This window comes from Streptomyces sp. NPDC033177 (assembly GCF_055577715.1).
This window is the reverse complement of the sequence record NZ_JBVIPS010000003.1, coordinates 118,913-229,919: the sequence shown is the minus strand read 5'-3', so window position 1 is coordinate 229,919 and position 111,007 is coordinate 118,913. Positions and strand designations below refer to the sequence as shown.

Sequence of the window (111,007 nt, the reverse complement as noted above, 5' to 3'; positions counted from 1 at the left end):
CGAGTGGTGCGCATACGAGAAGTACGCATGTGAATCCTCCGCGGAAAGCGCCCCGGGGTAACCGTTCCCCGGTCGATCGGCGAGAGCGCCTCCCAGACAGACCCTCAGTTGCCCTGCTCAGACCCGCATTTCGGCGATCGGCCGTCCTGGTGAGGCGACACGCCGAGGCGCGAACGTACAAGCCGATATTGCCGCAGGTCACGGACCGTCAGAAATTTCCTGCCGACCGCGACTCGGATGGCGCATGCCCGGTATGGGCGCCACCCGTTCGCTCCCGCTCTGTCGCCCGTCACGCGCGCCGCGCTTAGCGTTCTCGTACGCGCAACGGACGCGGTTCGAATGCCGCGTTGAGAGGGGATCAGAGAATGCCTTCGTCCCAGCCGGCCGATGAAGAGGAATCGCAGCGGAAGCGCGCGCCGTGGGGCGTGATGGCACTCGTTCTGCTGACCGGTCTCGCGCTGATCCGGAATGGCTCAGGGGAATTCGACGTGGGCCCGCCCCAGCCCGCTTCGGCCGCCGCGGCGGACCAGGCACCCGACAGTGCGGGAAAGACGGTCGCGCCGCTGACGTTCTCCCCCGCCGAGCGCGTGGGGATCAAGGGCATCCAGGTGGAGGCGCCGGTCATGCCGGTCGGGCTCGACGAGGAAGGCTGGGTGGACGCGCCGCCGGCGGAGGACCCGAACCTCGCTGGCTGGTTCACCGGAGCCGTGTCACCGGGTGAGAAGGGCACGTCCGTGATCGTCGGCCATGTCGACAATCAGCAGGGCCCGGCGGTCTTCTACGGCCTGGGTTCACTGAAGAAGGGAAATCGCGTCGAGGTCCTGCGCAGGGACCGCAAGACGGCGGTTTTCGAGATCTATGGAATCGAAGTATTCGAGAAGGACAATTTTCCGGGCAGCCGCGTCTACAGCGACAAGGGCGCTCCGGAACTGCGCGTCATCACCTGCGGCGGCGGATTCTCCAAGCGGTCCGGTTACGACGGGAACGTCGTCGCTTTCGCCCGCCTGGTGGATGTGCGCTGACGGCGAATGCGTCGGCGGCACACGGTGGGAACAGCACCGGGCGGGCGAAACTCCGCCCTACATTTCGTGGCGGCTCGGCACCGTGATCCGGTAACCCGCATCGATCAGCTCCGGCAGATACGTCCGCAGGGCCGCGACGCTCTGGGAACGGTCGCCGCCCGCGTCGTGCGAGAGGACCACGACCCCGGGCCCCGCACCGGCCCGTACGCGCCGGATGATGGTGCCCGTGCCCGGTTCGGTCCAGTCCAGGGTGTCCACGGTCCAGGCGAGCGGCTCCATGCCGAGGTCGGCGCCCAGTTGGAAGGCGTTGCGGTTCCAGGCACCGTAGGGGGCGCGGAACCAGGCGGGGGGCTCGCCCACTGCCTCCTCCACGACGTCGCAGGTGCGCTCGATCTCCTCGCGCATCGCGCTCCGGCTCATCTTCGGAAGGAGCGGGTGCGTCCAGGTGTGGTTGCCGATCAGATGCCCGTCGTCGGCCATCTCGCGCAGCAGGTCCTTGTTGTCGACGGCCATCTCACCGCAGACGAAGAACGTGGCACGGACGTCGTACTCGCGCAGGGTGCTCAGGATGCCCGGGGTGTAGCGCGGGTCGGGGCCGTCGTCGAACGTCAGGAACATGCTGCGGCCCTGTCCGTCCATGCGCAGGATCGGCGCCTTGCGGACGCGGGGCAGGGCGCGCGCGGCGCGCGGCGGGCCGTTGCCTGCCATGGGCTGGAGGCGATACGCGGAGGGCTTGAGGGCGCGCGCGGCGGGCGGGCCACCGGCCGCCGAACCACCGGAGGCCGTGGGCCCTGGTGTGGACGTGCGCTCCATGCCCGTGCATCCGGCGGTCGCGACCAGACCGAAGACAGCGGCGCCGCGCAGAAGTGCGCGACGCCCTGGAGTCATGTGATCCTTTTTCATTACTAATCCGTCGCATGGCGGAAGGCGGACGCCGGACAGCAACACCACGGCGGGCCACAGAAGCACTCGATGAGACCAGCGAAGATCAGGAACGGTGCTCTCCGTTAACCTCTCGGCTGTGACTGAAGACCACTCCCAGCAGTTCGAACGCGGGACCGACGGCCCGAAGGTGATCGTCGTCGGTGTCGACGGATCGGACTCCTCGCTCCGGGCTGCCGCCTATGCCGGAGGCCTCGCGCGACGGCAGCGCGCCCTGCTCGCCGTCGTCTACATCCAGCCGGTGATGGCCGCGGGCGCCGCCCTCGGCGCCCCGGTGGCCGACACGACCGACGAGATCGCCGAGGGACTGATCGCCGAGATCAGGGAGTCGGCCGAGCGGGTGAAGGACATATTCGACGTGCGCTGGGAGTTCCACACCTTCCGCGGCGACCCCTACAGCGGCCTGGTCACCGCGGCCGACGACCTCAAGGCCGACGCCGTGATCGTCGGGGCCTCCGAGCAGGCGGGCCACCGGATCGTCGGTTCGGTCGCGGTACGTCTCGTCAAGGCGGGCCGCTGGCCCGTCACCGTGGTGCCGTAACCCACAACCCTCGGACTGCTGAACCCGCACACCCATGAGGGGTGTGGCGTCTTCCGTCTCGCACGCGCCTGCGCCATCATGATCCGCCATCAGCCGACTGCCGTCCGCGAAAAGGTGGAGCTCATGGCGGGACTCCGGATGGGGCACGGCGTTCTGCGCCGCAAGCCCATCGAACACATCGACGAGACCGAAGAGGGAGCGGGTGGCGGGCTCTCCCGCTCGCTCGGCCTCTGGCAGCTCACCGCGATCGGCGTCGGCGGCATCATCGGCGCCGGCATCTTCACCCTCGCCGGGACGGTGGCCAACGGCACGGCCGGGCCGGCCGTCCTCATCTCCTTCCTCATCGCCGGAATCGCGAGCGCGGCGGCGGCCTTCTCGTACGCCGAGTTCGCGGGCCTGATCCCGAAGGCGGGATCGGCGTACACCTACGGCTATGTGGTGCTCGGCGAGCTCACGGGCTGGTTCATCGGCTGGGACCTGCTCCTGGAGTACACGGCGATCGTGGCGGTGGTCGCGATCGGCATCTCCGGCTACTTCAACTTCCTGATCGAGGACATGGGCGCCTCGTTGCCCACCTGGATGCTGGGTGCGCCCGGCACGGGCGACGGCCACAAGGTGGACCTGTTCGCCGCGGTGCTGTGTCTGCTCATCGCCTATCTGCTGACGCTCGGCATCAAGAACGCCGCGCGCTTCGAGATGGTCGTGGTCGTCCTCAAGGTCCTCGTCGTCCTCGTGGTGATCGCGGTCGGGTTCTTCCACATCAACACGGGCAACTACGAACCGTTCTTCCCCTTCGGTGTCAGCGGGGCGTTCACGGGCGCGGCCACGGTCTTCTTCGCCGTGTTCGGGTACGACGCCATGAGCACCGCGGCCGAGGAGTCCAAGGACGCCCAGCGCCACATGCCGAAGGCGATCCTCTACTCCCTGGCGATCTCGATGGTCCTGTACGTCCTGGCCTGCCTCGTCCTCACCGGCATGCAGAGCTACAAGGACATCGACCCGGAGAGCGGGTTCTCCACCGCCTTCAAGTCCGTGGGCCTCGGCGGTCTCGCCGACGTCATCGCGGTCGGCGCGATCATCGGCATCCTCACCGTGATGTTCACCTTCATGCTCGGCGTCACCCGCGTCTGGTTCAGCATGTCGCGTGACGGGCTGCTGCCGAAGTGGTTCGCCAAGACGCACGAGACCCGCCACGTTCCGACGCGGGTGACGTGGATCGTCGGGTTCGCCTCTGCCGCCATCGCCGGGTTCCTGCCGATCGGCGAGGCGGCCGAACTGACCAACATCGGCATCCTGTTGGCCTTCGTCGTGGTGTGTGTCGCGGTGATCGTGCTGCGCTACAAGCAGCCCGACCTGCCGCGTACGTTCCGCTGCCCCGGGATGCCGGTGGTGCCCGCCATCGGGGTCGTCTTCTCCATCTGGCTGATCACGTTCCTCCAGTGGCAGACGTGGGCGCGGTTCGCGGTGTGGTTCGCGCTCGGTCTCATCGTGTACTTCGGGTACTCGTACCGGAAGTCGGAGCTGGCGAAGGCCGGTGCTTCTCCTGGCAAGGGCGCTCAGGGCCGCTGAGTGGCCGGTCCGGTGCCGGGCTGAGGTTCGGCCCGGCACCGGACGCCGCTCCTGCTACTTGCCCATCACCAGGCCGGTCTTTCCCGCACCCCGGCTCAGGACGATGGCGCGGATCCGGTCGCGGATGGCCGCGACGCCCTCGCCGCGCTCCAGCGCCGCGTTCAGGTTGGTCGCGCGGCCCGTGGCGGTGTTGAACCACTGGGGGATGAACTCGGCCTTCTTGACCTCCCAGCGGCCGCCGGGGGCCGCGGGCGGGGCGAACGTGAAGCGCCCGAGGGTGCCCTGGTTGCCCCGCGGGTCGTTCGCGCCCTCGTGGTTGATCATGTCGCCGGCGATCTGGTCGCCCATGCCGTAGAGGACCCAGGTCCCGTTGACCTTCTCGTAGGCCTGCGGGACATGCGCGTGCGTGCCCAGGATCAGGTCGATGTCGGGGCGGCCGCCGGTCCTTGACGCCGTGAGCTGCTTGCCGAGGCTCAGCTGGCGGGCGTCGGGGGCGTCCTGCCACTCCGTGCCCCAGTGCACCGAGACGACGACCACGTCCGCGCCCGCCTTCCGCGCGGCCCGTGCGTCCGCAATGATCCGCTCGCGCTCCATGAGGTTGACCGCCCAGGGCTGGCCCGGGGGCATCGGGGCGTCGTTCGTGCCGTACGTGTACGCGAGCTGCGCCACCTTCGCGCCGCCGGCCCGCAGCCACGCGGGCGACTTGCCCTCGGCGGCCGTGCGGCCCGAACCCGCATGCTTGATGCCTGCCTTGTCGAGCGCGTCCAGGGTCCGGCGCACCCCCGCGGCGCCGTCGTCGAGCGTGTGGTTGGAGGCGGTGGAGCAGGCGTCGTAGCCGGTGGCCGCCAGCGCGCGGGCGATCTGGGGCGGGGACTTGAAGCTGGGGTAGCCGGTGTAGTCCCCGTTCTCGCCGTAGATCGTCTCCATGTGACAGATCGCCAGATCCGCCTTGGAGACGACGGGCTTGACGTCCTTGAGCATCGGCACGAAGTCGTAACCGTGGCCGCCCGCGTCGGCGCTGGCCCGGTCGATGATCGAGGAGTGCGGGAGCACGTCCCCGGAGGCGACGAGCGTGAAGGCGCGCGGGGCGTCCTGGCCGCCACCGGCCGCCGACGGGGCGGGGGGCGGAGCGTCCCGATTACCACCTTGGGCGTCTTCCCGCTGTCTTTCGCCCCGCTGCTCCATATTCCGCTCCTGTGTGGGCTTCGTATTCGCCGTGCAGGCGGCGGTCCCGGCGAGAGTGGCTCCGATCATTGCTGCGGCCAGAAGAGCTGTTCCCTGGGGTGTGCGCTGCGTCATCGACCAGGCTCCGTGAATGGGGGATATTCGGCGAAACGAATCCACATTCGGACACAATGCCGAGTCAAGCAGCAATGCCGTCATAGTCCCCGAAAGGGACTTAAATCATCCGGCCATGTGACACGAAGAACAGAGGGGTCCCGACCTGCGACGAAACCGAGGGCTGAGTCAAGGCTCCGTAAAGCGCCTTGCTCGGAGCCCCCTTCGGGTAATCGGCTGTCCTCATCCGTGTTCCGGATTGGGGGCCAGAGGCCGGCGACGCGCACGGATCGGAGGAAGGCGAGACGGGATGCTGCACGAGAGCCGAGGAAACACGGAGGGCCCGAGTGATGGCGAACTGGCCGTGCCGATGGCGTGGTTGTACGCCGAGTACATTGCGGACGAATTGCTGCGTACCGGCGATTTGATGCCGCCGACATCTTTCGAATACCGCGCGGGGCGTGATGCTCTGGCCCTGACTATTTTCCTCTCCGACACGAATGGCGAGCTTTCGGGCATCCGCGTGGTCTCCCAGCTGGAGACCTGGCTGTCCCTGACGGCGTACGACCAGCCGTGGCTCGACTGGGTCGGCGAGCGGATGGCCTTGCTCACGGCGGACGCGGTCGCCTCCGGCGAACCCGCACCCGACCTGCAGTTGGCCGATCTGGCGTGGCGATGGCTCGAGGAGACGGAGCTGCTCGCGCCCGATCTGGACGCGGTGCCGGGCGGCGGGTCGCCGTGCGGTGAGGACGACGGGCCCAAGGTGTGGACGGCCGCCTGGCGCCTGGGGCTGCCGCTCGGACACCTGGCGATCCATCTGTTCTGACGCCCGGCAGAGACGTTCCGACACCGCCACGGAGTCGCCCTGACACCCCGTGTGAGTGTTCGCGTCCCGTGTCTTGAGTGATTCGGCGGTCCGCTGCGTACGGGAGGGCAGGAAGCACCCCCCCTGCCCGACTCGTCACGCAAGGAACGCCATGAGGCCCCTGGAGCGGCACCGCGACGCCGGCGCCTACGCGCTCGGCGTCCTCGACGCGGCCGACACCTTCCGCTTTGACGACCACCTCATGGACTGCCCCGAGTGCCGGGCCCTGCTGGCGGAACTCGGCCCGACAGCACAGCAGTTGGCCGCTTACGCACGTTTCACGCCGCCGCACGTCGAGCCTCTTGCCGTGCCCGGGCCCGGCCTCGGCGAGCGGCTGCTCGCCGAGGCCGCGCGGCTGCGCAGGGCCGGGCGCCGACGATGGCTGTGCGCCGTCGTGGCGAGCGTCGTCCTGGCGCTCGCGGCTCCCGTGGCCGCCGTGCTGCGTGCCGACGGACCCGGCCCGGAACAGATCAGCGCCCGCGACGGACGCACCGGAGTCTCGGCGACCCTGACCGCGCGGGGCCGCGCATGGGGCACGGACATCGGGCTCCGGGTCCGCGACCCGGACGGCCCCCACGTCTGCGAGCTCATCGCCGTCGGCACCGACGGCTCCGAGCAGACGGTGACGACGTGGAAGGCACCCGCGGGCGAGCCGTCGGAAGAACTCGCGACACAAGGTGGCGCGGCCCTGCCCCGCGAGGACATCGCCCGCTACGAGGTGCGCACCACCGGCGGACAGCGCCTGCTGACGTTACGGAGCCCCTGAACGGAGCCCCTGAACTCGCCCGCGCGCAGGGCTACTTCAGCAAGCGGGACATCCTCCGGTCCGCCAGCAGTTTCCCGCCCGTCTGGCAGGTGGGGCAGTACTGGAGCGAGGAGTCGCTGAAAGAGACCTCGCGGATGGTGTCGCCGCACACGGGGCACGTCTCACCGGCGCGGCCGTGCACACGCAGGCCGCTCTTCTTCTCCGCCTTGAGGCGGCCCGCCGCGACTCCGTGCGAGCGTTCCACCGCTTCGGTCAGCGTGCTCCGCAACGCCGCGTACAGCCCGTGGACCTCGTCCTTCGTGAGGCTCGACGTGAGCTTGAACGGAGACATGCGGGCCGCGTGCAAGATCTCGTCGCTGTACGCGTTCCCGACCCCCGCGAGCAGGGTCTGGTCCCGCAGCGCGCCCTTGATCTGCCGCCGTTCGTCCGACAGGAGCCCGGCGAAGCGGTCCTCGTCGAAGTCCGGGGCCAGCGGGTCGGGGCCCAGGCGGGCGATGCCGGGGACCGTCGCCGGGTCGTCGGTCACGTACACCGCGAGGCGTTTCTGCGTGCCCGCCTCCGTCAGGTCGAAGCCCTCCCCCGTCTCCAGGGCGACCCGCAGCGCGAGAGGGCCCTTGCCGGGGCGTGGCGTGCCGTCGGGGAGGCGGTCCTTCCAGTGCAGCCAGCCCGCGCGGGCCAGGTGCGTGACCAGATGCAGGCCGTCCGCGTCCAGGTCGAGGAACTTGCCGTGGCGCGCCACGGCCGTGACGGTGCGCCCTTCGAGGGCGGTGAGCGGCGGGTCGTACGTCTTGAGGACACTGATCGCCACGGGCAGCACCCGCACGATCTCGTGGCCGACTAGGTGGTCGGTGAGGAAGGCGCGCAGCGCCTCGACCTCGGGAAGCTCCGGCATCCGCTCACTCCTGTCCCAGTTCCAGTTCCGACCGTGCCATCCGCTCGCCTCTAACCCTCGGTTTCCCGGGCGGGCACGATGAACTCGCACCACACGCACTTGCCGGTGCCTCGTGACTCGACACCCCACACGTCCGCGAGCATGTCCACAAGGAGCAACCCCCGCCCCGACACCCCTGCCTCCCCCGCCTCCCGGCGGCGCGGCAGTGCGCTGGAGGAGTCCTCGACCTCGACGCGCAGGCGCCGTTCGCTGCCGCTGACCACCCGCAGCGTCACGATCGCCGCGCCGTCGGTGTGCATCAGCGCGTTGGTGATCAGCTCGTCCGCCACCAGCTCGATCTCGTCGGCGCCGTCCCCGGCACCCCAGGCGCGCACCGCGGCCCGGATCATGTGCCGGGCCTCGGCCAGCGCCTCCGGGTCGCCGGGGCCCACGTGCTGCTGGAGGCGGCCGCCGGTCCGGGGGGCGTCGACCGTGCGGCGGCGCAGCAGAAGCAGCGCCGCGTCGTCCTCGCCGCCCCGCTCGTCCACGCTCTCGCAGAGCCGGTCCGCCAGCTGCTGGAGGTCACGCGGCCCCGAGCAGGCCAGCTCGCCCAGGGCCCGCAGACCGTCGTCGAGGTCGGCGCCGGGCTCCTCGATCAGGCCGTCGGTGAAGAGCAACAGGGTCTGCTCCGCGTCGAGTTCGAAGGTGGTGACCGGATATTCGAGACGGCCGAACTCGGCCGAGAGCCCCAGCGGCAGACCACCCTCGACCGGCACCCTGCGACAGGTGCCGTCGGTCCGCTGGAGGAGCGGGTCGATGTGTCCTGCCCGCACCAGCTGGACCACGCCCGACGACAGATCGGCCTCCGCGTAGAGGCAGGTGGCGAAGCGTTCGGTGTCCAGCTCGTGCAGGAAGCCGGAGGCGCGGGCCATGACGGTGGCCGGCGGGTGCCCCTCGGCGGCGTAGGCGCGCAGCACGATGCGCAGCTGGCCCATGACGGCCGCCGCGTGGGTGTCATGGCCCTGTACGTCGCCGATGACCGCCCCGACCCTGCCGCCGGGCAGCGGGATCACGTCGTACCAGTCGCCGCCGATGTCGCGGCCGAGCGCCGCCGAGCGGTAGCGGACGGCGATGTCGGCGCCGGGCACTCCGGGGATGGTGCGCGGCAGCATCGCCTGCTGGAGGCCCTGGGCGAGGTCCTTCTCCTGCTCGTAGAACATGGCGCGCTGGAGGCTCTGCGCGATGCCGCTGCCGAGCGCCACCAGGACGTTGCGCTCCTCCTCGGTGAAGCCGGTCTTGTCCTGGTAGAGCAGGCCGAGCACGCCGATCGGCTTGGCCTGCGCGATCAGCGGCAGATACGCGGCCGATGTGATGCCCAGCTTGTCTATGTGCGGCCACAGCTCCGGGTACGAGGCCGCGAACTCCGCCGCCGTCTCGATGAAGCGCGGCGCGAGGGTGCGCACGGCGTCGCTCATCGGAAACCGCTCGTCGATCCGCGTGAACCTGGTGCCCGGCACGAAGCTGCCCACGGGCCCCTCCGCGACCAACCGGATCCGCCCGGCCTCGACCAGGCCCATGACCAGGTTCGAGGCGCCCAGGTGCGCCAGGCCGTGGGTGTCCTTGAGCACGTCGATGACGTCCCGGACGGTACGGGCGTGCGCGAGGGCCGCCGTGGTGCCCTGCACGATGCTCGTGCGGCGGCGGCGGTCCTCCTCCTCGTCGGCGCGCTGATGCCGGGCCGTGCTGTCGCCCAGCTCCTGCGTGGCGTCACGGACGATGCCGACGATGCGGTGCGGCTTGCCCGTCCCGTCACGGTGGATGAACCCCTGGGTATGGGTCCAGCGCAGTCCGCCTTCGCGCAGCCGGATGCGGAAGTAGATGCCGTAGGTGCGGCTGCCGTCCTTGAGGGCGTGCGAGACGTAGGCGTCGAGACGGTCTGCCTCGATCGGCGGCACGCGTACGCCGAGGCTCGTCGGGTGGCCGTCGTACTCCTCGGCCCGTACGTCGAAGACCTCGTGGCCCGCGGCATCGAGATGCATCAGGCCGCTGTCGAGGTCCCAGTCGAAGCAGCCTGTGCGGTTGGCCGCCAGGATCGACCGGGGATCCGTTGGCCAGTCGTCCGGCAGTGGCGTGGGCGTCATGACACTTCATGATTCTTCGCTGTCGGGACCGAGTGCGCACGCTCAGCCGCCGGGCGTGGGCGTCGGGCAGCCCGGCGGGATCTCGGACGGGGTGCCGGTGGGCGGCTCCGTGCCCGTGGCGGGCGGGAGCGTGGGGCAGTCCGTGGAGGTGGCGCCCCGGTCACTGGGCGAGTCGCTGTCACTGGGGGTGTCACTGTCGCTGGGCGAGTCGCTGTCACTGGGGGTGTCACTGTCACTCGGCGTATCGCTGTCACTGGGCGAGTCGCTGTCGCTGGGGGTGTCGCTGTCGCTCGGGGTGTCGCTGTCGCTGGGCGAGTCGCTGTCGTCCGGGTCGGTCGGGGTCGGCGTGGTGGGCGTGGGCGTCGGGGTCGGGCGCGGGGGCGGCACGGTGTGGTCGTGGCCGCCGTCCTCGTCACCGGTCCTCCGCTCGATCCAGGTGTTGTCGACGATGTTCACGATGGTGATGTTCACGATGATCTTCGGCGCCGGGGTCACCACCACGACCTGCGCCGGGCGGTAGCCGGACCACTGCTCGCCCTGGTGTCTTGGGGTGCCCTCGAGCGCGACCGGCGGCTTCAGCGGATTCCCGCAGGCACACCGCACGCGCGGCAGCCCCCGGTTGTCGACGAGGACGGCGGTGCCCGTCTGCAGCACGGACTGGAAGCTGGTGGCGCCGCCGTCGCGGTAGCCGTGGTTGGTCACGCGGGTGTCGGCCCGCAGCACGACCGGCGTCAGACCGCGCAGGAAGCTCGGGATGTCGGCCTGGGAGATGCCCGACACCTGGGCGAAGGCGCGGCTCTTGCCCTGGTCGGCGGTGAGGAAGCGGACCTGGGCGCCGACGTCACAGCTGCCCAGGGAGTGCGTGCCGCCGTACAGACCGGGTGTGCCGCCCGAGAGGGAGCGCACGCCCTGGGCCGTCGGCGAGGAGGTACCCGTCGGTGACGGTTGCGGCGAACGGGTGACGGGCGTGGGGGTCGCCGTGGACGCCGCAGCGGTCGAATCGGTGAACGGATCGGGGCCCTGGGCGGCGACGGGCTGCATGAACAGCTCGCCGCTGCCGTCGGCGGACTTCTTCTCGCCTCCGCCCGAGCATCCCGCGACGGCGAGGGCCGCGGATATCGCGAAGGCTGTCGCGTAGCTCCTGGTGGGCCAGGTGGGCCTCATGGGCCTGGTGGGCACACGCACCGCGTTCTCCCGCCTGCTATCGGGCACTTTGCCCCATTCTCCGGGGCAGTCGGAGCCGGTGCGCAAGCCGAGGAGGGGCGCCCGGCCGGTCAGGGCGCAAGATGGCCTTGTGGAGTGGTTCACAGCGGATCAGTACTGGCTCGGCCGTCTCGTCTTCCAGCGGGCTCTCGCCGCGCTCTACCTCGTCGCGTTCCTGGGCGCGGCCCTGCAGTTCCGTGCGCTGATCGGTGAGCGCGGCATGCTGCCGGTACCGCGTTACGTCGAGCGCGTGCCCTTCCGCAAAGCCCCGAGCCTCTTCCAGCTGCACTACTCGGACCGCTTCTTCGCTCTCGTCGCGTGGTCGGGCTGCGGCTGCGCCCTCGCACTGCTCGCGGGCGCCGACAGCCTGCTCCCCTTGTGGGGCGGCATGCTGCTCTGGCTCCTGCCGTGGGTCCTGTATCTCTCGATCGTGAACGTGGGACAGACCTGGTACGGCTTCGGCTGGGAGTCACTGCTCCTGGAGGTCGGTTTTCTCGCCGTGTTCCTCGGCAACGACGAGACGGCGCCGCCGGTGCTGATCCTCTTCCTGCTGCGCTGGGTGCTGTTCCGCGTGGAGTTCGGGGCCGGGCTGATCAAGATGCGCGGCGACGCGTGCTGGCGCAAGCTCACCTGCCTGTACTTCCACCACGAGACGCAGCCGATGCCGGGACCGCTGAGCTGGTTCTTCCACCATCTGCCGAAGCCGGTCCACCGGATGGAGGTCGCGGCCAACCACTTCACCCAACTCGTCGTGCCCGTCCTGCTGTTCACGCCGCAGCCGGTCGCGACGGCCGCGGCCTGCCTGATGATCGCCACCCAGCTGTGGCTGGTCCTCTCCGGAAACTTCTCCTGGCTGAACTGGCTGACGATCGTGCTCGCCGTGTCCGTCGTGGACTTCGGCGGCGCGGGGGCTCCGTCGACCTCGCCCGCTCCCCCGCTCTGGTACGAGGTGGTCGTCATCGCGGCGACGGCCCTGATCCTGGGGCTGAGTTACCGGCCCGCGCGCAATCTGTTCTCGCGTCAACAGATCATGAACTCCTCCTTCGACCCGCTCCATCTCGTCAACACGTACGGCGCGTTCGGCAGCGTCAGCCGCGTCCGTCAGGAGGTGGTCATCGAGGGCACGGCGGACGCCACGCCCCGCCAGGACTCGGAGTGGCGGGAGTACGAGTTCAAGGGCAAGCCGGGTGATGTGCGCCGCCGGCCGCGGCAGTTCGCGCCGTACCATCTGCGGCTCGACTGGATGATGTGGTTCGCCGCGCTCTCCCCGGCCTACGCGCGCTCGTGGTTCGGCCCGCTGGTGGAGCGGCTCCTGGACGGCGACCGTGACACGCTGCGGCTGCTGCGGCACGTCCCCTTCCCGCCGGAGGCGCCTCCCGCGTACATCCGCGCCCGTCTCTATCGCTACCGCTACACGACCTGGCGCGAGTTGCGGGAGACGGGTGCCTGGTGGGAGCGGACGTACGTGCGGGAGTTCCTGCCGCCGACGCGGGTGTCGTCGCCTCGGTGACCGCTCGGTGATCCCTCGGTGAGTCAGAGGCCGTAGACGCGGGTGGCGGTTCCGGCGAAGAGGGCGGCGCGTTCACCGTCGGTGAGCGGGTCGGTCAACTTCCGTGCCGCGTCAACGACTTCCGAGTACGTGGCGGCCAGGGTGCAGACCGGCCAGTCCGAGCCGAACATCAGGCGGTCGGGCCCGAAGGCGTCCAGGACGGTGTCCGCGTACGGGCGCAGGTCGTCCACCGTCCACGTCCCCAGGTCGGCTTCGGTCACCAGGCCGGAGAGTTTGCAGACGGTATTGGGGAGCGCGGCGAGCGAGCGGACAGCCGTGGCCCAGGGTTCGAGCGCTCCGGAGGCGACGGGCGGCTTGCCCAAGTGGTCGAGAACGAAGGTGAGTTCGGGATGCTCCCGCGCCGCCTCGACGCAGGCCGGGAGCTGGTGGGGCAGGACCACGAGGTCGTAGGCGAGGCCCGCCGCGCCGACCGCGGCCAGGCCCCGGCGCACGTCGGACCGCAGCAGCCACCGGGGGTCGGGCTCGCCCTGCACCTGGTGCCGGATGCCCACGAGGTACTGCCCGCCCGGGAGTTCACGCAGCTCCCTGAGGGTGTCGCCGACGTCAGGGCGGGTGAGGTCGGTCCACCCGACGACGCCCGCGACCAGGTCGCTGCCGGCCGCCAGGGCGAGGAACTCGGGGGTCTCCTCGGCGACGGTGACCGTCTGCACGAGCACGGTCGCGGTGACGCCCACGGCACGGGCCTCGGGCAGCAGGTCGGCGAGGGAGAAGTCGCGGCGGATCGGGGCGAGTGCGTCGCCGGTGATCCACTCCTGGTCGCGTACGGAGAGGTCCCACACGTGGTGATGGGAGTCGACGAGGCCGGGCATCGCGGCAGGTTCCGCCATCACGGCAGCTCCCATACGACGGGCAGGCCCGCGTCCACGCCCTCGGCCGAGTAGTCGTGGACGACGTCGAGGAGTTCGGCCATGCGGGCCTGCCAGGCGATGTTCACCGGCAGCTTGTCCAGCTCGGCGAGCATCCGGGCGTAGTCCTCGCACTCCAGGACGTGGAAGAGGTCGCTGCCGCTGCGCCAGATCGTCCAAGAGGTGGCGCCCGCCGCGCGGATGGCGGCGACCACCTCGGCGGGTACCTCGCGGTGTGCGGCGTCGTACTCGGCGACGCGGTCGGCGCGGACCGTGGTGTGCAGGGCGATTCTCACGCGGAAGCCTCTCGGGGTCTGGGACGGGGACAGGCGACGCACCCGCCCGACGTGGGCGGCGCGCCTCACCGCGCATGGAGTCATCCGCACTCCGACTGACTCCGACTCCGCTCCTGACCCCGGCCCCATCCCGGGCTTCGGCGTGCAGGGCGATTCTCACAGTGTCGGGCAGCGGGGTCGGAGGCCTCTCGCGGGTCTGGGACGGGACAGGCGTCGCATCCGCCACACGGGCAGCGCGCCTCGTCGTGTGGCGAGAGGCCCTCACGCCGGCCCCGCCCCTGCCCCCGACACCGGCACCGGCGCCTCGAAGGGCAGCAGGCCCGCGCCTCGCGCTTCGCGCCAGAAAGCGTCGGGCACCGCGGACGCGAACTGGGCTGCCGCGTCCCGGACTTCGTGTGGTGAGCGGGCGCCGACGAGGACGGTGGTCACCGCCGGGTGGGCCAGGGGGAAGGCCAGGGCTGCTGCGCGCAGGGTGGTGCCGTGCCGCTTCGCGATCGTCTGCAGGCGGCGGGCGCGGTCCACGAGATCCTGCGGCGCGGTCGTGTAGTCATACGTCGCGCCGGGTCTGGGGTCGGCGAGCAGGCCCGAGTTGAAGACGCCCCCGATCACGACCGCCTTGCCGCGCTCGTGCGCGGCCGGGAGCAGCTCGGTCAGGGCGCTCTGGTCCAGGAGCGTGTAGCGGCCCGCGCACAGCACGGCGTCGACGTCCGTGTCACGGACGAAGCGGGTGAGCATCGCCGTCTGGTTCATGCCCGCGCCGATCGCGCCCACGACGCCTTCGGAGCGCAGCCGCTCCAGGGCCGGATACCCCTCGCGGAAGGCCTGCTCGGCGTGATCGTCCGGGTCGTGGAGGTAGACGATGTCGACGCGGTCGAGGCCGAGGCGGGCGAGGCTCGCCTCCAGTGAGCGGCGGATGCCGTCCGCGCTGAAGTCCCAGATCCGGCGGTGCGTGGCCGGGACGGCGAAGCCATGGGCGAGGTCGTCACCCACAGGCCTCTCCACCGCTTCGAGGAGGCGGCCCACCTTGGTGGAGAGCGTGTACGCCTCCCGGGGGTGTGCCCGCAGTGCCTCGCCGAGCCGGCGCTCGGACAGGCCGATGCCGTAATGCGGGGCGGTGTCGAAGTAGCGGACGCCCGCCTCCCAAGCGGCGTCGATCGCCGCGCGGGCCTCCTGGTCCGCGATCGGCGTGCAGAGGTTGCCGAGGCCGGCGGCGCCGAAGGACAGCTCGGTCACCTCGACGCCGCCGGGTCCGATGGCGCGCCGGGCCATGCCGCTCACCGGGCAGCGGGCCGCAGCCGCAGGCCCTGCATGCCGCCGTCGACGGCGAGCGCGGTGCCGGTGGTCGCGCCGGACAGGGGGCTCGCCAAGTAGGCGATGGCACCCGCGACTTCGTCCGCCGAGACGAGGCGCCCGGTGGGCTGCCGGGCCGCGAGCGCGGCACGCTCGGCCGCCGGGTCGGGCGCGGCGTCCAGGAGGCGGCCGACCCACGGGGTGTCCACGGTGCCGGGATTGACGCAGTTGACGCGCACCCCTTCGCGTACGTGATCGGCGGCCATCGCGAGCGTCAGGGAGAGCACCGCGCCCTTGGACGCCGAGTAGAGGGCGCGCTGCGGCAGACCGGCCGTCGCGGCGATCGAGCAGGTGTTGACGATCGCCGCGTGGGTGGAGAGGCGCAGGTGCGGCAGGGCGGCGCGGGTGGTGCGCACGATCCCGATGACGTTCACGTCGAGCACCTTGTGCCACTGGGCGTCGTCGTTGTCCTCGACGGTGCCCTGCGCGCCGATGCCCGCGTTGTTGATCAGTACGTCGAGTCCGCCGAGCTCCTCCACGGCGGCGCCGACGGCGTCGCGCACCGAGGCGTCGTCGGAGACGTCGGCGCGGTAGCCGGTGAGCGGCTTCTGCACGCTGCCGGGATCCAGGTCGAGCACGGCGACCCGGGCGCCCCGCGCGGCGAGCAGCTCGGCGGTGGCCCGTCCGATCCCGGAGGCTCCTCCGGTGACCAGGGCCTTGAGCCCCTCGAAGTCCTGGGCGTCGGTCATGCGGCTGCTCCTTTGCCCTGAGCGAGGTCGGCGGCCCAGAAGGCGCCGTCCGGATAGGTGAATTCGGTGAGGGACTCGGCCCGCATGGTGGCCGAGAAGCCCGGCGCGGTGGGCGCCATGTAGTGGCCCTCGCGCACCACGACCGGGTCGATGAAGTGGTCGTGGAGGTGGTCGACGTACTCGATGACGCGGTTCTCGGTGGTCCCCGCGAGCGCCACGTAGTCGAACATCGAAAGGTGCTGGACGAGTTCGCACAGGCCGACGCCACCGGCGTGCGGACAGACCGGGACGCCGAACTTGGCGGCAAGGAGCAGGATCGCGAGATTCTCGTTGACTCCGCCGACGCGTGCCGCGTCGATCTGCAGCACGTCGATCGCGCCCGCCTGGAGGAGCTGCTTGAAGATGATGCGGTTCTGCACGTGCTCGCCGGTGGCGACCTTGACCGGGGCGACCGCCTTCCGGATCGCGGCGTGACCGAGGACGTCGTCGGGGCTGGTGGGCTCTTCGACCCAGTACGGGTCGAACTCCGCGAGGGCGCGCGTCCATTCGACGGCCTCGCCGACGTTCCAGCGCTGGTTGGCGTCGATCGCCATGCGGATGCCGGGCCCGATCGCCTCGCGGGCGGTACGGCAGCGGCGTACGTCGTCCGCCAGGTCCGCGCCGACCTTCAGCTTGATCTGGGTGAAGCCATCGGCGACGGCCTGCCGGGCGAGGCGGGTCAGCTTCTCGTCGCTGTAGCCGAGCCAGCCTGGCGACGTCGTGTAGCCGGGGAAGCCGCGCTCGCGCAGCAGGGCCGCACGCTCGGCGGCTCCGTGGCGGCCCGACCGGAGCATGTCCAGGGCCTCTTGCGGGGTGAGGGCGTCGGCGATGTAGCGGAAGTCGATCTGGGAGACGAGCCACGAGGGCTCGGCGTCCGCCAGGAACCGCCACAGCGGCTTGCGCGCACGCTTGGCCGCCAGATCCCAGAGCGCGTTGACCACGGCACCGATGGCCATGTGCATCACGCCCTTCTCGGGCCCGAGCCACCGCAGTTGGCTGTCCCCGACCAGGTCGCGGTTCAACGTCCCCGGATCGGCGCAGAGTTCGTCCACGGACCGGCCGAGCACGTGATGACGCAGAGACTCGATCGCGGCGACCTGGACGTCGTTGCCGCGCCCGATGGTGAAGGTGAAGCCGTGCCCCTCCAGGCCGTCGTCCGCGTCGGTGCGGAGCACCACATAGGCGGCGGAGTAGTCGGGGTCCGGGTTCATCGCGTCGGACCCGTCAAGATCCCGTGAGGTCGGGAACCGTACGTCATAGGTGTCAACCGCGGTGATGCGGGCGGGAGTCGGGGACACAGGAGGCCTTTCCGGAAAGGGGCAAGGAGACGGGGGAACCCGGAGCGGGGTCAGTCCTGTGCGCGGCCGGTGGTGACACGCGCGATCATCAGGGCGACCAGGATGATTCCGCCGTAGATGGCCTGGATCCAGAAGGAAGGCACCTGGGCGAGGGTGAGCAGGTTCTGTACGACGCCGAGCAGCAGGACGCCGGTGAGGGCGCCGAACATGGTGCCCTTGCCGCCGTCCAGGCTGATGCCGCCGATGACCGCGGCCGCGAACACGGTGAAGATCATGTTCTGGCCCTGGTTGGCGTTGATCGCGCCGACGTAGCCGGTCTGCATGAGTCCGCCGACGGCGGCGAGAACACCGGCGACGACGAACACGCCGAGCATCACGCGCTCCACGCGGATGCCGGCGGCGCGTGCCGCGTCGGCGTTGCCGCCGATCGCGTACAGGGCGCGCCCGACGCGGTGGTACTTGAGGACGAAGCCGGCCACGCCGAAGGAGATCGCGGCCAGCCACACCGAGAGCGGGATGGTCAGGAACGTCGAGGTGGCGAGGGTGTAGAAGGCGTCGGGCATGCCGAAGAGCGTCTTGCCCTCGGTCGCGCCGACCAGCAGCCCGCGCAGCACGATCAGCATGGCGAGCGTGACGATGAAGGCGTTGAGCTTGAGCTTCACCACGAGGATGCCGTTGAAGGCGCCGATGGCTCCGCCGACGAGCAGGATCGCGAGGAGCCCGGCAGCCACGGGCATGTCTGTGCCGAACCCGGCCTGGGCGGCGGGCAGGACGAGGAGCGCACCGACGGCCGGCGCGATGCCGACGACGGACTCCAAGGACAGGTCGAACTTACCCGTGATCAGCACGAGGGACTCGGCGAGGACGACCATCGCGAGGGCGGCAGAGGCGCCGAGGATCGAGATGAGATTTCGCTCCGTCAGGAAGGAGTCATTGAGCAGGGCTCCCAGGAGCATGAGAAGCAACAGTGCTGGAACCAGGGCGAGTTCGCGTGCGCGTCGCAGGAGGATGCCCTTCGCTGCGCGGCTTTCGGCGGTGCTTTTCCTTGCGGGGGCAGCTTGTGCGGCCGGGGCCTTGGTGTCAGCCACTGTGGTCTCCTTGATTTTCGGCTGCGGGCCCGTTGTGGCTGGCCGCGCAGTTCCCCGCGCCCCTATCGGGGCCCGTCGTGCCCACCCCCTCGATCGAGGCGATCAGGGCGTGGTCGGCGAAGCCCGCCTCGTGCTCCGCGACGACCCGGCCGTGGAAGAGGACCAGGACGCGGTCGCAGCGCCGCAGGTCGTCCAGTTCGTCGGAGACGACGAGGACGGCGGTGCCGTCCTCGCGGGCGTGGTCCATCCGGGCGAGCAGTGACTCCTTGGACTTCACGTCCACGCCCGCGGTGGGGTTGATGAGGACGAGGAGGCGCGGGTCGGAGGCGAGTGCGCGCGCCATGACGACCTTCTGGGCGTTGCCGCCGGAGAGGTCCGACACGGGCTGGTCGGGTCCCTCGGCATGGATGTCGAGCCGGTCGATGAGCTCCTCGGCGAAGCCTCGTTTGCGTTCGGTGCCGACGAAGCCGTACTTCCCGAGCCGGTCGAGCACGGTCATCGTGGCGTTGTCGCCGATCGTCATCCCGAAGACCAGGCCCTGGTCGTGCCGGTCACGCGGCACGCAGCCGACGCCGGCCCGCAGCGAGGCGGTGACATCCCCGAACGGCAGCGTTACGCCGTCCAGTTGAGCACTTCCGGCGGTCGGCGTGTGCAGGCCCGCTATGGTCTCCGCGAGGTTGATCTTGCCGCTACCGCTGGACCCGGCGAGGCCCACGACCTCGCCCTTGCGGACGGTCAGGTCGACGCCCGCGTACGAGTCGCTGGTGAGGCCCCTGACGTCGAGCATCACCGGGGCGTCGGCAGGGACCTCGGTCCGGGCCACGGACTTCTCGGCGGCCTCCTTCTCCCGCAGGGCCTCGCCCGCCATGGCCTCGACCAGGGCGGCGCGGGGCAGGTCGGCGACGGGGGCGGTGGTGATCCAGCGGGCGTCGCGCAGGACCGTGACGGTCTGGCACACCTCGTACACCTCCTGGAGGTGGTGCGAGATGAAGAGAAAGGTGACCCCGGATTCCTGGAGCGCCCGCATGCGGGTGAAGAGCCGTTCGATCTCGCGGTTGTCGAGCTGCGCGGTGGGCTCGTCCAGGACGATGAACCGCGCCCCGAAGCTGAGTGCCCGCGCGATCTCGACCATCTGCCGGTCCTCGACCTTGAGGTCGGCGGTGCGGGCGTCCGGGTCGACGCGCACGTCCCAGGTGTCGAGCACCTCCGCGGCCTGTGCGCGCAGCTTGCGCCAGCTGATGAAGCCGCCGCGGCCTTCGGGCTGCCGGTTGATGAAAAGGTTCTCGGCGACGGTCAGATCGGGCACGACCGTCGGCTTCTGGTAGACGCAGGCCACCTTGCGACGCCAGGCGTCGCGGTCGGTGAGCGCGGGTGCCGGTTCGCCGTCGAAGAGGACGGTGCCCGCGTCCGGGGCCTGGAGTCCGGTGAGGATGGTGACGAGGGTGGACTTGCCCGCGCCGTTGCGGCCGACGAGGGCGTGGGACTCACCGGGCAGGACGGTCAGCTGCCCGTCCTGCAGGGCGACGGTGGGTCCGTACCGCTTGGTGATACCGGCCGCTTCGACGAGCGGGGTCGTCGCCAGGCCGGTGGGGGGCTCGGTCATCGGCGTACTCATTTGACCGTGTTGCCCCACAGCTCGGAGTCGTCCACGTTCTCCTTGGTGACCAGCGGCGCGGGCAGCTGGTCCTCCAGGATGCCGCTGGGCAGCTTCACGATGGTGGAGTCGTGGTCGGTGGGGCCGGGCTTGAACTTCTTCCCGTTCATCGCGGCCTTGATGTAGTACATGCCGTACTTGGCGTACGCGTCGGCCGGCTGCGAGACCGTGGCGTCGATCTGGCCCTTGCGGATGGCGTCGAACTCCTGCGGGATGCCGTCGTTCGAGATGACGGTGATGTGTCCCTTCTCGCCCGTCTTCTTCAGCATCTTCTTCGACTTCAGGGTCTGCAGGGTGGGCGCGAGATAGACGCCGCCCGCCTGCATGTAGATGCCCTTGATGTCGGGGTTGGAGTTGAGCAGTGTGTCCAGCTTCGACGCGGCCGTGTCGGACTCCCACTTGGCGGGAATTTCGAGCACCTTGAGCTTGGGGAACTTCTTCTTCACGCAGGTGCGGAACGCCTCGGAACGCTCGCGGCCGTTGACGGAGGCGAGGTCTCCCATGATCTGGACGACCTTGCCGGTCTTGACCTTCTCGCCGAGGTAGTCGCAGGCCTTCTCGCCGTACGCGACGTTGTTGGCCCGCACCACCATCGCGACCTTGCCCTTCTCGGGGGCGACGTCGACGGCGACCACGGGTACGCCCTTGCGCTCGGCCTGGTCGAGTCCCGCGGAGATGGCCGCGCTGTCGAGGGGCGCGACGACGAGCCCCTTGACCCCCTGGTTGAGCTGGTTGTTGATGTCGGTGATCTGCTGCGAGGGGTCGCTGTTGGAGTTGACGGTCTTCATCGCGTCGACGTCCTCGGACTTCGCCATCTTGGGCACGTAGTCGTTGTACGACTGCCAGAACGGCGAGGTCAGCAGGGGCAGGATCACCCCGACCTTGCCCTCCCCGCCGCCTCCGCCGCCCGCGGGCGCCGCGCTGTCCTTCGTGCTGCCGCATGCCGTGAGCACGAGGGACGCGCAGGCCGCGGCGGCGGCGATCCGCGCCGCGCGCGAAGTCCCCGCCTTGCTGGTCCAGTTGCGCACTGTTCTGCCGGCCATCTGACGGCTCCTCATCGAGCGTGGATCGGAAGTCCTAGCGACTGATGGGCGAATATTTATCAGACCACTTGGCGCTCACAACACCCCTCGACGCCAAATTTTCCCGCTTTCAGGCCGTAGTGGTCCGACCACATCTCTGACTAGACTGCGGCGCACTCGGCTAGTGGAGGAGCGTTACGTGGACCAGACCGCCCCGCAGAAGGGCACCGTGACGCAGCGGGCCATCGAGCAGATCAAGGCGATGATCGGCGAGGGCCGGCTCGAACCGGGCCAACGCCTGCCCACGGAGCGTGACTTGGCCACGCAGCTGTGCCTCTCACGGAGCTCCATGCGGGAGGCGATCCGGGCGCTCACGGTGATGGGGGTCCTGGAGGCCCGGCACGGTTCGGGCATCTACGTCACCCAGCTGGAGGCCGGGGACCTCCTGGAGACCTTCGGAGTCGTGGCCGACCTGTCACGAGGACCACGCCTCGTGGAGCTCCTGGAGGTACGCCGGGTCCTCGAATCCACGGCGACGGCGCTGGCGGCGGCACGGATCTCCGCCGATCAACTGGCGGACGTGGAGAAGCACTTGGAGGCGATGAACGCCACGGAGGACCCGGAGGAAATCCTCTCCCACGACCTGGCGTTCCACCGGACGATCGCCCTCGCGGCAGGCAACGACACGATGGCGGCCATCCTGGAGGGCCTGTCGTCCCGCACGTTCCGCGCGAGGGTCTGGCGCGGCTACCAGGAAGAGGGCGCCTTCGAACGCACGCGCCGCGAACACGCCCGCATCCACCGGGCATTGGCCGCCCGCGACCCAGAGGCAGCGAGGGCCGCGGCGGCGGCACACGTGGGAGAGGTGGAGGAGTGGATGCGGGCACAGGTGGACGGCTGACGGGCCGCCGCGCCCAAGGGCCCTAACCGATGAGGGTCTTCTTCGGGCGGACCACGCAGAACTCGTTGCCCTCCGGATCGGCAAGGACCGTCCAGGACTCCTCGCCGCTCTGTCCGACCTCCGCCCTCCGTGCCCCGAGTGCGAGCAGGCGGTCGATCTCGGCGTCGCGGTCTTCCGCGTCGGACGTCAGGTCCAGGTGCAGACGGTTCTTGACGACCTTGCGGTCCGTCGTCGGCATGAAGCAGATGCCGACCGGCGCGTTCTCGTCGGGCCCGATCACGACCTCGCGTTCCCGCTCGGACAGGATGCGCCAGCGCAGCGCCTCCGCCCAGAAGCGGGCCAGGGCGGGCAGGTCGTGGGCGTCGATGACGATGTGGTGCAGCGTGACAGGCATGTACATCAGTGTGCGCCCGGATGAAGGGGCGCCGACGAAGCCGGCGGGACTGTCTTTCTGCCCCGCCGGCAATCTCCCTCGTCAGGTCAGCTCAGCGCGACGTCACGCCCGCGTCAGGCGCAGCGTCACCAGTTCGAACGGGCGCAGGGTGAGGGTGACACCGCCGTCCGAGTGCTCCGGAGCCGGCGCGTCGGTGAGGGGGCGCTCCAGGAGATCCGTCGCCGTGACCGAGCCGAACGGGAAGCCCGGCATCAGCGTTGCCTTCGCCCGCCCGCCCCGCGACTCGTGGAAGCGGACGACCACGTCACCGCTGCCGTCGTCAGCGAGCTTGAGGGCCGTGACGACCACCGCGTCGTTGTCGAGGGTCACCAGCGGGGTCACCTCGGCGCCGCCCGGCACCTGCCGCTCGGGCAGGTTGATCCGGTAGCCCTCACGCACCGCGTCGCCGATCCCGGCCCCCGGGACCAACGCGTGCCGGAAGCGGTGGACGCCCTGGTCCGTCTCGGGGTCGGGGAAACGCGGGGCGCGCAGGAGCGAGGCGCGGACCGTGGTGGTCGTGCCGGAGTCCGAGGCGCGTACCGTGCGGGTCACGTCGTGGCCGTACGTCGAGTCGGTGACCAGGGCCACGCCCCAGCCCGGCTCCTCCACGTGCACGAAGCGGTGGTTGCACGCCTCGAACTTGGCGGCCTCCCAGCTCGTGTTGGTGTGCGTGGCCCGGTAGAAGTGGCCGAACTGCGTCTCCGACGCGTACCGCTCCGCGTGGATGTCCAGCGGGAACGCCAGCTTCAGGAACTTCTCCGTCTCGTGCCAGTCCACCTCCGTGTCGATGTCCAGGCGCATGGAGCCGGGCGACAGGGTCAGCGTCTGCGTGAGCCGCGACGCGCCGAAGCTGCGTATGACACGGACCGAGGCGTCGTTCTCGACGGGCTCGACCGAGTCCGCCTCCGTCAGGTCCGTGACCGTGTTGCGGTAGAACTCGTCGACGTCCCACGCGTCCCACATGTTGGGGAAGTCGGCGTGGATCTGCGGCAGGTTCGCCGCCTGGCCGGGCGCGACGGTCTCCCGGCCTGCCACGAGGTCGTACGCCGAGACGATCAGACCGCGCGCGTCGATCTCGACCCGCAGCAGGCCGTTGTCCAGCACATAGCCGCCGTCGGCGCGCGAGGCTATCGCCGACTGGCCGTCGATCGCGGCGGGCCGCGCGCCGCCCGCCGGGACGCCGTCGCGGGTGTGCGGGGTGGAGTTGAAGACGAGGGTGGTGTCCGTGCCGCCGCCCTCCCCGGCAAGCGCCCGCTGAGCCGCGTCGATGATGCCGTTCAGCTCCTCGGCGACCTTCGCGTACGTCGCGCGCGCCTCCCGGTGCACCCAGGCGATGGACGAGCCGGGCAGGATGTCGTGGAACTGGTGGAGCAGCACCGTCTTCCAGATGCGGTCCAACTCCTCATAGGGGTAGGCGAAATCGGGTGCACGCACCGCCGCCGTCGCCGCCCACAGTTCCGCCTCCCTCAGCAGGTGCTCGCTGCGGCGGTTGCCCTGCTTGGTGCCCGCCTGGCTGGTGAGCGTGGCGCGGTGCAGCTCCAGGTACAGCTCGCCGACCCAGATCGGGGCGTTCGGGTACTCCGCCTCGGCCTTCTCGAAGAAGGCCGCCGGGGTTTCCCACTTGACCGTCGCAGAGCCCTCCAGGTCACGGAGGCGTCCCGCCTTCGCGATCATCTCGCGGGTGGTGCCGCCGCCTCCGTCACCCCAGCCGGTCGGGGCGAGGGAGTGCCGGGCGACGCCCTTGTCCTTGAAGTTCTTCGCCGCGTGGGCGATCTCGCTGCCCTTCATCGAGCAGTTGTAGGTGTCGACGGGCGGGAAGTGCGTGAAGATGCGGGTGCCGTCGATTCCTTCCCAGTTGAACGTGTGGTGCGGGAAGCGGTTCGTCTGCGACCAGGAGATCTTCTGGGTCAGCAGCCACTTCGAGCCCGCCGCCTTGATGATCTGGGGCAGCCCGGCAGCGAATCCGAAGGTGTCGGGAAGCCACGCCTCGTCGTTCTCGACGCCGAACTCGTCGAGGAAGAACCGCTTGCCGTGCACGAACTGACGGGCCATCGCCTCCGACCCCGGCATGTTCGTGTCCGACTCGACCCACATGCCACCAGCCGGCACGAACCGCCCGTCGGCGACCGCCTTCTTGACCTTCGCCCACACCTCGGGCCGGTGCTCCTTGACCCACGCCCACTGCTGCGCCTGCGACATGGCGAAGACGAAGTCCGGCTCGTCCTCGATGAGCGCGGTCATGTTCGACGTCGTACGCGCGACCTTGCGCACCGTCTCACGCAGCGGCCACAGCCACGCGGAGTCGATGTGCGCGTGGCCGACGGCACTGATGCGGTGGGCCGAGGGCTCGGCGGGCGTGGTGAGGACGCCTTCGAGTTCCGCGCGGGCCGCGGGCGCGGAGCCGTTCACGTCCTGGAGGTCGACGGCGTCCAGGGCGCGGCCGATGGCGCGCACGATCGCGTACCGCCGACCGGAGTCCTCGGGAAGTTCCTGCATGAGCTCGCCGAGCACTTCGAGATCGATGACGAGCTGCCACACGGTCTCGTCGAAGACGGCGAGGTCCATGCGGGCGAGCTTGTACTGGGGCTCGCTGCCGGCCGTCTCCTTGTCGCCGAGCTGGGTGGGCAGGAAGGGGTGGTAGTCGAGGATGACGGGGTTGGAGGCGGCCTCGATGTGCAGGTGGACGTCCTCGCCGCCGGTCGCCGGGGCGGCGATCCGCACCCACTGGTTACGGGGGTTGAGGCCCTTCACCGGGGTGCCGTCGGGGCGGTAGACCAGGCCCTCGCACTGGAAGCCGGGCATGTTCTCGTCGAAGCCGAGGTCGAGGATGGCCTCGACGGTCCTTCCCGCCCATTCCTTGGGGACGGTGCCGGTCACCTGGAACCAGCTGGTGGCCCAGGGGGCGCCCCACCGCGCGCCGACCTCGGTCGGCGTCGTCTCGGCGGCCAGGCCTTCGGCCACTGGAACCGGCTCGCCCGGCGCGTTCCACACCGCTACGTCCAGAGGTACGGACTCGGGGTAGACGGCGGGGCGGATGCGCTCGTCGAGGACGCGCTTGAGCCGGGCTTCTATGAGGGTGCGGTCGTCATGCATGTGGGTTCTCCGGTTGCTCGTTCACTGCGGGTTCTGGGGGGGTGAGTTTTGTTGTCCCCAACCCCGCCCCTTCCCGAAAACCCGCTCTGGCGCGGGGGCCTTGCGTACCAGCCATCACCGGCTCCGCCGAGTTCGTCCTCAAACGCCGGACGGGCTGGATTTTCAGCCCCTCCGGCGTTTGAGGAGGCTCTCGCGCAGCGAGTTTCGGGAAGGGGCGGGGTGGGGGAAAGAACTTGGGCTTAGCCGACCTCCCCCGGACGCACGACCTCCGTAATGCCCCGCGCAGCCAAGTGCGCGGCGTCACCAGCCCGGGAGGCCAACACCGTGGTGGGCCGCACCCCGTCCGCCGCGAGCCGCATGAACGCCTCGAAAACCGCTCCCCCAGGAGCACACGCGGACCGCTCCGAAGCGGAGTCCTCGACCACCACGGCGGTTCCCCGCACGGCAGGCGCATACTCCCGCCCCCGCCACTCCTTCGCGAGCCGCGCAAGCACCTCACCCCCCGGCTTGACCAGCCCCGAGTTGGTCAACAGGCCCAGGCTGTACTCCAGTTCAGGGAAGTCAGCCAGCGAGCGCGACACATCGTGCGAGCACCACCACGTCACCCCCCACACATCCGCACAGTCGAGCGCCGCCTCCACCGTCGCCTCGGTGAAGGCGGCCGCGTGTTCCGCGGGGATGAGGGGAGCCGGCGCGCCCACCTCCTGGAGCCAGACCGGGCGGTGCGGATCGTCCGCCCACGCCTTGGACAGTTCGATCATGTACGCCGCGTGGTGAGCGGTGGCGACCCCGCCCCGCCCGTGCCGTTGGGCCGTGCCGTTGAACACCCAGGAGTGCACGGCGGTCGCACCACCGAGGCGCGCGGCCTGGGCCGGGGTGAACGGCTGGTCGTCCTGGTACCAGGCGGCGTCGTACTCGGCGTGCAGATGCAGCTTGCCGGGAGCGCCCTCCTCGCACGCGGCGAGCACCCGCCGCAGCCATTCCCCCGCCTGGTCCTGCGTGATGCGGTCGGGGTCGGGGTGCGGGCCCGCCGAGAACTGGTTGACCTCGTTGCCGATGGTCATGCCGATGAAGTTCGGCCGGTCGGCCAGGGCCGCGGCGAGCGTACGCAGGTACGCGACCTCGCCTTCCACGACATCCGGCTCGGTGAAGATGTTCCGCCGGTGCCACGTCTGCGTCCACGCGGGCAGGAAGTCGAAGCTGGACAGGTGCCCCTGCAGTCCGTCGACGTTCACGTCGAGGCCGCGCTCGGCCGCTGCGTCCGCGAGGGCGACGAGCTGCTCCACGGCGCGCGGCCGGATCAGGGTGCGGTTGGGCTGGAAGTACGGCCAGATCGGGAAGACCCGGATGTGGTCGAGGCCAAGCGCGGCGATCGCGTCGAGATCGGCGCGTACGGCGTCGATGTCGAAGTCGAGCCAGTGGTGGAACCACCCCTGGCTCGGGGTGTAGTTCGCGCCGAAGCGCGGCGCGGCGGAGGGCACACGGGTCGTACGAGACATGCGAGTCCTGGTTCTCGGGGTGTGGGGGCCCGGCACGGGACCGGGGTGCAAGGGAGTACGAGGGGGGGGGCGGCGGCTCAGCCCTTTACCGCCCCCTCGCCCACCCCGCGGAAGAAGTACCGCTGGAGGCAGGCGAAGAGCACGATCAGCGGGAGCACGGCGATGACCGTGCCCGCGGCGACGAGCCGTTCGTCGTTGGCGAAGGTGCCGTGCAGGTAGTTCAGGCCGATGGTCAGGGTGAACTTGTCCGGGTCGCTCAGCACGATCAGCGGCCAGAGGAAGTCGTCCCAGGCGCCCATGAAGGCGAAGATCGCCACCACGGCGAGCGTGCCCTTGACCGCGGGCAGGGCGATCCGCAGGAACCGCTGCCAGACGTTCGCGCCGTCGACGTACGCGGCTTCCTCGATCTCGTACGGCAGGTTCAGGAAGGCGTTGCGCATCAGCAGGACGTTGAGCGCGGAGACGCAGCCGGGCAGCAGCACACCGATGAGGGTGTTGTTCAGGCCCAGCTCCCGCATGGTCGTGAACTGGGCGATGATGATGCCCTCCACGGGCACCAGCATGGCGAGGACGAACACGATCGTGGCCGCGCGGCGGCCCCGGTAGCGCAGGCGGGCGAGCGCGTAGCCGGCGAGTGTGGCGCCCACGCAGTTGGTCACCACGTTGGCGGCGGCCACCTTCAGGGAGTTGAGCGCGTAGTCCCAGACGGGGATGGTGTCGGCGACGCGTTCGTAGTTGTGGAAGGTCGGGCTGCTCGGCAGGAACTTGGGCGGGGAGCTGAAGATGTTCTCGTGCGGGCCCTTCAGGGAGGTGGACAGCTGCCAGAGGAAGGGGCCGATCATCAGGGCCAGTACGGCGAGCAGGAGGCCGTAGCGCAGGATGATCTCCCACACGGGCATCCGGCGGCCGTTCTCGTCGGTGATCCGCCCGCGCCTGCGGGCGCCGCCCTTCCCGGCATTGCCCTCCGTCTTCCGCGCGGCCCGCTCGGTCTTGCGCGTGTCGGTCGCGATGCTCACGGGTCAGTCCTCCTTCCGGTCCGCGCGCAGCACGAGCAGCATCAGCGCGACGGTGACGACGAAGACGACGACCGAGATGGCCGACGCGTACCCGACGCGGCCGGTCAGGCCGGTGCCGACGCGTTGCACCAGCATCACCAGCGTGGTGTCCTCGCCCGCCGGGCCGCCGTTGGGCCCGGCCATCAGATAGACCTCGGAGAACACCTTGAAGGCGGCGACCGAGGACAGCGCGGCCACCAGCACCATGGTGGAGCGCACGGCGGGCACGGTGACGGTGAAGAAGCGGCGGACGGAGCCCGCGCCGTCCACCGACGCGGCCTCGTGGAGTTCACGTGGCACGTTGGCGAGCGCCGCCAGGTAAATGATCATGTAGTAGCCGAGGCCCTTCCAGACCGTGACGGCCATGGCACTCAGGAGGAGCAGCCACTGGTCGCTGAGGAAGCCGACCGAGCCGATGCCCACGGCCTCCAACACCGCGTTGACCAGACCCCGTTCATCCAGCATCCACACCCAGATCAGGCCCACCACGACGATGGAGGCGACCACGGGCGTGTAGAAGGCGGACCGGAAGAAGGTGATGCCGGGGATGTGTTTCTGGACGAGCATCGCGAGCAGCAGCGGCAGCAGGACGAGCGCGGGGACGACCCCCACGATGTAGAGCGTCGAGTTGCGGAGCCCGATCCAGAACATGTCGTCGTGCAGCAGCTCGCGGAAGTTGTCCAGGCCGACGTACTCCCCCGGGATCAGGGTGCGCTTGTCGGTGAAGGAGTTGATGAGCGTGCTGACGAACGGATAGAGGATGAAGATGCCGACGATCAGCAGGCCCGGAGCCGCGAACAGCCAGGGGCTTGAGGGCAGTTGACGTCTGATGCGGCGGCTCTGGCTTTGACCGACCGCGGCGCTGGAGCTTTTCATGGTGGTGGTCCGTGTCGTCCTGTCAGCTCGTCCTGTCAGCTCTGCTTCAGCAGCCGGTCACAGTTCTTGACAGCGTTGTCAAGCGCTTCCTCGGGACTCTGCTTGCCCTGCAGCGCCCTGGCGACGCCGTTGCGCAGCTCGATCTTCATCTGCTCGCTGAACAGCACGGGCGTGTAGTTCACCGCGGTCTTGATGGACTTGGCAGCGGCGACCCGCACCCGCGTGTCGTCGGTCCCGTCCTCTTTGGTGAAGTACGGGTCGTCGAGCGAACCCTTCGTGCTGGGGAAGATCGCCACCTTCTTGGCGAAGGACATCTGGCGCTGCGCGTCCGTCACGTAGTGGGCGAAGGCCACGGCGGCGGGCGTCTGCTTGGTGCGGGTGTTCACCATGACACCCATCACGTACATGTTGTCCTTGCCGGTGTCGGTGATCTGCGGCGTGATCCCGATGTTCTTGTAGAGGCCGGGCGCCTCCTTCTTGAACTTGCCGAGGTCCAAGGCGCTTCCGGGGTTCATGGCGACGGCCTCGGTGAGGAACTTCTTGCCCGTCGACTCGGGGGTCGCGGTGAGCGCCTGACCGTCCAGGGCCTTCGCGTCGTACAACTCCTTGTACTTGGTGAGGAGTTCGACGCCCTTGGGGCCGTTGAAGGTGAACCTGGTCCCTTCCTTGTCCATCAGCGGCACCCCGTAGCGCCCGAAGTCCTCGATGGTGGGGACGTTGGCGAGCGTGGCGGTCTTGCCCTTGGTCTCCTTCGACAGCTTCAGCGCGTCGGCGAAGAGTTCGTCGTACGTCTTCGGGGGCTTGTCGGCGTCGAGCCCCGCCTCCTTGAAGATCCGCTTGTTGTAGAAGAGCGGCCCGGTGTTCAGGTACCAGGGGAAGGCGTACGTCCCCTCCGTGCCCGGTATCTGGTGGCTCTTCCACGCCCCCGGCAGGTACTCCTTCTCGTACTTTCCGGCGGCCTTGTCGAGGTCGAGCGCGAGACCGGCCTTGGCGAGCGGGGCCACGAGGTCGGGCGAGACGTTGACGACGTCGGGCAGGGTGCCGGCCGCGGCGTCGGCGCTGATCTTGTCGGCGTAACCCTCGCCCGGCTGGTCGACCCAGTTCACCTTCGTGCCGGGGTACTTCTTCTCGAAGCCGTCGACGACGCCCTCGAAGTACGACTTGAAGTTCGCCTTCAGGTTCCAGGTCTGGAAGGTGATCTCGCCCTCGATCTTGCCGGACGCGTCGGTCGAACCGCCGCCGTCGCCTCCGTCGCCACAGCCGCTCAGCGGCAGGAGCACGGCGAGGACGGCGGCAGTGGCGGCTGCCCTTCCGGAGATGCTGCGGGGGTGGTGTGAGATGCGCACGGTGAAACGGCTCCTTTGCTCGGCCCAGCGTGAGGCAGACCTTGCATGGAACTCCGGCAAAAAGTCAATGGATTCGTTGAATAATCCCGCGAATCTCTTCAACTATGCAGGTCAGAGCGGTGCGTTGAACTTCTTGCGGGGATCGACTAAAGCGCTTTAGAGTGTGCTGGCTCAAGCGCATTAGTATGCGCGCCAGAGGAAAGGGGCAACACCGGTGCAAGGCAAGCGGTCCCCGGCACGCCGACCGACCATGAAGGACATCGCACGCCGCGCCGGCGTCTCCGAGAGCGCCGTGTCCTTCGCGCTCAACGACCGGCCCGGAGTCTCCGAGGTCACCCGCGACCGGGTCCGCAGGGTCGCCGAGCAGTTGGGCTGGCACCCGAGCACGGCGGCGCGCGCACTGTCCGGCGAGGGTTCGGCGACGGTGGGGCTCGTGGTGGCCCGGCCCGCCGGGACACTGGGCGTCGACTCGTTCTTCCTGCAACTGATCTCGGGCATCCAGGAAGTCCTGGCGGAGCGTCAACTGGGCCTGCTCTTCCAGGTGGTGGAGGACGTGACCGCCGAGTGCGCGGTCTACCAGCGCTGGTGGGCCGAGCACCGGGTGGACGGCGTCCTCGTCGTGGACCCGCGCACGCAGGACCCGCGCCCGGCACTCCTCGACGAACTCGGCCTGCCCGCGGTGGTGACGGGCGGCGTACCGGACCCGGAGGCTCACCACCCCTTCCTCTCCACCGTCTGGGCTGACGACGCGGGCGCGATGGCTTCGGTCGTGGACCATCTGCACGCCCTCGGCCACCGCCGCATCGTGCACATCGCGGGTCTGTCCGGCCTCGCCCACACCGAGCGCCGGATCCGTACGCTGCGGGCCGAGGCCGAGCGGCGCGACCTGTCGGAGGTCCGCTCGGTGACCACGGACTACTCGGACGCGGAGGGCGCCGCGGTGACCCGGCGGGTGCTGTCCGCCGCGTCACCGCCGACAGCTCTGGTGTACGACAACGACGTGATGGCCGTCGCGGGGATCGCCGCGGCGGCCTCGCTGGGCTTCTCCGTGCCGGGGGACGTGTCGGTGATCGCGTGGGAGGACTCGGCACTGTGCCGGATGGTGCACCCGTGGCTCACGGCCCTGTCACGCGACACGGTGTCCTTCGGGCGTACGGCGGCGCGCGAACTCCTCTCCCTCCTGGACGACGGCCCCGCGGCCACGGTCCAGGTGCCGCTGCCCACGCTCATCGAGCGGGAGAGCACGGGGAGGGTGGCCGGGGACTGAGCGGTGCCGCAGCCCCGGGCAAGCCTGTCGTACCCCGCCCGTACAGTGCCGGCATGGCAGACATCTACGAGCTCTCGGTGGCGTTGGACCTGCGTGCGGACATCTCCGACGAGGAGCTCGCCGAACTCCGGTGGCATCTCGGTCTGGGCCCCCGGCCGGTGACACTGGCGATCGTGCGCGCGTTCCCGGTCGTCGTTGAGGACGACGAGGATGAACCGGCCCCCCTGACGGTGCGGGGCAGCGGGGTTTCCTGGCCCTAGGCCTTGTCGTACCAGGAGAATGCCGTGATCCGCCAGCCCTCCGGGGTGCGGACGAACTGGATGGTCTTGGTCCCGCTCCCCTCGAAGGGTTCGCCGTCCAGCGTCCCGGACTTGCGGTACGTGCCGAACCGCGAGGCGATGTCGCCCTCGATCTCGGTCCGTTCGGACGTCTCCCACTCGGAGAATTCGACCAACCGGCCTTCCGACAAAAGCCGTTCGCGCGGCTCGATGAACTCCTCCACCGTGTAGACCGTGAACTGCGGTCCGGTCGAGACGATCACGCCCCCGGGGAGCATCAGACGGCGGATCCGGGCCACGTCGGCGGCCCGGCCACCCCGGTTGTCGAAGGCGCCGAAGAACTCGGCGGTCACGGCGTCGATCTCGTTCTTGGACATGGCCGCGACGGTAACACCGGCGCGGCCCGGCCCACTTGGGGCACGTGGTGAAGCCGGCTACGCCTGCCCGCTACACCCGAGACCGGTACAGGCCGAACTCCGCGAGGCGCACCGCCCCGCGCGACCCCGTCACCCGGATCCGCCACTCCCGGGCCCGTAGCGGCGTGGCAAGGGTCAGGACCCGGCTTGCACCCACCGTTTCCACCTCGGTCACGAGGGTCCATCCGGAGCCGCCGGAGCCGGAGACCCGGGCTTCGATCACCGCGTGCTCCAGCTGCTGACCCCGCCGGATGGCCTCCCCCAGCCGGATCCGGTCGACCTCGCGCACCTCACCCAGGTCGACGGTGAGCGTCCCCCGGGAGGGCGCCGGGCACGCCCACGCCGTGTCCGGGTCGCCGTCGACGGCCCGCGAGGGTCGGCGGCCGTCGCCCCAGGCCCGTGCGTCCCGCGCGAAGTCCTCGGGCAGCTCACGCCCGATCCGCTCACGGAACTCCCGCAACCGGGCCACGTCCGCCTCGGGGAGCAGGCCCCGCTTGTCCGGCGGGATGTTGAGCAGAAGGACGGAGTTCCGGCCCACCGAGCGGAACCAGATGTCCGTCAACTGCTCGACGGACTTGGGCTGTTCGTCCTCGTGGTAGAACCACCCCGGCCTGATCGAGACATCGCACTCCGCGGGCCACCACTGGACGTACTGGGCGACATCCCTCGCCTCGGCGAGTGCCTGGCGGCTCCCCTGGTCGGGGGCGTCGTACTTCAGGGCGTAGTCGATGCTGCCGTTCCCCGAGTCTTTTACGGGGACGACGCTCCACTCGTTCTCGCGCGCCAGACCACCCTCGTTGCCGACCCACCGTACGTCAGGCCCGCGCACGGCGACCGTCGCGTCCGGGGCCAGGGCGCGGATGACCGCGTACCAGCTGTCCCAGTCGTACGTCTCGACCTTCTCCGGTGGGATACGCCCCTGCGCCCCGTCGAACCACACCTCGTCGATGGGCCCGTACTCGGTGAGCACCTCGTACAGCTGGTTGAGCATGTGCGCGCCGTAGTCGGTCGCGTCGAGGGTGAACGACCGTACGGCGGCGGCGTCCGCCCGGTCGTCACCCTCCACCGGCGTGGGAATGGTGCGCCGTGAGCGGGCGCTGCCGTTGGCGTAGACGCCGTGCAGGTACTGGTTCTCGTCGGCGGGCGAGATGTAGACGCCCACCTTGATCCCGTGCCGTCGCAGCGAGTCGGCGAACGAGCGCAGCACATCGCCCTTGCCGCCCTGCCAACTGCTGCTCACCACACTGTGCTTGGTGTAACGAGAGGGGTAGAGCACGAAGCCGTCGTGGTGCTTGACAGTGAGGATGGCGAGCTTGAATCCGCCGTCGCGCAGGGCCCGCGCCCACTGGTCGGTGTCGAGTCCGGAGGGCTGGAAGACGTCGGGGTCCTCGTCGCCCGTGCCCCATTCGAGGCCGGTGAAGGTGTTGACCCCGAAGTGCAGGAACGCGGTCTGTTCGAGGCGCTGCCAGGCGATCTGCCGCTCTGTCGGGCGGACTTGAGCGGCCTTGGCGACGACGCCGTCCGGGGAGTCCTTGGGGCTGATCGGGATGCGGTAGGGCGGCTCCGGAACGGCGGGGGCGCCGGTCGGGCCGGGCGCCGCGAGGGCGAAGGATGTGCTCGACGCGGCGACCGCCGTGGTGACGGCGGCGGTCACGAAGAGACGTCTGCTGACAGTCATGGGGGTGCGGTCTCCTGTCGGATGCCGAGGTACGGGGATCAGCGGGCGGTCAAGGCCCAGGTGGTCGGGGCCTGTTGATCCGCCGGGTACTGCCGGAGCCGCCCGTCCTCGGCCGCGTACACGGACATCTGGGTGATCGCGTTCGTCAGCCGGTATCCGTCCGACGCCTTCGCCAGCTGCCAGCGCTGCAAGGTGTTCGCCGTGTCGCAGGTCTCCCGTGTGACCGAACTGCCGGGCTCAAGGGGGACGTTGAGGGTGAGTTTCCCGCTCCGGGTCTCCAGGCAGGTGCCGTCCGCCGTGGACTTCAGCGTGACGTAGCCGTCGGCAGTGCGCTTGATCTCGTACGCAGCGGGCTCAGCATGCCCCTTGGTGTCGCGCAGGGTGTACGTCCCGTCGGCCACCGGCGGCTTCGTCAGGTCACGCCAACCCGGCGCGTGGCCCACAGACGTGGCGCGCGCGGTGAAGTCGGCGTACGTCGGGTCCGGGTGCGCGGAACCCCAGGTGACCTGGGCGACATGGCTGAGCGGCATCGCCATGGAGGCCGCGACCTCGTTCTCGGTCTCGCCCCGGCCGTTGTCCGGCCACAGGCTGATCTTCGCCCCGGTGATGCCGTCGCGCGACGCGAGCTTCTCGCCCTCGAAGCTGCGCGGGTCCCACGCCTGGTCGTACAGCGACTCGGTGTCGGTGTGGAAGCCGCCGCGGACGAGGTAGAGCGCGTAGGCGGCGTTCTGCAACGGGTGGCCCTGCGCGATGAGTTGGCTCGGCTTCGTCTTCACGTCGAGCCAGTGCTCCACGCTCGTGCCCGCCGCGACCGGCACCGTGTTCGCGCCGGTCAGGCCGTCGTTCCAGATGCGCAACTGCTTGCCCTCACCCTTGGCGTACGCGTGCACCCGGTTGATGAAGTCGACGAAGGCGTCCTGCGGGGTTGCCTTCTCCCCGTATTTCTTCTTCGCGTATTCGAGGATGTGGGGGTACTTGGCGAAGTCGGAGCCGAGCATGTACTCGTCGGCGCCCATGTGCCAGGACTTCGCGGGGAACACCTCGGCGTACTCGTCGATGAGGCTCGTGTAGTACGCGAAGGCCTCGTCCTTGGTGACGTCAAGGCGCGAGGGCTGCGGCTTTCCGTCGGAGTCGGTGAGCTGGAGGTCGGTGCGCTTCTCCAGCCAAGGGTCCATGTGGCCGGGCGAGTTGATCTCCGGGATGATCGTGACGTGGTACTTCTCGCCGAGGGCGACGATGCGGCGTATCTCGCTCTTGGTGTAGTAGCCCCAGCTGTTGGCCTCGGGGTGCTTGTCGCTCTTCACCTTGAGTTCGAGGAGCAGCTGGTTCTGCTTGTTGTACGCCATGTCACGTACGAGGTTCTCCAGCCAGGGCGTGGAGACATGGATGTAGCAGGCGCAGACGCCCACCCCGCGTTCCTTGTACTGCGGCACGTCCACGGTGCGCCCGGCGGGTACGCGGTCGCTCTGGGCGAGGAGCTGGAGGAGGGTGCGGGTGCCGTAGAAGGCGCCGGCGTCGCTCGCGCCGGTGATCTCCAGGCGCTTGCCCGCGCGGAGTTCGTATCCTTCGGCGCCGAGCGTCTTGCGGGCGGGAGCGACGTCGATCACGATGTCGCCGTCACGCGGGGCGCCGCCGGTGACCGGCACCCGGCCCTCGCCCGCGGCGCGCAGATCTTCGGCGAGGGTACGTGCGACTTCGCGGGCCGCCTGCCCGTGCGCGACGAGCCGGGTGTCGGGGCCGTAGGCGTAGCTCCCCTTCCCCGGCGTCCAGTCGGCCAGGGCGGGGACGGTGCGGGGTGGGTCCGTGGCGGGTCGCGAGGTCCCGGCGGCCTGGGCCGCCGGGACCGGCGCCGCGAGCAGCAGCAGGGCCACCGCGGCGCCCCGCAGTCTGCGGAGCCGCGCGCGGCGTGGCGCACGGCCCGGCGCGAACATCATGCGCATGTCAGTCATGACATCCGATGATTCAAGCGCCTCCGAAGGGTGTCAATGCATTGCCCTCGGCGGGGACTTGGACATTTACGCAGCCCTGCGCTCATCCATCGGATGATTGCTGACACTCATCAGCCGGGCCAGGCACCCGTCAGCCGACGCGTCGCGACAGCGCCACCGCGGTCGACAGCCGCCTTGACCACGGCGAAGATCGCGCCCTGCAGCGTGGCCGCGAGCAGGATCTCGCCCCAGCCGCGGTCCTCGTCGGTGGCGTCGGGCGCGTCCTCGTCGCGGGCGACCATCTTCCATGCCTGTTTGAACAGCCCGCCCGCGGCCACACCGGCGAGCGCGCCGAGCGCCATCCCGACCGGCTTGTACGCGATCTTCGAGGCCTTCACCGCGCGCTCCCGTGCTTCCGCTTGCGCCGCACCAGGACGTACGCGACCACCAGCGCCGCGCCCCCCGCGATGAAGCCGGTGCGGCGGTTCTGGACCTGCTCGGGCGCCTTGTCGTGCCACACCTCCGTGGCCTGTCCTGCCGCGGCCTTCACCTGCCCGGTGGCGGTGGCGGCCTTGTCCTTGACCTGGTCGGGCACCTTGTCCTGCAGCACATGCGCGGCCTCGGTGGCCTTCGCCCTGGCCTGCTCGCTCAGCTCCGCGGCCTTGGTGGCGGTCTGCCCCTTGATCGCGACCGCCTTCTCCTGTGCGCGGGCCTTGACGTCCGTCTTGGCCGCCAGTGCCTCGACCGTCTCTCCCAGGTCCTGCCGGGTCTGCTCAACCTTGGCGCGCAGCTCCCCGGGGTCCGCGGTGTGCTTGTCGTCGGGCTGGTTCATCGCTGTGCACTCTCCTTGATCTCTGCGACATCGGCCTTCACGCCGTCGATCGCCTGCTCGGGGACCGGCGGGGCGGCCCGGCCGACCTCCTTCTTGCCGGTCAGGGCCAGTACCGCGGCGATCAGACCGAGGACGGCGGTGACGATCAGCCCCGCGGCCCACACCGGAAGCGGCACGGCGAGCGCCGCGATCGCGGTGGCGACCAGCGCCTGCAGGGTCAGGAAGCCGACGAGACCGGCTCCGCCGAACAACCCGCTGCCCTTGCCGTAGCGCCTGGTCTTCTCCTTCATCTCCGCCTGGGCCAGCCGCATCTCGCCGCGTACCAGCTCCGTCAGCTGCTGTGAGGCGCGCTGCACCAAGTCGCCCACCGGCTCGTTGTGAGGGGCGGTCTGTCCGGCGCTGTCACGGCCGGTGGGGTGCGGGCCTGTCTGGGCCATCGTCATCAACCTCCTGTCTGTTCAGCGGCCGAGTACCCCGATCTTCGGCATCGGCACATGGTCAGGGGCCGCGGTCGTCGCGGACGGCGTCACGCGTCGCCACTCGCCAGGCGGCGCTGGTCCTGTTCGTCCCACGCGCGGGTGTCACGTGGCGGTACATAGGGCTCCTCCTCGGGGGGAAGCCCGCCGGCGATGGCACGCTGCCGGGACAGCTCCGCGTCGAACTCCAGGCCGAGCAGGATCGCGATGTTGCTGATCCACAGCCACACCAGAAAAATGATCACTCCGGCCAGCGCGCCGTAGGTCTTGTTGTAGGAGCTGAAGTTCCCGACGTAGAAGGCGAATCCGGCCGAGGCGATCAGCCAGATCACCAGGGCGATCACGCTGCCGGGGGTGATCCACTTGAAACCGCGGCCCTTCACGTTCGGCGTCGCCCAGAACAGCAGCGCGATCATGGAGGTCACCAGCACGACGAGCACCGGCCACTTCGCGATCGACCACACCGTCAGGGCCGCGTCGCCGATCCCCAGGGTCGAGCCCACGGTCCGGGCGAGACCACCGGTGAACACCACGATGACCGCGCTGACGACCGCGAGGAGGAGCAGCACCACCGTCACGCCCACCCTGACCGGCAGCACCTTCCACACGGGCCGACCCTCGGGCATGTCGTAGACGGCGTTGGCGGTGCGGATGAACGCCCCCACGTACCCGGACGACGCCCAGACGGCCAGCACGATGCCGACCACCGCCATCAGCGAGCCGACGCCGCCCTGGCCCTCAAGCTGTTTCACGGCGTCGCCGATGATGTCCCGCGCCGAACCGGGCGCGAGCTTCTCCAGGTTCTCCAGGAGCCAGTCGATCGCCGATTTACCCACCACGCCGAGCAGGGAGACCAGCACCAGGAGCGTCGGAAACAGCGACAGCACCCCGTAGTAGGTCAGTGCCGCGGCCCGGTCCGTCAGCTCGTCGTCCTGGAACTCCTTGACGACGCCCTTGAGCACCGCCTTCCACGACCGCTTGGGCAACTGCGTGGGTTCTTCCGGCGCGCGGTCCACGCCGCGCTCTGCATCCGCTGTTCCGTCCATACCCCCCGGATGACCCGCAACCGCCGACCCATGCGCGAGCGGACCGATCCACCTGCGTTGTCATGGCTCGCCGTGCGCGCGGCGGCGCAGCTCCGTGCGGGCCGCCGCGGACTTCAGCAGCGGATGGAAGTGCAGCCGTACGGACAGGTGGATCAGGCGTCGGCGCAGCACCGTGCGCCCCGGCTGGTCGGCCAGCCGACGGTAGGTGGCGGTCCACTCCCGTTGCATGCGTACGAGGTCGTCGGGGATGGGGTGGCTCATACGTTCGACTAGATCATGTGTTCGATTTCCGAGGCAAGCCGCGACTCGGCAACCCAGGACCCGGCAGCCCGCGAGACCGGAAACGTAACGCCGCGCGCCCCCGGCCGGGTAGGCAGGGGGCGCGCGGCGAAAGCGGAGGGATCAGTCGATACCGGGCAGGATGTGCGGCTCGGCGAGGTCGTCCTCGTAGCCGGCAAGCCGGATCGGGGCCGCCTTCGCCCACGAGTCCAGGTTGCTCAGCTTGCGTGGTCTGCCGGCCCGTTCACTGCCGTGTTCCGCCGGTCGCTTTTCCTGCTTCGTCAGATCTGGTGTCACCGCGCACTCCTTTGTGTCGCGTAACGGAAGGACAAGAGCTGTTCGGTCGCGGTGGCGCCGTTGTTCAGGCGGGATCGCGGCCATGGTGGCGAGCCTGTCCCGGGGCGGTCGAGGGGTACTCGTGGATCCCCTGGAGACCGTCCGTTCGCCTCACATTAACCAAATGAGCGCGGTCGCGCTCTATGGGGTCCGCCGAAGGAGTGGATTTCGGACAGAAGATCCCGGTGTGGGCGTGGCCCGCGGGCCGAGAAATTCTCAACAGGTCGAGCCCATGGGCCTTTCCGGGCCTCCATGGGACCGTACGCAGATGATTTCCGCCCAGGCAAGGGACGGCGCGGTGGCCCTGGTGACCGGGGCCTCGCGCGGGATCGGGCTCGCCGTCGCGCGGGCGCTGGCGGAGTCGGGGCATCGCCTCGTCCTGACCGCCCGCGAACCGGCCGCCCTGGAGGCGGCGGTGGCCGGGCTGCGCGCGGACGGCGCCCAGGCCGTGGGGTGCGTGGGCGGCGTGGCTGATTCCGGTCGGGCGCAGGCCTGCGTGGCGCTCGCGGTCCAGGAGTTCGGGCGGCTCGACGTCCTGGTGAACAACGCCGCGACGAACGCCCCTTACGGCGCGCTGATGGACGTCGATCTCGCGGCGTGGCGCGCCGCCTTCACCGTGAACGTCGAGGCCGCGCTGCGCCTGACGCAGCTCGCCTGGCGGGCCTGGATGAGCGAGCACGGCGGCACGGTGGTGAACATCTGCACCGAGGGCGCCTCACACGTGGGCCCGAACGTGGGCGCGTATGGCACCAGCAAGGCGGCGCTCCTGCACCTGACCGCCCAGCTCGCGGGCGAACTGGCGCCCTTGGTACGGGTCAACTCCGTCTCCCCCGGCCTGATCCGCACCGAGATGGCCCGCTTCGTGTGGGACGGCGCCGAGGAGCAGCTCGCCACGAGCCTGCCGCTCGGGCGCATCGGCGAACCGGAGGACGTGGCACGTGCCGTGGCCTGGCTCGTCTCCGACGCGGCCGAATGGGTGACGGGCGCCGACATCTTGGTCGACGGAGGGACGAGGGTGCGGGCCGCTGCCGGGACGACGGCCCCGTACGCCGTGCACGAGCGGCTGCGGGCGGCGGCGGGCGGGGCCTCGGAGCAGGCCTGACACCGACACCGCCCACGTGCGGCTACCACTTGCCGGGTGCGTAGTCCTTCAGGAAGATGCCGTACAGGTCCTCGCCCGCCTCGCCCCGCACGATCGGGTCGTAGACCCGGGCCGCGCCGTCGATCAGGTCCAGCGGGGCGTGGAAGCCCTCGTCGGCCAGGCGCAGCTTGTCGTAGTGCGGGCGCTCGTCGGTGATCCAGCCGGTGTCGATCGACGTCATCAGGATGCCGTCGGTCTGGAACATCTCCTGGGCGCTGGTCCGCGTCACCATGTTCATCGCGGCCTTCGCCGCGTTCGTGTTCGGATGACCGGCGCCCTTGTAACCGCGGCCGAAGACGCCCTCCATCGCCGAGACGTTGACGACGTACGAGCGGCCGCTCGACGCCTTCTTCGCTGCGTCGGCCATGGCCGAGCGCAGCGCGCTGATCAGGATGAACGGCGAGGTGTAGTTGCACAGCTGGGTCTCGAGGAGCTCCACCGGGGAGATCTGCTCGATGGTCTGCACCCAGGTGTTGCTGTCGACGACGTCCGGGACCAGGCCGCCCGCGTCGATGGCGGTGCCGTCGAGGTGCCGGGCCACGCTGGCGTTGCCCGCGACCAGGGCGAGGTCGGCGACCTGCTGGGCGTCAAGGCCGCTGGTGCCGACTGGCAGCGCGGCAAGTCCGTCCACCGCCCCGGAGTTGAAGGCGCCGATGACGGAGTGGGCGGGCAGCTCCCCGGCGGGCAGCGGCGCGCTCTCGCCGTCGACCAGGGCTGCGTAAGCGGAGGGCAGGCGGCGTACGGTCTGCGTCGCGTTGTTGATCAGGATGTCGAGGGGTCCCGCCGCCGCGAGCCGCTCGGCGAGCGCGACGGACTGCGCCGGGTCGCGCAGGTCGATGCCGACGACCTCCAGGCGGTGCAGCCAGTCGGCCGAGTCGTCCATCGCCTTGAAGCGGCGGATGGCGTCCTTGGGGAAGCGCGTGGTGATGGTGGTGTGGGCGCCGTCGCGAAGGAGACGCAGCGCGATGTACATGCCGATCTTGGCCCGGCCGCCGGTGAGCAGCGCGCGCTTGCCGGTGAGGTCGGTGCGGGCGTCGCGCTTGGACCGGTTCAGGCGGGCGCAGTCCGCGCACAGCTGGTGGTAGAAGTAGTCGACTTCCACGTACCGGGTCTTGCAGGTGTAGCAGGAGCGGGGGCGCTGGAGTATCCCCGCGATCCGGCCCTCCTCCGTCTGCGAGGAGGGCAGCAGACCCTCGGTCTCGTCGTCGATGCGCTCGGCGGAGCCGGTGGCGGTGGCCTCGGTGACGGCCTTGTCGTGCGCGGTCTTGGCGGCCCTGCGCTCCTGACGGCGGCGCTGCTTCACGGTCCGGTAGATCCCGGCCGTGGCCCGGCGCACCGCGATCGCGTCGGGGTGGTCGACGTCCAGCTTGTCGAGCTCGTCGAGCACAGCGAGGCACACGGCGAGACGGTCGGGGTCGATGCCGGGGCCGAAGGAGACCGACCCGGCCTCCTGGGGCTCGGCCGGACCGCCGGCTCCCGGGCTGTCCTCTGTCACCGTCATCGCCGCTGTCCTCGCGTCACTCATGCCGCGGCTCGTCTGGGTGACCGCGGAAGCTCCAAAGAAGAGAACTTTACGTAGCGACGGGCCCCTCTACCAAACGCGGACGGTTTACGCACGCTTCGACGAGCCCCGCGAGTTCCTCCCGCACGCCGCGCGCGAGAACGTCCAGGTCGGGCACGGCGGCCGCGTCGGCGACCAGACCGAAGTGCACCCGGCCCCGGTAGGTCGACACCGCGACGGCCAGCGCCTGCCCCTGGGCGAGCGGCGCGAAGGGGTAGACGGCGGTGAGCGGGCAGCCGCCGAGCCGCAGGCCCAGGCTGGGCAGCGGGACGCTGGTCACGAGGATGTCGAAGAGCAGCCGGGCGGCCTGCGCGACGACCGGACCGCCGATGCGGTGGCCCAGCGGCGGCACATGATCGGCGAGCAGGGCGACGGCGCCGGCGCCGCGGCCGGGACCCGCCTCCTTGTTGCGGTCCATGGCGGCCCGCACCGCCCGCAGCCGCGCGACCGGGTCCGGATCACCGACCGGCAGGCGGACCAGATACCCGGAGAGCCGGTTGCCCGGCGGCTGCGCGGAACGCGGCCTGCGCCGGGAGACGGGGACCAGGGCCCGCGGCTCAACCCCCTCGCTGCCGTCGCCCCGCTCGTCGAGCCAGCGGCGCAACGCTCCCGCGACCACGGCGATCAGCACGTCATTGACGGTGCCGCCCACGGTCTTGCGCACGCGGTGCACGTCGTCCAGGTCGAGCAGCACCCCCGCGGTGCGCCGCGTACCGGTGGCCTGCGACGTGAGGGCGGCCGACGACCGTACTCCCCAGGTGGCGCGGGCGACGGAGGATCCGATGTCCAGGGCCTGCCCCACGTCGCCGACGGTGTCGCGGACCAGGCCCGGCAGCTTGCGCGGGTCGGGCAGCCAGGACCACCGGGAGGTCTCGGGCTCGGCGGGCGCCGGACGGGCGGCGGGCAGCTCGGTGGGGTCCATGACGGCCGCCGCGAGCATCAGGGCCCGCAGCCCGTCGGCGAGCGCGTGGTGGAACTTGAAGAGCACGGCGAAGTAGGTGCCGTCGCCACCCGGCAGCACATGCGCCTCCCACGGCGGCCGCTCGCGCTCCAGGGGGCGCTGCATGAGCGCGCCCGCCACGGCGTGGAAGTCCGGCGCGGGCTCGGCGAGGCGGACGTGGTCCAGCGGGTCGAAGGCGGGGGCGGCGGCGCGGACGGCCCCGCCGACCGGCAGCCAGACCGGGCGGATCCGCAGCCGCAGACCGGGCACGGCGGCCGCGCGTTCGGCGAGGAGCCGGGCGGCGCGCTCGGCGGAGTCCGGCGAGTCGGCCTCGAAGACGCCGAGGGCGCCCAGGTGCATGGGGTGTTCGGCGGACTCGATGTTCCAGAAGGCGAGGTCGAGAGGTGCGAGCAGGTCGGAGGACTCAGCGTTCTGCGCTTTCAACGGGTTCAACGGGCTGCTCTCGCGTCGAGGACGATGCGGGGGACGGCATGAGTGTGCAGTCAATCGCCGTAGTGCGACTACGGTCAAGTAAGATCAAGCTACGCACAGTTAACAACAGATTAAGGCCCGCCCCTCTGGGAGAGGCGGGCCTGACGGTGCGCAAGTGGCGTATCGACTACGTCACTTCGGCAGGGGCGGGTACGTCACTTCAGTGCGGGCGGCGCGGCATCCTGCGACGTGCCCCACTCCGAGGGCTTGTCGCCCACCGTGAAGGTGATCTCGCGGGTGTCACGGATGTCATCGGTCGTCAGGTACGTCTTCTTGTAGTCGGCACCGTCCGTGCGCGCCGACTGGATGTACCGCTCGGTGTCCGAGGTGCCCGGCGCCTTCACCGTGAGACGGCCCTTCGGGTAGTAACGGCGGTCGAGCTTCAGGTCGACGCGCTCGAAGACGGGCGTCGAAAGGCCCCACGTGTCCGTGCCGGGCTGGACCGGGAAGACACCGATCGAGGACAGCACGTTCCAGGCGGACATGGTGCCGAGGTCATCGTTCCCGGTCATGCCGGTCGGGGTGTCCGTGAAGAGGGTGAGCGCGGCGTGCACCACGTCGGTCGTCTTCCACGGCTGGCCCGTCGACAGGTAGGTGTACGGGGCGATGAGGTCGGGCTCGTTCTGCGGGTTGTACTTGTCCGCGTTGTAGTAGTCGTACGGACCGTTGACCCACACCTCGCGCGCGGTCTTCGCCGGGTCCTTCAGGAGCTGCTCGTAGGCGAAGAAGGAGTCCAGGCGGTCGTTGGTGGCCTGTTTGCCGCCGATGAGGTCGACCATGCCGGGCAGGTCCTGCGGGACGAGCCACTGGTACTGCCAGGACGTGCCCTCGTGGAAGCCCTCGCTCTTGGCCGGGTCGGCGGGCCCGGTGAAGGCGCCCGCGGCGTCCCGCGCCCGGAAGAACCCGGTCGAGGCATCGAAGATCTTCCGGTAGTTCTGCGCACGCTCCGCATACCGCTTGGCGTCGGCCTTGTGCCCCAGGTCGCCGGCCATCTGGCCGAGCATCGCGTCCGAGAGCGCGTACTCCAGCGTCGCGGAGGCGCCGTGGTCGTAGTCCGAGTCGCCGGGCTTGGCGTGCGGGCGGCCCTTGATGTACGGCGCGAAGCCCTCGCTCAGGTACTCCCTGTTGGCCTCACGGCCCACGGGTGCCGAGTCGGCGGGCGGCACACCGTCCGCGTTCTTCTTCAGCGCGCGGTACGCCTCCTCTGCCTCTTCTGGGTGTCCCTTGAACAGCCCCTGCTGATAGGCGTTGGTGAGGAAGGGGGTGACGGGGTCGCCGGTCATGATGTTCGTCTCGACCGTGCCGTAGCCCCACTTGGGCAGCCAGCCGCTCTCCTCGTCGATCTTCAGGACGGAGAGCGCCATGTCGCGGGACTCGTGCGGCGCCAGCAGGGCGAGGAGCTGCGCCTGGGTGCGGTAGGTGTCCCAGAGCGACCAGTTCTGGTAGTAGGTGAAGCCCTTGGCACGATGGATCTTCTGATCCCAGCCCGTGTAACGGCCGTCGACGTCGCTGCCGATGTTCGGCGCGAGGAACGAACGGTAGAGGGACGAGTAGAAGGTGCGGCGCACGGTCTCGCTGCCGCCCTGCGCCTGCACGTCGTCGAGCCGGTCCTCCCACGCGGCGTCAGCGGCCCTCGCGACACGGTCGTACGAACGCCCGCCCTCCGCGCGGAGGTTGAGCGCGGCACCCTTGGCGTCGACGTACGAAAGCGCGGTGGTCGCCTCGACGGTGCGGTCCTTGGAGGTGTCGAAGCGGACGTACGCGCCGTTGCGCTCCTCGCCCGCCGACGACTTCTTGGAGCCCGCGGTAACGGTGTCGCCCTTCCAGGTGCCCGAGGTGGTGAAGGGGCGGTCGAACTTGGTGATCGTGTAGACGGTGTACGGCTTGGTGTCCTGGCAGAAGCCGCTGCCGGTGATCGCCGTGCGGACCGTGCGGCTGTCGAGGATCTCGACCTTGGTGCTGCCCGTCTTGTGCAGCGACTGTCCGGCGTTGAGCAGGACGTTGGCCTTGTCGGTGGCGGGGAAGGTGTAGCGCTGCACACCGGTGCGCTTGGTGGCCGTCAGCGCGGCCTCGATGCCGGACTTCAGGCCCACCTGGTAGGAGCCAGGGCTCGCCTTCTCGTCGTCGTGGCTGAACTCCGCCGCGTACTTGGCGTAGTCCGTCTCCTTGACGTCACCCGTGGTGGGGAGCACCGGCAGATCGCCGCCCAACCCGCAGCCGACGCCCGAGAGATGGACGGTCGAGAAGCCGCGGATGTGGGTGTCGGAGTGGTCGTAGCCGGTGTTGTGCCCGGTGTCGGGCGAGAACTGGACCATGCCGAAGGGCACGGCCGCACCGGGGTAGGTGTTGCCCTCGTTCTCGGTGCCGATGAACGGGTTGACCAGGTCGGTCAGGCGGCCGTCCGCCGCCGGGGCGGCCTGCGCCGAGGGTATGGCGAGGGCTCCCCCGAGGAGCGCGGCCGCGGCCAGCGCCACCCCCGTACCGCGTAGCCGTCGGTTCCATCTCATGGGTGGGAACGCCTCCTTGGACAACGTTGTCACAGCGCGGAACGCGATCATTCTTCGGGGGTCGCGTCGCGCGCGTCAAGGGGTGGGGAGAAGGAGAAGGCGGGCCGCGGCCCTCAGTCGGTGGACACCCAGATCCGCAGCGGCCCGATCGGGGCGAACCCCTGGCGGACGGCCGCCTCCAGGCTGTCGCCGCTCTCGTATCCGACGACGGGCAGGCCGGGCCAGCACCGGTCGATCTCCGTCAGACACCCGGCCCAGGCAGCGGCCTCTCCGCCCGTCGCGTCGCCCATCGCGAACAGGTTGGAGACGCCGACCACGGAGTCGCTGCGGCTCGCCACGGCACCTGCGACGATCATGCCGTCCATGGAGGTCCCGGCCAGGAACGTCGTGTCGCCGGCCAGCAGTTCGGGCCGGAACAAGCCCAGGCCCCCCTCGCCGTCGTTCCAGGCGCTCTCCCACGCGGGCAGCGAATCGGCGCTCTTGAGCGGCTCCCAGCTGACACCCGGATGCCCCACGGGAGCCGCACCCGCGGGCCGGTGTATCCACTGCGCCTCGAAGAGCACCTCGAAGCCCCACGGCTCCAGGTCCAGGCATGCGAAGCTGTCCTTGACGGAGCAGCCAGGTGACGCCGTGTCGATCCGGGCCACCAGGTCGGCCGCCGAGATGTCGGGGGTGAGCGAGACTGCGTCCGGATACAGCGGCGGCGTCCGCCGCGCGCTGCTCCACACCCCGGCCCCGAACTCCCCCGGCACCCCGTGCGCGCGGCAGACCGCGTCGCACCACTCGGCGTTGTTGCGGGCCGCGGCCCCTGCCCACTCGCTCGCGATGATCACGAGCTGATCGTGTCAAGTGGGAGGGGCCGCGTCCACAGGTTGAGCGCTTCGGGTCAAGCGCTCACGGTCAGGAAGCCGGGCACCCCGCCGGGTCGGGCCGCGACGCGTCGCCGATCAAGGCCTCATGTGCTGCCTTGAGCCGCTTCACGTCGGGCTTGACGACCCTGCGGTCGTACGTCAGCAGTCCGTTCAACTCGCCCTCCACATCCGAGATCTGGGTGTAGACGGCGCCGTTGCCGCCCTTGCAGGCGAGCGCGCGCACCTCGTCCAGCTTGGTGAGGTAGTCGTCCGTGTACGTCGCCGGGTCCACGTCGACGTAACTCTGCTGGACGGACCAGGCATGGCCCGGCACCGCGAGCCCGAGACCGCCGTACTCGCCGTTGATCAGGGCCCGTTCGCCGTCGGGCTTGGGTGGCAGCGCCGGGCTCGGATAGCCGTGCTCGTCCATGATGTCGCCGGTGCCGCCGTCGCGTCCGAGGTTGAGGCCCGACATGCCGTTGACCAGGCGGGTCGGGTCCCAGGACTTGGCCTGGGTGGCGATGCGGCCCTCGTCGTACTGGCCCCAGCCCTCGTTGAAGGTGACCCACATGACGATCGACGGGTAGTTCCAGTGCTCGTCGATCATCTGCTTCATCTCGGACTCGTACTGAGCGCGCGCGGCCGTGCTCGGACTGCGGCCCGCGTCCATCGACGGCATGTCCTGCCAGACCATCAGGCCCAGCTTGTCCGCCCAGTAGAACCAGCGGTCGGGCTCCACCTTGATGTGCTTGCGCACCGAGTTGAAGCCCATCCCCTTGTGCATCTTCAGGTCGTACGCCAGCGCCTCGTCGGTCGGCGCCGTGTGCAGGCCGTCCGGCCAGAAGCCCTGGTCGAGCGTGGCCATCAGGAATTGCGGCTTCCCGTTGAGCATCGTGCGCGGGGTGCCGTTCACCTTCTCCACGGCGATGGTGCGCATCCCGAAGTAGCTCTTGACGCTGTCTCGCCCGACGGTCACCTTCAGGTCGTAGAGGAAGGGATCGTCCGGCGACCAGAGGTGCGGGTCGGCGATCTTCAGCTTGAGCGGGCTGCCCGTGCGTCCGCTCGCCTCCGCGACCTTCTTCTTGCCCTCGTACGCGACCGCCCTGACCGGCACTCCGTCGCGTACGCCCTTGGGCTCGACGGTGACCTGCTTGGTGGCCACGTCGGGCGTGATCTTCAGCGAGTCGGCGTGGTCGGCGGCCACCGGCTCCATCCACACCGTCTGCCAGATGCCGGACGACGGGGTGTACCAGATGCCGCTGGGGTCGAGGCGCTGCTTGCCGACGGGCGGGTTCTCGCCGTCCTTGGAGTCGGTCGGGTCATAGACGCCGACGATCAGCTCCTGCGTCTTGCCCGGCTTCAGCGCGTCCGTGATGTCGGCGCTGAACTTGTCGTAGCCGCCCTTGTGTTCGGCGACCTTCTTGCCGTTCACGAAGACCTCGGAGTGCCAGTCGACCGCGCCGAAGTTGAGCTTGAGGCGCTTGCCGTCGCCGACCTTCCAGTTCTGCGGGACGGTGAAGGTCCTGCGGTACCACATGCGGTCCTCGTGCCGTTCGACACCGGAGAGCTGGGACTCCACGGGGTAGGGGACGAGGATCTTCTCGCCGAGCTGCTTGCCGAACGGGGGTGCCTCGCCGGCCTTGGCCGCGGCGAACTGCCAGGTCCCGTTGAGGTTGCGCCAGGCGTCGCGGGTCAGCTGGGGGCGCGGGTACTCGGGGAGCACCTTGCCCGGCTTCACGTCGTCGGCGAACTTGGTGCGCAGCTGGTGCTCGGAGTGGTTGGGGCCGCTGCTCCAGAAGGCGGCGACCTCCTTGCCGTCGTCGCCCGCCAGGCCGCCCTTGCCGTCGTAGCGGATGTCGGCGGTGCCCTTGGCGGTACCCGTCTTGTTGCCGACGACGGGTTCCTTGAGGCCCACGAGGAGTGCGCGCGGGTCGTCGGGGTCGGCCTTGATCGTGCCGATGGGCCACTTGGCGCCGCCGATGACCGCCTCGATGTGGTCCGCGAGGCCGTTCGGGGGTGCGCCGAGCTTCTGGGCGAAGTCCAGCTTCAGGGTGCGGCCGTCCTTGAGGACGGTGGCGGAGGTGGCACCGTCGTACTCGAAGCCGTCGGGAAGGCGGAAGGCCGACTGCGGGACGGCCTTCTTGGTGCCGCCGGGCTCGGTCCAGCGCAGGTGGAGGTTGGAGCCGCCGTAGTGCTCGAAGTACTCGACCTTGATGTCGTAGGCCTTGCCGGCGGTCAACTCGACCGGCTGGGCGGTCTGTTCCTTGTCCCAGTCGTCGACCCAGTGGTCGATGGCGAGCTTGCCGTCGACCCAGAGCCTGAAGCCGTTGTCGCCGATCATGGAGAAGGTGTGGGAGCCGGTCTTCTCCGGGACGACCTTGCCGGTCCAGCGGACGGTGGCGTCGTCGGCCTTGCCGGTGGCGAAGGTCAGGCGCGGGTCGAGGTTGTCGAAGTCGATCTTCTGGTCGAAGCCGGTGGCCTTGAGCTCGTGGAAGTCGAAGGCTCCGGGGGCGGACTGGGTGTAGTACTCGCCCTTCAGGCCGTGGATCTCGGGGGGTTCGTCGGCGGCTGTCGCGGCGGGGACCGCGGTGAGTCCGGCGAAGGCGAGGGCGACGGTGAGCAGCAATATCAGTCGCTGCCTGACTCGTCTGGGTCGGGTGGGGCGCACAGATCCTCCGTAGCTCGAAGCGGTGCTTGAAGGCTGAGGAAGGGGGTGACGGAAGGCCGGGGAAGGGGGTGGCGGCCCGGCGCCGCAGTCTGTACAACGAATCTGTACAACGTTGGAAGGAACGGCAGTTGGCATGACAGCACGCTCTCCGGCGCGCTGTCCAGGGCCATGACAAACACCCCAGGACAGGGGTGCACCTCGACGCAGGGAGCTGCACGTGCGGGTTAGCCTCAAGGACGTCGCGGAGCGCGCGGGCGTCTCCATCAAGACCGTCTCGAACGTGGTGAACAAATATCAGCACGTCACCCCGGCGATGCGGGCGCGCGTACAGGAGGCGATCGACGAGCTGGGATACCGCCCGAACTTGACGGCACGTCACTTGAGGAAGGGGCGTACGGGCATCATCGCGCTCGCCGTTCCCGAGCTGGGCAACCCGTACTTCGCCGAACTGGCGGGCGCGGTCATCGACGCGGCGGCCGAGCACGATTTCACCGTCCTGCTCGATCACACTCGCGGCGACCGCGAGCAGGAAGTCCTGGTCAGCCAGGGTTTCCGGGCCCGGGTGATCGACGGTCTGATCATGAGCCCGCTGGAGCTGGAGTCGGCCGACCTGCTCGGCCGCGAGGACGACGTGCCGCTGGTGCTGCTCGGCGAGCGCCAGTACGACCTGCCCTATGACCACATCGCGATCGACAACGTGGCCGCGGCCCGCACCGCGGTACGCCACCTCATCAGCCGCGGCCGCTCCCGCATCGCCTATCTCGGCGCCCGCACGGACTCCGCGAACCGCCCGGCGAACCTCCGACTGCAGGGCTGGCGCGAGGAGTTGACGCAGGCGGGGATAGCCGCGCCGGACAGCCTGGTGGGCCCGGTCGGCGGCTGGAACCGCTGGGACGGGGCGAAGGCGATGGCGCGGATGCTGGACGCGGGGGTCCGGCCCGACGCGGTCTTCGCGTACAACGACCTGGTGGCGATCGGCGCCATGCGCGTGCTGCACGAACGCGGTCTGCGCGTGCCGTGGGACGTGGCGGTGGTCGGTTTCGACGACATCGCCGAGGGGCAGTTCGGGGCGGTCACGCTGACCACGGTCTCGCCGGACAAACAGGCCATCGCCCGGCTCGCGGTGGCCTCGCTGCTACGCAGCCTGGAGGGCTCGGGAGCGTCCGAGGGACGGGAACTCACAGCCGAATTCCGCCTGGTGGAGCGGGAGAGCACGCTGGGGCGACGCTGAACTGGCGAGTCGTCAGCTGAGGCCTCCCCGTGCGCGGAGGGTTTACAGCCTCCTTTCAACGATGTAAAAAGCTCCCCGTACCGCCGAGTTGACCGTAAGAGCCGATCATCCCGTGAGCGCTCTCAGCGCCGGGGCCGTGCCGTTTTGGGGACTCCATGAAGCCGACCACACGCCTTAGCCGCACCTCAGCCAGGACCCTCCTCGCCGCCGGTCTCGCCGCGAGCCTCGCGTTCGCCACCGGATGCGCGAAGTCCGAGGACGACGGCGACAAGAGCTCCGCGTCCCAGGACCAGGGCGACTCGGGGCAGGTCGTCTCGGAACCGAGCGAGGGCAGCGGCCCGACCTGCGCGATAGACGCCTACGGAGGCAAGAAGCTCGACCTCAAGAGCGCCACCGTCGGCTTCTCCCAGTCCGAGAAGGAGGCCAACCCCTTCCGCATCGCGGAGACGGCGTCCATCAAGGCCGAGGCGAAGAAGCGCGGCGTCAAGCTCCTCACCGCGAACGCCCAGTCGCAGTTCTCCAAGCAGATCAGCGACGTCCAGGACCTCATCGCCAAGGGCGCGGACCTGCTGGTCATCGCCCCGCTGAACTCCGACGGCTGGGAGCCCGTGCTGCGCTCGGCCTCCGCCAAGCACATCCCGATCATCACCATCGACCGCAAGATCAACGCGAAGGCATGCAAGGACTACGTCAGCTTCATCGGCTCCGACTTCGTCGAGCAGGGCAAGCGCGCGGCCGACCAGATGATCAAGTCGACGGGCGGCAAGGGCAAGGTCGCGATCCTGCTCGGCTCCGCGGGCAACAACGTCACCACCGAGCGCACCAAGGGCTTCGAGGACCGCGTCAAGGAGAAGGCCCCCGACCTGAAGATCGTCTTCAAGCAGACGGGCGAGTTCGCCCGCGAGAAGGGTCAGTCGGTCACCGAGAACCTCATCCAGTCCAAGCCGGACATCAAGGGGATCTACGCCGAGAACGACGAGATGGGCCTCGGCGCGGTCAACGCCCTCAAGGGCGCGGGCAAGAAGGCCGGTGACGTGAAGATCGTGACGGTCGACGGCACCCGCAACGCCGTGCAGGGCATCGTCGACGGCTGGATCGACGGCGTCATCGAGTCGAACCCGCGCTTCGGCCCGCTGGCCTTCCAGACCCTGGACACCTTCACCAAGGGCACGAAGGTCTCGCAGGACATCGTCATCAAGGACAGCGCGTACACGAAGGACAACGCCAAGGCGGACCTCGGCAAGGCGTACTGAGATGTCCGACGTCCTCTCGGTCACCGGCCTCAGCAAGACGTTCCCGGGCGTACGGGCCCTGGACGGGGTCGACTTCACCGCGCGCGCCGGTGAGGTGCACGCCCTGATCGGCGAGAACGGCGCGGGCAAGTCCACGCTGATCAAAGTTCTGACGGGCGTGTACGCACCGGACGCAGGCGCACTCACGTACAACAAGCAGCAGGTCGCGTTCGCCACGCCCCTTGAGGCACAGCACGCGGGCATCTCCACCATCTACCAGGAGGTCAACCTCGTCCCCCTGATGAGCGTGGCCCGCAATCTCTTCCTCGGCCGCGAGCCCCGCGGCCGGCTCGGTCTCATCGACTTCCGCCGTATGCACCGTGAGGCGGACGAGGCGCTGCGGCGGCTCGGCATCCGCGTGGACGTACGCCGCCCGCTGCGTGAACTGGGCGTCGGTACCCAGCAGATGGTGGCCCTTGCCCGAGCGGTCTCGGTCGACGCGCAGGTCGTCATCATGGACGAACCGACGTCGTCGCTCGAACCCCGCGAGGTCCAGACCCTGTTCGGCGTCATCCGCATGCTGCGGGACCGAGGGATCGCGGTGATCTACGTCAGCCACCGGCTTGAGGAGCTCTACGAGGTGTGCGACACGGTCACCGTGCTGCGCGACGGCAAGCTGGTGCACACGGGGCCCATCGCGGAACTCGACAGGCTGCGCCTCGTCTCGCTGATGCTGGGGCGCGAGGTCGGGGAAGTACGCGAGGAGGGCGTCACCAAGTTCTCCGGGGAACACGCCCCGGAGACCGAACCGGTCCTCCGCGCAACCGATCTGACGATGCGCCACCATCTGCACGGCGTCTCCGTAGAGATCCGGCCCGGCGAAGTGGTGGGCCTGGGCGGCCTGCTCGGTTCGGGACGCAGCGAGACGGCAAAGGCGATCGCGGGAGCGCTGCCGCCCGACTCCGGACGTGTGGTGGTGGCGGGCGACGCGGTCCGCACCGGCTCGCCGCCCGCCGCCATCCGAGCCGGGATCAGCCTCCTCCCCGAGGACCGCAAGGCGGAAGGAATAGTCCCTGGCCTCTCGGTCCGCGAGAACATCGCACTGGCCGCGCTCCCCCGCCTCTCCCGCCTCGGCCTGGTGAACGAGGCGGCGATCGACTCCATCGTCGACACCTTCATGAAGCGCCTGCGCATCAAGGCGTCGGGCCCTCACCAAAAGGTGGGCGAACTGTCGGGCGGCAACCAGCAGAAGGTACTCCTGGCCCGCTGGCTGGCGATGAATCCCAAGGTCCTCCTCCTGGACGAACCCACCCGAGGCATAGACATCGGCGCGAAGGCCGAAGTCCAAAAACTCATAGACGAACTGGCCAACGACGGCCTCGCGGTGCTCCTCATCTCCTCCGACATGGAGGAACTCATCGAAGGCTCCGACCGGGTCATCGTCCTCAAGGACGGCACGGTGATCGAGGAACTCACCGGCTCCTCCGTCACCGAGGACGCCCTCATGCGAGCGATAGCCACAACCGGAGGCCCCGGAGACCACCATGACTGACCTCGCCACGGACGCCGTCGGCGCGAAAGCCCACGCCGACCGCGACCACATCCTCCGCCTCCTCCAGAACTACGGCGTCTACGCAGGCGTAGCCGTCCTCCTCATCCTGAACATCGCCCTCACCCCGCACTTCCTCTCCGCCGAGAACTTCCGCACCCAGGCCGTCCAGGTCGCCCCCGTCCTCATCGTCGCCCTGGGCATGGCCCTGGCCATCGGCAGCGAGGGCGTGGACCTCTCCGTGGGCTCGGTGATGGCGCTCTCCACGTCCCTGCTCTCCCTCTACCTGGGCTACGGGACATGGATCGCGATCATCGTGGCGCTCATCGGTGGCGCGGTCATCGGCCTCGCGAGCGGCTCCCTCATCGCGTTCATCGGCGTCCAACCCATTGTTGCCACCCTGGCGTTGATGGTCGCGGGGCGCGGGCTCGCCCTTGTGCTTCTCCCCCAGCTCAAAGACGTACGCGACCCGACCATGGCCTCGCTCGGCTCCGGCGACGTCCTGGGAATCCCCTACCTCGTCCTGATCGCGGCGGCCCTCGCGCTCGTCGTGGCCTTCGCGGTCCGCCGCACCACGTTCGGACGCCAGCTCCTCGCCATCGGCGACAGCCGTCCGGCCGCGCGCCTCGCGGGACTTCCCGTACGACGCGTCCTGATCCTCGTGTACGTCTGCTGCGGCGTGCTCGCGGCCATCGCCGGTGTCCTGGCGACCGCCCGGCTCACCGCGAGTGACCCCACCTCGCTCGGCAACCTGATGGAACTGTCCGCGATCACCGCCGTCGTGGTCGGCGGCACTCCGCTCAGCGGCGGGCGCGTACGGATCGGCGGCACCGTCGCGGGCGCCGTACTGATCCAGCTGCTCACCACCACGCTCATCAAGCACGATCTGCCGCCCTCCTGGACACAGATCGCCCAGGCCGTAGTGATCATTCTCGCCGTCTACGCGGCACGGGAGAGGGGCAAGCGGTGACCGGCACCGTCCTATCCGAGGCCAAGCCCATGAAGAAGCCCGAGGACGAGGAGACAGGAGCGAGCCGCTCCGAGCGCGTCAGCGCCCTCGCCCAGCAGCACGGCGCCCTGGTCACCCTGGTGGTCGCCGTCATCGCGGCCTCGCTCAGCTTCGACACGTTCCTGACCGCCGACAACATGGAGAACATGGCGGTCTCCTCCGCCTTCCTCGCGGTCGTCGCCCTCGGCATGACCTTCGTGATCATCACCGGCGGCATCGACCTCTCCGTGGGGTCCCTGTTCGCGCTCGGCGGTGTCCTCGCGGCCTGGGGATCGCAGTACGGGACGGCGGTGGCGCTGCTTCTGCCGCTGGCCGTGTGCGGACTCATCGGCCTGGTCAACGGCCTCCTGATCGCCCGCTCACGCCTGGCGCCCTTCATCGTGACGCTGGCCGCGATGCTGGGCGCGCGCGGCATCCTGCTGTCCATCACCGACGAGGGCTCCAAGACCTACCTCGTCGACAAGGACTCGTTCTTCGCCACGCTCGGCCAGGGCAAGTTCCTCGGCATCGGGGCCCCGGTCTGGATCACCCTCGCCCTCTTCGTCGCCGGTGCCGTGGTCCTGCGCCGCAGCCGTTTCGGCCAGTACGTGTACGCGGTCGGCGGCAACGAGGACGCGGCGGCCCTCATGGGCGCCCCCGTGGCCCGCACGAAGGTCACCGTCTACACCCTCTCCGGCCTGTGCGCGGGCCTCGCGGGCGCGCTCAACGCGGCCTGGCTGGTCTCGGGCGTCACCATCCTCGGCTCGGGCATGGAACTGGAGGCGATCTCCGCGGTCGTCATCGGAGGCACCCTGCTGACCGGCGGATTCGGCTTCATCAGCGGATCACTCGTCGGCGTGCTGCTTTTGAAGGTCATCCAGAACGTCATCAACCAGATCGGCTCGCTCGACTCCGCCTACCAACAGGTGGTCAGCGGCGCCTTCCTGGCGCTCGTGGTGATCGCGCAGACATGGCTGGGGCGCAGGCGCCGGGTGCTGTAGCGGGCCCTGACGCGGGGGCGGCTACATGGGAACGATCTGCCCCTTCCCCAGTGCGATCACGCCGCCCTTCGACACCGTGTAGAGCTCTTCGTCCCGCTCGGGGTTGACGCCGATCGTCGCCCCGGGCGGGACGTCCACGTTCTTGTCGAGGACGGCTCCCCGCACCACCGCTCCCCTGCCCACGCGTACGTTGTCGTGGAGGACCGAGCCCTGCACGACCGCCCCGTCCTCGACCGTCACGCCGGGCGAGAGCACGGAGCGTGTGACCTGTCCCCGGATGACGCAGCCGGGGCTGACGATGGACTCGCTCGCGATGCCCGCCGCGCAGAACTTGGCGGGCGGCAGGCCGCCCGGGTGCGTGTAGATCGGCCAGCGGCGGTTGTCCAGGTTGAAGACCGGCTGGTCGGAGATCAGGTCCATGTGCGCCTCGTAGTACGCGTCGAGCGTGCCGACGTCACGCCAGTAGCCGTGGTCGCGCGCGGTCTCCCCCGGCACGTGATTGTCGTCGAAGTCGTAGACCTGGGCCAGGCCGCGTTCGGTGAGCATCGGCAGGATCGAACCGCCCATGTCGTGCTTGGAGTTGTCGTCCTCGGCATCTTGCTGGATCGCGTCGACGAGGGTCTTCGTGGTGAAGATGTAGTTGCCCATGGAGGCGAACACCTCGTTGGGCGATCCCGGCAGGCCCGGCGGGTCGGTGGGCTTCTCCAGGAAGCGGTCGACGCGGGTGCCGTCCCGCGCGGGCGTGATGATGCCGAAGGAGGACGCTTCCGAGCGCGGCACCTTGAGCCCCGCGACCGTGACCCCGGCGCCGCTCTCGAAGTGCTGGTTGAGCATCTGACGCGGGTCCATGCGGTAGACGTGGTCGGCGCCGAACACCGCGATGTAGTCGGGCTGTTCGTCGTGGACGAGGTTGAGGGACTGCAGGATCGCGTCGGCACTGCCCAAGTACCAGCGCGGGCCCAGGCGTTGCTGGGCCGGTACCGGGGTGACGTAGTTGCCGAGGAGGCTGGACATCCGCCAGGTGGTGGTGACGTGCCGGTCCAGGGAGTGCGACTTGTACTGGGTCAGCACGCAGATCCGCATGACGTCGCCGTTGACGAGATTGGAGAGCACGAAGTCGACGAGGCGGTAGGTGCCGCCGAACGTGACCGCTGGTTTGGCCCGGTCGGCCGTGAGGGGTTGCAGGCGCTTGCCCTCACCGCCCGCCAGGACGATTCCGAGCACCGAAGATCCACCGCGCATCGCGCCGCCCCCTTAACTGGGATCACTTGGACTCGAGTAACTCCTCGTACACGCGGGTCGTGCGTCGCGCGACCGCGTCCCAGCCGAACTCCTTGACGGCCCGGTCACGTCCGGCGGCGCCCATGCGGGTCGCGGTGCGCGGATCGGTGACCAGTGCGTTCAGGGCCTGTGCGAGCCGCGCTTCGAAGGCTGCCGGTTCCTTCTCCCCGTACGGGACGAGGAGGCCCGTGCTTCCGTCGGCGACGACCTCGGGGATGCCGCCGACGGCCGATGCCACGACCGGCGTGCCACAGGCCATCGCCTCCAGGTTCACGATGCCGAGCGGTTCGTACACCGACGGGCAGACGAACAGGCGGGCGTGCGTCAGGAGTTGGACGATCTGTTCGCGCGGCAGCATCTCCGGGATCCAGGTGACTCCCTCGCGGGCACGGCTCAGTTCCTCGAAGAGGGTGCGGAACTCGGCGTCGATCTGCGGGGTGTCGGGCGCTCCGGCACAGAGCACGAGCTGCGCCGATGGGTCCAACTCCTTGGCGGCGCGCAGCAGATGGGGCACGCCTTTCTGCCGGGTGATGCGTCCGACGAACAGGACGTACGGCCGCTGGGGGTCGATCCCCAGGCGTTCGAGGACGTCCGTGCCGGGGACGGGGCGGTACAGGTCGGTGTCGATGCCGTTGTGGACGACGCGCACCTTCGCCGGGTCGATGGCGGGATAGCAGGTGAGGATGTCGGTCCGCATGCCGCGCGAGACGGCGATCACGGCGTCCGCGGACTCGACGGCGGTGCGCTCGGCCCAGCCGGAGAGGGCGTACCCGCCGCCCAGCTGCTCGGCCTTCCACGGGCGCAGCGGCTCCAGGGAGTGCGCGGTCATGACGTGCGGGATGCCGTACAGAAGCTTGCCGATGTGGCCCGCAAGGTTGGCGTACCAGGTATGGGAGTGGACGAGGTCGCAGCCCGTGAGCGCCGCCGCCATGGAGAGGTCCACGGAGAAGGTGCGCAGGGCGTCGTTGGCGCCGTCGAGGGAGTCCCAGGCCTGATGGCGTGTGGGGCCGTCGCCGGCTGCGCCGTTTCCCCAGCAGTGCACGTCGACGTCGACGAGGGTCTCTAACTCCCGTGCGAGGAACTCGACATGGACGCCCGCGCCGCCGTAGACATCCGGGGGGAACTCCCGGGTGAGCAGTCCTACTCGCACGCAGAACCTCCGTCCGTCCACCCCAGCCGCCGGTCGTCCGCCCCCTCATGGTCACCCAGAAGCGCCCGGTGGGGAAGAGGCCCGCACCGACCTCCGGGGCGGCCGGTCGAAGCAGCAGTCCCCGCACAGGCCGCCGCCCGGGCACCGGTAGTAGAGACAGCAGCTGCGGCGGCGGAACGCCGTGCCGCGCAGCGTTCCGGTGCCGCGCAGGTCTGGGTGGTCGAAGAGTTCGGCGGCCAGAGCCTGTGCCCGCTTCCCCACGTCGGTACGTCCCGTGCGGCGTGCCCAGGTGTCCAGCTCCCGGGCTGCGCCGGCGAGCGCGGAGCCCGCGTTGCCCCACAGCAGGGGCGCGGAGATCCGGTGGCGCGTGCGCAACACCTCGGCCAGGGGAGCCAGATGGGCGTGCTGCACGACGTCCCGGATGTTCGCGGCGTCACCCGGCCGCGTCCGCACCTCGGTCACCCACAGGTCATCGGGGGAGCTGCCGTCCGCGTCCCAGTGCAGCCGCCCCGGATCGAGGTCCGGCACCTCTCCGTGCAGCGCGGCCGAGCCGAGCGCCACCGACCACAGCCGCGCCGCGAGCCCCAGCTGCGCCACGGAGACCGCGACACGTGCGTCGGGCGCCCCGAGCTTGGCGGCGACCTTGTCGACGCGGAACGCGAGGGGCGCATCGTCCCCCGCGTACAGCCGTGCCAGGGGCGTCACTTGGGGCCCTGCGGGTGGCGCACCCGTGCGCAGGGCGAAGAATCCGCCGACGGAGGCGACTTCGGTGAGGTCGAGAGGGGCTTTCACGACAGCAGAGCCTAGGCGCCGCGCCGGAACAGTGCGGTCCAGAGGAACGGCTCGCCGAAGTGCGCGGAGTCGGCGGGTTCGTCGCGCATGCGGCGCAGTTCGACCTCCGTCAGGTCGGAGAAGATCCAGCGCAGGGACTCCGGTGTGTAGGCGAGGCCGCCCTGGAGTCCGGACGCGCGGTAGAAGTCCGCGTCGGGCAGTTCGGAGCCGGAGCCCGCTTCTCCGGCGGCGAAGGCGGTGAGGGCGAGGTGGCCGCCGGGGGCAAGGGCGCGGTCGAGCAGGGAGAGGTAGCTGACGCGGCGGTGGGGCGGCAGGTGGTGGAAGCAGCCCGAGTCATGGATCAGGTCGTACGGGCCGCGCAGTTCGGTGTCGGAGAGCGCGAAGGCGTCGCCGCGGTGGAAACGGATGTCCGCCCCGGCCTCGCGTGCCCGCTCCTCGGCCCAGTCCACGGCTGCCGGGGAGAGGTCGACTGCGTCCACCTGGAACCCCAGGGAGGCCAGATACAGGGAGTTGCGGCCGGGACCGCAGCCCAGGTCGAGGGCGCGCCCCGGGGTGACGAGCCCACGCTCGACGTACGAGGCCAGGTTCTCGTCCGGCTTCGCCACGAAGAACGGCACAGGCCGGTCACGGTCGGTGTAGAACCCGTCCCACCAGGTCGCCGCATCGGCGGTCCAGCGGTCGGCTTCGGGCGCGAACAGGCCGTCCATGAGCTTCAGGACGTCGTCGACAGTGCGTATGTTCCGGTGCATCCGGGCCCCCTCCACGAGGCCTCAAGGGTAGGGGCGAGTAGCGTAAATGCCCAGGTCAGAAGGTGCGGACGAAAACGCGCCAGCAGCCGTCCGGCTGGGTGGGAGCGACGCGGAGAAGCAGGGTTCCGCAACCCGCGTGCCAACCCGCCCACGGCGTGCCCAGAGGCCCGCACGGGGGCGTTACGAGGGGCCCGTGCGCAAGAATTTTCGAGATTTCGGATGATCCACCGAACTGCCGCGTAACCCACCCGGGGGAGGACATCTCTCTGGTCGTACTCCATCGGCAGTAGGACCCAATGCCTGCTGAGGTACGACGACGTGGAGCGAAATTCGCGAGATCGTAGGGGGTATGGAAGCCGACCGTTCGCCGCGCCGGACGCCCCGGGCCCACCAGGGGCCGCAACGCAAGCCGTGGAGCACCTCATGAGTGCCCTCACGCTCGCCGTGCTGCTCTCCCTCGTGTCCGCCGTGGCGTACGCGGGCGGGGCCATTCTGCAGGAGCGCGTCGCCGACAGCACGTCGGAGCGGCAGTACGCACCGCTGCGCCGCGGCGCCTGGTGGGTCGCCATCGCGCTGAACGGCCTGGGTGCGCTGCTGCACGTGGTGGCGCTCGCGTACGGGCCGCTGAGCCTCGTCCAGCCGCTCGGCGCCCTCACCATCGTCTTCGCGCTGCCGATGGCCGCCCTCTTCGTGCGCCGCAAGGCGGGGGCCACCGCGTGGCGCGGGGCAATCATGGCGACCCTCGGTCTGGCCGGGCTGCTCTCGCTGACGCAGTCGGCGGACGCGCAGTCCCTGGCCGACGGCGAGCGGATCATGGTGGCGCTGATGACCGCGGGCGCCGTGGTGACGCTCATGGTCGTGGCGCACGCGGTGCACCGTCATCCGGTGGTGCGCAGTGTGCTGCTCGCCGGCGCGGCGGGCGTCGCCTTCGGCATCGCCTCGGTCTTCACGAAGACGGTGGCGGTGGACCTGGACGCGGGCGTCCCGCTGACGCAGCAGGTGCCGAGCCTCGCCGTGATCGCCGTCCTGGCCGGCGCCGGTGTCCTGATCTCGCAGGCCTCCTACCGCGGCGCGGGCCTCGCGGCCCCGCTGTCGACCGTGACGGTCGTGAACCCCGTCGTGGCGGCCGCGGTGGGCCTCACGCTCTTCGGCGAATCGTTCCGCTACGGCTCGGCGGGCACGGCCGTCGCCCTGGGCTTCGGGGTCGTCGCGGCCGGCGGTCTGATTCTGCTGACCACGGAGCGGATCGGCGCGGCGCAGGGTGCCGCTGCCCCGACGGTCCAGGTGGCCAAGGGCGGCCCGGTGGCGGCGGACGCCGTGGCTCCCCGGAAGCGGCCCGAGGAGCGCGCGCACGAGCTGCCCGCGGTGCCCTCCCAGCCCGCGGCCGGACCGCACCGCCGGGTGCTGTTCCGCCATGGCCACGGCCGTGAACGCATCGTCTCCTGAGCCCCGCACGGCGCCCTCGCGCACGGCCTGAAGCCCCTGGGGAATCCCAGGGGCTTCGTTCGTGCACGTGAAGCGGCAGACCTGCGGCGGCCGCGTCAGATCCGGACGCCGCCGGCCCGCAGATACGCCAGTGGATCGACGTCGGCGCCGAAGCCCGGCCCCGTACGGATCTCGAAGTGCAGGTGCGGGCCCGTGCTGTTGCCCGTGGACCCCGAGCGCGCGATGCGCTGCCCCGCGCCCACCTTCTGGCCGGCCTTCACGGTGAGCGCCGAGAGATGGCCGTACTGGGAGTACTTGCCGTCGCTGTGCCTGATCACCACTTCGTAGCCGTACGAGCCGCCCCACCCGGACGACACGACGGTGCCCGCGGCGACGGCCTTCACGGACGTACCGGTGGCCACGGGGAAGTCCACGCCCGTGTGGTAACCCTTCGACCAGGAGCCACCCGCGGCGCGGTAGGGGGTGCTGGGCGAGGCGGCCACGGGCGCGGACATGCCCTGCGTGGCCTGAGCGGGCTTCGCCTTGTTCGGCTCGGCCTTCTTCGGCTCGGCCTTGTCGGCCTTGGGCTTCGGCTTCGGCTCGGCCTTGGGCTCGGCCCGCTGCTTCGGCTGCGTACGCGGCTTCGGCGCGGCCTGCGGCTTTTCGGCCTGCTTCTGCGAGACCCGCGTCGCGAGGCGCTGGCCCGGCGTGATCAGGTCGGGGTCGGCGCCGATCGTCGAGCGGTTGGCCTCGTACAACTGTTGCCAGCCGCCGCTCACCCGCCGCTCGTCGGCGATCCCGGAGAGCGTGTCGCCGCGCACGACGGTGTACATCTGGCCGCGGCCCGCCGTGGACTGCGGGGTCACCTCCGGCTTGACGTCCTTGACCTCGCGCTGAGGGGCCTTCGGCGCCGCCTTCTTGGGCGCGCTCATCGGCGTGATGTCGGGCGCGTCTCCGCCCCGCGTCAGCCCTGCCCGTTCCGAGCAGACCGGCCAGGCCTGCGGCCCCTGTGCCTTGAGGACCTTCTCGGCGACGGCTATCTGCTGGTGCTTCGTGGCACGGTCGGCGCGCGGGGCGTAGGCCGTGCCGCCGTACGCCTCCCAGGTGGACTGCTTGAACTGGAGGCCGCCGTAGTAGCCGTTGCCGGTGTTGATGCTCCAGTTGTTGGTCGACTCGCAGGCCGCGACCTTGTTCCAGGTGTCGACGTCCGCCGCCTCCGCCGTACCCGTGCCCATCAGCGGCAGCGCCATCCCGGCACCGCCCGCCGTGACGGTCAGCGACGCACGGTTGATCCGGCTCGGCTGGTACCGGCGGTGCCGCCCGCGTAAGGCCATGGGAGCTCCCTCAGTCACACACTTCACAGTCACGTCGGACACACGACAAGGCGGCAAGTTAGCCGGTCCGACCGAGCCGTGACAAGGGCGCGCGACCGAGGGAGCGCACCACCGGTCAGCCCTTCAAGTGCTCCGGGAGCCACCGGAGTTGGACACTCTGCTGGTAGGGGCCGCCGCCCTCATGATCGTTGAAGGAGTACACCTCCATCGAACGTTCCGCCCCCGCGTAGGCGTTGTGGGCGGCGAAGACGGTGGACGGCGGGCACGTCATGTCCTCCAGAGCCGCCGAGAACAGCGCGGGCGCGGTGCCCCGCGCCGCGAAGTGCACGCCGTCGAAGTAGGAGAGCGTGCGGAAGACGCGCTCCTCGACGCCGCGCTTCGCCTTCATGTAGAGCGCGATCTCCCGGTACGGCGGCCGGTCGGTGAGGGTCGTGGCGCGCGGGAAGTCGCACAGGAAGGGCACGTCGGCCGCGATCGCCGCCAGATCCGGGACGAGCCCGCCGACGGCGAGGGTGATCCCGCCGCCCTGGCTGCCGCCGACCGCCGCGACCCGCGAGGAGTCCACCAGCGGATGCGCGCGGGCCGCCTCGACCGCGCGCACGCCATCGATGAAGACACGCCGGTAGTAGTACTCGTGGGGGTCCTCGATGCCGCGCGTCATGTAACCGGGGTAGGCAGGACCGCTGCCGACCGGGTCGGGGGTGTCGCCCGCCGAACCGCCGCTGCCCTGCCCCCGGGTGTCCATCACGAAGTGCGCGAAGCCCGCGGCCGACCACAGCAGCCGCTCGTGCGGGAGGCCGCGGCCGCCGCCGTACCCGATGTACTCGACGACGGCGGGCAGCGGCTCGGCCGTCCCGGCGGGCAGTATCAGCCAGCCCTTGACCGGGTGACCGCCGAACCCCGCGAACGTCACGTCGAAGACGTCGACCGTGCTCAGCTGTGCCTCGACGGGAGTGAAGCGGGCGTCCAGGTCGTGCTCACGTGCGGCCGAAAGGGTCTTCTCCCAGAACGCGTCGAAGTCCTCGGGCTCGGTCACCTCGGGCCGGTAGCGGCGCAGTTCGTCGAGAGGCATGTCGAAATGGGGCACGGGCGGCTCCTTCGTCGGACACAGTGTCGGAATGTCACGCTACGCCGCGGGGCAATACTGGCGAACACAGGCGGCACTTCCACCTCCAGGAGTCACGGAATGAGCAGCACGTCAGCCCAGATCGGTGTCACGGGCCTCGCGGTCATGGGGCGCAATCTGGCCCGCAACTTCGCACGCAACGGCTACACCGTCGCCCTGCACAACCGCACGGCGGCCAAGACGCACGCGCTGGTCGAGGAGTTCGGCGACGAGGGCGAGTTCATCGCAACCGAGACCGCCAAGGAGTTCGTGGCGGCGCTCGAACGCCCCCGCCGCCTGGTGATCATGGTGAAGGCCGGCGAGCCCACGGACGCCGTCATCAAGGAGTTCGCGCCGCTCATGGAGCCGGGCGACATGATCATCGACGGTGGCAACGCGCACTTCGCGGACACCCGGCGCCGCGAGCGTGAACTGCGGGAGCAGGACATCCACTTCGTCGGTACGGGCGTCTCCGGGGGCGAGGAGGGCGCGCTGCTCGGCCCGAGCATCATGCCGGGCGGCTCCGCCGAGTCGTACTCCTCGCTCGGCCCGATGCTGGAGAAGATCTCGGCGAAGGCGAAGGACGGCTCGCCGTGCGTCACCCACGTCGGTCCTGACGGCGCGGGACACTTCGTGAAGATGGTGCACAACGGCATCGAGTACGCGGACATGCAGTTGATCGCCGAGGCGTATCAGCTCCTGCGCGACGTGGCGGGCTACTCCCCCGCGCGGATCGCCGACATCTTCCGCACCTGGAACACCGGCCGCCTCGACTCCTACCTGATCGAGATCACGGCGGAGGTCCTCAAGCACGTGGACGCCACGACGGGTGAGCCGTTCGTGGACGTGGTCCAGGACCAGGCCGAGCAGAAGGGCACCGGCCGCTGGACCGTGCAGATCGCCCTCGATCTGGGCGTTCCGGTGTCGGGCATCGCGGAGGCCGTGTTCGCCCGGTCGCTTTCCGGCCACTCCGAACTGCGGGCGGCGTCCAAGGACTTGGCGGGTCCGACCGCCCGCCCACTGGGCGAGGCCGAGGCGAGTGCCTTCGCCGACCAGGTCGAGCAGGCGCTGTACGCCTCGAAGATCGTGTCGTACACGCAGGGCTTCCATGAGGTCGCCGCGGGCAGCGAGGAGTACGGCTGGGACATCGACCTGGGCGCGGTCGCCGCCATCTGGCGCGGCGGCTGCATCATCCGGGCCGCCTTCCTGGACCGCATCCGCGCCGCGTACGACACGCGCGCGGATCTGCCGAGCCTGCTGTCGGACAAGACGTTCGCGCAGGAGATCGGTGCGGCCCAGGACGACTGGCGCGCGGTCCTGGTCGCGGCCACCCGGCAGGGTGTGCCCACGCCGGGCTTCTCGGCGGCCCTCGCGTACTACGACGCGCTGCGCGCGGCCCGGCTGCCGGCCGCGCTCACGCAGGGGCAGCGGGACTTCTTCGGGGCGCACACCTACCGGCGTACGGACCGCGAGGGTTCGTTCCACACGCTGTGGGGCGGGGACCGCTCGGAGGTGCAGGCCTAGAGACGGCCCTCAGGCCCAGAGACGGCCCTGGTTCAGGCCTGGAGACGGCCCGGAGCCTGCCGGTCGTCGGCAGGCTCCGGGCCGTCGGCCTTCGGCGGGCTCCGGGGCCCGCCGTCAGACCGGCTTCGGCTCCGTCTCGGGCTCCGGTCCCGGCGGGGGGAGCGGGGTCGGCGGCGGGTCCGGCGTGGGGCGCGGCACGGGGCCGGGGCCCGGGCCCGGCGTGGGCCGTTCGGGGTCCGGAACCGGATTCGGCCCGTTCGGATCGGGGATCGGGCTCGGCGGCACGGGGTCGGGATACGGGACGGTCATGTCTCCTCCATGGGTCGGAGATCGGTCGTGTCCACTCTCTCCCGCCACGCGTGCCCACGCCTGCCGAGTCCACGCGTCCCCGCGCCGCCCGACCTCGGTCTCAGGTGCGCCTGAGCCGCACGACGGGGATGTCGCGATCCGTCTTGGCCTGGTAGTCCGCATAGAGGGGGAACAGCTCGACGAGGCCGGGCCAGACCCGGGCCTTGTCCTCGGCCGACAGTGTCTCGGCGCGGGCGGCGAACCGCTCCTCGGTGCCGACGCGGAGTCGGACGTCGGGCGCGTCGACAAGGTTGCGATACCACAGGGGGTGCTCGTCGGCGCCGCCGTTCGAGGCCACGATCAGGTAGTCGTCGCCGTCGCGGCCGTAGATGAGCACGGTGCGGCGCAACTGTCCCGTACGCCGTCCGCGGTAGTCGAGCAGGAGGCAGGGGACGCCCTGCACCCCGGTGCCCTTCGTGCCACCCGACTCCTCGTACAGGCGGGCCTGCTTGGCCACCCAGCCGGTTGGACTGATCACGGCCTCGTCGTCCTGCTGCGCCATGTCCGCTCCCGTGAAGCGTGAGTGTGAAGTGTGTGGAGTGGGGGGGTGAGCGATCACCATCTCCCGTCGCCAGCCTACGACTTGGCGCCGACACCACACCGGAGAACGGCCTCGCGCAGACCGGGGCGTGGGCTGGAGATGACCGGTACGGGGAGAGCGGCGCGGTCGGCCGCGTCCGCCATCGACGCCTGCGCGAGGACGACGGAGTCGACGCCTTCCAGGGCGTCGACGGCGTCCACGATCAGGCGTACGTGACCTTCCCTGTCACCGGCCTCGAACCTCTCCCAGGCGCCGTCCACCAGGACCTCGGTGACATCGACGGTCCGCCCGGCGCGGGCGGCCTCCTCCTCGACCAGGGCGCGGGTCGGCGCCAGGGTGCTCTGCAGGGTGGCGACGACGGCCACGGCCTGCCCCGCGGCCACGGCGGCGGCCGCCATCGGCCGGTCGACGCGTACGAGGGGGACGCCGACGGCGGCGGCGCGGGCCTCGGTGACGGCGCCGATCGTCGAGCAGGTGCAGAGCACGAGGTCCGCCCCGTCGGCGACGGCCCGCTCAAGCAGTTCCTGGACGTCGTCGGCCACCGCGTCGGGCCCCTCGGCACGGGCCCGCGCGAGCAGGTCCTCGTGCACGAGGTGCCGCAGCGCGAGCCCAGGGTGATCCTGGTCCCGCAGCCCCTCGAAGACGGGGACGTGCACGGGCGAGGTGTGCAGCAGGGCGAGCGTGGCGGTCACCACGCGGCCGGGTCCGACTTCACCTTCGCCAGTGCGGCGCTGACCAGCGCCCCCGAGGCGACGGGCGCCTCATCGGGGTGCCGCTCGGCCCACTTCACGACGTACGGGCACAGGGGCGCGACGGCGACGCCTTCCCGCGCCGCCAGCGCGTACAGCTCCCTGGCCAGCGATCCCGCGATGCCCTCGCCCTCATGGGCGGGCACGACTTCGGTGTGCACCGGCACCAGGGCGGACTCTGGCGCATCCAGCGTGAAGTACACGATCTGGCCCACGACTTCGCCACCCGCGCGCGCCTCGAGGACGCCACGCGCCCGGTCGTCGCGGATCTCGATCCCACTGCTGCTCATCGGCTCTCCTGGAGGGCGGGCGCGGCCTGCGGGTTGCGCGCCATGTCTTCGGCGCCCGGTACCGGCGCGGCCGCGTCGGCTCCGAGGGCCACGATCCGGTTGTTCTCGCCCTCGACGTGCACGACCTTGGGTCGCAGGGTGCGGGCCTCGGCGTCGTCGACCTGGGCATAGCTGATGATGATCACCCTGTCGCCGGGGTGCACGAGGTGCGCCGCGGCGCCGTTGATGCCGATGACGCCGCTGCCGCGTTCGCCCTCGATGGTGTACGTCTCGAGGCGGGCGCCGTTGGTGATGTCGACGATGTGGACGAGCTCGCCGGGCAGCAGGTCGGCGGCGTCGAGAAGATCGGCGTCGATGGTGACGGATCCCACGTAGTGCAGGTCGGCCTGGGTCACCGTGGCGCGGTGGATCTTGGACTTGAACATTGTACGGAACATGGAGGCACTCCGGAAGATGGGCTCCCTGCCTGCGTTATTGCAGGTCAAGGGCTGTTACCACACCCTACAACGAGTCGCATGAGCTGTGGCTCGTCCGGTGACTCCTGGCGGTGGCACAGGGCGAGTGGTAAAGGCGTTTGGAATCCGACCAGAGCCAAGCACGAGTGGCTGCCGCACCCACCCCACCAAAACCCAGCAGTCGTCGATGCAGCGGTTGCTGGCAGTTCCTCCCGACGTCCGTTGCCCCATAGATTCCTTGGGCAGACCACGGAAGCGACACAACCTCGCCCCGGCCACAAGCCGATCAGGCGCTGGCCTAACTGGCCGCAGCGGTAGCCGCTACTCCCGACGACCTCACGCCGCAGCAGCGGGGGCAGCCGTTACCGCCACGGTCACGAAGGGACAGCGTGCTCAGGACAGGAGCGTAAAGCCCGCAACTACCGCAACCAACACGACGTGTTGGAGCGGGTCGATGGCGGAGAAACACGTGACGAGGCCGGCATCAGCAGGACTGGACTGGCGTCCTCGCAGCCATCACCGCCCACTACCCGCTACGCCCCGCTGGTAGATGTCAGGGATGCCGTCTGCGTCCTCGTCACGGTCTTCCTCTTCACGCAGCCGCTTGTAGACGCGGTTGCGGCGACGCAGGAGTACGGCGGCGAGGGCGGCCGCGAGCAGGGAACCGATGAGGACGGCGGCCTTGATGTGTTCCGCCTCCCCGGGGTCCGGGAAGGCCAGTTCGCCGATCAACAGGGCGACGGTGAAGCCGATGCCTGCCAGGGTGGCAAGCCCGAATACGTCGGCCCATGCCAGGTCGGGATTGAGTTCGGCGCGGGTGAAGCGTGCGGCGAGGTACGTGCCGAGGAAGATGCCCAGGATCTTGCCGACGACGAGCCCGATGACGACGCCCAGGGGTTCGGGATCGCTGAACACGCGCGTCAAGGCATCACCGGAGACGGTGACACCTGCGGCGAAGAGGGCGAACAGCGGGACTGCGATGCCCGCGGAGACCGGGTGCAGCCAGTGCGAGACGCGAGCGGCCGGTGTGGTCGTCTCATCCTTGTCGCGGACGGTGCGCAGGATGAGGCCGATGGCGACGCCGGCGACGGTGGCGTGGACTCCGGAGTTGTACATCAAACCCCAGGTAGCGACGCCCAGCGGTGCGTACCACCACCAGCCGCGTACCCGGAGGCGCTGAAGGAGGTAGAAGACGACAAGACCGGCGAACGCACCGCCCAGCGCCCAGAAGTTCAGATCGGCGGTGAAAAAGACGGCGATGACAAGGATGGCACCGAGATCGTCCACGACCGCAAGGGTGAGCAGGAACGCGCGCAGGGCGGACGGCAGATGCGTGCTGATGACCGCGAGAACCGCGAGGGCGAAGGCGATGTCCGTGGCCATCGGTACGGCCCAGCCGTCGAGGCTCCCGCCTCCCACCGTGGCGGTCAGGGCGTAGAGACCGGCAGGTACGACCATGCCGCAGACGGCGGCGATGACAGGCAGCGCCGCGGTGGCGGGAGTCCGCAACTCACCGACCACGAGCTCGCGTTTCAGCTCGATTCCGGCGATCAGGAAGAAGATGGCGAGCAGGCCGTCGGCTGCCCAGTGGCCGACCGAGAGGTCAAGGCCCAGGGCGGGTATCCCGAAGTGGAAATCCCGTATACCGGTGTACACCGCGCTCCACGGGCTGTTGGCCCAGACGAGCGCGACGACGGCTGCAGCGAGGAGGACCAGTCCGCCGACCGTTTCCGTACGCAGGGCTTCGGTGACGGTCTGCCGCTCCGTCCACGGCAGCAGACCGAAGAGGGGCTTGCGTGGACGTGGCTGCGTCATGAAAGGGGCTCCGGGACATATCGGCAGACGGGCACACGGGCCCTCGGACGCCGACCAGACTTCCCGGCACACCAGCGTCGTGTCTTGACGCGTTGTTCACACCCTATCGGGTGCTCCGGAGCCTCACCATGCGTCCCTCACCTGCTGGAACGGGAGGACGGGGCCCCGCCCCCTCCAAGACGCGAGCTGGGGGCGGGGCCCTTCGAAGCCGGGCCGCGGAGGACCCGGCGAGGACCTTGCCGAAGGTCTTGCCCTTCTTCCCGAAGCGGTCGGCGAGGCCCTTGGGCAGGTAGTGCATCGGCCCGCCCGAAACGGTGCCGTCGGGGTGCACCTCGCGGAAAGAGTCATCCACTGAAAGCCCAGCAAGCGTGATGCGGCCGTTATCCGGATAGGCTGTCCGTTCGTCGTGCACTTATTTCCGCAGGTCAGGAGCGTAGGGCGCTGCGCCAATGATGGTGTCCCGCTCGAAACCGCATCGCTGCACGTCGCTGGTTTCGCTCACTGACCGTGCGTCTCGAGGCGCGCCGGGATGTCCTCGTCGCCGCTGTAAAGGGGCAGCCCGAGGCGTCCGACGAAGAGGGTGTGACGCGCTGGCGTCAGCCGAGTACGAACTCAATTACCGGAAGTCGGCCCCCTGCGCGGCACCTGGGGCGACTGCGCGGCCTCGGCTTCCGCCTTGGCGTCGCTCACCGCGGCGGCGGCCTGCTTCTCGGCCTCGTCGGCAGCCCTGGCGGCGTCCAGGGAGAGCGTCGAACCTGAGCCCGCATCGAGCTCGGCAACCCGGCTTTCGTCCGACGTGCCGTCGGCCTCGGCGGTGCCTGCTTCCTCCGGTTGCGCGGGCTTGGGAGCACCCGGCGCCGACTCATCACCGAACGCACGACTGACGGTCCGAACCGCCTCGGTCAGCTCCCCCGGGATCACCCAGAACGTGTTGTTGTCGCTGCTCGCCAGGTGCGGCAGCGTTTCGAGGTACTTGTAGGCCAGGACCTTGGGATCGGCATTGTTGCGATGGACGGACTGGAAGACGAGCTCCACCGCCTTCGCCTCACCGTCCGCCCGCAAGATCATGGCTTGTTGCGTGCCCTGTGCCTCCAGGATGTCCTTCTGCTTCGTGCCTTCCGCGGTGAGAATCTTGGCCTGCCGCTCCCCTTCGGCGTGCAGGATGGCCGCGCGCTTGTCACGCTCGGCCCGCATCTGTTTCTCCATCGCTTCCTTGATGGTGGTCGGCGGATCGATGGCCTTGATCTCGACGCGGTTGACCCGGATGCCCCACTTCCCGGTGGCATCGTCCAGGACCGCGCGGAGCTGGGCGTTGATCTCCTCACGCCCGGTGAGCGTCCCCTCCAGGTCCATGCTGCCGATGACGTTACGCAGCGTGGTCACGGTGAGCTGATCGATCGCCTGCAGATAGTCGGCCACCTCATAGGCCGCCGCCCGCGGGTCGGTGATCTGGTAGTAGAGCACGGTGTCGATATTGACCACGAGGTTGTCCTCGGTGATCACCGGTCTGGGGTCGGACGAATAGACCTGCTCGCGCACGTCGAGTTTGGTGTTGATGCGATCCGCCACCGGCAGCACCAGATTGAGACCAGGTTGCAGCGTCCGGCGATATCTGCCGAAGCGCTCGATGTTGTAGCGGCGCGCCTGCGGAACGATCCGCACGGTGGAAGCCACAAGGAAGACGACAACAAGGGCCGCCACAAGAATGAGGATGACAACGGGATCCACAGTGCCTCCGTCGCTATACGTTCAGCCGTTCATGGCAGGAGTTCGCGGGGGTAGACGACGGCCGTGGCGCCTTCGATCTCCATGACGTCCACCAGCGCTCCCACCGGGATCACCAGGCCTTCGTCGAAGGCGCGGGCGGACCACTGTTCACCGGAGAGTTTGATCAGGCCGCGGGTCCCGGTGACCTCCTGCAGGACCTCGGCCCGCTTGCCGATCAGAGCATCACTGCCGTCACGCATGAGGGGTTGCTGTGCCATGTGCCGCAACGCGACAGGCCGGGCGATGAGCAGGCCCGCTGCCGCTGCCACTCCGAGGGCCACGAGCTGGCCGAGTATGCCGATGCCGACACCGGCGACGACGGCGGCAACCAGTGCTGCGCCCGCCAGCAACCCGAAGACCAGTGTCAGGGTGAAGAACTCCGCGGCACCCAGGACCCCCGCGGCGAGCAGCCATACATACCACGGCATGTAATCGCCCTCCTTCAGGGGCCTTGTCCTCCAAGTTACCTCCCGGAGCGCCAGGCGGAGCATGGACGACAGCCGATGTTCGCGACGACGCGCGCGCTGGTCGAAGCTTTGTGTCCGGCGGCCCCATCGATCCACTTATCCGCGCAGGTCAGCGGCCCTGCTGGGCACCCATCCCACCCGCCGTGAGCCGGGATATTCGGCCCCGGGGTGCTCTCAGCGGTCCACGCGCTTCTCGTGCGGTCCTGTGTCCGGGACCTCGCCCACCTCCGCCGCCGCAGGATCGAGTACGCGTGCCAGGAACGTCCGGGTCCGCTCGTGCTGCGGGTCGCCCACCACACGTTCGGGCGTGCCCTCCTCGACGATCACTCCGTCGTCCATGAAGACCACCCGGTCGGCGACCTCACGCGCGAAGCTCATCTCATGGGTGACGACCAGCATCGTCATCCCTTCCTGGGCGAGCGAGCGCATCACCGCCAGTACGTCCCCGACCAGTTCGGGGTCGAGCGCGGAGGTCGGCTCGTCGAAGAGCATCAACTCGGGGTCCATGGACAGCGCCCGAGCGATCGCGACCCGCTGCTGCTGGCCGCCGGAGAGCTGCGCCGGATAGGACCGCTCCTTGCCGACGAGGCCCACCCGCGCGAGGTTGGACCGCGCGATGCGCTCCGCCTCCTCCTTGCCGCGGCGCAGCACACGGCGCTGCGCGATGGTCAGGTTCTCCAGCGCCGTGAGGTGCGGGAAGAGGTTGAAGGACTGGAAGACCATGCCGATCCGTCGGCGTACGCGATCGATGTCCACATCGGGGTCGGTGACCTCCGCGCCGGCCACCGTCACCGTGCCCGACGTGGGCTCTTCCAGGAGATTGACGCAGCGCAGCAGGGTCGACTTGCCGGAGCCCGAAGGGCCGATGACACAGACCACGTCACCGCGCCCGACCGTGAGGTCGATGCCCTTGAGCACCTCCAGATCGCCGAACGACTTGCGCAGCTCACGCACCTCGATCGCCTGGCCCGAAGGTGCGGGCTCGTCGGATGCCTTGTCCCACTTCATGGCGCTCACCTGGCTTTCGCCGTACGGGCCTCGAGCCGCCGCACCAGATGGCCGAGCGGGAGGGTGATGACGAGATACAGCAGGCCGGCGATCAGGATCGGGGTCAGGCTCTTGTGCTCGTTCAGCGCGTCCCGGCCGAAGTTGGCCAGCTCGAACTGGCCGAGCGAGAGGCCGAGCAGATACACCAGTGAGGAGTCCTTGGTGAGCAGGATCAGCTCGTTGGTCAGCGGCGGCAGCACGATCCGGAACGCCTGTGGCATCACGATGGACACCATGGCACGCCCCGGCGACATGCCCAGCGAACGGGCCGCCTCCGTCTGCCCCTTGGGCACCGCCAGAATGCCCGCGCGGATCGTCTCGGCCATGTAGGCGGCACCCACCAGGCCAAGCGACAGCATGACCGTGATGTCCATGTCGAGCGCGACCTCGAAGGCCAGCGGCACACCGAAGCCGAGCGCGATGAACACAAGGAGGGAGGGAATGCCGCGGAAGAACTCGATGTAGGCGATCGCGATCCAGCGGTACGGAGGCACCGTGGACAGCCGCATCAACGCGAGGACGATGCCGAGCCCCAGGCCGAAGCCGAAGCCGAGCAGCGTGTAGTAGCCGGTGTTGACCAGCGCGGTGGTGATCACCTCGGGGAACAGCGCCTTGGCGATCTCCACGTCGAAGAACGCCTGGCGCAGTGTTCCCCAGTCGGCCACCAGCGCGAGCACGGCTAGGGCGATGATCAGCACGGCGTACTGGACGCCGCGGAACAGCCGTGCCCGCCGCCGTCGGGACATGGACATACGTGCAGAACTCCTCTGGTCAGCCGTTTGAATGCTCGAGGTCAGCTCTGCGGAGTGGTGCCGAACCACTTCTTGTAGATCTTGTCGTAACTGCCGTCGGTCCGGGCCTCCTTGAGGACCTTGTTGACCTTCGTGCGCAGTGAGTCGTTGCCCGTGCGGAGGCCGATTCCGTACTTCTCGCCGGTGTCGAACTCCGCGGTCACCTCGGTGTCCGGGTTGTCCTTGATGTATTCGAAGAGCACGCCGTTGTCGTTGATGCCCGCGTCGACCTTGCCGGCCTTGACCGCCGTGAGCAGCAGGCCGACGTCCTCGTACTCCACGAGCTCCATGTCGAGGCCCTTGCTCTCCTTCTTGGCGTAGATGCCGCCGGTGGTGGCCTTCTGGTAGCCGAGCTTCTTGCCCTTGAGATCTTCGAAGCTCTTGTAGGGCTGCCCCTTCTTGGTGATCAGCGCCTGGGTGGCGTTGAAGTAGGGGTCCGAGAAGTCCATGACCTTGTCGCGCTCGTCGGTGATCGTCATGCCTGCGGCAGCCAGGTCGCACTTGCGGATGTTGAAGTCCTGGCCCGTTTCGATGCCCTCGAAGGGTGTGTTGACGATCTCCTGCTCGACTCCCAGTTCCTTGGCGACCAGGTCGACCAGATCCACGTCGAAGCCGACGATCTTGCCGTCCTTCTTCGACTGGAACGGCGGGTAGGGCAGATGCGTGCAGGTCTTGATCTTGCCGGACGAGACGAGCTTGATCCCCGAGGCACCCTTGTCGCCGTCGCTGTCGGATTTGGTGCTGGTGCAGCCCGTCATCAACAGGCCTGCGACAGCGGTCAGGGCTATCGCAGCCACCGGGGAACGGACGAACTTCGCGGGACGAGCGGACACAGGACCTCCAGGGCAGGCTCGAACCAGGGCGCGAGCGAGATCAACAGCGCTGTGTGCTGCGCAAGCTGCGGTGCATCCTGCCACCGGCCAGGGCTCTTGTCCCGCCCTCGGGATTGCGTATGGGTAACACACTCGATCTCCACTGCATCAATTTCCCTACGTGAGCGGTCACTTGCTCTGGGTCAGCTTCCGAATCGACGCCGAGGGGCGGCCCGAGGTGCCAAGGGGTCACGTTCCCGCAGCGCTGTCAGTAGCATGGGGAGCGAAAGGTGGCCGCCGGTGCTCAGCCCTGAGATGACTGCGATCCTGTGTGACCTGCACGACGTCGGGCTGCCTCTGGGCGCCAACTGTGCGTCGGTCCTCGGTATAGATCACCTTGTGGTCTCCCTGGCGGTCAATGACGGGCCAGGAAATGGACGACGCACTGGGCCTCGCCGCCGCCCTGGCGCTCCAGTCCCTGGGCGGGGCGGAAAAGCGCGTCGACGGCCGGGAAGACGTGCTGCCACAGGGCGAGTTGCACCGGGCCGTCGTCCACCAGGCCACCGGCATGCTCAGTGTCCAGCTCGCCCTCCCGCTCAGTGAGGCGCTGCTGCGGCTGCGCGCCTTTGCCTTCAGCCACGACAGGCCCATCACCGCTGCCGCCGAGGACGTGGTGTCCCGACGCCTTCGCCTGGACGACGACCGTTCTCGACCCGACCCACCCAAGGAGACGAGGGGATGACTCCCATGTCCCGTGAGCAGCAAGTATCCGATGTCTTCGTGCAGGTCGCAGATTCCCTGATCGACGACTTCGATGTCATCGAATTCCTCGACGGGTTGTGCGCCCACTGCGTCAGCCTGCTCGATGTCTCCGCAGCAGGCATCCTTCTCGCCAACGAGAAGGGACTGCTGCACACGGTCGCCGCCTCCGACGAGAACACACATCTGCTGGAGATCTTCGCCATACAGCACGACCAGGGTCCTTGCCTGGAGTGCTACCGGACCCGCGCCTCCCGCACCAACATCGACCTGCACGATCACACGGCCAACAGCAGCTGGCCCGCGTTCGCCGGCCAAGCCCGCAAGAGCGGCTTCAAGACCAGCCACGTCTTCCCGCTGCGGCTGCGCTCCCGCGCCGTAGGGGCGATGAATCTCTTCCACACCAGTCGGCAGACGCTGAGCGAGCAGGACGCCTCGCTCGCGCAGGCCCTGGCGGACGTCGCCAGCATCGCCCTGCTGCAGCAACGCGACCTCGGGCACGAGCAGATGGAGAAGAACCAACTGCAGCGAGCCCTGTCGAGCCGCATCGTCATCGAACAGGCCAAGGGCATCCTCGCCGAACGCTGGATGGTCAAACCCGACGCCGCCTACGGCGCCCTGCGCGCCTACGCCCGCGCCCGTCACCTGCGCATCTCTGACTGCGCCCGCCAGATCATCGACCAGCATTTGGACACCGATCAGATCCCGCGCCCGTAAGCGCTGTAAGCGGATCGTGACGCCCGACCGCGTCAGGCCGATCGGGGCTGTCGCAGCGGGCGACTTGCCTGGTGCAGGCTCTGGATCGCCTGCCTGTAGGAGGTGATGAGCGAGGTCTGAAGGTAGTCCACGCCCAGGTCGTCACAGTAGCGGTGGACCAGGAGTTGGGCCTTGCGCAGGTTCGGCGAAGGCATGCTGGGAAACAGGTGATGCTCGATCTGGTAGTTCAGTCCGCCCAGCACCACGTCGGTGAACCAGCCCCCGCGCACGTTGCGGGAGGTGAGGACCTGACGGCGCAGGAAGTCGGGCCGGTCGCCGCCGGTGAGCGTGGGCATGCCCTTGTGGTTGGGGGCGAAGATGGCGCCCAGATAGAGCCCGAACAGACACTGGTGCACGACGACGAACACCACTGCCTTTCCCGGCGAGAGGAGCAGGAACAAGGCTCCGAAGTACAGGAGGAAGTGTGCGGCCAGGAGCGTCCCCTCCAGCTTGCGCTGCTTCAGGGACCGGTCCGCCAGGGCGCGTATCCCCGCGAAGTGAAGGTTGAAGCCCTCCAAGCTCAGCAGAGGGAAGAACAGATAGGCCTGTGCCTTCCCGATCCGACGGGGCAGGCCGCGTGCCGCCCGGGCCTGCGCCTGAGTCCAGACCAGGATGTCGGGGGCCACATCGGGATCGAGTTCCTCGTGGTTGGGGTTCGCGTGGTGGCGCGAGTGCTTGTCCTGCCACCAGCCGTACCCCATGCCGATCCCCAGGTTGCCGACGAGACGCCCGATCAGCGCGCTGGACCGGGTCCTGCGGAACACCTGACGGTGGCCGACGTCGTGCGTGACGAGTGCGATCTGGCCGAAGACCAGAGCGAGGAAAGCCGCGACAACGAGCGTCCACCAGCTGTCACCGACGGACACCAAGGCCAGGCAGCCGCCCGCGAAAGCCGCGGCCACCAGGGCCATCCGCGCGCCGTAGTAGAGGGGGCGGCGGCGCATCAGCCCGGAGTCCTTGATCTCCTTCGCCAGGCGAGCGAAGTCACTGCCTCGTGCCGGCGTGTCCACGGCTGTATCGGCGCGCTGCGGCGCTTGCGTGCTCATCGGCGGTCCTGTCGTCGCACCGGGCACCGTTCTCGGCTCGGGCGGCGCCCCCTCCGTGGGCGCCCGTCGGAGCCTGAGGCGCAGTGCACCGTATGCCCGCGGGCCTGAGCGGGATCTCGCCCACGGTCCCGGTCCGGGCATGTATGAAGAGTCGTCGAAGTGCGGAGGGTGATCGGCATGATGCCTCTTTTCCCGCCACGGGCCCGATCACCGCGGGCAGACGTCAGGAGAGACCGTCGCACGAAGATCCGGGTCAGGCGGTAGCGATGTGAGCTGGCACGCGGCCGTGGCGACGTGTCGTACAGATCGGGCCCGCACAGTCGTGGCGCGTCGCTTCCGTCTGCCCGCGTCGCGCCGAGGTGCGGACGCCAGTACGTCTTCCCGGAATCCAGAAAGAGCAGCCAAGGGCTGGGGCATCCTGCTTTCAGACTACACAGCGACGCGTTTACATCACGTAAGGGAAGAGACGACGACGAGAACCGGCTCGGCCTCACAGGCGAGTTGAGCATCCGGTCTGGTCGGCGCCGTCCGGAAATACCCGGGCGGGCACCCCTCGGTCACCTGCGTTGCTCGCCGTTGCGGCGGTCCTGGCGCGTCCAGCTCCCTCGGCGCTGGCGTCGGTAGCGGCGGTCCCAGCGGTCCTGACGATCTCGGCGGTCCCGATAGTCGCGGTACTCGGAGTGACCGCCTCGCCCCCGTTCGCCCACACCACCACGCCCGTAGTGGACGGCTGCGAAGATCAGCACGGCTCCGGCCACCCACCACATGGGGTTGAGGAAGCCGAGGCCGAGCAGAGCAACAACGAGGATGACTGACAAGACGATCATGGGGCGCCTCCCGGGCGGAATGGATCATCGCTGCCGGGGACAGGGGCCTCGCTTCACAGCATAGCCTTGCCAGAGAGAAGGCGATACGCACTGGTGTCGCGTGTATCGCCATACTTGGACGGCTACTTGACAGTTTGTCAGGTTCTGACGCCGCAGCGTCACCACGTCCCGCTCTCAACCCCACGACGCTCTGCGGCCGTTGACAGGATGCTGGAGCAGGCGTTCACTGACGGCACGGCGTAGGACGGTGTCTCTTCCCTTCAGGCGAGGCACTTCACCTTCCCGTTTCGCCCGGACCCCGCGGAGCCAGGATCTCTCCGCGTTTCTGGAGGCTGGGCCGTCTTCATGTGAATTCTCCTTCTGCTGATCCTGTCGATCTCCGGCTTCGGCCTCACCATCCGGCAACCTGAAGCAGTCCGGCGACAAGGCCAAGAAGGCCTTCCGACGCTGACCCCAAAAGCGCTACGGGTGGTTCTCACCTCGGCTGGATACCACCCGGCAGGCGCCAACGAGACACCAGACAAAAGAAGTTGATGGGAATGAACCGCAGTCCCGCACCAGGCCGGAGCCGGAGAGGGCAGCCATGTTCATCATCGTGATCATCGCCGTGGCCGTCATCGCAGCCACTGCTGCCTTCCTCTACGTCAAACGCACGCGCAAGCCCGGAGGCGGTAGGCGCGGCCTGCAGAATCGTTTCGGACCCGAGTACCAACGCGCCATCACCGAGCACCACGACGACGTCCTGGCAGCCGAACGGGAACTCGGCGAACGCGTGAGGCGGTACGGCTCACTCCAGGAGAAGCCGCTGTCACCCGAGGACCGCCAGTACTACGTGGCTCAGTGGGCCGAAGTCCAAGAGCAGTTCGTCTCATCGCCGCAGAAGGCGGTCACCGAGGCCGACATGCTGTTGGCACGCCTTGCCAGGGACCGGGGCTACCCCGACGGGGAGCAGTTCGAGGAACGCGTCTCCGCACTCTCCGTCCACCACGGCCATTGCGTGCAGGGCTACCGCAGCACGCACGTCGCTGCCCGTGGCCACAGCAGCACCGAGGAGATGCGAGAGGCCATGATCGAGGCCCGCAGCCTCTTCGAAGCACTGGTGACGGCCCGGCCCGCCACCGACCAGCGCCACCAACAGACCGCCGACGGCCGCGGCCACTCGCCGCGGACATCCGGCAGGCGGCATGCCAAAGGAAGTGGGACATCATGACGTACGACCAGGAACGCACACAGGAACCCGCCAACCTGGGCCCGAAGTCCGCGAAACGGCGCGCCGCGCAAGCGGCTCCCGCCGAGCCGACCCGTCCGCCGCTCCAGTCCGGCGCCAGCACCGAAGCGGCTGGGCGGACCGGGAACCCGATGCTGATCCCGCAGGGTGACCGGGACAAAATGACCATGCGCCTCCAGCAGGCCCTCAACAGTTTCGTCGAAGACCCGCACGGGGCAGTCCGGGAAGCTGACGGCGTCTTCGACGAAGCAGCCACCCACCTGACCAACACCCTCACCGAACGACACCGCACCCTGCGCTCCGGATGGCAGGACATGGGCACCTCAGCGCAGACGGAGGAACTCCGGCTCGCGCTCAAGCAGTACCAGGAGCTCACCGAACGACTGCTGCGCATCTGAGCCACGTCGAGGCCGCGACACGTCCCGTCCGGGCAGGACGCGGGCCGAACGTGTCACGGCTCATCGTTCACCGACCGCCCCATCCCCTGTTGCCCGTCGCGCCCAGCCTTGCCGTCGAACACCGTTCAGCCCTGCCGGGTGCACGACCTGCGCCGGCCAACACCCGATCGCGTCGCTTCCCGCCGCGTATGAATCAACCCAGACCCCACTCCGTACCGCAACCGGCAGGAACTCTCATGGCCACCACTCTGCAGCCCTCGCTCCCCCCGCAACCCCTTCTCCGCCTGTGTCTCGCGTCCCCCGGCTCCCTGCCGCACGCCATCGACGGGGCGTGGTGGCCCTCCTCGTACGACCTGCTGACGGAACTGCCGCGGCTGCTTGCCGGGCTGCCGCAGGCCTGGGGTCACATCACCAGCGTCACGGTCAACGGGGCGACGTGGGCCGTGACACCCGGTCGGATGCTCGTGCTCAACCAGGTGGTGCGGCTACGCAGGTCCACCGCCGTGTCCGCGCCGGACACGATCTGCCTGCTCGCCCCCAACCGGGGGCGTTGGGACCTGCTGGTCGTAGCGCCCGACACTCCGCTGGACGCCGCCGAGTCCCTCATGGCCGCCGCCGCGGGTGTCCCCACCTGAGTGTGCGGCTTGCCCCGGACCCCGCCCGGCGGCCGGGGAGGCTGGAGGGCAGGAGGGCGACGCGATCGTCTCAGCGAGCCCTGCTCAGGTGCGCAGCAGTCGCTGTGTGATCTCTCGGTACGCCCTCATCGCGTGCCGGAGTTCGTTCGGCTGCGTTTCGGGGCCATGGCCCTGCCACCCCTCGTGGAGGGCACGCCGTTGTTCCGCAAGAGAGCTGGCGAGCTGGGCGGCGGCTTCGTCGAGGATGCTCTCCGCCTCTTCCAGCGACTCGAGCGGGCTGGCGGCGAAGTTGTTGAGGGCCTCTTGGAGTCGCAGGGCGAGCCGGTCTCGTTCGTCCGACGGGAGCAGCGGCTCCGGCCCCGGGGCGCGGCGTTCAGTGGAACCCCGGAGTTTGTCCGGCGGCAGCTGAGCTCGTGCCTGGTCGTACATCATCGTGGTCACTTTCCTGTGCGTCGTGTCGGCGGTACGGGAACGGACCGGCCGGGCCGGTGAGCGGTGGGTCGGTCAGGAACCCAGGTCGGCGAGAGGTTCGGAGTCGCCGATGAAGGCGCTAGCCACGTAGACAGGCGGCGGTAGTAGGGGCCAGCGTAGTCGCGTGGCGCGGAGAACACCCGCTGCCTTGCGATGTCCTGGCTTGCAACCGGCCTCCTGTGCCCTGTTCGATCCGCACGCGGGTGTGGCTCTGCCTGCGGAGAGCGCCGGACGGACCGGGGCCTTCCCGGTCCGTCCGGCGCTCGTTGACGAACCCGGCGCGGGCGGTGGCCGACGGGCCCATGGCCCGCCCCTAAGCAGCCGCCTGCACCGGCTTGTGCGCGAACTGCGTCCGGTACAGCTCCGCGTACCGGCCCTCCACCGTGAGCAGTTCCTCGTGCGTCCCGCGCTCCACGATCCGCCCGGCCTCGACGACGAGGATCTGGTCGGCGGACCGCACCGTCGAGAGCCGGTGCGCGATGACGATCGCGGTGCGGCCTTCGAGTGCCTCTGCGAGCGCTTCCTGGACCGCGGCCTCCGAGGTGTTGTCGAGGTGCGCGGTCGCCTCGTCGAGGATGACCACCCGCTGCTGGGCGAGCAACAGCCGGGCGATGGTCATGCGCTGGCGCTCGCCGCCGGAGAGGCGGTAGCCACGCTCGCCGACCACGGTGTCGAGGCCGTCGGGCAGGGAGCGTACGAGGTCTTCGAGGCGGGCCCTGCGCAGGACGTCCCACAGGTCGTCCTCGGTGGCATCGGGGCGGGCGAGCAGCAGGTTGGCGCGGACCGACTCGTGGAAGAGGTGGCCGTCCTGCGTGACCATGCCGAGCGTCCGGCGCATCGAGGCCGCGGAGAGGTCGCGGACGTCGACCCCGCCGATGCGCACCGCCCCGCCGTCCGTGTCGTACAGGCGGGGAAGCAGTTGCGCGATGGTCGACTTGCCCGCGCCGGACGAGCCGACGAGCGCGACGGTCTGGCCCGGCTCGGCGCGGAAGGAGAGGCCGTGCAGGACTTCTTCGCCGCCCCGGGTGTCGAGGGACGCGACCTCTTCGAGGGAGGCCAGGGAGACCTTGTCGGCGGACGGGTAGCCGAAGCGGACGTCGTCGAACTCCACCGCCACCGGGCCCTCGGGGACCTCACGGGCGTCCGGCTTCTCGTCGATCAGCGGCTTCAGGTCGAGGACCTCGAAGACCCGCTCGAAGCTGACGAGCGCGCTCATGACCTCGACCCGCGCTCCCGCCAAGGAGGTCAGCGGCGCGTAGAGGCGGGTCAGGAGCAGGGCCAGGGAGACGATCGCGCCCGCCTCCAGGCTGCCGTTCAGGGCGAAGTAGCCGCCGAGGCCGTAGACGAGGGCCAACGCGAGGGCGGAGACCAGGGTGAGCGCAGTGATGAAGGTGGACTGCGCCATGGCCGTGCGGACACCGATGTCCCGCACCCGCCGGGCCCGCGTGGCGAACTCCTCCGACTCGGCGCCGGGGCGCCCGAAGAGCTTGATGAGGGTGGCGCCCGGAGCGGAGAAGCGCTCGGTCATGCGCGTGCCCATGGCCGCGTTGTGGTGTGCGGCCTCGCGCTGGAGCTTCGCCATCCGGGAGCCCATGCGGCGGGCGGGCACGATGAAGACGGGGAGCAGGATGAGCGCGAGGAGGGTGATCTGCCAGGAGAGCTTCATCATCACGGCCAGGGTCAGAAGCAGCGTGACCACATTGCCGACGACTCCGGAGAGCGTGTTGCTGAACGCGCGCTGGGCGCCGATCACGTCATTGTTCAGGCGGCTGACGAGTGCGCCGGTGCGGGTGCGGGTGAAGAAGGCGACGGGCATGCGCTGTACGTGGTCGAAGACGGCCGTCCGCAGGTCGAGGATCAGCCCCTCCCCCAGGTTCGCCGACAGCCAGCGGCCGAGCAGTCCGAAGGCGGCCTCGGCGACGGCGATCGCGGCGATGAGCAGGGCGTAGCGGACGACCAGCGAGGAATCGCCGTCCTTGACGATCACGTCCACGACGCTGCCGGCGAGCACGGGGGTCGCCACCGCCAGCAGCGCGGTGATGATGCTCAGGAGGACGAAGTAGACGATGCGGCGCTTGTGCGGACGGGCGAAGGTCCCGATGCGGCGCAAGGTGGCGCGGGCGAAGGGACGGCGGTCCTGCTCGGCGTGCATGACGCTCTGCAGCTGGGTCCAGGCTGTCGTTTCCATGCTCATGAAGAGAACGTAGAACCTCAAGTTTCCTTGAGGTCAAGCATGGCGAGCGAGACACCCGAATGAGGCCTCCTGACGAGCCTCCCGCGCGTCCCTGCCGCATCCCTTGACCCGTGTGTAACAGGAACGTACTTTCGCTTCAACTCTTGTGGCCATCACAGAGGTTGTCGACTTCCTGACGCGAGAAGGCGAACACATGCGTGAGCTACGAAGGCGTACTCTGCTGTCCGCGATCGGCGGCACGGCCGTCGCGGGAGGCGGCTTCACCGCCGCCGGCACCGGGATCGCCCAGGCCGCGCCACGACGACCGAGTTCCATGAGCCCTACGAGTCCCACGAGGCCTCTCGACCCGAAGATCAAGAAGCTGCTCGACCGTATGACCGTCGAGGAAAAGCTGGGTCAGCTGCAACAGCTCCCCTGGTCGGTCAGCACGGGCCCCGGGGGCAGCGAGACCAAGGACGTCGAGGATGCCGCGCGCGCCGGACGGCTCGGCTCGGTCCTGAACATCTTCGGCGCCAAGAGCAGCAACGCCCTGCAGCGCATCGCGGTGGAGGAGTCCCGGCTCGGCATTCCGCTGCTCTTCGGCCTCGACGTCATCCATGGCCTGTGGACCACGTTCCCGATCCCCCTCGCCCAGGCGTCGAGCTTCGATCCGGAGGTCGCGAGGCGGGACGCCGAGGTGTCGGCGAAGGAGTCCCGCTCGAACGGCGTGCACTGGACGTTCTCGCCGATGATGGACGTCACGCACGAGCCGCGCTGGGGCCGGATCGCCGAGGGCTGCGGCGAGGACCCGTACCTCACGACGGCGTTCGCGGTGGCCAAGGTCGAGGGCTATCAGGGCGCGAAGGGTTCAGGACTCGACGCCGAGGACCGGGTCGCCGCCTGCGCCAAACACTTCGTCGCGTACGGCGGCGCCGAGGGCGGCCGGGACTACAACACGGTCGACGTCTCGGAGTCGCGCCTTCGCAACCACTATTTGCCGCCGTTCAAGGCCGCGTTGGACGCGGGTGTGGCCACGGTGATGGCGTCCTTCAACACCATCAGCGGTGTGCCGGCCCACGGCAACTCCCACATGCTCACCGACGTACTGAGCAAGGAGTGGGGCTTCGACGGCTTCGTCGTCAGCGACTGGAACGGCGTCGACGAACTCGTCGCGCACGGCTTCGCCGAGGACGGCGCCGACGCGGCGCGCCTCGCGCTGAACGCCGGCGTCGACATGGAGATGGCCAGCACGGACCTGGCCGAGCACGGCAAGAAGCTGCTGCGCGGCGGCAGGATCAGCGAGCGGCGCCTCGACGAAGCGGTCACGCGGATCCTGCGTCTGAAGTTCGCGCTCGGGCTCTTCGACCGTCCTTACGTCGACGAGGGCGCCGCCATCGGCAAACCGTCCGCCGAGGCCCGCCGGGCGGCCCGCGAGACCGCCGCCCGTTCGATGGTGCTCCTGAAGAACGAGGGCAAGGCGCTGCCGCTCAAGAAGTCCGTCGGGTCGATCGCGGTCGTCGGCCCGTTCGGCGACTCCGACGACCTGCTCGGCACGTGGACGTTCCCCGGCGCGGCGAAGAAGTACCTCTCGGGAAAGGTCCTCGCCGCGGTGAAGGCCGCGGCTCCGCGGGCCAAGGTGACGTACGCGAAGGGCGTGGACGCCGAGGGCGAGCACACCGGCGGTATCCCGGCGGCGGTCTCCGCGGCCAGGAAGGCGGACGTCACCGTCGTCGTGGTCGGCGAGCCTCCGGCGATGAGCGGCGAGGCCGCCGCGCGCGGCGACATCAGCCTGCCGGGCGGCCAGGAGAAGCTGATCGAGGCGATCGCCGGAACGGGCAAGCCGTTCGTGGTCGTCCTGGTCAACGGCCGCCCGCTGACCGTCGGCGGCTGGCTGAAGTCGGCACCGGCCGTCCTTGAGGCCTGGCACCCGGGACTTGAGGCGGGCAACGCGATCGCCGACGTGCTGTTCGGCGAGGTCAACCCGGGCGGCAAGCTGCCGGTGTCGTTCCCGCGGACGGTCGGCCAGATTCCCGTGCACTACAACCACGAGTCGACGGGCCGCCCGTACAACGCGGACAACAAATACACGTCCAAGTACCTCGATCTGCCCCCGACCCCGCAGTTCGCCTTCGGCCACGGGCTCTCCTACACGTCCTTCGAGCTCGGCGAGCCGAAGCTGAGCCGCGACCGCGTGCCGGCGCGGGCGCTGCGCGAGGGCGACACCCTGGAAGTCTCGGTCACCGTCCGCAACACGGGTGAGCGTACGGGCGACGAGGTCGTCCAGCTGTACGTCCACGACATCGCGGCGAGCATCGCGCAGCCGGTGCGCAAGCTGCGCGGCTTCCGCAGGGTGACGCTGAAGGCGGGCAGATCGACGACTGTCCGCTTCCAACTCGGCGCCGGGGACCTCGGGTTCTGGACGAACGCGCCGGACGGTGAGTTCCGGGTCGAGGAGGGCGCCGTGGACCTCTACGTCGGCACCAGCTCGGAGGCCGAGGCGAAGAAGAGGCTGACGATCACGTAGCGACTGCGGAGGGAGGGAGCCGGACCCCGTGGAGGGCCCGGCTCGTCGCGGGTCAGCCAAGTCAGATGAATCAGCCGAGTTCGAGCGTGGTGACGCCGAAGACCCGCTCCCCTGCCATCTCCCGCACCGGCCCGGTGTACATACGGGCGGTCGGGAACGTGGGCTTCATGCCGCGGGCCTCGGCGAGGGCGACGGCGTGCGGCTGGGTCTCGGGGACGTCGATGACCACGGGCGTGTCGTCCACCTCGGCCGTCAGCGCGTCGAACAGCTCCTCCGCGTCGGCACGCGTGTCCGCGAACAGCGGCCCGATGCGCAAGGCGCCGTGGGCCGGGCGCAGCACGCCGTACCCGGTGATCGTGCCGTCGACGATCCGGGCGAGGGCGCGATGCCCGGGAGCGGTCAGCCAGGACTCCAGGAAGCGCGGGCGGTCCGCGGGGTAACTCGCGGCGTCGTACGCGGTGATCGCCCGCAGGCCGGCGGCCTCGACCGGCAGGACGCGTGCGGGGCGCGGGCCTCCTCCGGGCAGGGAGCCCACGTACCGGAGGGTTCGGTGGGCGAGCTCGAAGCCCGAACGGCGGTAGTTGTCCTGCTGGGCGACCACGCCGTCGAGGCCGACGGTGCGCTTCCCCGCGTGGGCGAGCGCCGCCCGCCAGGTGGCGAGGCCGTAACCGCGTCCTCGCTGGTCCGGGCGTACGAGGTAGAAGCCGAGGAAGGCGTACAGCTCGTCGTAGTTCACGACCGAGATCGCGGAGACCGGTTCACCGTCCATGCGGCCGATGAAGAATCCGTCGGGGTCCTGCGCGAAGAAGGAGGGGCCGTCCCGCAGGCCCGGATTCCAGCCCTCGTCCGCGGCCCACCCGCTGACGACCTGCCAGTCGTCGAGCGTCGCCCGCGAGACGGTGAGCCGCCCAGGGACCGAATCTGTCATCGCTGCACCCTTCATGAAACGGAGGGGACCACCCCTCGCACCGGATCCATCCTTCCCGACTCCTCACCCCGATACCCGAGTCATAAGCGCTCCTTTCAGGGGTGCTTGGGTCCGGTATCGAGATGATTTGAGCCCGATATCCGCTGTGGAGGCATTTCCCGGCGGGGCCCTGGGAGGGTGGTCAGGGGGTGCGCGGCCAACTGTCCGGCCATTTCCGACCTTTCCTCACCTAGCCGCCATAAAGGGCCACTTGTGGTTATGGAGCAACCCCGAAGACGATCGGCGCCGAATGCCATCACGGCAGCCGCGAAAGACCGTTCTTCAGGAGGTTCCAGTGAACGACCGGCTCGCACTCGGTCCCGATGCCGCACGGCAACTGGCGACGACCACCAAGACCACCCCCCAGATGCGCGGCATCACCCCGCGCTATCTCCTGCGCGCCCTGCCCTGGGTGGACGTCGAGTCGGGCACCTACCGGGTGAACCGGCGCAGGACGTTCGTGCTCGGCGACGACCGCGTCACCACGTACGAGGAGAGCGGCTCGCAGCGTGTCGTGCCGGGTGACTTACGCGAGATCGCCTATCTCCGTGACGCCGACGACGCGCTGCTCGCGGAGCTGGCGGGCGCCTTCACCGAGGTCACCTTCGAGGCCGGGCAGGTGCTCGCCCAGGAGGGCGACCCCGCCGACCGGCTGTGGGTGGTCGTGCACGGCAGGGCCGAGAAGCGGATGACCGGGCGGTACGGCGAGGACGCGCTGCTCGAAGTCATCGGCGACGGCCAGTTCTTCGACCTGGGCGCGTGGACCCGGAGCGAGGAGATGCCCTACCGCGTCAAGGCGCTCACCCCAGGCGTGGCGCTCTGCGCGGACCGCACCGCCCTTGCGCGGCTCGCCGACCGGGACGAGGCTCTGGGCGGCGCGATCACCGCGTACTGCGACGGGGACACCATGACGCCCGGCGCCGAGGTGCCGGTGGATCTGACCGCCGGACATGTCGGCGAGCCTGATCTGCCGGGGACGTTCGTCGACTACGAGGACGCGCCTCGCGAGTACCACATGACGCTCGCGCAAACGGTGCTCCGCGTGCACACCCGGGTCGCCGACCTCTACAACGGGCCCATCGACCAGACCCGCGCCCAGTCCAACCTGACCGTCGCGGCGCTGCGGGAACGGCAGGAGGCCTCGCTCCTGAACCACCCCGAGCACGGCCTGTTCCACAACGTCTCCGCCGGGCAGCGGGTCCAGGCACGCACGGGCGCCCCGACGCCCGACGACCTGGACGAGCTCCTGACGCGCGTCTGGAAGCAGCCCGGCTTTTTCCTCGCCCACCCCAGGGCCATCGCCGCCTTCGGCCGCGAATGCACGCGGCGTGGCGTGCCCCCGGTGACGGACACCCGTTACGGCAGTCCGCTCCTGACCTGGCGCGGTGTTCCGCTGCTCCCGTCGGACAAGGTGCGCTTCTCGGGCGGCATGGGCGCCGGTCTCGGCACCACCGAGATCCTGCTGATGCGGACGGGCGAGGCCGAGCAGGGCGTGGTGGGGCTGCGGCCTTCCGGCGTCCCTGACGAGGTCGAACCGGGCCTGTCCATGCGGAACATGGGCGTCGACCAGAAGGGCATCACGTCGTACCTGATGACGGCGTACTTCAACACCGCGGTCCTGGTCGAGGACGCCATCGCCGTCCTGCAGAACGTCGAGGTGTCCAACTACCATGACTATTCCTGACGTCACGGCGCGAGGGGCAGGCATAGCACCGGGGCTGCCGGCCGGCGTCCCGGGGCTGCCGACGAGTGACCCCGGCGCGGGCTCGCTCCCGCAGCTGCAACCCCCGGGGTTCTCGCCCGAGGCGGCCCGCCAGGACATCCCGATCCTGCACCGCACCGTCAACGGCCACCCCCTCGTCTGGCTCGACAACGGCGCCACCACGCAGAAACCACGCCAGGTCATCGAGGCGCTCGGCGCCTTCTACGGCACCGCGAACTCCAACATCCACCGCGGCGCGCACACCATGGCGCGCGAGGCGACCCAGCTGTACGAGGCGGGGCGGGCCGCGGTCGCCGGGTTCCTCGGGGCCGGTTCGCCGGACGACATCGTCTTCGTGCGCGGCACGACCGAGGCGATCAATCTGGTCGCCCAGAGCTGGGGGCGGGCCAACCTCGGGCCCGGGGACGACATCCTGGTGGCCACCCTGGAACACCACTCCGACATCGTGCCGTGGCAGTTGATCGCGAAGGAGACCAGGGCCCGGGTCGTCCCGATCCCCCTGACCCCCGAGGGCGCGATCGACCAGGACGCCTACGCCGACCTCCTCTCGTCCCGCACCCAGCTCGTCGCCGTCAGCCACGCGTCGAACGTCCTCGGCACCGTCCCGCCCGTGAAGGAGATGACCGCGCTCGCACACCGCTACGGCGCCAAGGTCCTGGTGGACGGGGCACAAGCCGTCGCGCACTTCCCGGTCGACGTGCGGGATCTGGACGCCGACTTCTACGCCTTCTCGGGGCACAAGCTCTTCGCCCCGACCGGCATCGGCGTGCTCTACGCCAAACCGGAGATCCTGGAGTCCATGCGGCCGTGGCAGGGCGGCGGCAACATGATCGACTCGGTCGACTTCACGCGGACGACGTTCGCGCCGGTCCCGCACCTCCTGGAAGCCGGCACGGGCCATATCTCGGGCGTCGTCGGGCTCCTTGCCGCGCTGAACTGGTTCACGTCCTTCGACCGGGACGCCGTCGCCGCGTACGAGACCGCGCTCATGACGTACGCGCAGCAAGCCCTGGCCACGGTGCCAGGGCTGGAGGTCCTTGGTTCGGCGCCCGAACGGATCGCGGTCCTCACGTTCACTCTGGCGGGCCATGATCCGGCAGGCATCGCGGACTGGCTCGACCGCGACGGGATCGCCGTCCGCGCGGGCCACCACTGCGCCCAGCCCGCGCTCGCCCACTACGGCCTGGAGTCGGCCGCCCGCGCCTCGCTCGCGCTCTACAACACGTCAGAGGAGGTGGACCAGCTGGTGGCGTCCTTGCGACGGCTGCAAGCGGCCTAAGGATTTCAAGCGGCTCGGGGTCAGAAGGGACCTGGCGTCGGGGTGTCCGGTTTCCGTCGGGGCGTGGTCGGATAGGCGGCGTACATCGACTGAGCTTCTGGAGGCCAGGATGTTCGTCCCGTTCGGGGCCCTTGATTTTCTGGACCGCGCCACGGCCGTCTACGGGGACCGGGTCGGCATCGTCGACGAACCCGATCAGCCGGCCGAGCCCTGGGACGGGCTCACCTACCGGCGCGTGGGTGAGCTGGCGCGGGCCCAGGCCGCAGGGCTCGACGCGCTCGGGGTGCCGCACGGCGCACGGGTGGCGGTGGTCTCGCCCAACAGCGCCCGGCTGCTGACGTCGTTCTTCGGCGTCAGCGGCCACGGCCGGGTCCTCGTGCCGGTCAACTTCCGCCTGTCGGCCGAAGAAGTGGGCTACATCGTCGGTCAGTCGGGCGCGAGCGTCCTGCTGGTCGACCCCGAGCTGGAGGACCGCCTCTCGGGGGTGACCTGCAAGCACCGCTACACGCTGGGGGCGGACACCGACAAGCAGCTGTACCGCTTCGACACCGAGCCCGAGCCCTGGCAGCACGACGAGAACGCCACCGCGACCATCAACTTCACCAGCGGAACGACCGCGCGCCCCAAGGGCGTTCAGATCACGCACCGCAACATCTGGGTGAACGCCCTGACGTTCGCGCTGCACGCCGGGGTCACGGACCGGGACGTCTATCTGCACACCCTGCCGATGTTCCACGCGAACGGCTGGGGCATGCCGTTCGCGATGGCCGGCATGGGCGCGCGCCAGATCGTGCTGCGCAAGGTGGACGGCGCGGAGATCCTGCGCCGGGTGGCCGAGCACGGCGTCACGGTGATGTGCGCGGCGCCCGCCGTGGTCAACGCGGTCCTTGCCGCGGCGCGGACGTGGGAGGGGGAGATCCCGGGGCGGGACCGGGTGCGCATCATCGTCGCGGGGGCTCCGCCGCCCACCAAGACGGTCGAGCAGGTCGAATCGGAGCTCGGCTGGGAGTTCATCCAGATCTACGGGCTCACCGAGACCTCACCCCTGCTCACCATCAACCGCACCCGTGCCGAGTGGGACGGCCTCACCTCGCAGCAGCGCGCGGAGAAACTGGTCCAGGCCGGGGCGCCCGCACTGGGCGTCACGCTGCGCACGTCGGAGGACGGCGAGGTCCTCGCCCGCTCGAACGTGATCCTGGAGGGCTACTGGGAGCAGCCGGAGGAGACCGCGAAGGCGCTGGAGGGCGGCTGGTTCCACACGGGCGACGGCGGGACGATCGGCGCGGACGGCCATCTGACGATCAGCGACCGCAAGAAGGACGTCATCATCACCGGCGGTGAGAACGTCTCCTCGATCGAGGTGGAGGACGTCCTGTTCAGCCATGCCGCGGTCGCCGAGGTCGCGGTCATCGGGGTGCCGGACGAAAAGTGGGGCGAGACCATCAAGGCCCTGGTCGTCCTCGCCCCCGGCGCGCAGGCCACCGAGGAGGAGCTCATCCGGCACTGCAAGGAGCACCTCGCCGGGTTCAAGGCGCCGACCTCGGTGGAGTTCCGCGGGGAGCTGGCCCGCACGGCCACCGGGAAACTCCAGAAGTACAAGTTGCGCGGGCCCTATTGGGAGGGCCGCGAGCGCGGCGTCAACTGACCTCGGTACTCCGGCCGCACAGCACTCCTGCTCCGCGGCCCTACCAGTCGGCGCTCGCGTTCGTCTCGCAGAGCTCGAAGACGGCCTCCCCGGTCTCCGGATCGGACCCGGCCACGGGCCGCACGCGCGCGCCGACCCATACGAGGTGCGGCGAGGCACCGACCACACGGCAGCGGAACACGAACCCCTCGGGAAAGCGGACCAGGGACTCGTTGCGTGCGGTGCCGGTGTAGCGGTTGACCACGCTGGACTGGACGACGACGCCCTCGCCGTCGCTCCGCTCGGACTCCAGATCACTGGAGGCGCACACCGGACACAGCATGCGCCGGAAGGACGCGGTGCCGCACCATCGGCAGCGCTGGTAGATCATGCCGGTTCGCTCGTGCTCTGTCGGCGCGATGCTCAATTCCTGCTGGGACACGTCTCGACCCCCTGCATTGACCTGCACTCGGCTCGGATGCGCCGCGCTCGGCGTCGACGCATCCGCACCATATGGCACTGAGTGCCAATCGGTAAAGGTACTGAGTGCTACTCAGTCGGATTCCTGACCGAGGGCCGACTCGACGCGCTGGACCACCCGCCACATGGGGGCACGCTTGGAGACCACCATGACGACGACCTCGTCTTCGGCACCGTCAGCCGCTTCGTCCTCGCCGGTGGCGCCGCTCCCCCACCCGTCCCGTACGAGTTCGAGCGCGTGGTCCACCGCCGCCTCGGCGTCACCGTCGCCGCCCGAACGCAGCCAGGAGCGCAGGGCGTTGTTGTGCGCGGCGACCACGGCGGCGGCGATCACCTCGGCACGCAATGAGCCGTCTTCGGCGTCGGCGTAACGGCCGCGGAGGTAGCCGGCCATGGTGCGTTCGTAGCGGCGCACCACGGAGAGTTCGTAGGTACGGAGGCCGGGGACCTCCTGTGTGAGGCGGTAGCGCTGCACGGAGAACTCGGGGTTCGTGGCGTACATCCGCAGCACGATCCGGGCCGCGTCGCACACGGCGTCCACCGGATCGGCGTCGTCGGCCGCTTCGAGGAAGGCCGTCATGTCGGCCAGGCAGCTCTCGTGGTCGGGGAAGACCGCGTCCTCTTTGGACGGGAAGTACCGGAAGAAGGAGCGGCGCCCGACCCCGGCCCGCGCCACGATGTCGTCCACCGTGGTCTGCTCGAAGCCCCGCTCCAGGAACAGCTGGAACGCCGCCTTGGCGAGCACCTCCCGCATGGGGGCCTTCTTCGCTGGTCCGCGCGCCTCAGTCATGCGGGGAACGTAGCATCGTGAGGGCCTGTCTGGCACTACGTACCTTTACAGGGGGTACTGAGTGCCATACCGTCGTCATAACGAACACACCCAGGTAGGAGAGCCGGCGTGAGCTTGAGGATCGTTGTCACCGTGAAGTACGTGCCTGACGCCACCGGCGACCGGCACTTCGCCGATGACCTGACCGTCGACCGGGATGACGTGGACGGCCTGCTGTCGGAGCTGGACGAGTATGCGGTCGAGCAGGCCCTGCAGATCGCGGACGAGGCGGACGACGCGGAGATCACCGTGCTGACGGTGGGCCCCGAGGACGCGAAGGACGCGCTGCGCAAGGCGTTGTCGATGGGCGCGGACAAGGCCATCCATGTCGAGGACGATGACCTGCACGGCACGGATGCGCTGGGTACGTCGCTGGTTTTGGCGAAGGCGATCGAGAAGGCCGGCTACGACCTGGTGATCTCGGGCATGGCGTCCACCGACGGCACGATGGGTGTGGTGCCGGCGCTGCTGGCCGAGCGCCTGGGCGTCCCGCAGGTCACCCTGCTCTCCGAGGTGTCCGTGGCGGACGGTGTGGTCAAGGGCCGCCGTGATGGTGATGCCGCTTCCGAGCAGCTGGAGGCCTCGCTGCCGGCGGTGGTGTCGGTGACCGACCAGTCGGGCGAGGCGCGCTACCCCTCCTTCAAGGGCATCATGGCGGCGAAGAAGAAGCCGGTGGAGGCCTGGGACCTGTCGGATCTGGACCTGGAGGCCGAGGAAGTGGGCCTGGAGGGTGCCTGGACGAAGGTCGACTCGGCCACCGAGCGTCCCGCGCGCACGGCGGGCACGATCGTCAAGGACGAGGGCGAGGGCGGCAAGCAGCTCGCTGAGTTCCTCGCGGGCCAGAAGTTCATCTGAGCTTCAGCCACCCCCTGAAATCCGCCCCCCTTTCTCGTACTTGCAGGAGAGAAGAAGTCCCATGGCTGAAGTTCTCGTCTATGTCGATCACGTGGACGGTGCCGTCCGCAAGCCCACCCTGGAGCTGTTGACGCTGGCCCGCCGGATCGGCGAGCCCGTCGCCGTGGCCCTTGGCAACGGCGCCGCGGAGACCGTCGGCGCGCTGGCCGAGCACGGCGCCGTCAAGGTCCTGACCAACGATGCCGCCGAGCTCGCCGACTACCTGGTCGTGCCGAAGGTGGACGCGCTGCAGGCCGCCTACGACGCGGTGTCCCCGGCCGCGGTGCTGGTGCCCTCCTCCGCCGAGGCCAAGGAGATCGCCGCGCGTTTGGCGCTGCGCATCAAGGGCGGCATCATCACCGACGCCGTCGATCTGGAAGCCTCCGATGAGGGCCCGGTCGCCACGCAGTCGGCGTTCGCCGCGTCCTACACGACCAAGTCGCGTGTTTCGACCGGCACTCCGGTCATCACCATCAAGCCCAACAGTGCTGCGGTGGAGGCCGCCCCGGCAGCGGGCGCGGTCGAGGCGCTGGCCGTGTCCTTCTCGGCGCAGGCGACGGGTACGAAGGTGACCGCGCGTACGCCGCGTGAGTCGACCGGGCGTCCGGAGCTGACCGAGGCCGCGATCGTGGTTTCCGGTGGCCGTGGCGTGAACGGTGCGGACAACTTCCACCTCATCGAGTCGCTCGCCGACTCGCTGGGTGCGGCTGTCGGCGCCTCGCGTGCGGCGGTGGACGCGGGCTGGTACCCGCACTCCAACCAGGTCGGCCAGACCGGCAAGTCGGTGTCGCCGCAGTTGTACATCGCTTCGGGTATCTCGGGTGCGATCCAGCACCGGGCGGGCATGCAGACGTCCAAGACGATCGTGGCGATCAACAAGGACGCCGAGGCCCCGATCTTCGACCTGGTCGACTACGGCGTGGTCGGCGACCTCTTCGACGTCGTCCCCGCCCTCACCGAAGAGGTCAACACCCGCAAGGGCTAAGCCTGTTCGCACTTCAGCCCGGCCGCGCGGAGTCCGCGCGGCCGGGCTGAGTACTGTGCGGCCCAGGTGCCCCCGCCGACCCCGTCCCCACGACGACATGCTCGCCACTCAGCCCATCGGCTACTGGAGCGGCCTGGCGCATGACGCGGTAACCCGGCACCTGCGCGACGCACTGGCCCGGACAGATGTCACGCAGCCGCAGTACTGGGTGCTCAACCGCGTCAACGGCGGCCCCACAGCGCCGAGTCGGGAAGAAGTGGCCAGTCAGCTGACCCCGCTCGCGGACGGGCCGTACGACATCGCGCGCGTCGTCGACCAGCTGCTGCACCGCGGCTGGCTCACGACCGACGACGGGCAGCGCCTGCACCTCACCGAAGCGGGCGAGGCGGCCAGGGTCCGGCTGCGCGGGGTGATGACCGAGCTGCGCGCCGTGGTGCATGAGGGCATCAGCGACGAGGAGTACGTGGCGGCGCTGAAGGTGTTGCGCGCGATGGTGGCCAACGTCCAGGGCGCGCAGGGCTCGTGAGGTCTCAGGAGGCGCGGCATCGGCCGCCCCTCCTGCCTACCCGCCCGTTCACTCGAGAGTGCGGAGAGCCGAGGTCAGGTCGTCGAGGTGCCGTGCGACCGGGCCCAAGGTGAGAATACCGCTGCCCGCACCCGCCAACTCCCCTGCTGCTGGGACGAGTTCAGCGTGGGCACGTTCCATCGTCTCCCTGTCCTCCAGGGCTGTCGCCGCACGCCCCGCCAGGCACCACATGGCCTCTTGCAGCAGGTCGCGGGGCGGGTCCGGGATGCGACGCAACGCCTCGGCCGCTTCACCGCGACGGTCCTGGGACAGCAGCACCAAGGGGCGAGCCCAGGGTTCGTACGGGCCCCAGTCCGTGCCGACGTCCTGCCCCTGGCCCAAGGACAGCAGCGCGAGCGGCAGCAAGCCGCGCTCCAGGCCCGGCATGCCCGAACCGTCCAGTCGCCCGGCAGCTTCCCGGTAGGCGGCCTCGGCTGCCGAGGTCTGACCTGTCGCGGCGAGTCGCAGCGCCGCGTACCACTGGGTGAACACCCCTGCCAGCGGCAGCTCATGACGCTCCGCCAGGAGGTCCGCGGCCGCCGCGTGGCCGTCGGCGCCCGGGAAGTCCGCGAGTGCGCTGCGGGCCTGGAGCCGGATGAGGTGGCCGAGGACTTCGTAGGTGGCGAGCCCGTGCCGGGTGGACAGGGCTACGAGTTCGGCGCCGATCGCGTCCCGGTCCGCGGCGAGGCCCGTGCGGTGGAAGCTCTGCATGAACAGGCCGTTGAGGGCGAACGCGAGGAGCCCGGGGTCGTCGAGCCGGCGGGCGATCTCCTCGGCCTGCCGGGCGGCCTGGGGCCCGCGCGCCGATCTGGTGCCGCGTGACTCCAGGGCGATCGTGGCGAGCAGGCGGGCCCGCGCCGCCGGGTGCGCGTCGGGGCGGAGTGCGGCCAGGGTGCGTTCGGCCGCCGCGACGACCTGCGCGGCCTGGCGCGGGTCGTCGGCGCGGGTCCAGATCGCCGGGACGTCGTACGCGCCGATCACGCGGGCGGTGAGTTCCGCGTCGCCCAGTTCCTCCGCTGCCTCGACGGCCGCCATGCGGTGCTCGCGGGCGGCTTCGAGGCCGCCGCCCCCGGTGACCGCGAGGTTGCGCAGCAGGCTCACCGTCGAGTCCAGCCGGGCGCGGGCGCCGGATGCCACGGTGCGGTCGTAGGCGGTGGTGGCCCGCGCCCACACCTGTTCCGCCGCGCCACCGGCGGTCCGGGACGGCTCGGGGTCCAGGTGGCGGGCCTGCCCGAGGATGTCGGCCTCCAGGCGGCGCAGGGCGGGGCCGGGGTCCACGCCCAGTTGCTCGACCAGGAGCGCGCGGGCCCGGCGCAGGACCGCGAGGGCGTCGCCCTGGCGGCCGGTGCGGTAGAGCGCGAGGGCGAGGAGCCGCCAGGCGTCCTCGCGCCACGGGTGCTCGGCCACGTGCGCGTCGAGGTCGGGCACCGCGTCGGCGGGGCGTCCCAGGTCGAGCCGCGCCGCGGCCCGGCGCTCGACGGCGTGCAGGCGCAGCTCGCCCAGGCGGGAGCGCTCGGCGCGGGCCCAGGCCTCGTCGGGGAACTCGGCGTAGGCAGGGCCGCGCCACCACCCGAGCGCCTCTTCCAGGTGGTCGACGGCCTCCCGCGGCGGCAGGTTCGCCGCGTCGGTCACCGCCTGCTCGAAGCGCCACGCGTCCACCGCGGCGGGCTCGGCGCGCAGGGCGTACCCCGGGCCCTCGGTGACGAGGAGTCGGGCGGGCCTACGGGGCAGGCGCCCGGGTTCCAGGGCTCGGCGCAGCGCGGCGACGAAGGTGCGTACGGCCCCGATCGCGTCCTGGGGAGGGTCCGTCCACAGGTCGTCGACCAGGCGGGCGACCGGGACGACGCGGCGGCGGGCGACGATCAGCCGGGCGAGCACCGCGCGGTGCCGCGGCCCCTTCAGCGCGACGGCTTCCCCGGTGCCGTCCCAGGCCGCCACCGGCCCGAGCACCCCGTACGTGACCTGCACGCCTGACCAGCCTTTCCACCCGTTCCCGTGGGCATCGCCCCTGGTCACGGTAGCGCGCTCATCGGATGCTCATCGGCGCCCGGCAGGCTCGGGAGCACCTGTTCCGCCACCGCGAAGGACCGTGACCGTGACCCCTGCCCCTGCCCCTGCCCCTGCCATCGAGAACTTCAGCTACCGCCGTGTGCCCGCCTCGGAGGGCGTCAGCCTGAACGTGGCCATCGGCGGCTCGGGGCCGCCGCTCGTGCTCCTTCACGGCTTCCCGCAGACCCATCTGATGTGGCGGCACGTCGCCGCCGATCTCGCAGCGGACCACACGGTGATCTGCCCCGACCTGCGCGGCTACGGGGCGAGCGACAAACCCGCGGAGACCGATGGCACCACGTACTCCAAGCGCACCATGGCGGCCGACGTCGTCGCCGTGGCCCGCGCCCTCGGTCACGAGCGGTTCGCGCTGGCCGGGCACGACCGGGGTGCCCTGGTCGCCTTCCGCGCCGGTCTCGACCACCCCGGCACGATCACGCACCTGGCCTGTCTCGACGTGCTGCCCACCCTGGACATGTGGGACGTGATGCACGGCGTCACCGCCGCCGTCGGCTTCCATCTCTACCTGATGGCCCAACCTCCCGGCCTTCCCGAGCAGTTGATCGCCGCCGCGCCGGACGCGTTCTTCGGTCACTTCCTCGACATCTGGGCGAATGATGCACGGGCGATCCCCGCCGGCGTACGCGCCGCCTATCTGGACGCCTGTCGCGCCGCGGTGCCCTCGATCGTGGCCGACTTCCGCGCCACCGCCGGGATCGACGTCGGGCACGACCGGGCCGACCGGGACGCCGGCAGCACGCTGCGGATGCCGGTCACCGTGCTCCAGCAGGACTGGGGCGCCGCGCTCGGCTTCGACGCGGCGGCCCTGTGGGGCACCTGGGCGCCGGACCTGCGGCACACCTCCGTGGCCTGCGGCCACTTCATGGCCGAGGAAGCGCCGGACGAGGTCGCCGGTGCGCTACGGGACCTCCTCACGCGCTGAACCCTCGTCCCGCGCCGACCCGCCTTATAACTGCGTTCAGCCCATCGAACGGTGCGTGAGCGGCAGATGTCCGGTATGCCGGATAGAAGGCAATGCGTGCCCTCCTCCGGCCGCCGGGTGCGTATGCTCACCGACTCGGCCCGGATATCTGTTCGCGGATTTCTGTTATTTCCGTACGCTCACGCGATCTCCCAGGTGTAAGGCCAATCGTGCCGACGATGAAAGCGAGTGAGGCAGTCCATGATCGGTGAACACGATCCTCTGGTGACGGCGGCGCAGACCGGGGACCAGCAGGCGCAGGACGAGCTGGTGGCCGGATACCTGCCGCTGGTCTACAACATCGTCGGGCGGGCGCTCGACGGCCACGCCGACGTCGACGACGTCGTGCAGGAGACCATGCTGCGCGCGCTCGCCGGCCTGGCGTCGCTCCGCGATCCGGCGAGCTTCCGGTCCTGGCTCGTGGCCATCGCCATGAACGAGATCCGCAGGCACTGGGCTCAGCGCGCGTCCGGTCAGAAGAGCCCGAGCCCGCTCCACGAGGCGCACGACGTCGCGGACCCCGGCGCCGACTTCGTCGACCTGACGATCATCCGGCTCGGCCTGGTGGGGCAGCGCAAGGAGGTGGCCGAGGCGACCCGGTGGCTGGACACCGACGACCGCGCGCTTCTCTCGCTGTGGTGGCTCGAGGTCTCCGGGGAGCTGACCCGGCCGGAGGTCGCCGTGGCCATGGAGCTGCCCACGCAGCACGCCACCGTGCGGGTGCAGCGGATGAAGACGCAGCTGGAGACGGCCCGGATCGTGGTCCGCGCCCTCGCCGCGGCGCCCCGGTGCCCGTACCTGAGCGAAGTGGTGGCCCCGTGGGACGGCACGCCGTCCGCCCTCTGGCGCAAGCGCCTGGCCCGGCACGTCCGTGACTGCCCGATGTGCTCGGGCCACGGCGCGGGCATGGTGCTCGCCGAGCGGCTCCTGGTGGGCCTCGCCCTGGTGCCGCTGTCCGCCGCGCTCGCCGCCCCCGGCGCGATACGCGCGGTGAGCGCGGCCGACGCCCACCACCTGACGGCCGGCTCACCGCACACAGCGCCCGATGCGCACTCCACGGGCGCCGGTACGTACGAGATATCCGGCTCCCGGAGCGCCCCGGCGAGACATGCCGCCAAGCGCCACCGGACTCCGCGCAAGGGCCGGACCGTGGCCGCGGGGGTCGCCGTGCTCGTCGTGGCGACCGGGGTCATCTACTCGGCCACGCGCCCCTCGGACGAGAAGAAGACCGAGGCGCAGCCCCTGACCGCATCCCAGCCGTCCTCCTCGGCGGCCCCGTCCACCAAGGCCGCCACGCCGAGCAAGTCCCCCTCCGCCTCCCCCAGCCGCTCGAAGAAGGCGTCCCCCAAGGCCACGCCCTCGAAGAAGACCAAGGCGCCGAAGCCCAGGGCGAGCACCCCGAAGCCCACCCGTACCAGCACCCCGCCCCAGGCCCCGCAGGCCCCGGCGGGCAACTCGTACGGCGAGCAGGTCACCCGGCTCGCCAACGCCGAGCGGGCGAAGAGCGGCTGCGGCCCGCTGACCCTCAACAGCAAGCTGGACGACGCGGCGCAGGGCCACTCCGACGACATGGCGGAGCGCGACTTCTTCGACCACACGAACCCCGACGGCAAGGACCCCGGCGACCGGGTCACGGCTGCCGGCTACCAGTGGACCACCTACGGCGAGAACATCGCCGCGGGCCAGCGCACCCCGGCCGCCGTGATGGACTCCTGGATGAACAGCTCCGGCCACCGCGCCAACATCCTCAACTGCTCCTTCAAGGAGATCGGCGTCGGCTACCGGCAGGGCAGCGGAGGCCCCTGGTGGACGCAGAACTTCGGCGCGCGGTAGCCGTGCCCGCGGGGCCAGGGTTTCGACGGGCGGGGGTGCCTTCGCTCGCATAGCGTGAAGGCAACTGGAACCGCCGGAACTGGAGGCCTCGCGATGTCGGCGTACCCGGAAGGCACCCCCTGTTGGGCGGACGCGATGTTCCCCGACGTGGCGGCCGCGAAGAGCTTCTACGGCGAGCTGCTCGGCTGGACGTTTGACTCCGGTTCGGAGGAGTTCGGCGGCTACACGCAGGCCCGCTCGGACGGCAAGGCCGTGGCGGCCGTCGTCCCGCAGATGCAGGGCGTGGAGGGGCCCGCCGCCTGGAACCTCTACTTCGCCTCGCCCGATGCCACGGCGACGGCCGCCAGGATTCGTGACCACGGCGGGACCCTCGCCGTGGAGCCGACGCCGGTCGGTGAGTTCGGCACCATGGTGCTGGCCCAGGAGCCGAGCGGCGCGTACTTCAGCGTCTGGCAGCCCGGCACCCACCAGGGCTTCGAGAAGACCGGCGAGGCGGGCGCGTACTGCTGGGCGGAGCTCACCACGCGGGACCCGGCGGCGACAGACGCGTTCCTGCCCGCCGTCTTCCCCTTCGGAACGAAGAGGATGGACGTCGACGACGTCGACTTCAACGTCCTCGAGGTCGAGGGGGAGCCCGTGCTCGGCCGGCTGAAGATGACCGAGGACTTCCCGCCGGACGTGTCTCCGTTCATCAACGTGCATTTCGCCGTGGACAACTGCGACGCCGCGATCGCCGTCGTCACCAAGCTCGGCGGCCGCCTGTTCTTCGGGCCGATGGACAGCCCCTTCGGCCGCTTCGCCACGGTCGCCGACCAACAGGGCGCCGTCTTCAGCGTCATCGACCTGACGACCACCGAGGGCGAGATGCCCACGTTCTCCTAGGGAGATCGTTTCCTGGGAGATCCGTCAGAAGGGCTCCGGCGCCCGGGTGAACGCCCGCCGGTAGGACCGCGGCGGCACGCCCCTGCGGCGTACGAACTGCTCGCGCAGGACGGCCGCGCTGCCGTACCCGACCCGGTGGGCGATCTCCTCCACCGGCAGGTCCGTGGTCTCCAGGAGTTCCTCCGCGCTGCTCAGCCGCAGGTTGACCAGCCAGGCGTGCGGGGTGGTGCCGGTCGCCGCCGAGAAACGGCGGGCGAAGGACCGTCTGCTCATCAGGGCGCGGCGGGCCAGCTCCGCGACCGGCAGCGGTTCGTGCAGATGCGCGCGGGCCCAGTCGAGCACCTCGGCGAGACGGTCGTCCCCGCAGTCCTCGGGGACGGGAGCGGCCAGGTACTGGGCCTGGCCGCCGTCGCGGTGGGAGGGCAGGACGAGGTCCCGGGCGATGGTGTTGGCCGTCGCCGCGCCGTACTCCCGTCTGAGCAGATGCAGGCTGAGGTCGAAGCCCGCGGCCGCACCCGCGCCCGTGACGACCTGGCCCTCGTCGATGTAGAGGGCCTCGGCCTCCACGGTGACGTCCGGATACCGCCCGGCGAGGAGCTCCGCGAACCGCCAATGGGTGGTCGCGCGCCGCCCGTCGAGCAGCCCCGCCGCGGCCAGGGCGAAGGCTCCCACGCAGTGCCCCGCGACCAGACCGCCCCGCTCGTGGGCGGCGGTGAGCGCGTCGAGGACGGCGGGCGCGGGCGGCGTACGGAAGTCGGCCCAGGGCAGGGCGATCACGAGGTCGGCGGCGGCGAGCCGGTCGAGGCCGTGCTCCACGGTGATCGGCACCCCCGCGTCGGTGCGGACCTGCCCGGGGCGGTCGGTGCACAGGGCGAAGTCGAAGCGGGGCAGACCGGGACCCCGCTCGTCGAACACCTCGGAGACGATGCCGGCGCCGAGGATGCCGACGCCCGCCGGGGCGTAGGCGGCGATGGTCACGAAAGGCGGCATACGGGAGTGTGGCACGTTTCCTGCGATCAGTGGCAGAAGGGCCACTCGTTGCCGGGCCGGGCGACCGGAAGACTCATCGGCATGACGACAGACGCGCCGCTCGGCCAGAGCGCCACCTACACGATCCTGACCACCGGCTACACGGGCTCCACCGGCCCCGGGGTCGCCGCCACGGTCTCCTACGTACGCGACGGCGACCGGCATGTGATCGTCGACCCGGGCATGGTGGCGAGCCGGGACCGGATCCTGGGCCCGCTCGCGGAGTTGGGCCTGGGACCGGACGACATCACCGACGTGGTGCTCAGCCACCACCACCCGGACAACACCATGAACGTGGGCCTCTTCGGGCGGGCCCGGGTCCACGACCACAAGGCGATCTACGAGAACGACCAGTGGACCGACCGGGACGCCGAGGGCTTCGAACTCGCCCCGTCCCTGCGGCTCATCCGCACCCCGGGACACAGCCGCGAGGACATCACGCTGCTGGCGGGCACCGCCGAGGGCACCATCGCCTTCGTGGGCGACCTGTGGTGGCGTCCGAACGGCCCGGTGGAAGACCCGGTGTCCCCGGACCTCACGACGCTGCGGACATCACGGCTGCGGGTGCTCGCCACCGCCGACGTGATCGTGCCGGGTCACGGCGGCGCGTTCGAGGCCGACGAGTCGGCGCCGGTCTGATCGGCGGTGTTCTCAGAGCCGGCGCCAGCGCGCGGAGGCGAAGGAGAAGACGCCGAAGAGGATGAGACCGGCCGCGACGGCGGCCAGCAGCCAGGGGCCCGCGGGGGTGTGCGAGAAGCTGCGGAGCGTCGCGTCCACACCCTTGGCCTCGTCGGGGTCGAACTGGACGGCTGCCGTCGCGATGAAGACGCCCGCGGCGGCGAACACCGCGCCGCGCGCGACACCGCCGGTCACGCCCAGGGCCGTGACGACCTGCCGCTTGCGGCCCTTGAGGGAGCCGAGGTCCAGCTGCTTCAGGAAGCGGCGCATCATCGCCCGTACGGCGAGCACCACCCCGACGCCGATCAGGACGCAGCCCGCGGCCCCCACCAGGTAGCGGCCGTAGGGAAGTTCCAGCGCGGTCTTCGTCCAGTCCTGGGACTTGGCGTCGCCGCTGGAACCCTGGCCTCCGCCGGCCGCGTACGAGGCGGTCGCCCAGCAGACGAAGGCGTAGAAGACCGCCCTGCCGCCGTCGAGGGCCCGGGACGGGGCCTTGCGGTGGGGCCCGCGCCTCCCCACCGCGCGGGCGCCCCGCCACAGAACCATGCAGCCGAAGCCGAGGGCCAGCGCCCACAGCATGACCTCGCCGAAGGGCTGTTCGCGGACCTGGGCCAACGCGCCCTGCCGGTCGGCCTCTTCATCGCTGCTGCCGAGGGCGATCTGCAGGGCCAGCGCGCCGATGAGGACGTAGACGACACCCCGTGCGACGAAGCCCGCACGGCCTGCCGCTGTCAACGATTCGTTCTCCGCCGAGCGGCCGGCAAAGGGCCTCTTGGTCCAGCCTCGTTTGTGCGCTCGAGACAGCGTCATCGTGTCCTCCCAGAACCATCAGCGCGCGGTACGCGCTCGGTCACCGAGTGCCCCCGTCGGCGGCCGGGCATTCCTGAGGGGTGCGTCACGCCTCCCGGGCCTCAGTGAGACGTTCCCCCGGACCTCGACTCTCGTGAGCTGATGTGGAGGCAGCCCGTGGCGCCCGGCGCGAAGTCCATGCCGGTCTCCTCCGCCATCGTGGCGAAGAACTTGCGGCCGTCCGCGGACTGCCGGGAGGTGGTCCACGCGTAGCCCGGCCAGGGGTCCGTGGCGCGGTGGAGGGCCTCGCGCCCCAGGCCCAGGCCCTGCCAAGGGCCCGCGATCGCGATGGTGTTGACGTGGGCGGCGGCGCAGAGGTGGCACACCTGGTGGACGAGGTGGCCGATCTCCCGGCCGCCGGTGTCGAGGAGCGTGATGACCTGGCGGCCCGCCGCCACCGTGGCGGGGGCGCATCGGTAGGTGACCGCCTGCGGACAGGGAGGAGGCGGTCTTCGGAACTTCACCACCAGCACACTAGCCACAGGAAACGACCCCCGTATATCCCCGTACAGGGTGGCTTTTCGTGCCGGGAAGGGCGCTTCGGGCGGGCCCGGGAGAGGACCGGGGAGGGGCTCATCGGCGGCCTGTGGTCGCCCATGACGGGGTAGTTCGAGTGCCCGTGGCTGGCGATGAGTCGCACGGCATCCCGGCCCGGTCACACGTCCCTTCGGCGCAGGCGCAACCCGGCCGCCAGCAGGAGCAGCAGGGTGTACGCGGCGACCAGGCCGAGCGAGGGCCAGGCGCCGAGGCTGCCGACGGTCTCCGGGCTCGCGTCCGAGGTCTGCGTGAGCTTTTCCAGGGCGGCGGTCGGCGTCGCGCCCACGACCCAGCGCTGGAGGTCGCCGAGCAGCGGTCCGAACAGGGAGGGCAGGAGCAGCACGCCGACCACCGTGACGACCGCCCCGGCCGAGTGCTTCAGGAGGGTGCCGACCGCGAGGCCGATGAGACCGACGAGCGCGAAGAGCCCCGCGATGCCGAGCAGCGCGGGCATCGGCTCCCCCTGGGCGTACGCGCCGTCCTCCAGGACCGCGCCGCCGAGGAGATAGGCCACCGTGCAGGAGACAAGGCCGGTGGCGTACAGCAGGCAGGCCAGCAGCGTCGCCTTCGCGGCGAGCACCCGGCCGCGGCGCGGTACGGCGGTGAGGGTGGCGCCGATGGTGCCGCTCGCGTACTCGCCGCACATGGTCAGCGCGCCCACCGTCCCCGCGACCATCAGCGAGACGACGCTGAGGGTGAGACTGCCGCCGAGCACCGTGTCGTCGGGCTGCAGGCTGCCGCTCAGGCCGACGAACACCGCGCCGACGACGGTGAGCGCGCCGGTCACGAGCAGGGTCCAGCGCGTGGAACGCAGGCTCGCGAACTTGGTCCACTCGAAGGCGAGGGCCTCGCGGAAGCCGGGGGTGGGCGGGGCGCTTCTCGGCGTCACTGTCGCCGTCGCTGTCGTCGTCATCGGACCGGTTCCTTTCCCTTGGACGCCTGGGGTCCCTTGGGCGCCACGGCTTCGTACGGCGGCGTCGCCGTGCCCCGGTACTCCACCGAGGTCTTCGTCATGTCGGTGTAGACCTCCTCCAAGGAGGAGAAGACGGGGGTGAGTTCATGGAGGGCCAGGCCCTGCGTGCGGGCCAGCTCGCCGATCTCGGCGGGCCTCAGGCCGTCCACCCGCCAGCCGCCCCGCGCGTCCAGACGCACGGAGGCGCCCGCCGCCTCAAGGAGGGCCCGCATCCGCTGCGCCTCACCGTCGGGCGTACGCAGCAGGGTGGCGCCCTGGGAGTTGGTCTCGATGAAGTCCCGCATGTCGGTGTCCGCGAGGAGGCGCCCGCGGCCGATCACGATGAGGTGATCGGCGGTCAGTTCCATCTCGCTCATGAGATGGCTGGAGAGGAAGACCGTCCTGCCCTCCGCGGCAAGGGACTTGAGCAGGTCGCGGATCCAGCGGATGCCCTCGGTGTCCAGGCCGTTCACCGGCTCGTCGAGGATGAGTACGCCGGGGTCGCCGAGCAGCGCGGCCGCGATGCCCAGGCGCTGGCCCATGCCCAGGGAGAGTCCTTTGGCCCGCCGTCCGGCGACCTCCGTGAGGCCCACCGCCTCGAGTACCTCGTCGACCCGGCGCGCGCCGATGCCGTTGCTGCGGGCCAGGCCGAGGAGGTGTCGGCGCGTGGTGCGCCCGCCGTGCACCGACCTGGCGTCCAGGAGCGAGCCGACCTCGCGCAGGGGCGCGGCGAGGCGGTCGTAGCGGCGCCCGTCGACCGTGACCGTGCCGCCGCTCGGCGCGTCGAGGCCGAGGATCATGCGCATGGTGGTCGACTTCCCGGCACCGTTCGGGCCGAGGAAGCCGGTCACGCGGCCGGGGCGGACGCTGAAGGTGAGTCGGTCGACAGCCGCCTTGTCGCCGTACCGTTTGGTGAGTTCCCGTGCTTCGATCATGCCGTCGACGCTACGGAGGCCGGGCGCCCCGGGAATCTGCCCGAGGGAGTCGACGACTACTCCCTGCGGAGTACGGGCCGCCGGAGACGGGGGCCTGGCTCAGGCTTCGCCCGCGCGCACCAGGGCCGTCTCGTAAGCGAGTACCACCAACTGGGCCCTGTCCCGCGCCCCGAGCTTGGTCATCGACCGGCTGACGTGCGTCTTGGCTGTCAGCGGCGACATGAGGAGCCGAGCGCCGATCTCGTCGTTCGACAGTCCGCGGCCGACCAGCGCGAGCACCTCGCGCTCCCGGTCCGTCAGCGGATCGAGGAGCCGCAGCGCCTGGGCCTCGGGCGCCTTGAGGCGGGCGAACTCCTCGATCACGCGGCGCGTGACCCCGGGCGCCAGGAGGCTCTGCCCTGCGGCCACGGTGCGGATCGCGGTGCGCAGGTCGTCCGGTTCGATGTCCTTGAGCAGGAACCCGGCTGCGCCCGCGCGCAGCGCCTCGAAGACGTACTCGTCGGTCTCGAAGGTGGTCAGGACCAGGACGCGTACGGCGTCGAGGGCGCGGTCGGCGACGATGCGGCGCGTGGCTTCGAGGCCGTCCACCCGCGGCATGCGGATGTCCATCAGGACGATGTCCGGGCGCGTGGTGCGGGTCAGCTCGACGGCCGCGAGGCCGTCCGCCGCCTCGCCGACAACGGCGAGGTCGTCGGTGAGGTCGAGCAGAGCGCGAAAGCCGGCCCGGACGACCGTCTGGTCGTCGGCAAGGACCACCCGGATCCGCTCACTCATCGCGCTCCTCCCTCGACCGGAAGCACCGCGCGCACCCGCCACCCGCCGCTCCGCAGCGGGCCCGCCTCCAGGTCGCCGCCCATCGTCGTGGCCCGTTCACGCATGCCGATCAGGCCGTACCCCTCGCCCGAGGCCACGTCACTCCCCGGGCCGTCGTCGATGACCTCCGCGACCAGGCCCTCGCCCACCACCGCCACCGCCACCGCCACGTGCCGGGCGTCCGCATGCTTGATCACGTTGGTCAGTGCCTCCTGGACGATGCGGTACGCCGCCAACTCCACCAGCTGCGGCAGCTCCCGGCCACCCGTGTCGGTGTGCAGGGACACCTGCAGCCCGGTGCCGCGTACCCCCTCCACCAGTTCGTCCAGTTGCGCGAGGCGGGGAGCCGGATCGGCGGTGGCCGTGCGCCGGCCCTCTCGCAGCACCCCCACCGTGGTCCGCAGCTCGCGCACGGCTTCCTTGCCCGATGTCCGCACCTGCCGCATCGCCGTCCGCGCCACCTCGGGTCTGCTGTCGAGGGCGTCCAGGGCGAGGCCCGCCTGCACGGTCATCGCCGACACGGTGTGGGCGATGACGTCGTGCAGTTCGCGTGCGATGCGCACCCTCTCCTGGTCGACCTTGCGCCGCGCCTCCCGCTCCCGGTCGGCCTCGGCCCGTTCGGCCCGTTCGGCGTACTCCCGCAGCAACTCCCGCCGCCCGCGCACCACTTCGCCGAGCAGCAGCGGCACGAGGGGCCAGAGCATCTCCAGGAGCGGGGCGCCCTGCGGCTGGGCCACGTCCTTGCCCGCGATGACGGACACCGTCCCCGACACGAGGGCGGCGACCACGGCGGTCCGCAGCGTGCGGCGCCGGTCACCCCGTACGGCGAGGGCGTACAGCGCGACCATCACCGGCAGATTGAGCAGCTCCCCGATGTGCCCGTACAGCGCCCAGCCCGCGCAAGTCGCCCCGGTGACGACGGTGACGGCGACCGGCCACCTGCTGCGCACCAGGAGAGCCGCGACGGACACGCCGAACAGCAGCCACGTCAGCCAGTCGGCCTGCCGGTGGCCGGGGCCGTTGACCGCCGCGTCCAGACCCGTGAGAAGCGCGACGACCGCGGCCACGGCCAGGTCCGTGAGCTGCGAGGGCAGGGGCCACGGGAGGCGCCGCTGCCAGGAGCGGAAGGCGGTGGTCACGGAACTCACGATAGGAGCCGCGGGCGCAGAACGCGTACGACACAGGGAGTAGTCCCGGCACACAGCCCCGCGGCTCCAGCCGGGGCGCGGTCAGTTCGTGAGGGTGACGCAGGGCAGGCCCACGCTGTCGCCGCCGCGGAAGCCCTCCGCGCAGAGGCGGGTGCCCGCGGGGAAGTGGCGTTGGGGGTAGGCCTGGTCGCGGTAGGTGCGGAACTTGGCGACGTCCTCCACCTTCGTGTTCGCGCTCCAGCCGTTGGTCGTCCACACGCGCGCGCGGATGCGGTGCGGCTGGTTGGTGTTGGTGACCGACACCTCGACCCTGCCCAGATAGGTGCCGCTGTCATACGTCTCGATGCACACCGAGTGGTTGCACCACTTCCCGTCGGCCGCCGCCGACGGCCCCGAGACGATGACACAGCCCAGCGCCGCGGCCATGGCCCCGATCCCCGCGGCGATCTTCCTGGTGATGTCGTGCATGATGAGTGCCCCTCAAGCCTTCGCGTCATGGCCCGGCAGGACCTGCCGGGCCCCGGCACACCAACGCGAGAGCAAGATCATCGGTTACGCGGCGTCCCCCGCGCACCTCAGCTCCTGCGTGCTCCTCAGCAGGGCCTGCGCCATTCGTCCAGCTTCAGTTTCTTGCGCATGGACGACAGGCCGAGGCGCTTGGACTGGGCGCAGAACTTCTCGTTGGGCACGGCGTATTCGACGTGCAGCACCGCCTTGCCCGCCTTGACGAAGGGGGTGAGTGACGCGCACTCGCCGTACTGGGCGCACTCCTCGTTGACCGCGAAGTCGAAGTCCCGCACGAGCCGCGGGATCTGCGGGAGGTCGTTCTTCAGGCCGACGGACAGGCCGCGGTCGTGCGCGAGGCGGGCGACCATGCGGTTGAAGGCCAGCTGGTGGCGCGCGGTCAGGGGGAATCCGGTGCGGTTGAGGTAGCTGTCGAGCAGGTCCGGTTCGATCGCGTCGAAGCCCTTGCGGCGGCACATGTCGAACCGCTCCGCGAGGAGCGGGCGCAGCACGTCCAGGCGCCGGATGTCGAGCCAGCGCTCGCCCTTCCATCCGTTGGCGCGGCCGAGCACGGATACCGGGTAGTCATCGCTGTCGGGGCGGAAGGACTCCCAGGCACCGGCGTTGATGTAGCAGATGACGCGGCGCCCGTCGCGGTGCAGCCGGGCCACGTCGGACGCACGGTTCTCGAACCCGTCGATGTCGTAGACGGGGACGTCCACGCGCGGGTCGACGCGCCCGTCGAGCTGCCACTGCCAGGCGGTCCCGGGCCGGGGCCGCCAGACCTCGGGAGTCTCGCCGTCCCCGCCGTCCCGCTCCGCCGACGCGCAGCCGGCGAGCAGCAGGACGGTGACGAGGAGTGGGCCGAGCCAAGAAGCGCGGTGCTTCACGACGTGCCTCCGGACACCGGCAGGGGCGGTGGCTGTGTCCAGGGGTTGGGTCCCGCGCCGGGCACGGCGCAGTGCACCCCCGCGCCCCGCTGTACGGCGGTGCGCCCGGCGAGGCGGGCCAGCGCGGGCGGCACTCCGTAGACGAGGTGGCAGAACTGCTCAGGGGGGTGCTTGGCCGTCCAGGACGGGGCGGCGAACGAGCGCAGATACGTCGTCCAGTGCCCCTCGAACGTGACGAGCAGGTCGGCGGCGCGGGCATAGCCGGGCGCCGGATGCACGCCCGGGTTGAGGACCACCGTGTCCGCGCCCCGCTCCCTCACCGAACGGACCATGCGCCGGCAGTCCCGCAGCTCGCGGCGCCCGGACACGACCTGGTCCAGGAAGCAGCCGTCGACGCCGTACCAGGCGCGGTGCCGGTCCAGGTCGTCGGTGACGGCGGCCAGCGGCCGCTCCCCGTACGCCGTGTCGACGTATCCGAGCACCCGCACCCCCGCCTCGCGCAGGGCCTGCGAGGCGGCGGTGAAGGCGGGGTCGGGCGCCGTGCCCGGTCCGTCGGCGGCGTTCAGGACGACGCCGTACAGCTGGGGCGCGGCCGCCACCAGCGCCTGCCAGGCCGCGGGGTCCGCGGCCGGGTGGACGTACAGCGGCACCAGCAGGGTCATCGCGGGTTCCCGCCGGCCGGCGCGAGAGGCGGCGAGCCGCCGTCGGCGTGCTCCGGCCGCGTCCATGGCGCACCGTCCGCGGTCCACAGCGCTGTCACCGATTCCCGCAGGGAGTGTGTCGGCGTCCAGCCCAGCTCCCGTTCCGCGGCGCCGATGTCGGCGCACTGCCAGGGCACGGCCACCGAGCGGCCCACCTTGCCGAGCGACTCCTCGACACGCCCGGTGAAGCCCGCGGCGCCGACCAGGCCGTGCACCACATCGCGCACCGGCACGGCATGGCCGCTGCCGATGTTGAGCAGGCGCGGCAGCCGCCCCGGCAGGTTCACGGCGAGCGCGACGGCGTGCGCCACGTCGCGTGCGTCGACGAAGTCCCGGTGGGCGGACAGGTCGCCGACGTGGACGGTGGCGTGCGGGGTCCGGGCCACCGCGCGGCCGAGCTCGGCGGTGAGCCGCCCCGGCAGTCCGGCCCGGGGCGCCCCCGGGCCCACCGGGTTCGTGACCCGCAGCACGAGCGAGTCGAGCCGCGCGTCCAGGACGGCCAGCGTGCCGGCCAGCTTCGTGGCTCCGTACGGGGCGACCGGGCGGGCGCCGGCGTCCTCCGCCGTCCGCTCGCCGACGCCGGTCGGCCCGTACTCGGCCGCCGAGCCGAGGTGCACCAGGCGCGCGGCGGGCGCCGCCGACCCCATGGCCTCGCACAGGGCGGCCGGGCCGCGGGAGTTGACCTCGGCGAGGGTCACCGCGCTGCCGCCGACCGCGCCCACGCAGTTGACCACGGCGTCGGGCTCGGCCCGGGTCAGCTGCTCGGCCAGCGCGGCGGGCGTCATGTGGGCGAGGTCGACCCGGAGGTCGTCCGAGGGGGCGCGGCCGCCGCGGAGCAGCCGCACGCCCGGCAGGGCGTGCAGCCGCTCGGCGATGTGCCCGCCCAGGTATCCGGTGGAGCCGAGGACGAGGATGCGCACGGTCCCCTCACGCTCCCTTGAGGAGGAGGGAGCGGTGCGAGGTGAACTCCGCGTTGGCGCGGTCGTAGTCGTCCGGGCGTCCGATGTCGAGCCAGTAGCCGTCGAACGCGTAGGCGTGCGGCGGGGTCTCGGTCTTCAGCAGGTCCAGGACGAGCTCGTCGAAGCCGAGCGGCAGGCCCGGCGTGTAGGAGGCGAGGGTGTCGCGCGAGAGTCCGTACACCCCCATGGAGACGCGGTAGTCGACGCTCGGCTTCTCCGTGAAGGCGACCACGCGCTCAGAGTCGGTGGTCAGCACGCCGAAGTCGATGCGCACCTGACGTGCGTACGTGGCGATGGTCAGCGGCGCCCCGGAGGTGCGGTGGCTGTTGAGCACGTCCGCGTAGTCGAGGTCGGTGAGGATGTCGCCGTTCATCACGAGGAAGTGCTCGGGCAGCCGGTCCATCATGGTCAGGAGCGGGCCCATGGTGCCGAGCGGGCTGTCCTCCGTGGAGTAGCCGACGCGCAGGCCCCAGCGGGCGCCGTTGCCGACGTACGCGCGGATGATGTGGCCCAGGTGGCCGATCGCGATGGTGCAGCTGGTGAAGCCGGCGCTCGCCAGTTGGCGAAGGACGATCTCCAGGATGGCGTGCTGGTCGCCGATCGGGACGAGCGGCTTGGGCAGCGCGGTGGTGTACGGCCGGAGCCGGACGCCCTTGCCCCCGGCAAGAATGACTGCGTGCATGGCAGAACTCCCTTGTGTGAAGAGGGGGGTGGCGAGGTGTCAGGGCGTCAGATGTTGTAGATGTCCGTCTTGTAGCGGGCCAGGTTGGCCGGGTCGCGGAAGAACTCGACGGTGCGGGCCAGGCCCTGTTCCAGGTCGTGTCCGCGCGCCCAGCCGGTGGCCGCGCGCAGTCGGCTCGCGTCGGCGACCAGGCGCATCACCTCGGAGGCCGCGGGGCGGATGCGCTGTGCGTCCTCGCGCACGTCGAGGTCGGCCTCCATCACCTTGCCGATGAGCCGCACGAGGTCGCCCACGGAGATCTCGCCGCCCGTACCCGCGTTGAAGGTGCGGCCGACGACCGCGTCCGCGGGCGCGGTGCCGACGGCCATGAACGCCTGCGCGGTGTCCGCGACGAAGGTGAAGTCGCGGGTGGGCCGCAGGTCGCCGAGGGTGATCTCCCGTGACCCGGAGGCCACTTGGCCGATGACGGTCGGGATGACGGCCCGCATCGACTGACGCGGCCCGAAGGTGTTGAAGGGCCGCAGGGTGACCACGGGCGTCTCGAAGCTCGCATGGTAGCTGTCGGCGAGCCGGTCGCCGCCGGCCTTCGAAGCGGCGTACGGGGACTGGGTGTTGATGGGGTGGTCCTCGGTGATCGGCACGGTCTGCGCGGTGCCGTACGTCTCGCTGGTGGAGGTGTGCACCAGGCGCGGGATCTCCAGGTGGCGCACCGCTTCGAGGACGTTGAGCGTGCCGGTCACGTTCGTGTCCACGTAGCTGTGCGGGGCCTGGTAGGAGTACGGGATCGCAATGAGGGCGGCCAGGTGGTAGACGGTCTCGGCGCCGGTGACCAGACCGCGGACCGAGCCGGGGTCGCGTACGTCGCCGAGGACGATCTCGACCTCGGCGAGCACCTCGGGAGCGAGGGTCTCCAGCCAGCCGTAGGAGGAGAAGGAGTTGTACTGCGCCATCGCGCGGACCCGGTGGCCCGACGCGACGAGCGCCTCGGTGAGGTGCGAGCCGATGAAGCCTTCGGCTCCGGTGACGGCGA

At 70.2% G+C, this 111,007-nt stretch carries 105 protein-coding genes (2 of these 105 cut by a window edge); 33 read left to right on the top strand and 72 right to left on the bottom strand.

Annotated elements, in window-relative coordinates; all coding sequences use genetic code 11:
* Positions 1 to 14: the 5' portion of a hypothetical protein gene (locus ACZ5U5_RS12125; protein WP_469019780.1), read on the bottom strand. The gene continues 499 nt to the left of window position 1, outside the view; the window shows 14 of its 513 coding nt (coding positions 1-14); the start codon lies at positions 12 to 14; the stop codon falls past the left edge of the window.
* 351 nt (positions 15 to 365) lie between these two features.
* Between ACZ5U5_RS12125 and ACZ5U5_RS12120 the strand changes: the two genes are divergently transcribed.
* Entirely contained in the window at positions 366 to 1,022 is a 657-nt protein-coding gene (locus ACZ5U5_RS12120; RefSeq protein WP_469019778.1) for a class F sortase, read from the top strand.
* A gap of 57 nt (positions 1,023 to 1,079) precedes the next feature.
* Here ACZ5U5_RS12120 and ACZ5U5_RS12115 read toward each other — a convergent pair whose 3' ends face one another.
* On the bottom strand, positions 1,080 to 1,925 hold the full coding sequence (locus ACZ5U5_RS12115; protein WP_469019777.1) for a polysaccharide deacetylase family protein: 846 nt from the start codon (positions 1,923 to 1,925) through the stop codon (positions 1,080 to 1,082).
* A 118-nt stretch (positions 1,926 to 2,043) separates the two neighbouring features.
* On the opposite strand from ACZ5U5_RS12115, the gene ACZ5U5_RS12110 reads away from it, so the two are divergent.
* Both ACZ5U5_RS12110 and ACZ5U5_RS12105 read left to right on the top strand, forming a co-directional pair.
* Positions 2,044 to 2,505 carry a universal stress protein gene (locus ACZ5U5_RS12110; RefSeq protein WP_469019775.1) on the top strand — a complete coding sequence of 154 codons (462 nt, stop codon included), beginning with the start codon at positions 2,044 to 2,046 and terminating at the stop codon, positions 2,503 to 2,505.
* Positions 2,506 to 2,628: 123 nt separating this feature from the next.
* Positions 2,629 to 4,074 carry an amino acid permease gene (locus tag ACZ5U5_RS12105; protein ID WP_469019773.1) on the top strand — a complete coding sequence of 482 codons (1,446 nt, stop codon included), beginning with the start codon at positions 2,629 to 2,631 and terminating at the stop codon, positions 4,072 to 4,074.
* A gap of 54 nt (positions 4,075 to 4,128) precedes the next feature.
* On the opposite strand, the gene ACZ5U5_RS12100 is transcribed toward ACZ5U5_RS12105, so the two are convergent.
* Positions 4,129 to 5,373, bottom strand: a complete 1,245-nt coding sequence (locus tag ACZ5U5_RS12100; protein ID WP_469019770.1) for a CapA family protein — start codon at positions 5,371 to 5,373, stop codon at positions 4,129 to 4,131.
* Positions 5,374 to 5,662: 289 nt separating this feature from the next.
* Here ACZ5U5_RS12100 and ACZ5U5_RS12095 point away from each other — a divergent pair, with 289 nt between their 5' ends.
* Both ACZ5U5_RS12095 and ACZ5U5_RS12090 read left to right on the top strand, forming a co-directional pair.
* Positions 5,663 to 6,178: a hypothetical protein gene (locus ACZ5U5_RS12095; RefSeq protein ID WP_363207257.1), complete on the top strand. Its 516-nt coding sequence runs from the start codon at positions 5,663 to 5,665 to the stop codon at positions 6,176 to 6,178.
* A gap of 151 nt (positions 6,179 to 6,329) precedes the next feature.
* Positions 6,330 to 6,983, top strand: a complete 654-nt coding sequence (locus ACZ5U5_RS12090) for a zf-HC2 domain-containing protein (RefSeq protein ID WP_469019768.1) — start codon at positions 6,330 to 6,332, stop codon at positions 6,981 to 6,983.
* Between the two features lie 31 nt (positions 6,984 to 7,014).
* Here ACZ5U5_RS12090 and ACZ5U5_RS12085 read toward each other — a convergent pair whose 3' ends face one another.
* The 3 genes from ACZ5U5_RS12085 to ACZ5U5_RS12075 are packed head-to-tail and all read right to left on the bottom strand — an operon-like array spanning position 7,015 to position 11,207.
* Entirely contained in the window at positions 7,015 to 7,875 is an 861-nt protein-coding gene (locus ACZ5U5_RS12085; protein ID WP_469019766.1) for an Fpg/Nei family DNA glycosylase, read from the bottom strand.
* Positions 7,876 to 7,925: 50 nt separating this feature from the next.
* Positions 7,926 to 9,995, bottom strand: a complete 2,070-nt coding sequence (locus tag ACZ5U5_RS12080) for a SpoIIE family protein phosphatase (RefSeq protein ID WP_469019763.1) — start codon at positions 9,993 to 9,995, stop codon at positions 7,926 to 7,928.
* Positions 9,996 to 10,037: 42 nt separating this feature from the next.
* On the bottom strand, positions 10,038 to 11,207 hold the full coding sequence (locus tag ACZ5U5_RS12075; RefSeq protein ID WP_469019760.1) for a DUF6777 domain-containing protein: 1,170 nt from the start codon (positions 11,205 to 11,207) through the stop codon (positions 10,038 to 10,040).
* 82 nt (positions 11,208 to 11,289) lie between these two features.
* Between ACZ5U5_RS12075 and ACZ5U5_RS12070 the strand changes: the two genes are divergently transcribed.
* Positions 11,290 to 12,708 carry a lipase maturation factor family protein gene (locus tag ACZ5U5_RS12070; RefSeq protein ID WP_469019758.1) on the top strand — a complete coding sequence of 473 codons (1,419 nt, stop codon included), beginning with the start codon at positions 11,290 to 11,292 and terminating at the stop codon, positions 12,706 to 12,708.
* Between the two features lie 23 nt (positions 12,709 to 12,731).
* Here ACZ5U5_RS12070 and ACZ5U5_RS12065 read toward each other — a convergent pair whose 3' ends face one another.
* The 8 genes from ACZ5U5_RS12065 to ACZ5U5_RS12030 all read right to left on the bottom strand — a co-directional run bounded on the left by ACZ5U5_RS12065 (position 12,732) and on the right by ACZ5U5_RS12030 (position 21,070).
* Positions 12,732 to 13,595 carry an amidohydrolase family protein gene (locus ACZ5U5_RS12065; RefSeq protein WP_469019755.1) on the bottom strand — a complete coding sequence of 288 codons (864 nt, stop codon included), beginning with the start codon at positions 13,593 to 13,595 and terminating at the stop codon, positions 12,732 to 12,734.
* A complete protein-coding gene (locus tag ACZ5U5_RS12060) occupies positions 13,595 to 13,909 on the bottom strand; it encodes an L-rhamnose mutarotase (protein ID WP_469019752.1) in 315 nt (104 codons plus the stop codon). Before ACZ5U5_RS12060 ends, ACZ5U5_RS12065 begins: the two co-directional genes overlap by 1 nt.
* 261 nt (positions 13,910 to 14,170) lie before the next feature.
* Complete coding sequence (locus tag ACZ5U5_RS12055; protein ID WP_469019750.1) at positions 14,171 to 15,178, bottom strand: aldo/keto reductase; 1,008 nt, start codon at positions 15,176 to 15,178, stop codon at positions 14,171 to 14,173.
* A 5-nt stretch (positions 15,179 to 15,183) separates the two neighbouring features.
* Positions 15,184 to 15,948 carry an SDR family NAD(P)-dependent oxidoreductase gene (locus ACZ5U5_RS12050; protein WP_469019747.1) on the bottom strand — a complete coding sequence of 255 codons (765 nt, stop codon included), beginning with the start codon at positions 15,946 to 15,948 and terminating at the stop codon, positions 15,184 to 15,186.
* On the bottom strand, positions 15,945 to 17,285 hold the full coding sequence (locus ACZ5U5_RS12045) for an L-fuconate dehydratase (protein ID WP_469019746.1): 1,341 nt from the start codon (positions 17,283 to 17,285) through the stop codon (positions 15,945 to 15,947). Before ACZ5U5_RS12045 ends, ACZ5U5_RS12050 begins: the two co-directional genes overlap by 4 nt.
* Before the next feature lie 50 nt (positions 17,286 to 17,335).
* A complete protein-coding gene (locus ACZ5U5_RS12040) occupies positions 17,336 to 18,373 on the bottom strand; it encodes an ABC transporter permease (protein WP_469019744.1) in 1,038 nt (345 codons plus the stop codon).
* Positions 18,366 to 19,976 (bottom strand): sugar ABC transporter ATP-binding protein, encoded by a 1,611-nt coding sequence (locus ACZ5U5_RS12035; RefSeq protein WP_469019741.1) that lies wholly within the window; start codon positions 19,974 to 19,976, stop codon positions 18,366 to 18,368. Before ACZ5U5_RS12035 ends, ACZ5U5_RS12040 begins: the two co-directional genes overlap by 8 nt.
* An 8-nt stretch (positions 19,977 to 19,984) precedes the next feature.
* The gene (locus ACZ5U5_RS12030) at positions 19,985 to 21,070 is read right to left on the bottom strand and encodes a sugar ABC transporter substrate-binding protein (RefSeq protein WP_469019738.1); all 1,086 of its coding nucleotides are present in this window, start codon (positions 21,068 to 21,070) and stop codon (positions 19,985 to 19,987) included.
* A 178-nt stretch (positions 21,071 to 21,248) separates the two neighbouring features.
* Here ACZ5U5_RS12030 and ACZ5U5_RS12025 point away from each other — a divergent pair, with 178 nt between their 5' ends.
* Entirely contained in the window at positions 21,249 to 21,950 is a 702-nt protein-coding gene (locus tag ACZ5U5_RS12025) for a FadR/GntR family transcriptional regulator (RefSeq protein ID WP_469019736.1), read from the top strand.
* A 22-nt stretch (positions 21,951 to 21,972) separates the two neighbouring features.
* On the opposite strand, the gene ACZ5U5_RS12020 is transcribed toward ACZ5U5_RS12025, so the two are convergent.
* From ACZ5U5_RS12020 to ACZ5U5_RS11995, 6 genes are all read right to left on the bottom strand, one after another.
* Positions 21,973 to 22,344, bottom strand: a complete 372-nt coding sequence (locus ACZ5U5_RS12020) for a VOC family protein (protein ID WP_469019734.1) — start codon at positions 22,342 to 22,344, stop codon at positions 21,973 to 21,975.
* 102 nt (positions 22,345 to 22,446) lie between these two features.
* Positions 22,447 to 25,476, bottom strand: a complete 3,030-nt coding sequence (locus tag ACZ5U5_RS12015) for an alpha-mannosidase (protein ID WP_469019731.1) — start codon at positions 25,474 to 25,476, stop codon at positions 22,447 to 22,449.
* A gap of 239 nt (positions 25,477 to 25,715) precedes the next feature.
* Entirely contained in the window at positions 25,716 to 26,975 is a 1,260-nt protein-coding gene (locus ACZ5U5_RS12010) for a glycoside hydrolase 5 family protein (protein WP_469019728.1), read from the bottom strand.
* A gap of 77 nt (positions 26,976 to 27,052) precedes the next feature.
* Complete coding sequence (locus tag ACZ5U5_RS12005) at positions 27,053 to 27,874, bottom strand: carbohydrate ABC transporter permease (RefSeq protein WP_365816251.1); 822 nt, start codon at positions 27,872 to 27,874, stop codon at positions 27,053 to 27,055.
* 120 nt (positions 27,875 to 27,994) lie between these two features.
* Entirely contained in the window at positions 27,995 to 28,906 is a 912-nt protein-coding gene (locus ACZ5U5_RS12000; protein WP_469019725.1) for a carbohydrate ABC transporter permease, read from the bottom strand.
* 35 nt (positions 28,907 to 28,941) lie between these two features.
* Positions 28,942 to 30,252, bottom strand: coding sequence for an extracellular solute-binding protein (locus ACZ5U5_RS11995; RefSeq protein ID WP_469019722.1), 1,311 nt, complete (start codon positions 30,250 to 30,252; stop codon positions 28,942 to 28,944).
* Positions 30,253 to 30,502: 250 nt separating this feature from the next.
* On the opposite strand from ACZ5U5_RS11995, the gene ACZ5U5_RS11990 reads away from it, so the two are divergent.
* Complete coding sequence (locus ACZ5U5_RS11990) at positions 30,503 to 31,519, top strand: LacI family DNA-binding transcriptional regulator (RefSeq protein WP_469019719.1); 1,017 nt, start codon at positions 30,503 to 30,505, stop codon at positions 31,517 to 31,519.
* 53 nt (positions 31,520 to 31,572) lie between these two features.
* A complete protein-coding gene (locus ACZ5U5_RS11985) occupies positions 31,573 to 31,779 on the top strand; it encodes a hypothetical protein (protein WP_469019717.1) in 207 nt (68 codons plus the stop codon).
* Here the strand turns inward: ACZ5U5_RS11985 and ACZ5U5_RS11980 are convergent.
* The 9 genes from ACZ5U5_RS11980 to ACZ5U5_RS11940 all read right to left on the bottom strand — a co-directional run bounded on the left by ACZ5U5_RS11980 (position 31,776) and on the right by ACZ5U5_RS11940 (position 38,749).
* Positions 31,776 to 32,174, bottom strand: a complete 399-nt coding sequence (locus ACZ5U5_RS11980; RefSeq protein ID WP_469019715.1) for a nuclear transport factor 2 family protein — start codon at positions 32,172 to 32,174, stop codon at positions 31,776 to 31,778. The two genes, ACZ5U5_RS11985 and ACZ5U5_RS11980, sit on opposite strands and share 4 nt — an antisense overlap.
* A gap of 70 nt (positions 32,175 to 32,244) precedes the next feature.
* Positions 32,245 to 33,891, bottom strand: a complete 1,647-nt coding sequence (locus ACZ5U5_RS11975) for an alpha-L-fucosidase (protein WP_469019713.1) — start codon at positions 33,889 to 33,891, stop codon at positions 32,245 to 32,247.
* Positions 33,892 to 33,929: 38 nt separating this feature from the next.
* Positions 33,930 to 35,840, bottom strand: a complete 1,911-nt coding sequence (locus ACZ5U5_RS11970) for a family 20 glycosylhydrolase (protein WP_469019711.1) — start codon at positions 35,838 to 35,840, stop codon at positions 33,930 to 33,932.
* A 110-nt stretch (positions 35,841 to 35,950) separates the two neighbouring features.
* On the bottom strand, positions 35,951 to 36,217 hold the full coding sequence (locus tag ACZ5U5_RS11965; protein WP_367047125.1) for a DUF4235 domain-containing protein: 267 nt from the start codon (positions 36,215 to 36,217) through the stop codon (positions 35,951 to 35,953).
* Positions 36,214 to 36,651, bottom strand: coding sequence for a DUF3618 domain-containing protein (locus tag ACZ5U5_RS11960; protein ID WP_469019708.1), 438 nt, complete (start codon positions 36,649 to 36,651; stop codon positions 36,214 to 36,216). Before ACZ5U5_RS11960 ends, ACZ5U5_RS11965 begins: the two co-directional genes overlap by 4 nt.
* On the bottom strand, positions 36,648 to 37,088 hold the full coding sequence (locus tag ACZ5U5_RS11955; RefSeq protein WP_469019706.1) for a phage holin family protein: 441 nt from the start codon (positions 37,086 to 37,088) through the stop codon (positions 36,648 to 36,650). The genes ACZ5U5_RS11960 and ACZ5U5_RS11955 overlap by 4 nt, the downstream gene beginning before the upstream one ends.
* Positions 37,089 to 37,177: 89 nt before the next feature.
* Complete coding sequence (locus tag ACZ5U5_RS11950) at positions 37,178 to 38,173, bottom strand: YihY/virulence factor BrkB family protein (protein ID WP_469019703.1); 996 nt, start codon at positions 38,171 to 38,173, stop codon at positions 37,178 to 37,180.
* 60 nt (positions 38,174 to 38,233) lie between these two features.
* On the bottom strand, positions 38,234 to 38,434 hold the full coding sequence (locus tag ACZ5U5_RS11945; RefSeq protein ID WP_469019701.1) for a hypothetical protein: 201 nt from the start codon (positions 38,432 to 38,434) through the stop codon (positions 38,234 to 38,236).
* Between the two features lie 141 nt (positions 38,435 to 38,575).
* Positions 38,576 to 38,749 (bottom strand): hypothetical protein, encoded by a 174-nt coding sequence (locus ACZ5U5_RS11940; RefSeq protein ID WP_365815272.1) that lies wholly within the window; start codon positions 38,747 to 38,749, stop codon positions 38,576 to 38,578.
* 307 nt (positions 38,750 to 39,056) lie between these two features.
* On the opposite strand from ACZ5U5_RS11940, the gene ACZ5U5_RS11935 reads away from it, so the two are divergent.
* Positions 39,057 to 39,890, top strand: a complete 834-nt coding sequence (locus ACZ5U5_RS11935) for an SDR family oxidoreductase (protein ID WP_469019699.1) — start codon at positions 39,057 to 39,059, stop codon at positions 39,888 to 39,890.
* Between the two features lie 22 nt (positions 39,891 to 39,912).
* Here the strand turns inward: ACZ5U5_RS11935 and ACZ5U5_RS11930 are convergent, their stop codons facing one another.
* From ACZ5U5_RS11930 to ACZ5U5_RS11910, 5 genes are all read right to left on the bottom strand, one after another.
* Positions 39,913 to 41,430, bottom strand: a complete 1,518-nt coding sequence (locus tag ACZ5U5_RS11930) for an SDR family NAD(P)-dependent oxidoreductase (protein WP_469019697.1) — start codon at positions 41,428 to 41,430, stop codon at positions 39,913 to 39,915.
* Between the two features lie 70 nt (positions 41,431 to 41,500).
* Positions 41,501 to 42,883: a wax ester/triacylglycerol synthase family O-acyltransferase gene (locus tag ACZ5U5_RS11925; protein WP_469019695.1), complete on the bottom strand. Its 1,383-nt coding sequence runs from the start codon at positions 42,881 to 42,883 to the stop codon at positions 41,501 to 41,503.
* Between the two features lie 194 nt (positions 42,884 to 43,077).
* Entirely contained in the window at positions 43,078 to 45,429 is a 2,352-nt protein-coding gene (locus ACZ5U5_RS11920) for a GH92 family glycosyl hydrolase (protein ID WP_469019693.1), read from the bottom strand.
* A 113-nt stretch (positions 45,430 to 45,542) separates the two neighbouring features.
* Positions 45,543 to 46,259: a hypothetical protein gene (locus tag ACZ5U5_RS11915; protein ID WP_469020821.1), complete on the bottom strand. Its 717-nt coding sequence runs from the start codon at positions 46,257 to 46,259 to the stop codon at positions 45,543 to 45,545.
* A 70-nt stretch (positions 46,260 to 46,329) separates the two neighbouring features.
* The gene (locus ACZ5U5_RS11910) at positions 46,330 to 49,083 is read right to left on the bottom strand and encodes a PA14 domain-containing protein (protein WP_469019691.1); all 2,754 of its coding nucleotides are present in this window, start codon (positions 49,081 to 49,083) and stop codon (positions 46,330 to 46,332) included.
* Between the two features lie 82 nt (positions 49,084 to 49,165).
* Between ACZ5U5_RS11910 and ACZ5U5_RS11905 the strand changes: the two genes are divergently transcribed.
* The 5 genes from ACZ5U5_RS11905 to ACZ5U5_RS11885 all read left to right on the top strand — a co-directional run bounded on the left by ACZ5U5_RS11905 (position 49,166) and on the right by ACZ5U5_RS11885 (position 54,949).
* Positions 49,166 to 50,179: a LacI family DNA-binding transcriptional regulator gene (locus ACZ5U5_RS11905; RefSeq protein WP_469019690.1), complete on the top strand. Its 1,014-nt coding sequence runs from the start codon at positions 49,166 to 49,168 to the stop codon at positions 50,177 to 50,179.
* 155 nt (positions 50,180 to 50,334) lie between these two features.
* Complete coding sequence (locus ACZ5U5_RS11900) at positions 50,335 to 51,432, top strand: ABC transporter substrate-binding protein (protein WP_469019687.1); 1,098 nt, start codon at positions 50,335 to 50,337, stop codon at positions 51,430 to 51,432.
* Position 51,433: 1 nt separating this feature from the next.
* Complete coding sequence (locus tag ACZ5U5_RS11895; RefSeq protein WP_469019685.1) at positions 51,434 to 52,963, top strand: sugar ABC transporter ATP-binding protein; 1,530 nt, start codon at positions 51,434 to 51,436, stop codon at positions 52,961 to 52,963.
* Complete coding sequence (locus ACZ5U5_RS11890) at positions 52,956 to 53,930, top strand: ABC transporter permease (protein WP_469019683.1); 975 nt, start codon at positions 52,956 to 52,958, stop codon at positions 53,928 to 53,930. The genes ACZ5U5_RS11895 and ACZ5U5_RS11890 overlap by 8 nt, the downstream gene beginning before the upstream one ends.
* Positions 53,931 to 53,959: 29 nt before the next feature.
* A complete protein-coding gene (locus ACZ5U5_RS11885; RefSeq protein WP_469020819.1) occupies positions 53,960 to 54,949 on the top strand; it encodes an ABC transporter permease in 990 nt (329 codons plus the stop codon).
* Between the two features lie 21 nt (positions 54,950 to 54,970).
* Here the strand turns inward: ACZ5U5_RS11885 and glgC are convergent, their stop codons facing one another.
* From glgC to ACZ5U5_RS11865, 4 genes are read right to left on the bottom strand one after another with little or no spacing between them, the layout of a single operon-like run.
* Positions 54,971 to 56,191 carry a glucose-1-phosphate adenylyltransferase gene (gene glgC, locus ACZ5U5_RS11880; RefSeq protein ID WP_469019681.1) on the bottom strand — a complete coding sequence of 407 codons (1,221 nt, stop codon included), beginning with the start codon at positions 56,189 to 56,191 and terminating at the stop codon, positions 54,971 to 54,973.
* 22 nt (positions 56,192 to 56,213) lie between these two features.
* Complete coding sequence (gene glgA, locus ACZ5U5_RS11875; RefSeq protein ID WP_469019678.1) at positions 56,214 to 57,380, bottom strand: glycogen synthase; 1,167 nt, start codon at positions 57,378 to 57,380, stop codon at positions 56,214 to 56,216.
* A 51-nt stretch (positions 57,381 to 57,431) separates the two neighbouring features.
* A complete protein-coding gene (locus tag ACZ5U5_RS11870; RefSeq protein WP_469019676.1) occupies positions 57,432 to 58,172 on the bottom strand; it encodes a (2Fe-2S)-binding protein in 741 nt (246 codons plus the stop codon).
* Positions 58,173 to 58,183: 11 nt separating this feature from the next.
* A complete protein-coding gene (locus ACZ5U5_RS11865; protein WP_469019674.1) occupies positions 58,184 to 58,921 on the bottom strand; it encodes a class I SAM-dependent methyltransferase in 738 nt (245 codons plus the stop codon).
* 423 nt (positions 58,922 to 59,344) lie between these two features.
* On the opposite strand from ACZ5U5_RS11865, the gene ACZ5U5_RS11860 reads away from it, so the two are divergent.
* Positions 59,345 to 60,367, top strand: a complete 1,023-nt coding sequence (locus tag ACZ5U5_RS11860; RefSeq protein ID WP_469019671.1) for a DMT family transporter — start codon at positions 59,345 to 59,347, stop codon at positions 60,365 to 60,367.
* 95 nt (positions 60,368 to 60,462) lie between these two features.
* On the opposite strand, the gene ACZ5U5_RS11855 is transcribed toward ACZ5U5_RS11860, so the two are convergent.
* Positions 60,463 to 61,680, bottom strand: a complete 1,218-nt coding sequence (locus tag ACZ5U5_RS11855; RefSeq protein ID WP_469019669.1) for a transglycosylase family protein — start codon at positions 61,678 to 61,680, stop codon at positions 60,463 to 60,465.
* Positions 61,681 to 61,795: 115 nt separating this feature from the next.
* Positions 61,796 to 62,767 carry an acetylxylan esterase gene (locus ACZ5U5_RS11850; RefSeq protein WP_469019666.1) on the bottom strand — a complete coding sequence of 324 codons (972 nt, stop codon included), beginning with the start codon at positions 62,765 to 62,767 and terminating at the stop codon, positions 61,796 to 61,798.
* A 99-nt stretch (positions 62,768 to 62,866) separates the two neighbouring features.
* Between ACZ5U5_RS11850 and gndA the strand changes: the two genes are divergently transcribed.
* Positions 62,867 to 64,309 carry an NADP-dependent phosphogluconate dehydrogenase gene (gene gndA / locus ACZ5U5_RS11845; RefSeq protein ID WP_469019663.1) on the top strand — a complete coding sequence of 481 codons (1,443 nt, stop codon included), beginning with the start codon at positions 62,867 to 62,869 and terminating at the stop codon, positions 64,307 to 64,309.
* A 114-nt stretch (positions 64,310 to 64,423) separates the two neighbouring features.
* On the opposite strand, the gene ACZ5U5_RS11840 is transcribed toward gndA, so the two are convergent.
* The 11 genes from ACZ5U5_RS11840 to ACZ5U5_RS11790 all read right to left on the bottom strand — a co-directional run bounded on the left by ACZ5U5_RS11840 (position 64,424) and on the right by ACZ5U5_RS11790 (position 73,337).
* Entirely contained in the window at positions 64,424 to 64,618 is a 195-nt protein-coding gene (locus ACZ5U5_RS11840) for a hypothetical protein (RefSeq protein WP_451209061.1), read from the bottom strand.
* Between the two features lie 100 nt (positions 64,619 to 64,718).
* Positions 64,719 to 65,159 (bottom strand): nitroreductase family deazaflavin-dependent oxidoreductase, encoded by a 441-nt coding sequence (locus ACZ5U5_RS11835; protein WP_469019658.1) that lies wholly within the window; start codon positions 65,157 to 65,159, stop codon positions 64,719 to 64,721.
* A 74-nt stretch (positions 65,160 to 65,233) separates the two neighbouring features.
* Positions 65,234 to 65,893, bottom strand: coding sequence for an aspartate/glutamate racemase family protein (locus ACZ5U5_RS11830; protein WP_469019657.1), 660 nt, complete (start codon positions 65,891 to 65,893; stop codon positions 65,234 to 65,236).
* A complete protein-coding gene (locus tag ACZ5U5_RS11825) occupies positions 65,887 to 66,237 on the bottom strand; it encodes a GNAT family N-acetyltransferase (RefSeq protein ID WP_469019653.1) in 351 nt (116 codons plus the stop codon). Before ACZ5U5_RS11825 ends, ACZ5U5_RS11830 begins: the two co-directional genes overlap by 7 nt.
* On the bottom strand, positions 66,234 to 66,674 hold the full coding sequence (panD, locus tag ACZ5U5_RS11820; protein WP_469019650.1) for an aspartate 1-decarboxylase: 441 nt from the start codon (positions 66,672 to 66,674) through the stop codon (positions 66,234 to 66,236). The genes ACZ5U5_RS11825 and panD overlap by 4 nt, the downstream gene beginning before the upstream one ends.
* A gap of 534 nt (positions 66,675 to 67,208) precedes the next feature.
* Entirely contained in the window at positions 67,209 to 68,507 is a 1,299-nt protein-coding gene (gene nhaA, locus ACZ5U5_RS11815; protein ID WP_469019648.1) for a Na+/H+ antiporter NhaA, read from the bottom strand.
* Between the two features lie 612 nt (positions 68,508 to 69,119).
* Complete coding sequence (locus tag ACZ5U5_RS11810; RefSeq protein ID WP_469019646.1) at positions 69,120 to 70,235, bottom strand: SPFH domain-containing protein; 1,116 nt, start codon at positions 70,233 to 70,235, stop codon at positions 69,120 to 69,122.
* Between the two features lie 29 nt (positions 70,236 to 70,264).
* The gene (locus tag ACZ5U5_RS11805) at positions 70,265 to 70,702 is read right to left on the bottom strand and encodes an NfeD family protein (protein ID WP_469019643.1); all 438 of its coding nucleotides are present in this window, start codon (positions 70,700 to 70,702) and stop codon (positions 70,265 to 70,267) included.
* A 213-nt stretch (positions 70,703 to 70,915) separates the two neighbouring features.
* Positions 70,916 to 71,749 carry an amino acid ABC transporter ATP-binding protein gene (locus ACZ5U5_RS11800; RefSeq protein WP_469019640.1) on the bottom strand — a complete coding sequence of 278 codons (834 nt, stop codon included), beginning with the start codon at positions 71,747 to 71,749 and terminating at the stop codon, positions 70,916 to 70,918.
* Between the two features lie 5 nt (positions 71,750 to 71,754).
* Positions 71,755 to 72,540, bottom strand: a complete 786-nt coding sequence (locus ACZ5U5_RS11795) for an amino acid ABC transporter permease (RefSeq protein ID WP_469019638.1) — start codon at positions 72,538 to 72,540, stop codon at positions 71,755 to 71,757.
* Between the two features lie 41 nt (positions 72,541 to 72,581).
* Positions 72,582 to 73,337: an ABC transporter substrate-binding protein gene (locus ACZ5U5_RS11790; RefSeq protein WP_469020817.1), complete on the bottom strand. Its 756-nt coding sequence runs from the start codon at positions 73,335 to 73,337 to the stop codon at positions 72,582 to 72,584.
* Between the two features lie 487 nt (positions 73,338 to 73,824).
* On the opposite strand from ACZ5U5_RS11790, the gene ACZ5U5_RS11785 reads away from it, so the two are divergent.
* Complete coding sequence (locus ACZ5U5_RS11785; protein ID WP_469019635.1) at positions 73,825 to 74,133, top strand: ANTAR domain-containing protein; 309 nt, start codon at positions 73,825 to 73,827, stop codon at positions 74,131 to 74,133.
* Positions 74,130 to 74,867: an ANTAR domain-containing protein gene (locus tag ACZ5U5_RS11780; protein ID WP_469019633.1), complete on the top strand. Its 738-nt coding sequence runs from the start codon at positions 74,130 to 74,132 to the stop codon at positions 74,865 to 74,867. The genes ACZ5U5_RS11785 and ACZ5U5_RS11780 overlap by 4 nt, the downstream gene beginning before the upstream one ends.
* Positions 74,868 to 74,899: 32 nt before the next feature.
* On the opposite strand, the gene ACZ5U5_RS11775 is transcribed toward ACZ5U5_RS11780, so the two are convergent.
* Positions 74,900 to 75,952, bottom strand: a complete 1,053-nt coding sequence (locus ACZ5U5_RS11775; RefSeq protein WP_469019630.1) for a fatty acid desaturase family protein — start codon at positions 75,950 to 75,952, stop codon at positions 74,900 to 74,902.
* Between the two features lie 557 nt (positions 75,953 to 76,509).
* Positions 76,510 to 76,779 carry a hypothetical protein gene (locus ACZ5U5_RS11770; protein WP_469019629.1) on the bottom strand — a complete coding sequence of 90 codons (270 nt, stop codon included), beginning with the start codon at positions 76,777 to 76,779 and terminating at the stop codon, positions 76,510 to 76,512.
* A 583-nt stretch (positions 76,780 to 77,362) separates the two neighbouring features.
* Between ACZ5U5_RS11770 and ACZ5U5_RS11765 the strand changes: the two genes are divergently transcribed.
* The 3 genes from ACZ5U5_RS11765 to ACZ5U5_RS11755 all read left to right on the top strand — a co-directional run bounded on the left by ACZ5U5_RS11765 (position 77,363) and on the right by ACZ5U5_RS11755 (position 79,040).
* Positions 77,363 to 77,989 (top strand): hypothetical protein, encoded by a 627-nt coding sequence (locus ACZ5U5_RS11765; protein WP_469019628.1) that lies wholly within the window; start codon positions 77,363 to 77,365, stop codon positions 77,987 to 77,989.
* Positions 77,986 to 78,405, top strand: coding sequence for a hypothetical protein (locus tag ACZ5U5_RS11760; protein WP_469019626.1), 420 nt, complete (start codon positions 77,986 to 77,988; stop codon positions 78,403 to 78,405). The genes ACZ5U5_RS11765 and ACZ5U5_RS11760 overlap by 4 nt, the downstream gene beginning before the upstream one ends.
* Before the next feature lie 236 nt (positions 78,406 to 78,641).
* On the top strand, positions 78,642 to 79,040 hold the full coding sequence (locus ACZ5U5_RS11755; RefSeq protein WP_469019623.1) for a DUF5994 family protein: 399 nt from the start codon (positions 78,642 to 78,644) through the stop codon (positions 79,038 to 79,040).
* Positions 79,041 to 79,124: 84 nt separating this feature from the next.
* Here ACZ5U5_RS11755 and ACZ5U5_RS11750 read toward each other — a convergent pair whose 3' ends face one another.
* A complete protein-coding gene (locus tag ACZ5U5_RS11750; protein ID WP_469020814.1) occupies positions 79,125 to 79,472 on the bottom strand; it encodes a hypothetical protein in 348 nt (115 codons plus the stop codon).
* 352 nt (positions 79,473 to 79,824) lie between these two features.
* Positions 79,825 to 81,699 carry an ABC transporter ATP-binding protein gene (locus ACZ5U5_RS11745; protein WP_469020812.1) on the bottom strand — a complete coding sequence of 625 codons (1,875 nt, stop codon included), beginning with the start codon at positions 81,697 to 81,699 and terminating at the stop codon, positions 79,825 to 79,827.
* Positions 81,700 to 82,018: 319 nt separating this feature from the next.
* Between ACZ5U5_RS11745 and bglX the strand changes: the two genes are divergently transcribed.
* Complete coding sequence (gene bglX, locus ACZ5U5_RS11740; RefSeq protein WP_469020809.1) at positions 82,019 to 84,208, top strand: beta-glucosidase BglX; 2,190 nt, start codon at positions 82,019 to 82,021, stop codon at positions 84,206 to 84,208.
* Between the two features lie 70 nt (positions 84,209 to 84,278).
* Here the strand turns inward: bglX and ACZ5U5_RS11735 are convergent, their stop codons facing one another.
* Entirely contained in the window at positions 84,279 to 85,136 is an 858-nt protein-coding gene (locus tag ACZ5U5_RS11735; protein ID WP_469019622.1) for a GNAT family N-acetyltransferase, read from the bottom strand.
* A 334-nt stretch (positions 85,137 to 85,470) separates the two neighbouring features.
* On the opposite strand from ACZ5U5_RS11735, the gene ACZ5U5_RS11730 reads away from it, so the two are divergent.
* The 3 genes from ACZ5U5_RS11730 to ACZ5U5_RS11720 all read left to right on the top strand — a co-directional run bounded on the left by ACZ5U5_RS11730 (position 85,471) and on the right by ACZ5U5_RS11720 (position 89,822).
* A complete protein-coding gene (locus ACZ5U5_RS11730) occupies positions 85,471 to 86,859 on the top strand; it encodes a family 2B encapsulin nanocompartment shell protein (RefSeq protein WP_469019620.1) in 1,389 nt (462 codons plus the stop codon).
* The gene (locus ACZ5U5_RS11725; protein WP_469019617.1) at positions 86,846 to 88,177 is read left to right on the top strand and encodes a SufS family cysteine desulfurase; all 1,332 of its coding nucleotides are present in this window, start codon (positions 86,846 to 86,848) and stop codon (positions 88,175 to 88,177) included. Before ACZ5U5_RS11730 ends, ACZ5U5_RS11725 begins: the two co-directional genes overlap by 14 nt.
* A 109-nt stretch (positions 88,178 to 88,286) precedes the next feature.
* The gene (locus tag ACZ5U5_RS11720; protein WP_469019616.1) at positions 88,287 to 89,822 is read left to right on the top strand and encodes an AMP-binding protein; all 1,536 of its coding nucleotides are present in this window, start codon (positions 88,287 to 88,289) and stop codon (positions 89,820 to 89,822) included.
* Between the two features lie 40 nt (positions 89,823 to 89,862).
* Here ACZ5U5_RS11720 and ACZ5U5_RS11715 read toward each other — a convergent pair whose 3' ends face one another.
* Together ACZ5U5_RS11715 and ACZ5U5_RS11710 are read right to left on the bottom strand one after the other, a co-directional pair.
* On the bottom strand, positions 89,863 to 90,192 hold the full coding sequence (locus ACZ5U5_RS11715; RefSeq protein ID WP_365816256.1) for a Zn-ribbon domain-containing OB-fold protein: 330 nt from the start codon (positions 90,190 to 90,192) through the stop codon (positions 89,863 to 89,865).
* Positions 90,193 to 90,354: 162 nt separating this feature from the next.
* The gene (locus tag ACZ5U5_RS11710) at positions 90,355 to 91,071 is read right to left on the bottom strand and encodes a TetR family transcriptional regulator (protein ID WP_469019615.1); all 717 of its coding nucleotides are present in this window, start codon (positions 91,069 to 91,071) and stop codon (positions 90,355 to 90,357) included.
* Between the two features lie 108 nt (positions 91,072 to 91,179).
* On the opposite strand from ACZ5U5_RS11710, the gene ACZ5U5_RS11705 reads away from it, so the two are divergent.
* From ACZ5U5_RS11705 to ACZ5U5_RS11695, 3 genes are all read left to right on the top strand, one after another.
* On the top strand, positions 91,180 to 91,965 hold the full coding sequence (locus ACZ5U5_RS11705) for an electron transfer flavoprotein subunit beta/FixA family protein (RefSeq protein WP_469019613.1): 786 nt from the start codon (positions 91,180 to 91,182) through the stop codon (positions 91,963 to 91,965).
* A 61-nt stretch (positions 91,966 to 92,026) separates the two neighbouring features.
* Positions 92,027 to 92,989, top strand: coding sequence for an electron transfer flavoprotein subunit alpha/FixB family protein (locus ACZ5U5_RS11700; RefSeq protein WP_469019610.1), 963 nt, complete (start codon positions 92,027 to 92,029; stop codon positions 92,987 to 92,989).
* Positions 92,990 to 93,086: 97 nt separating this feature from the next.
* Positions 93,087 to 93,515, top strand: coding sequence for a MarR family winged helix-turn-helix transcriptional regulator (locus ACZ5U5_RS11695; protein ID WP_469019608.1), 429 nt, complete (start codon positions 93,087 to 93,089; stop codon positions 93,513 to 93,515).
* A gap of 48 nt (positions 93,516 to 93,563) precedes the next feature.
* Here ACZ5U5_RS11695 and ACZ5U5_RS11690 read toward each other — a convergent pair whose 3' ends face one another.
* Positions 93,564 to 95,522 (bottom strand): AfsR/SARP family transcriptional regulator, encoded by a 1,959-nt coding sequence (locus ACZ5U5_RS11690; RefSeq protein WP_469019605.1) that lies wholly within the window; start codon positions 95,520 to 95,522, stop codon positions 93,564 to 93,566.
* A 127-nt stretch (positions 95,523 to 95,649) separates the two neighbouring features.
* Here ACZ5U5_RS11690 and ACZ5U5_RS11685 point away from each other — a divergent pair, with 127 nt between their 5' ends.
* The 3 genes from ACZ5U5_RS11685 to ACZ5U5_RS11675 all read left to right on the top strand — a co-directional run bounded on the left by ACZ5U5_RS11685 (position 95,650) and on the right by ACZ5U5_RS11675 (position 99,300).
* Positions 95,650 to 96,546 carry an alpha/beta fold hydrolase gene (locus ACZ5U5_RS11685; RefSeq protein ID WP_469019603.1) on the top strand — a complete coding sequence of 299 codons (897 nt, stop codon included), beginning with the start codon at positions 95,650 to 95,652 and terminating at the stop codon, positions 96,544 to 96,546.
* Between the two features lie 240 nt (positions 96,547 to 96,786).
* Positions 96,787 to 98,418 (top strand): sigma-70 family RNA polymerase sigma factor, encoded by a 1,632-nt coding sequence (locus ACZ5U5_RS11680; protein ID WP_469019601.1) that lies wholly within the window; start codon positions 96,787 to 96,789, stop codon positions 98,416 to 98,418.
* Between the two features lie 93 nt (positions 98,419 to 98,511).
* Entirely contained in the window at positions 98,512 to 99,300 is a 789-nt protein-coding gene (locus ACZ5U5_RS11675) for a VOC family protein (RefSeq protein WP_469019598.1), read from the top strand.
* A gap of 24 nt (positions 99,301 to 99,324) precedes the next feature.
* Here ACZ5U5_RS11675 and ACZ5U5_RS11670 read toward each other — a convergent pair whose 3' ends face one another.
* Entirely contained in the window at positions 99,325 to 100,290 is a 966-nt protein-coding gene (locus tag ACZ5U5_RS11670; protein ID WP_469019596.1) for a GlxA family transcriptional regulator, read from the bottom strand.
* A gap of 81 nt (positions 100,291 to 100,371) precedes the next feature.
* Between ACZ5U5_RS11670 and ACZ5U5_RS11665 the strand changes: the two genes are divergently transcribed.
* Complete coding sequence (locus tag ACZ5U5_RS11665) at positions 100,372 to 100,968, top strand: MBL fold metallo-hydrolase (protein ID WP_469019594.1); 597 nt, start codon at positions 100,372 to 100,374, stop codon at positions 100,966 to 100,968.
* Positions 100,969 to 100,980: 12 nt separating this feature from the next.
* Here ACZ5U5_RS11665 and ACZ5U5_RS11660 read toward each other — a convergent pair whose 3' ends face one another.
* From ACZ5U5_RS11660 to ACZ5U5_RS11605, 12 genes are all read right to left on the bottom strand, one after another.
* A complete protein-coding gene (locus ACZ5U5_RS11660; RefSeq protein WP_469019591.1) occupies positions 100,981 to 101,817 on the bottom strand; it encodes a DUF1206 domain-containing protein in 837 nt (278 codons plus the stop codon).
* Positions 101,818 to 101,918: 101 nt separating this feature from the next.
* Positions 101,919 to 102,320: a GNAT family N-acetyltransferase gene (locus tag ACZ5U5_RS11655; protein WP_469019589.1), complete on the bottom strand. Its 402-nt coding sequence runs from the start codon at positions 102,318 to 102,320 to the stop codon at positions 101,919 to 101,921.
* A 191-nt stretch (positions 102,321 to 102,511) separates the two neighbouring features.
* Positions 102,512 to 103,306, bottom strand: a complete 795-nt coding sequence (locus ACZ5U5_RS11650; RefSeq protein ID WP_469019588.1) for an ABC transporter permease — start codon at positions 103,304 to 103,306, stop codon at positions 102,512 to 102,514.
* Positions 103,303 to 104,280, bottom strand: a complete 978-nt coding sequence (locus tag ACZ5U5_RS11645; protein WP_469019587.1) for an ATP-binding cassette domain-containing protein — start codon at positions 104,278 to 104,280, stop codon at positions 103,303 to 103,305. The genes ACZ5U5_RS11650 and ACZ5U5_RS11645 overlap by 4 nt, the downstream gene beginning before the upstream one ends.
* Before the next feature lie 99 nt (positions 104,281 to 104,379).
* Entirely contained in the window at positions 104,380 to 105,054 is a 675-nt protein-coding gene (locus ACZ5U5_RS11640; RefSeq protein ID WP_469019584.1) for a response regulator transcription factor, read from the bottom strand.
* Positions 105,051 to 106,232 carry a sensor histidine kinase gene (locus tag ACZ5U5_RS11635; protein WP_469019583.1) on the bottom strand — a complete coding sequence of 394 codons (1,182 nt, stop codon included), beginning with the start codon at positions 106,230 to 106,232 and terminating at the stop codon, positions 105,051 to 105,053. The genes ACZ5U5_RS11640 and ACZ5U5_RS11635 overlap by 4 nt, the downstream gene beginning before the upstream one ends.
* 90 nt (positions 106,233 to 106,322) lie before the next feature.
* Positions 106,323 to 106,709 (bottom strand): hypothetical protein, encoded by a 387-nt coding sequence (locus tag ACZ5U5_RS11630; RefSeq protein WP_469019581.1) that lies wholly within the window; start codon positions 106,707 to 106,709, stop codon positions 106,323 to 106,325.
* A 125-nt stretch (positions 106,710 to 106,834) separates the two neighbouring features.
* Positions 106,835 to 107,635 (bottom strand): endo alpha-1,4 polygalactosaminidase, encoded by an 801-nt coding sequence (locus tag ACZ5U5_RS11625; RefSeq protein WP_469019579.1) that lies wholly within the window; start codon positions 107,633 to 107,635, stop codon positions 106,835 to 106,837.
* The gene (locus ACZ5U5_RS11620; RefSeq protein WP_469019578.1) at positions 107,632 to 108,297 is read right to left on the bottom strand and encodes a spherulation-specific family 4 protein; all 666 of its coding nucleotides are present in this window, start codon (positions 108,295 to 108,297) and stop codon (positions 107,632 to 107,634) included. Before ACZ5U5_RS11620 ends, ACZ5U5_RS11625 begins: the two co-directional genes overlap by 4 nt.
* A complete protein-coding gene (locus tag ACZ5U5_RS11615) occupies positions 108,294 to 109,256 on the bottom strand; it encodes an NAD-dependent epimerase/dehydratase family protein (RefSeq protein ID WP_469019576.1) in 963 nt (320 codons plus the stop codon). Before ACZ5U5_RS11615 ends, ACZ5U5_RS11620 begins: the two co-directional genes overlap by 4 nt.
* Positions 109,257 to 109,263: 7 nt before the next feature.
* A complete protein-coding gene (locus tag ACZ5U5_RS11610) occupies positions 109,264 to 109,977 on the bottom strand; it encodes a nucleotidyltransferase family protein (protein ID WP_363207340.1) in 714 nt (237 codons plus the stop codon).
* Positions 109,978 to 110,024: 47 nt separating this feature from the next.
* A protein-coding gene (locus tag ACZ5U5_RS11605; protein WP_469019574.1) for a GDP-mannose 4,6-dehydratase crosses the window boundary here: on the bottom strand, positions 110,025 to 111,007 show its 3' portion. It continues 19 nt past the right edge of the window; only the last 983 of its 1,002 coding nucleotides appear in the window; its start codon lies off the right edge, out of view; it ends in the stop codon at positions 110,025 to 110,027.

What these genes read in the sequence shown, in the direction of transcription:
- ACZ5U5_RS12030 (WP_469019738.1), bottom strand. Translation starts at nt 21,070, where the DNA reads ATGGCCGGCAGAACAGTGCGCAACTGGACCAGCAAGGCGGGGACTTCG.
- ACZ5U5_RS11910 (WP_469019691.1), bottom strand. Translation starts at nt 49,083, where the DNA reads ATGCCAACTGCCGTTCCTTCCAACGTTGTACAGATTCGTTGTACAGAC.
- ACZ5U5_RS11745 (WP_469020812.1), bottom strand. Translation starts at nt 81,699, where the DNA reads ATGGAAACGACAGCCTGGACCCAGCTGCAGAGCGTCATGCACGCCGAG.
- ACZ5U5_RS11860 (WP_469019671.1), top strand. Translation starts at nt 59,345, where the DNA reads ATGAGTGCCCTCACGCTCGCCGTGCTGCTCTCCCTCGTGTCCGCCGTG.
- ACZ5U5_RS11800 (WP_469019640.1), bottom strand. Translation starts at nt 71,749, where the DNA reads ATGAAGTGGGACAAGGCATCCGACGAGCCCGCACCTTCGGGCCAGGCG.
- ACZ5U5_RS11660 (WP_469019591.1), bottom strand. Translation starts at nt 101,817, where the DNA reads ATGACGCTGTCTCGAGCGCACAAACGAGGCTGGACCAAGAGGCCCTTT.
- ACZ5U5_RS11790 (WP_469020817.1), bottom strand. Translation starts at nt 73,337, where the DNA reads ATGACGGGCTGCACCAGCACCAAATCCGACAGCGACGGCGACAAGGGT.
- ACZ5U5_RS11855 (WP_469019669.1), bottom strand. Translation starts at nt 61,680, where the DNA reads ATGGCCTTACGCGGGCGGCACCGCCGGTACCAGCCGAGCCGGATCAAC.
- ACZ5U5_RS11650 (WP_469019588.1), bottom strand. Translation starts at nt 103,306, where the DNA reads ATGACGACGACAGCGACGGCGACAGTGACGCCGAGAAGCGCCCCGCCC.
- ACZ5U5_RS12015 (WP_469019731.1), bottom strand. Translation starts at nt 25,476, where the DNA reads ATGCATGACGACCGCACCCTCATAGAAGCCCGGCTCAAGCGCGTCCTC.
- ACZ5U5_RS11805 (WP_469019643.1), bottom strand. Translation starts at nt 70,702, where the DNA reads ATGCCGTGGTATGTATGGCTGCTCGCCGCGGGGGTCCTGGGTGCCGCG.
- ACZ5U5_RS11990 (WP_469019719.1), top strand. Translation starts at nt 30,503, where the DNA reads ATGAAGGACATCGCACGCCGCGCCGGCGTCTCCGAGAGCGCCGTGTCC.
- ACZ5U5_RS11610 (WP_363207340.1), bottom strand. Translation starts at nt 109,977, where the DNA reads ATGCACGCAGTCATTCTTGCCGGGGGCAAGGGCGTCCGGCTCCGGCCG.
- ACZ5U5_RS11775 (WP_469019630.1), bottom strand. Translation starts at nt 75,952, where the DNA reads ATGAGCACGCAAGCGCCGCAGCGCGCCGATACAGCCGTGGACACGCCG.
- ACZ5U5_RS11920 (WP_469019693.1), bottom strand. Translation starts at nt 45,429, where the DNA reads ATGAGATGGAACCGACGGCTACGCGGTACGGGGGTGGCGCTGGCCGCG.
- ACZ5U5_RS11955 (WP_469019706.1), bottom strand. Translation starts at nt 37,088, where the DNA reads ATGGCCCAGACAGGCCCGCACCCCACCGGCCGTGACAGCGCCGGACAG.
- ACZ5U5_RS11670 (WP_469019596.1), bottom strand. Translation starts at nt 100,290, where the DNA reads ATGCCGCCTTTCGTGACCATCGCCGCCTACGCCCCGGCGGGCGTCGGC.
- ACZ5U5_RS11695 (WP_469019608.1), top strand. Translation starts at nt 93,087, where the DNA reads ATGCTCGCCACTCAGCCCATCGGCTACTGGAGCGGCCTGGCGCATGAC.
- ACZ5U5_RS12065 (WP_469019755.1), bottom strand. Translation starts at nt 13,595, where the DNA reads ATGGCGGAACCTGCCGCGATGCCCGGCCTCGTCGACTCCCATCACCAC.
- ACZ5U5_RS11835 (WP_469019658.1), bottom strand. Translation starts at nt 65,159, where the DNA reads ATGGCGCAGCAGGACGACGAGGCCGTGATCAGTCCAACCGGCTGGGTG.
- ACZ5U5_RS12085 (WP_469019766.1), bottom strand. Translation starts at nt 7,875, where the DNA reads ATGCCGGAGCTTCCCGAGGTCGAGGCGCTGCGCGCCTTCCTCACCGAC.
- ACZ5U5_RS11885 (WP_469020819.1), top strand. Translation starts at nt 53,960, where the DNA reads ATGAAGAAGCCCGAGGACGAGGAGACAGGAGCGAGCCGCTCCGAGCGC.
- ACZ5U5_RS12095 (WP_363207257.1), top strand. Translation starts at nt 5,663, where the DNA reads ATGCTGCACGAGAGCCGAGGAAACACGGAGGGCCCGAGTGATGGCGAA.
- ACZ5U5_RS11630 (WP_469019581.1), bottom strand. Translation starts at nt 106,709, where the DNA reads ATGCACGACATCACCAGGAAGATCGCCGCGGGGATCGGGGCCATGGCC.
- ACZ5U5_RS11680 (WP_469019601.1), top strand. Translation starts at nt 96,787, where the DNA reads ATGATCGGTGAACACGATCCTCTGGTGACGGCGGCGCAGACCGGGGAC.
- ACZ5U5_RS11645 (WP_469019587.1), bottom strand. Translation starts at nt 104,280, where the DNA reads ATGATCGAAGCACGGGAACTCACCAAACGGTACGGCGACAAGGCGGCT.
- ACZ5U5_RS11620 (WP_469019578.1), bottom strand. Translation starts at nt 108,297, where the DNA reads ATGACCCTGCTGGTGCCGCTGTACGTCCACCCGGCCGCGGACCCCGCG.
- ACZ5U5_RS11780 (WP_469019633.1), top strand. Translation starts at nt 74,130, where the DNA reads ATGACTCCCATGTCCCGTGAGCAGCAAGTATCCGATGTCTTCGTGCAG.
- ACZ5U5_RS11900 (WP_469019687.1), top strand. Translation starts at nt 50,335, where the DNA reads ATGAAGCCGACCACACGCCTTAGCCGCACCTCAGCCAGGACCCTCCTC.
- ACZ5U5_RS11865 (WP_469019674.1), bottom strand. Translation starts at nt 58,921, where the DNA reads ATGCACCGGAACATACGCACTGTCGACGACGTCCTGAAGCTCATGGAC.
- ACZ5U5_RS11785 (WP_469019635.1), top strand. Translation starts at nt 73,825, where the DNA reads ATGGACGACGCACTGGGCCTCGCCGCCGCCCTGGCGCTCCAGTCCCTG.
- ACZ5U5_RS12080 (WP_469019763.1), bottom strand. Translation starts at nt 9,995, where the DNA reads ATGACGCCCACGCCACTGCCGGACGACTGGCCAACGGATCCCCGGTCG.
- ACZ5U5_RS12090 (WP_469019768.1), top strand. Translation starts at nt 6,330, where the DNA reads ATGAGGCCCCTGGAGCGGCACCGCGACGCCGGCGCCTACGCGCTCGGC.
- ACZ5U5_RS12050 (WP_469019747.1), bottom strand. Translation starts at nt 15,948, where the DNA reads ATGACCGACGCCCAGGACTTCGAGGGGCTCAAGGCCCTGGTCACCGGA.
- ACZ5U5_RS11765 (WP_469019628.1), top strand. Translation starts at nt 77,363, where the DNA reads ATGTTCATCATCGTGATCATCGCCGTGGCCGTCATCGCAGCCACTGCT.
- ACZ5U5_RS11700 (WP_469019610.1), top strand. Translation starts at nt 92,027, where the DNA reads ATGGCTGAAGTTCTCGTCTATGTCGATCACGTGGACGGTGCCGTCCGC.
- gndA (WP_469019663.1), top strand. Translation starts at nt 62,867, where the DNA reads ATGAGCAGCACGTCAGCCCAGATCGGTGTCACGGGCCTCGCGGTCATG.
- ACZ5U5_RS12020 (WP_469019734.1), bottom strand. Translation starts at nt 22,344, where the DNA reads ATGCCTGTCACGCTGCACCACATCGTCATCGACGCCCACGACCTGCCC.
- ACZ5U5_RS11980 (WP_469019715.1), bottom strand. Translation starts at nt 32,174, where the DNA reads ATGTCCAAGAACGAGATCGACGCCGTGACCGCCGAGTTCTTCGGCGCC.
- ACZ5U5_RS11935 (WP_469019699.1), top strand. Translation starts at nt 39,057, where the DNA reads ATGATTTCCGCCCAGGCAAGGGACGGCGCGGTGGCCCTGGTGACCGGG.
- ACZ5U5_RS11770 (WP_469019629.1), bottom strand. Translation starts at nt 76,779, where the DNA reads ATGATCGTCTTGTCAGTCATCCTCGTTGTTGCTCTGCTCGGCCTCGGC.
- ACZ5U5_RS11985 (WP_469019717.1), top strand. Translation starts at nt 31,573, where the DNA reads ATGGCAGACATCTACGAGCTCTCGGTGGCGTTGGACCTGCGTGCGGAC.
- ACZ5U5_RS11675 (WP_469019598.1), top strand. Translation starts at nt 98,512, where the DNA reads ATGTCGGCGTACCCGGAAGGCACCCCCTGTTGGGCGGACGCGATGTTC.
- ACZ5U5_RS11760 (WP_469019626.1), top strand. Translation starts at nt 77,986, where the DNA reads ATGACGTACGACCAGGAACGCACACAGGAACCCGCCAACCTGGGCCCG.
- ACZ5U5_RS11825 (WP_469019653.1), bottom strand. Translation starts at nt 66,237, where the DNA reads ATGAGCAGCAGTGGGATCGAGATCCGCGACGACCGGGCGCGTGGCGTC.
- glgC (WP_469019681.1), bottom strand. Translation starts at nt 56,191, where the DNA reads ATGCGCGGTGGATCTTCGGTGCTCGGAATCGTCCTGGCGGGCGGTGAG.
- ACZ5U5_RS12120 (WP_469019778.1), top strand. Translation starts at nt 366, where the DNA reads ATGCCTTCGTCCCAGCCGGCCGATGAAGAGGAATCGCAGCGGAAGCGC.
- nhaA (WP_469019648.1), bottom strand. Translation starts at nt 68,507, where the DNA reads ATGACGCAGCCACGTCCACGCAAGCCCCTCTTCGGTCTGCTGCCGTGG.
- ACZ5U5_RS12115 (WP_469019777.1), bottom strand. Translation starts at nt 1,925, where the DNA reads ATGAAAAAGGATCACATGACTCCAGGGCGTCGCGCACTTCTGCGCGGC.
- ACZ5U5_RS11720 (WP_469019616.1), top strand. Translation starts at nt 88,287, where the DNA reads ATGTTCGTCCCGTTCGGGGCCCTTGATTTTCTGGACCGCGCCACGGCC.
- ACZ5U5_RS11895 (WP_469019685.1), top strand. Translation starts at nt 51,434, where the DNA reads ATGTCCGACGTCCTCTCGGTCACCGGCCTCAGCAAGACGTTCCCGGGC.
- ACZ5U5_RS12055 (WP_469019750.1), bottom strand. Translation starts at nt 15,178, where the DNA reads ATGGCCCGGCGCGCCATCGGACCCGGCGGCGTCGAGGTGACCGAGCTG.
- ACZ5U5_RS11890 (WP_469019683.1), top strand. Translation starts at nt 52,956, where the DNA reads ATGACTGACCTCGCCACGGACGCCGTCGGCGCGAAAGCCCACGCCGAC.
- ACZ5U5_RS11735 (WP_469019622.1), bottom strand. Translation starts at nt 85,136, where the DNA reads ATGACAGATTCGGTCCCTGGGCGGCTCACCGTCTCGCGGGCGACGCTC.
- ACZ5U5_RS11725 (WP_469019617.1), top strand. Translation starts at nt 86,846, where the DNA reads ATGACTATTCCTGACGTCACGGCGCGAGGGGCAGGCATAGCACCGGGG.
- ACZ5U5_RS11950 (WP_469019703.1), bottom strand. Translation starts at nt 38,173, where the DNA reads ATGGACGGAACAGCGGATGCAGAGCGCGGCGTGGACCGCGCGCCGGAA.
- ACZ5U5_RS11945 (WP_469019701.1), bottom strand. Translation starts at nt 38,434, where the DNA reads ATGAGCCACCCCATCCCCGACGACCTCGTACGCATGCAACGGGAGTGG.
- ACZ5U5_RS12000 (WP_469019725.1), bottom strand. Translation starts at nt 28,906, where the DNA reads ATGAAAAGCTCCAGCGCCGCGGTCGGTCAAAGCCAGAGCCGCCGCATC.
- ACZ5U5_RS12005 (WP_365816251.1), bottom strand. Translation starts at nt 27,874, where the DNA reads ATGCCCGTGTGGGAGATCATCCTGCGCTACGGCCTCCTGCTCGCCGTA.
- ACZ5U5_RS11970 (WP_469019711.1), bottom strand. Translation starts at nt 35,840, where the DNA reads ATGACTGACATGCGCATGATGTTCGCGCCGGGCCGTGCGCCACGCCGC.
- ACZ5U5_RS11710 (WP_469019615.1), bottom strand. Translation starts at nt 91,071, where the DNA reads ATGACTGAGGCGCGCGGACCAGCGAAGAAGGCCCCCATGCGGGAGGTG.
- ACZ5U5_RS11750 (WP_469020814.1), bottom strand. Translation starts at nt 79,472, where the DNA reads ATGATGTACGACCAGGCACGAGCTCAGCTGCCGCCGGACAAACTCCGG.
- ACZ5U5_RS12105 (WP_469019773.1), top strand. Translation starts at nt 2,629, where the DNA reads ATGGCGGGACTCCGGATGGGGCACGGCGTTCTGCGCCGCAAGCCCATC.
- ACZ5U5_RS11975 (WP_469019713.1), bottom strand. Translation starts at nt 33,891, where the DNA reads ATGACTGTCAGCAGACGTCTCTTCGTGACCGCCGCCGTCACCACGGCG.
- ACZ5U5_RS11795 (WP_469019638.1), bottom strand. Translation starts at nt 72,540, where the DNA reads ATGTCCATGTCCCGACGGCGGCGGGCACGGCTGTTCCGCGGCGTCCAG.
- ACZ5U5_RS11665 (WP_469019594.1), top strand. Translation starts at nt 100,372, where the DNA reads ATGACGACAGACGCGCCGCTCGGCCAGAGCGCCACCTACACGATCCTG.
- ACZ5U5_RS11755 (WP_469019623.1), top strand. Translation starts at nt 78,642, where the DNA reads ATGGCCACCACTCTGCAGCCCTCGCTCCCCCCGCAACCCCTTCTCCGC.
- bglX (WP_469020809.1), top strand. Translation starts at nt 82,019, where the DNA reads ATGAGCCCTACGAGTCCCACGAGGCCTCTCGACCCGAAGATCAAGAAG.
- ACZ5U5_RS11960 (WP_469019708.1), bottom strand. Translation starts at nt 36,651, where the DNA reads ATGAACCAGCCCGACGACAAGCACACCGCGGACCCCGGGGAGCTGCGC.
- ACZ5U5_RS11640 (WP_469019584.1), bottom strand. Translation starts at nt 105,054, where the DNA reads ATGAGTGAGCGGATCCGGGTGGTCCTTGCCGACGACCAGACGGTCGTC.
- ACZ5U5_RS11930 (WP_469019697.1), bottom strand. Translation starts at nt 41,430, where the DNA reads ATGACGGTGACAGAGGACAGCCCGGGAGCCGGCGGTCCGGCCGAGCCC.
- ACZ5U5_RS11715 (WP_365816256.1), bottom strand. Translation starts at nt 90,192, where the DNA reads ATGATCTACCAGCGCTGCCGATGGTGCGGCACCGCGTCCTTCCGGCGC.
- ACZ5U5_RS12010 (WP_469019728.1), bottom strand. Translation starts at nt 26,975, where the DNA reads ATGTCTCGTACGACCCGTGTGCCCTCCGCCGCGCCGCGCTTCGGCGCG.
- panD (WP_469019650.1), bottom strand. Translation starts at nt 66,674, where the DNA reads ATGTTCCGTACAATGTTCAAGTCCAAGATCCACCGCGCCACGGTGACC.
- ACZ5U5_RS11840 (WP_451209061.1), bottom strand. Translation starts at nt 64,618, where the DNA reads ATGACCGTCCCGTATCCCGACCCCGTGCCGCCGAGCCCGATCCCCGAT.
- ACZ5U5_RS12100 (WP_469019770.1), bottom strand. Translation starts at nt 5,373, where the DNA reads ATGACGCAGCGCACACCCCAGGGAACAGCTCTTCTGGCCGCAGCAATG.
- ACZ5U5_RS12035 (WP_469019741.1), bottom strand. Translation starts at nt 19,976, where the DNA reads ATGACCGAGCCCCCCACCGGCCTGGCGACGACCCCGCTCGTCGAAGCG.